General features: G+C 62.6%; 112 protein-coding genes and 1 pseudogene (2 of these 113 cut by a window edge). 51 read left to right on the forward strand and 62 right to left on the reverse strand.

Annotation, left to right across the window (positions count from 1 at the left end; genetic code table 11):
• The 3 genes in view from bufB to LU684_RS03825 are tightly spaced (at most 10 nt apart) and all read left to right on the forward strand, a layout consistent with a single transcriptional unit that may run on beyond the window.
• Window positions 1–209: the 3' portion of an MNIO family bufferin maturase gene (bufB, locus tag LU684_RS03815; RefSeq protein ID WP_016486259.1), read on the forward strand. The gene continues 625 nt to the left of window position 1, outside the view; the window shows 209 of its 834 coding nt (coding positions 626–834); the start codon falls outside the window, past its left edge; it ends in the stop codon at window positions 207–209.
• Window positions 206–961: an HvfC/BufC N-terminal domain-containing protein gene (locus tag LU684_RS03820; protein ID WP_232894155.1), complete on the forward strand. Its 756-nt coding sequence runs from the start codon at window positions 206–208 to the stop codon at window positions 959–961. Before bufB ends, LU684_RS03820 begins: the two co-directional genes overlap by 4 nt.
• A 10-nt stretch (window positions 962–971) precedes the next feature.
• Window positions 972–1,439, forward strand: coding sequence for a DoxX family protein (locus tag LU684_RS03825; RefSeq protein WP_016486257.1), 468 nt, complete (start codon window positions 972–974; stop codon window positions 1,437–1,439).
• Window positions 1,440–1,471: 32 nt separating this feature from the next.
• Here LU684_RS03825 and ku read toward each other — a convergent pair whose 3' ends face one another.
• Entirely contained in the window at window positions 1,472–2,308 is an 837-nt protein-coding gene (ku, locus tag LU684_RS03830) for a non-homologous end joining protein Ku (protein WP_016486256.1), read from the reverse strand.
• A 9-nt stretch (window positions 2,309–2,317) separates the two neighbouring features.
• Entirely contained in the window at window positions 2,318–2,455 is a 138-nt protein-coding gene (locus LU684_RS30580; protein ID WP_305728981.1) for a PSPA7_2676 family Cys-rich small protein, read from the reverse strand.
• Window positions 2,456–2,743: 288 nt separating this feature from the next.
• Here LU684_RS30580 and LU684_RS03835 point away from each other — a divergent pair, with 288 nt between their 5' ends.
• Entirely contained in the window at window positions 2,744–3,751 is a 1,008-nt protein-coding gene (locus tag LU684_RS03835) for a zinc-binding alcohol dehydrogenase family protein (protein WP_023049280.1), read from the forward strand.
• 7 nt (window positions 3,752–3,758) lie between these two features.
• On the opposite strand, the gene LU684_RS03840 is transcribed toward LU684_RS03835, so the two are convergent.
• The 3 genes from LU684_RS03840 to LU684_RS03850 are packed head-to-tail and all read right to left on the reverse strand — an operon-like array spanning window position 3,759 to window position 6,794.
• Complete coding sequence (locus LU684_RS03840) at window positions 3,759–4,703, reverse strand: LysR family transcriptional regulator (RefSeq protein WP_232894156.1); 945 nt, start codon at window positions 4,701–4,703, stop codon at window positions 3,759–3,761.
• 27 nt (window positions 4,704–4,730) lie between these two features.
• A complete protein-coding gene (locus tag LU684_RS03845) occupies window positions 4,731–5,780 on the reverse strand; it encodes a methionine synthase (protein ID WP_031312561.1) in 1,050 nt (349 codons plus the stop codon).
• A 27-nt stretch (window positions 5,781–5,807) separates the two neighbouring features.
• Complete coding sequence (locus LU684_RS03850) at window positions 5,808–6,794, reverse strand: DUF1852 domain-containing protein (RefSeq protein WP_023049282.1); 987 nt, start codon at window positions 6,792–6,794, stop codon at window positions 5,808–5,810.
• Between the two features lie 275 nt (window positions 6,795–7,069).
• On the opposite strand from LU684_RS03850, the gene LU684_RS03855 reads away from it, so the two are divergent.
• The 3 genes from LU684_RS03855 (at window position 7,070) to arsH (ending at window position 8,671) form a co-directional block, all read left to right on the forward strand.
• A complete protein-coding gene (locus tag LU684_RS03855; RefSeq protein ID WP_016486251.1) occupies window positions 7,070–7,417 on the forward strand; it encodes a metalloregulator ArsR/SmtB family transcription factor in 348 nt (115 codons plus the stop codon).
• 68 nt (window positions 7,418–7,485) lie between these two features.
• Complete coding sequence (locus LU684_RS03860; RefSeq protein WP_060516709.1) at window positions 7,486–7,956, forward strand: arsenate reductase ArsC; 471 nt, start codon at window positions 7,486–7,488, stop codon at window positions 7,954–7,956.
• A 13-nt stretch (window positions 7,957–7,969) separates the two neighbouring features.
• Complete coding sequence (arsH, locus tag LU684_RS03865; protein WP_016486249.1) at window positions 7,970–8,671, forward strand: arsenical resistance protein ArsH; 702 nt, start codon at window positions 7,970–7,972, stop codon at window positions 8,669–8,671.
• Between the two features lie 62 nt (window positions 8,672–8,733).
• Here arsH and LU684_RS03870 read toward each other — a convergent pair whose 3' ends face one another.
• A complete protein-coding gene (locus tag LU684_RS03870; protein WP_096425965.1) occupies window positions 8,734–9,042 on the reverse strand; it encodes a hypothetical protein in 309 nt (102 codons plus the stop codon).
• 295 nt (window positions 9,043–9,337) lie between these two features.
• On the opposite strand from LU684_RS03870, the gene LU684_RS03875 reads away from it, so the two are divergent.
• Both LU684_RS03875 and LU684_RS03880 read left to right on the forward strand, forming a co-directional pair.
• Window positions 9,338–9,847, forward strand: a complete 510-nt coding sequence (locus LU684_RS03875; RefSeq protein ID WP_016486247.1) for a ProQ/FinO family protein — start codon at window positions 9,338–9,340, stop codon at window positions 9,845–9,847.
• 200 nt (window positions 9,848–10,047) lie between these two features.
• The gene (locus LU684_RS03880; RefSeq protein ID WP_232894157.1) at window positions 10,048–11,181 is read left to right on the forward strand and encodes an aminotransferase class V-fold PLP-dependent enzyme; all 1,134 of its coding nucleotides are present in this window, start codon (window positions 10,048–10,050) and stop codon (window positions 11,179–11,181) included.
• Window positions 11,182–11,260: 79 nt separating this feature from the next.
• Here the strand turns inward: LU684_RS03880 and LU684_RS03885 are convergent, their stop codons facing one another.
• Window positions 11,261–11,533: a PepSY domain-containing protein gene (locus LU684_RS03885; protein WP_023049284.1), complete on the reverse strand. Its 273-nt coding sequence runs from the start codon at window positions 11,531–11,533 to the stop codon at window positions 11,261–11,263.
• A 271-nt stretch (window positions 11,534–11,804) separates the two neighbouring features.
• Between LU684_RS03885 and LU684_RS03890 the strand changes: the two genes are divergently transcribed.
• The 6 genes and pseudogenes from LU684_RS03890 to LU684_RS03915 all read left to right on the forward strand — a co-directional run bounded on the left by LU684_RS03890 (window position 11,805) and on the right by LU684_RS03915 (window position 18,156).
• On the forward strand, window positions 11,805–12,188 hold the full coding sequence (locus LU684_RS03890; RefSeq protein WP_145914323.1) for a hypothetical protein: 384 nt from the start codon (window positions 11,805–11,807) through the stop codon (window positions 12,186–12,188).
• A 383-nt stretch (window positions 12,189–12,571) separates the two neighbouring features.
• Window positions 12,572–13,099: a (2Fe-2S)-binding protein gene (locus LU684_RS03895; protein WP_060516717.1), complete on the forward strand. Its 528-nt coding sequence runs from the start codon at window positions 12,572–12,574 to the stop codon at window positions 13,097–13,099.
• Window positions 13,096–14,097: an FAD binding domain-containing protein gene (locus LU684_RS03900; RefSeq protein ID WP_060516719.1), complete on the forward strand. Its 1,002-nt coding sequence runs from the start codon at window positions 13,096–13,098 to the stop codon at window positions 14,095–14,097. The genes LU684_RS03895 and LU684_RS03900 overlap by 4 nt, the downstream gene beginning before the upstream one ends.
• Entirely contained in the window at window positions 14,094–16,292 is a 2,199-nt protein-coding gene (locus tag LU684_RS03905; RefSeq protein ID WP_232894158.1) for a xanthine dehydrogenase family protein molybdopterin-binding subunit, read from the forward strand. The genes LU684_RS03900 and LU684_RS03905 overlap by 4 nt, the downstream gene beginning before the upstream one ends.
• A 64-nt stretch (window positions 16,293–16,356) precedes the next feature.
• A pseudogene (locus tag LU684_RS03910) lies at window positions 16,357–16,593 on the forward strand (DUF72 domain-containing protein); the annotation flags it as partial.
• 213 nt (window positions 16,594–16,806) lie between these two features.
• Window positions 16,807–18,156, forward strand: coding sequence for an SDR family oxidoreductase (locus LU684_RS03915; RefSeq protein WP_232894159.1), 1,350 nt, complete (start codon window positions 16,807–16,809; stop codon window positions 18,154–18,156).
• A 29-nt stretch (window positions 18,157–18,185) separates the two neighbouring features.
• On the opposite strand, the gene LU684_RS03920 is transcribed toward LU684_RS03915, so the two are convergent.
• The 7 genes from LU684_RS03920 to LU684_RS03950 all read right to left on the reverse strand — a co-directional run bounded on the left by LU684_RS03920 (window position 18,186) and on the right by LU684_RS03950 (window position 25,260).
• Complete coding sequence (locus LU684_RS03920) at window positions 18,186–19,529, reverse strand: cation:proton antiporter (RefSeq protein ID WP_095114932.1); 1,344 nt, start codon at window positions 19,527–19,529, stop codon at window positions 18,186–18,188.
• Between the two features lie 300 nt (window positions 19,530–19,829).
• A complete protein-coding gene (locus LU684_RS03925; protein ID WP_191087533.1) occupies window positions 19,830–21,776 on the reverse strand; it encodes a response regulator in 1,947 nt (648 codons plus the stop codon).
• Window positions 21,766–22,641, reverse strand: coding sequence for a sensor histidine kinase (locus tag LU684_RS03930; RefSeq protein WP_016486236.1), 876 nt, complete (start codon window positions 22,639–22,641; stop codon window positions 21,766–21,768). The genes LU684_RS03925 and LU684_RS03930 overlap by 11 nt, the downstream gene beginning before the upstream one ends.
• Window positions 22,634–23,650: an ATP-binding protein gene (locus LU684_RS03935; RefSeq protein WP_016486235.1), complete on the reverse strand. Its 1,017-nt coding sequence runs from the start codon at window positions 23,648–23,650 to the stop codon at window positions 22,634–22,636. Before LU684_RS03935 ends, LU684_RS03930 begins: the two co-directional genes overlap by 8 nt.
• Window positions 23,641–24,045: an anti-sigma regulatory factor gene (locus tag LU684_RS03940; RefSeq protein ID WP_016486234.1), complete on the reverse strand. Its 405-nt coding sequence runs from the start codon at window positions 24,043–24,045 to the stop codon at window positions 23,641–23,643. The genes LU684_RS03935 and LU684_RS03940 overlap by 10 nt, the downstream gene beginning before the upstream one ends.
• Complete coding sequence (locus LU684_RS03945; RefSeq protein ID WP_016486233.1) at window positions 24,042–24,404, reverse strand: STAS domain-containing protein; 363 nt, start codon at window positions 24,402–24,404, stop codon at window positions 24,042–24,044. The genes LU684_RS03940 and LU684_RS03945 overlap by 4 nt, the downstream gene beginning before the upstream one ends.
• 4 nt (window positions 24,405–24,408) lie before the next feature.
• The gene (locus tag LU684_RS03950) at window positions 24,409–25,260 is read right to left on the reverse strand and encodes an STAS domain-containing protein (RefSeq protein ID WP_016486232.1); all 852 of its coding nucleotides are present in this window, start codon (window positions 25,258–25,260) and stop codon (window positions 24,409–24,411) included.
• Between the two features lie 272 nt (window positions 25,261–25,532).
• Here LU684_RS03950 and LU684_RS03955 point away from each other — a divergent pair, with 272 nt between their 5' ends.
• Complete coding sequence (locus LU684_RS03955) at window positions 25,533–26,072, forward strand: type 1 glutamine amidotransferase domain-containing protein (RefSeq protein ID WP_024717794.1); 540 nt, start codon at window positions 25,533–25,535, stop codon at window positions 26,070–26,072.
• Window positions 26,073–26,130: 58 nt separating this feature from the next.
• On the opposite strand, the gene LU684_RS03960 is transcribed toward LU684_RS03955, so the two are convergent.
• Window positions 26,131–26,655 carry a hypothetical protein gene (locus tag LU684_RS03960; RefSeq protein WP_016486230.1) on the reverse strand — a complete coding sequence of 175 codons (525 nt, stop codon included), beginning with the start codon at window positions 26,653–26,655 and terminating at the stop codon, window positions 26,131–26,133.
• Between the two features lie 196 nt (window positions 26,656–26,851).
• Here LU684_RS03960 and LU684_RS03965 point away from each other — a divergent pair, with 196 nt between their 5' ends.
• The 3 genes from LU684_RS03965 to LU684_RS03975 all read left to right on the forward strand — a co-directional run bounded on the left by LU684_RS03965 (window position 26,852) and on the right by LU684_RS03975 (window position 30,268).
• The gene (locus LU684_RS03965; RefSeq protein ID WP_060516732.1) at window positions 26,852–27,709 is read left to right on the forward strand and encodes an SDR family oxidoreductase; all 858 of its coding nucleotides are present in this window, start codon (window positions 26,852–26,854) and stop codon (window positions 27,707–27,709) included.
• A 147-nt stretch (window positions 27,710–27,856) separates the two neighbouring features.
• Window positions 27,857–28,321, forward strand: a complete 465-nt coding sequence (locus LU684_RS03970) for a hemerythrin domain-containing protein (protein ID WP_016486228.1) — start codon at window positions 27,857–27,859, stop codon at window positions 28,319–28,321.
• A gap of 159 nt (window positions 28,322–28,480) precedes the next feature.
• The gene (locus LU684_RS03975; protein WP_232894160.1) at window positions 28,481–30,268 is read left to right on the forward strand and encodes a thiamine pyrophosphate-requiring protein; all 1,788 of its coding nucleotides are present in this window, start codon (window positions 28,481–28,483) and stop codon (window positions 30,266–30,268) included.
• A gap of 41 nt (window positions 30,269–30,309) precedes the next feature.
• Here LU684_RS03975 and xth read toward each other — a convergent pair whose 3' ends face one another.
• From xth to LU684_RS03995, 4 genes are all read right to left on the reverse strand, one after another.
• The gene (gene xth, locus LU684_RS03980; RefSeq protein ID WP_016486226.1) at window positions 30,310–31,116 is read right to left on the reverse strand and encodes an exodeoxyribonuclease III; all 807 of its coding nucleotides are present in this window, start codon (window positions 31,114–31,116) and stop codon (window positions 30,310–30,312) included.
• A complete protein-coding gene (locus LU684_RS03985; RefSeq protein ID WP_016486225.1) occupies window positions 31,113–31,355 on the reverse strand; it encodes a hypothetical protein in 243 nt (80 codons plus the stop codon). Before LU684_RS03985 ends, xth begins: the two co-directional genes overlap by 4 nt.
• A 320-nt stretch (window positions 31,356–31,675) precedes the next feature.
• Window positions 31,676–32,875: a M20 aminoacylase family protein gene (locus tag LU684_RS03990; protein WP_442964196.1), complete on the reverse strand. Its 1,200-nt coding sequence runs from the start codon at window positions 32,873–32,875 to the stop codon at window positions 31,676–31,678.
• Window position 32,876: 1 nt separating this feature from the next.
• Entirely contained in the window at window positions 32,877–34,178 is a 1,302-nt protein-coding gene (locus LU684_RS03995; RefSeq protein WP_232894161.1) for an MFS transporter, read from the reverse strand.
• A 373-nt stretch (window positions 34,179–34,551) separates the two neighbouring features.
• Between LU684_RS03995 and LU684_RS04000 the strand changes: the two genes are divergently transcribed.
• Window positions 34,552–35,682 (forward strand): porin, encoded by a 1,131-nt coding sequence (locus tag LU684_RS04000; protein ID WP_016486222.1) that lies wholly within the window; start codon window positions 34,552–34,554, stop codon window positions 35,680–35,682.
• Here the strand turns inward: LU684_RS04000 and LU684_RS04005 are convergent.
• The 14 genes from LU684_RS04005 to speB all read right to left on the reverse strand — a co-directional run bounded on the left by LU684_RS04005 (window position 35,659) and on the right by speB (window position 53,012).
• Window positions 35,659–36,597 carry a LysR family transcriptional regulator gene (locus LU684_RS04005; RefSeq protein ID WP_232894162.1) on the reverse strand — a complete coding sequence of 313 codons (939 nt, stop codon included), beginning with the start codon at window positions 36,595–36,597 and terminating at the stop codon, window positions 35,659–35,661. The two genes, LU684_RS04000 and LU684_RS04005, sit on opposite strands and share 24 nt — an antisense overlap.
• Window positions 36,598–36,679: 82 nt before the next feature.
• The gene (locus tag LU684_RS04010) at window positions 36,680–37,186 is read right to left on the reverse strand and encodes a peroxiredoxin (RefSeq protein ID WP_016486220.1); all 507 of its coding nucleotides are present in this window, start codon (window positions 37,184–37,186) and stop codon (window positions 36,680–36,682) included.
• Window positions 37,187–37,274: 88 nt separating this feature from the next.
• On the reverse strand, window positions 37,275–37,415 hold the full coding sequence (locus tag LU684_RS04015; protein WP_016486219.1) for a hypothetical protein: 141 nt from the start codon (window positions 37,413–37,415) through the stop codon (window positions 37,275–37,277).
• Window positions 37,416–37,667: 252 nt separating this feature from the next.
• Window positions 37,668–38,636 carry a lipoyl synthase gene (gene lipA / locus LU684_RS04020; protein ID WP_016486218.1) on the reverse strand — a complete coding sequence of 323 codons (969 nt, stop codon included), beginning with the start codon at window positions 38,634–38,636 and terminating at the stop codon, window positions 37,668–37,670.
• Window positions 38,637–38,740: 104 nt separating this feature from the next.
• On the reverse strand, window positions 38,741–39,994 hold the full coding sequence (gene glyA, locus LU684_RS04025; RefSeq protein ID WP_016486217.1) for a serine hydroxymethyltransferase: 1,254 nt from the start codon (window positions 39,992–39,994) through the stop codon (window positions 38,741–38,743).
• 63 nt (window positions 39,995–40,057) lie between these two features.
• Window positions 40,058–42,928 (reverse strand): aminomethyl-transferring glycine dehydrogenase, encoded by a 2,871-nt coding sequence (gene gcvP / locus LU684_RS04030; RefSeq protein ID WP_060516791.1) that lies wholly within the window; start codon window positions 42,926–42,928, stop codon window positions 40,058–40,060.
• Between the two features lie 15 nt (window positions 42,929–42,943).
• Window positions 42,944–43,321 (reverse strand): glycine cleavage system protein GcvH, encoded by a 378-nt coding sequence (gene gcvH, locus LU684_RS04035; RefSeq protein WP_023047041.1) that lies wholly within the window; start codon window positions 43,319–43,321, stop codon window positions 42,944–42,946.
• 261 nt (window positions 43,322–43,582) lie between these two features.
• Complete coding sequence (locus LU684_RS04040; protein ID WP_232894163.1) at window positions 43,583–45,115, reverse strand: sigma-54-dependent transcriptional regulator; 1,533 nt, start codon at window positions 45,113–45,115, stop codon at window positions 43,583–43,585.
• A gap of 93 nt (window positions 45,116–45,208) precedes the next feature.
• Window positions 45,209–46,633, reverse strand: a complete 1,425-nt coding sequence (gene cycA / locus LU684_RS04045; RefSeq protein WP_016486213.1) for a D-serine/D-alanine/glycine transporter — start codon at window positions 46,631–46,633, stop codon at window positions 45,209–45,211.
• A gap of 448 nt (window positions 46,634–47,081) precedes the next feature.
• Window positions 47,082–48,770: a choline dehydrogenase gene (gene betA, locus LU684_RS04050; protein WP_016486212.1), complete on the reverse strand. Its 1,689-nt coding sequence runs from the start codon at window positions 48,768–48,770 to the stop codon at window positions 47,082–47,084.
• A gap of 4 nt (window positions 48,771–48,774) precedes the next feature.
• Window positions 48,775–50,244 (reverse strand): cytosine permease, encoded by a 1,470-nt coding sequence (locus LU684_RS04055; RefSeq protein ID WP_232894164.1) that lies wholly within the window; start codon window positions 50,242–50,244, stop codon window positions 48,775–48,777.
• Window positions 50,241–50,420, reverse strand: a complete 180-nt coding sequence (locus LU684_RS04060) for a hypothetical protein (RefSeq protein ID WP_016500197.1) — start codon at window positions 50,418–50,420, stop codon at window positions 50,241–50,243. The genes LU684_RS04055 and LU684_RS04060 overlap by 4 nt, the downstream gene beginning before the upstream one ends.
• A 96-nt stretch (window positions 50,421–50,516) precedes the next feature.
• Window positions 50,517–52,025 (reverse strand): aldehyde dehydrogenase family protein, encoded by a 1,509-nt coding sequence (locus LU684_RS04065; protein ID WP_016486209.1) that lies wholly within the window; start codon window positions 52,023–52,025, stop codon window positions 50,517–50,519.
• 15 nt (window positions 52,026–52,040) lie between these two features.
• Window positions 52,041–53,012, reverse strand: coding sequence for an agmatinase (gene speB, locus LU684_RS04070; RefSeq protein WP_016486208.1), 972 nt, complete (start codon window positions 53,010–53,012; stop codon window positions 52,041–52,043).
• A 267-nt stretch (window positions 53,013–53,279) separates the two neighbouring features.
• Here speB and LU684_RS04075 point away from each other — a divergent pair, with 267 nt between their 5' ends.
• Entirely contained in the window at window positions 53,280–54,194 is a 915-nt protein-coding gene (locus LU684_RS04075; RefSeq protein WP_095114916.1) for a LysR family transcriptional regulator, read from the forward strand.
• A 9-nt stretch (window positions 54,195–54,203) separates the two neighbouring features.
• Here the strand turns inward: LU684_RS04075 and LU684_RS04080 are convergent, their stop codons facing one another.
• Entirely contained in the window at window positions 54,204–55,091 is an 888-nt protein-coding gene (locus LU684_RS04080; protein WP_060516747.1) for a LysR substrate-binding domain-containing protein, read from the reverse strand.
• A 95-nt stretch (window positions 55,092–55,186) separates the two neighbouring features.
• Here LU684_RS04080 and LU684_RS04085 point away from each other — a divergent pair, with 95 nt between their 5' ends.
• The 14 genes from LU684_RS04085 to dsdC all read left to right on the forward strand — a co-directional run bounded on the left by LU684_RS04085 (window position 55,187) and on the right by dsdC (window position 71,605).
• Window positions 55,187–56,629: an aldehyde dehydrogenase family protein gene (locus tag LU684_RS04085; RefSeq protein ID WP_016486204.1), complete on the forward strand. Its 1,443-nt coding sequence runs from the start codon at window positions 55,187–55,189 to the stop codon at window positions 56,627–56,629.
• A gap of 13 nt (window positions 56,630–56,642) precedes the next feature.
• Window positions 56,643–57,629, forward strand: coding sequence for a dipeptidase (locus LU684_RS04090; RefSeq protein WP_016486203.1), 987 nt, complete (start codon window positions 56,643–56,645; stop codon window positions 57,627–57,629).
• Window positions 57,630–57,684: 55 nt separating this feature from the next.
• A complete protein-coding gene (locus tag LU684_RS04095) occupies window positions 57,685–59,235 on the forward strand; it encodes a BCCT family transporter (RefSeq protein ID WP_016486202.1) in 1,551 nt (516 codons plus the stop codon).
• Window positions 59,236–59,261: 26 nt separating this feature from the next.
• Window positions 59,262–60,956, forward strand: a complete 1,695-nt coding sequence (locus LU684_RS04100) for a hypothetical protein (protein WP_232894165.1) — start codon at window positions 59,262–59,264, stop codon at window positions 60,954–60,956.
• Between the two features lie 2 nt (window positions 60,957–60,958).
• Complete coding sequence (locus LU684_RS04105; protein ID WP_016486200.1) at window positions 60,959–61,654, forward strand: DUF3726 domain-containing protein; 696 nt, start codon at window positions 60,959–60,961, stop codon at window positions 61,652–61,654.
• A 28-nt stretch (window positions 61,655–61,682) separates the two neighbouring features.
• Window positions 61,683–62,054, forward strand: a complete 372-nt coding sequence (locus LU684_RS04110) for a RidA family protein (RefSeq protein ID WP_016486199.1) — start codon at window positions 61,683–61,685, stop codon at window positions 62,052–62,054.
• 418 nt (window positions 62,055–62,472) lie between these two features.
• Window positions 62,473–63,882, forward strand: coding sequence for a circularly permuted type 2 ATP-grasp protein (locus LU684_RS04115; RefSeq protein ID WP_016486198.1), 1,410 nt, complete (start codon window positions 62,473–62,475; stop codon window positions 63,880–63,882).
• Window positions 63,883–63,885: 3 nt separating this feature from the next.
• Window positions 63,886–64,836, forward strand: a complete 951-nt coding sequence (locus LU684_RS04120; protein ID WP_016486197.1) for an alpha-E domain-containing protein — start codon at window positions 63,886–63,888, stop codon at window positions 64,834–64,836.
• Window positions 64,833–65,612, forward strand: coding sequence for a transglutaminase family protein (locus tag LU684_RS04125; protein WP_023049127.1), 780 nt, complete (start codon window positions 64,833–64,835; stop codon window positions 65,610–65,612). Before LU684_RS04120 ends, LU684_RS04125 begins: the two co-directional genes overlap by 4 nt.
• Before the next feature lie 73 nt (window positions 65,613–65,685).
• Complete coding sequence (locus LU684_RS04130) at window positions 65,686–66,408, forward strand: peptidase (protein WP_016486195.1); 723 nt, start codon at window positions 65,686–65,688, stop codon at window positions 66,406–66,408.
• 219 nt (window positions 66,409–66,627) lie between these two features.
• Window positions 66,628–67,764 carry an MFS transporter gene (locus tag LU684_RS04135; protein ID WP_070086342.1) on the forward strand — a complete coding sequence of 379 codons (1,137 nt, stop codon included), beginning with the start codon at window positions 66,628–66,630 and terminating at the stop codon, window positions 67,762–67,764.
• Window positions 67,765–67,903: 139 nt separating this feature from the next.
• Window positions 67,904–69,247, forward strand: a complete 1,344-nt coding sequence (locus LU684_RS04140) for a GntT/GntP/DsdX family permease (protein WP_232894166.1) — start codon at window positions 67,904–67,906, stop codon at window positions 69,245–69,247.
• Between the two features lie 34 nt (window positions 69,248–69,281).
• The gene (locus tag LU684_RS04145; protein ID WP_060516754.1) at window positions 69,282–70,631 is read left to right on the forward strand and encodes a D-serine ammonia-lyase; all 1,350 of its coding nucleotides are present in this window, start codon (window positions 69,282–69,284) and stop codon (window positions 70,629–70,631) included.
• Window positions 70,632–70,666: 35 nt separating this feature from the next.
• Window positions 70,667–71,605, forward strand: a complete 939-nt coding sequence (dsdC, locus tag LU684_RS04150; protein ID WP_102688845.1) for a DNA-binding transcriptional regulator DsdC — start codon at window positions 70,667–70,669, stop codon at window positions 71,603–71,605.
• A gap of 70 nt (window positions 71,606–71,675) precedes the next feature.
• Here dsdC and LU684_RS04155 read toward each other — a convergent pair whose 3' ends face one another.
• The 9 genes from LU684_RS04155 to pedF form a co-directional block, all read right to left on the reverse strand.
• A complete protein-coding gene (locus LU684_RS04155; RefSeq protein WP_016486190.1) occupies window positions 71,676–73,340 on the reverse strand; it encodes a PAS domain-containing hybrid sensor histidine kinase/response regulator in 1,665 nt (554 codons plus the stop codon).
• Window positions 73,324–74,487: an alcohol dehydrogenase-like regulatory protein ErcA gene (gene ercA / locus LU684_RS04160; RefSeq protein WP_016486189.1), complete on the reverse strand. Its 1,164-nt coding sequence runs from the start codon at window positions 74,485–74,487 to the stop codon at window positions 73,324–73,326. Before ercA ends, LU684_RS04155 begins: the two co-directional genes overlap by 17 nt.
• A gap of 140 nt (window positions 74,488–74,627) precedes the next feature.
• Entirely contained in the window at window positions 74,628–74,699 is a 72-nt protein-coding gene (pqqA, locus tag LU684_RS04165) for a pyrroloquinoline quinone precursor peptide PqqA (RefSeq protein WP_010455123.1), read from the reverse strand.
• Window positions 74,700–74,867: 168 nt separating this feature from the next.
• Window positions 74,868–76,388, reverse strand: coding sequence for an acetaldehyde dehydrogenase ExaC (exaC, locus tag LU684_RS04170; protein WP_016486188.1), 1,521 nt, complete (start codon window positions 76,386–76,388; stop codon window positions 74,868–74,870).
• Between the two features lie 140 nt (window positions 76,389–76,528).
• Window positions 76,529–78,316 carry a PQQ-dependent alcohol dehydrogenase PedH gene (pedH, locus tag LU684_RS04175; RefSeq protein ID WP_016486187.1) on the reverse strand — a complete coding sequence of 596 codons (1,788 nt, stop codon included), beginning with the start codon at window positions 78,314–78,316 and terminating at the stop codon, window positions 76,529–76,531.
• Between the two features lie 163 nt (window positions 78,317–78,479).
• Complete coding sequence (locus LU684_RS04180; RefSeq protein WP_016486186.1) at window positions 78,480–79,412, reverse strand: quinoprotein relay system zinc metallohydrolase 1; 933 nt, start codon at window positions 79,410–79,412, stop codon at window positions 78,480–78,482.
• Window positions 79,413–79,452: 40 nt separating this feature from the next.
• Entirely contained in the window at window positions 79,453–80,214 is a 762-nt protein-coding gene (locus tag LU684_RS04185) for a quinoprotein dehydrogenase-associated SoxYZ-like carrier (protein WP_023046940.1), read from the reverse strand.
• Between the two features lie 152 nt (window positions 80,215–80,366).
• On the reverse strand, window positions 80,367–81,242 hold the full coding sequence (locus LU684_RS04190; protein WP_145914341.1) for a substrate-binding periplasmic protein: 876 nt from the start codon (window positions 81,240–81,242) through the stop codon (window positions 80,367–80,369).
• Between the two features lie 5 nt (window positions 81,243–81,247).
• Window positions 81,248–81,709: a cytochrome c-550 PedF gene (pedF, locus tag LU684_RS04195; protein WP_016486183.1), complete on the reverse strand. Its 462-nt coding sequence runs from the start codon at window positions 81,707–81,709 to the stop codon at window positions 81,248–81,250.
• 254 nt (window positions 81,710–81,963) lie between these two features.
• On the opposite strand from pedF, the gene exaA reads away from it, so the two are divergent.
• Both exaA and LU684_RS04205 read left to right on the forward strand, forming a co-directional pair.
• Window positions 81,964–83,859, forward strand: coding sequence for a quinoprotein ethanol dehydrogenase (exaA, locus tag LU684_RS04200; protein ID WP_232894167.1), 1,896 nt, complete (start codon window positions 81,964–81,966; stop codon window positions 83,857–83,859).
• 109 nt (window positions 83,860–83,968) lie between these two features.
• Window positions 83,969–84,628, forward strand: a complete 660-nt coding sequence (locus tag LU684_RS04205; protein WP_016486181.1) for a pentapeptide repeat-containing protein — start codon at window positions 83,969–83,971, stop codon at window positions 84,626–84,628.
• 159 nt (window positions 84,629–84,787) lie between these two features.
• On the opposite strand, the gene LU684_RS04210 is transcribed toward LU684_RS04205, so the two are convergent.
• Entirely contained in the window at window positions 84,788–85,426 is a 639-nt protein-coding gene (locus LU684_RS04210; RefSeq protein WP_023046938.1) for a response regulator, read from the reverse strand.
• On the reverse strand, window positions 85,426–86,700 hold the full coding sequence (locus LU684_RS04215) for a sensor histidine kinase (protein ID WP_191087523.1): 1,275 nt from the start codon (window positions 86,698–86,700) through the stop codon (window positions 85,426–85,428). Before LU684_RS04215 ends, LU684_RS04210 begins: the two co-directional genes overlap by 1 nt.
• Before the next feature lie 150 nt (window positions 86,701–86,850).
• Between LU684_RS04215 and LU684_RS04220 the strand changes: the two genes are divergently transcribed.
• The 6 genes from LU684_RS04220 to LU684_RS04245 all read left to right on the forward strand — a co-directional run bounded on the left by LU684_RS04220 (window position 86,851) and on the right by LU684_RS04245 (window position 92,011).
• Window positions 86,851–88,038 (forward strand): ABC transporter substrate-binding protein, encoded by a 1,188-nt coding sequence (locus tag LU684_RS04220; RefSeq protein ID WP_016486178.1) that lies wholly within the window; start codon window positions 86,851–86,853, stop codon window positions 88,036–88,038.
• 30 nt (window positions 88,039–88,068) lie between these two features.
• Entirely contained in the window at window positions 88,069–89,058 is a 990-nt protein-coding gene (locus LU684_RS04225; RefSeq protein WP_016486177.1) for a YVTN family beta-propeller repeat protein, read from the forward strand.
• Window positions 89,055–89,795 carry an ABC transporter ATP-binding protein gene (locus LU684_RS04230; RefSeq protein WP_023046935.1) on the forward strand — a complete coding sequence of 247 codons (741 nt, stop codon included), beginning with the start codon at window positions 89,055–89,057 and terminating at the stop codon, window positions 89,793–89,795. The genes LU684_RS04225 and LU684_RS04230 overlap by 4 nt, the downstream gene beginning before the upstream one ends.
• Entirely contained in the window at window positions 89,792–90,583 is a 792-nt protein-coding gene (locus LU684_RS04235) for an ABC transporter permease (RefSeq protein ID WP_016486175.1), read from the forward strand. Before LU684_RS04230 ends, LU684_RS04235 begins: the two co-directional genes overlap by 4 nt.
• 161 nt (window positions 90,584–90,744) lie before the next feature.
• A complete protein-coding gene (locus tag LU684_RS04240; protein WP_016486174.1) occupies window positions 90,745–91,293 on the forward strand; it encodes a PQQ-dependent catabolism-associated CXXCW motif protein in 549 nt (182 codons plus the stop codon).
• A 52-nt stretch (window positions 91,294–91,345) separates the two neighbouring features.
• Window positions 91,346–92,011 carry a response regulator transcription factor gene (locus LU684_RS04245; RefSeq protein ID WP_060516772.1) on the forward strand — a complete coding sequence of 222 codons (666 nt, stop codon included), beginning with the start codon at window positions 91,346–91,348 and terminating at the stop codon, window positions 92,009–92,011.
• Window positions 92,012–92,072: 61 nt separating this feature from the next.
• Here the strand turns inward: LU684_RS04245 and LU684_RS04250 are convergent, their stop codons facing one another.
• The 9 genes from LU684_RS04250 to pstS all read right to left on the reverse strand — a co-directional run bounded on the left by LU684_RS04250 (window position 92,073) and on the right by pstS (window position 101,870).
• A complete protein-coding gene (locus tag LU684_RS04250) occupies window positions 92,073–93,971 on the reverse strand; it encodes a PAS domain-containing hybrid sensor histidine kinase/response regulator (RefSeq protein ID WP_145914343.1) in 1,899 nt (632 codons plus the stop codon).
• On the reverse strand, window positions 93,940–95,103 hold the full coding sequence (nosP, locus tag LU684_RS04255) for a nitric oxide-sensing protein NosP (RefSeq protein WP_016486171.1): 1,164 nt from the start codon (window positions 95,101–95,103) through the stop codon (window positions 93,940–93,942). The genes LU684_RS04250 and nosP overlap by 32 nt, the downstream gene beginning before the upstream one ends.
• A 140-nt stretch (window positions 95,104–95,243) precedes the next feature.
• On the reverse strand, window positions 95,244–96,431 hold the full coding sequence (locus LU684_RS04260; RefSeq protein ID WP_016486170.1) for a porin: 1,188 nt from the start codon (window positions 96,429–96,431) through the stop codon (window positions 95,244–95,246).
• Window positions 96,432–96,679: 248 nt separating this feature from the next.
• Window positions 96,680–97,279, reverse strand: a complete 600-nt coding sequence (locus LU684_RS04265) for a hypothetical protein (RefSeq protein WP_016486169.1) — start codon at window positions 97,277–97,279, stop codon at window positions 96,680–96,682.
• The gene (locus LU684_RS04270) at window positions 97,279–97,977 is read right to left on the reverse strand and encodes a hypothetical protein (protein WP_016486168.1); all 699 of its coding nucleotides are present in this window, start codon (window positions 97,975–97,977) and stop codon (window positions 97,279–97,281) included. Before LU684_RS04270 ends, LU684_RS04265 begins: the two co-directional genes overlap by 1 nt.
• Before the next feature lie 93 nt (window positions 97,978–98,070).
• Entirely contained in the window at window positions 98,071–98,859 is a 789-nt protein-coding gene (pstB, locus tag LU684_RS04275; protein WP_016486167.1) for a phosphate ABC transporter ATP-binding protein PstB, read from the reverse strand.
• Between the two features lie 50 nt (window positions 98,860–98,909).
• On the reverse strand, window positions 98,910–99,803 hold the full coding sequence (pstA, locus tag LU684_RS04280; protein ID WP_016486166.1) for a phosphate ABC transporter permease PstA: 894 nt from the start codon (window positions 99,801–99,803) through the stop codon (window positions 98,910–98,912).
• Window positions 99,800–100,768 (reverse strand): phosphate ABC transporter permease subunit PstC, encoded by a 969-nt coding sequence (gene pstC / locus LU684_RS04285; RefSeq protein WP_016486165.1) that lies wholly within the window; start codon window positions 100,766–100,768, stop codon window positions 99,800–99,802. Before pstC ends, pstA begins: the two co-directional genes overlap by 4 nt.
• Before the next feature lie 70 nt (window positions 100,769–100,838).
• Window positions 100,839–101,870, reverse strand: a complete 1,032-nt coding sequence (pstS, locus tag LU684_RS04290) for a phosphate ABC transporter substrate-binding protein PstS (RefSeq protein ID WP_016486164.1) — start codon at window positions 101,868–101,870, stop codon at window positions 100,839–100,841.
• A gap of 188 nt (window positions 101,871–102,058) precedes the next feature.
• Between pstS and LU684_RS04295 the strand changes: the two genes are divergently transcribed.
• Window positions 102,059–102,439, forward strand: coding sequence for a hypothetical protein (locus LU684_RS04295; protein WP_016486163.1), 381 nt, complete (start codon window positions 102,059–102,061; stop codon window positions 102,437–102,439).
• 75 nt (window positions 102,440–102,514) lie between these two features.
• On the opposite strand, the gene LU684_RS04300 is transcribed toward LU684_RS04295, so the two are convergent.
• Window positions 102,515–102,742 (reverse strand): hypothetical protein, encoded by a 228-nt coding sequence (locus tag LU684_RS04300; RefSeq protein ID WP_016486162.1) that lies wholly within the window; start codon window positions 102,740–102,742, stop codon window positions 102,515–102,517.
• Between the two features lie 172 nt (window positions 102,743–102,914).
• Window positions 102,915–103,229 carry a DUF2834 domain-containing protein gene (locus LU684_RS04305; RefSeq protein WP_016486161.1) on the reverse strand — a complete coding sequence of 105 codons (315 nt, stop codon included), beginning with the start codon at window positions 103,227–103,229 and terminating at the stop codon, window positions 102,915–102,917.
• 107 nt (window positions 103,230–103,336) lie between these two features.
• On the opposite strand from LU684_RS04305, the gene LU684_RS04310 reads away from it, so the two are divergent.
• On the forward strand, window positions 103,337–104,155 hold the full coding sequence (locus LU684_RS04310) for a helix-turn-helix domain-containing protein (protein WP_232894168.1): 819 nt from the start codon (window positions 103,337–103,339) through the stop codon (window positions 104,153–104,155).
• Here LU684_RS04310 and LU684_RS04315 read toward each other — a convergent pair.
• The 3 genes from LU684_RS04315 to LU684_RS04325 all read right to left on the reverse strand — a co-directional run bounded on the left by LU684_RS04315 (window position 104,145) and on the right by LU684_RS04325 (window position 107,732).
• Entirely contained in the window at window positions 104,145–104,930 is a 786-nt protein-coding gene (locus LU684_RS04315) for a 2-keto-4-pentenoate hydratase (RefSeq protein ID WP_232894169.1), read from the reverse strand. The genes LU684_RS04310 and LU684_RS04315 overlap by 11 nt on opposite strands.
• A gap of 270 nt (window positions 104,931–105,200) precedes the next feature.
• Complete coding sequence (locus LU684_RS04320; protein WP_016486158.1) at window positions 105,201–106,544, reverse strand: MFS transporter; 1,344 nt, start codon at window positions 106,542–106,544, stop codon at window positions 105,201–105,203.
• A 45-nt stretch (window positions 106,545–106,589) separates the two neighbouring features.
• Entirely contained in the window at window positions 106,590–107,732 is a 1,143-nt protein-coding gene (locus LU684_RS04325) for an iron-containing alcohol dehydrogenase (protein WP_232894170.1), read from the reverse strand.
• 142 nt (window positions 107,733–107,874) lie between these two features.
• Between LU684_RS04325 and LU684_RS04330 the strand changes: the two genes are divergently transcribed.
• On the forward strand, window positions 107,875–108,813 hold the full coding sequence (locus tag LU684_RS04330; RefSeq protein ID WP_102689626.1) for a LysR family transcriptional regulator: 939 nt from the start codon (window positions 107,875–107,877) through the stop codon (window positions 108,811–108,813).
• 43 nt (window positions 108,814–108,856) lie between these two features.
• On the opposite strand, the gene LU684_RS04335 is transcribed toward LU684_RS04330, so the two are convergent.
• Window positions 108,857–109,111, reverse strand: a complete 255-nt coding sequence (locus tag LU684_RS04335) for an Lrp/AsnC ligand binding domain-containing protein (RefSeq protein ID WP_024717801.1) — start codon at window positions 109,109–109,111, stop codon at window positions 108,857–108,859.
• Window positions 109,112–109,189: 78 nt separating this feature from the next.
• Between LU684_RS04335 and LU684_RS04340 the strand changes: the two genes are divergently transcribed.
• The 3 genes from LU684_RS04340 to LU684_RS04350 all read left to right on the forward strand — a co-directional run bounded on the left by LU684_RS04340 (window position 109,190) and on the right by LU684_RS04350 (window position 111,237).
• A complete protein-coding gene (locus LU684_RS04340; RefSeq protein WP_232894171.1) occupies window positions 109,190–109,909 on the forward strand; it encodes an AzlC family ABC transporter permease in 720 nt (239 codons plus the stop codon).
• On the forward strand, window positions 109,906–110,208 hold the full coding sequence (locus LU684_RS04345; RefSeq protein ID WP_095115099.1) for an AzlD family protein: 303 nt from the start codon (window positions 109,906–109,908) through the stop codon (window positions 110,206–110,208). The genes LU684_RS04340 and LU684_RS04345 overlap by 4 nt, the downstream gene beginning before the upstream one ends.
• A 153-nt stretch (window positions 110,209–110,361) precedes the next feature.
• Window positions 110,362–111,237: a universal stress protein gene (locus LU684_RS04350; protein WP_232894172.1), complete on the forward strand. Its 876-nt coding sequence runs from the start codon at window positions 110,362–110,364 to the stop codon at window positions 111,235–111,237.
• Window positions 111,238–111,264: 27 nt separating this feature from the next.
• On the opposite strand, the gene LU684_RS04355 is transcribed toward LU684_RS04350, so the two are convergent.
• Both LU684_RS04355 and LU684_RS04360 read right to left on the reverse strand, forming a co-directional pair.
• The gene (locus LU684_RS04355; protein WP_224372477.1) at window positions 111,265–111,447 is read right to left on the reverse strand and encodes a hypothetical protein; all 183 of its coding nucleotides are present in this window, start codon (window positions 111,445–111,447) and stop codon (window positions 111,265–111,267) included.
• Window positions 111,440–111,655 carry a GNAT family N-acetyltransferase gene (locus LU684_RS04360; protein WP_224372475.1) on the reverse strand — a complete coding sequence of 72 codons (216 nt, stop codon included), beginning with the start codon at window positions 111,653–111,655 and terminating at the stop codon, window positions 111,440–111,442. Before LU684_RS04360 ends, LU684_RS04355 begins: the two co-directional genes overlap by 8 nt.
• 246 nt (window positions 111,656–111,901) lie before the next feature.
• Between LU684_RS04360 and LU684_RS04365 the strand changes: the two genes are divergently transcribed.
• Together LU684_RS04365 and LU684_RS04370 are read left to right on the forward strand one after the other, a co-directional pair.
• On the forward strand, window positions 111,902–112,612 hold the full coding sequence (locus LU684_RS04365; protein ID WP_095114896.1) for a TetR/AcrR family transcriptional regulator: 711 nt from the start codon (window positions 111,902–111,904) through the stop codon (window positions 112,610–112,612).
• Window positions 112,613–112,795: 183 nt separating this feature from the next.
• Window positions 112,796–113,134, forward strand: partial view of an MFS transporter gene (locus tag LU684_RS04370; RefSeq protein WP_024717803.1) — the start only. The gene runs 888 nt beyond the window's last position; 339 of the gene's 1,227 nt are visible here — the first part of the coding sequence; the start codon lies at window positions 112,796–112,798; the stop codon falls past the right edge of the window.

Below are 113,134 nucleotides of genomic sequence, written 5' to 3' on the forward strand. Positions count from 1 at the left end.
GCCACGACGCCCGGGCCAGCCTGCTGATCGACTCCCATGACGCCGCCATCGCCGCACCGGTCTGGGCCTTGTACCAGCAGTTGATCACCCGCATCGGCCCGCGCCCGACGTTGATCGAGCGTGACGGCAACCTGCCGGCGTTCACCGAGTTGCTGGCCGAACGCGGTACCGCTCAGGCACTGCTCGATCAGGCAGGAGTACGCCCATGACGCTTTCCCTTGGCCAGTTTCAGGCCGCCTTCGTCGAAGCGCTGTATCACCGCCCGGCCCCGCACTTGGGCGCGCTGACCCAGCATGCTGCATTCGCGGTGTATCGCAATACTGTGCTAGCAGGTTGCACCGATGCCCTGCGTGCAAACTTCCCCAGTGTCGAAGCGCTGACAGGCCCGGCCTGGATGCAGGATGCCGCTGCGGCCTATGCGAAAACAACGCCCCCCGACGACCCAAGGCTGATCCACTATGGCGCGGCGTTCGCCGACTTTCTTGAACAGATCCAGGCCCAGCACGGCCTGCCGTACCTGGCCGACGTGGCACGCCTGGATTTTGCCTGGTGCGAGGTGTTCAGCGCCCCCCGCGAGCCCTGCCTTGCACTTGCAGACTTGGCCGGCATGACAGCTGCCGACCTGGCCAACAGTTACCTGGCGCCGCGCAGCAGCGTGCTCTGGCGCTGGTTCGCGCAGCACCCGGCCTTCAGCCTGTGGCGGTACAGCCGCGAAGGCCAGCCATGGCCGAATGACCACCCGTGGGTGGCCGAGGGTGCGGTATTAAGCGGCACCGACGAAGGTGTTGCCCTGCAGGCACTGGAGGTCGGCGGCTGCGCCTTTCTCGATGCATGCGCCCAAGGTTTGCCTTTGGCGCAGGCCTCACTGATTGCACAAGCGAGTCAACCCGACCTGGACTTCACCGACCTGCTCGGCCGGCTGCTGGCAGCCCAGGCCTTTCGTCCACTTGCATTCGCCTGAAGGAAGCACCATGGACATCATCCACGTCACCCGCCCCGACAAGAGCCTGCGCCAACGCTGGAACCACCTCACCGACCGTGCACAGCAACTGCTCAGCGACAACGTGCTGTGCCTGGTGGCGCGCATGGCCATCGCCTCGACCTTCTTTCTGTCCGGCCGCACCAAGGTCGAAGGGTTTCTCAGCATCACACCCAGTACCTATGACCTGTTCCAGAGCGAATATGCCCTGCCGCTGGTGTCACCGTGGCTGGCGGCCCACTTGGCAACCTATGCGGAACACCTGTTCCCGTTGTTGCTGGTGCTTGGCCTGTTCACCCGGCTGTCGGCCCTGGCCCTGCTGGGCATGACCACGGTGATCGAAGTGTTCGTCTACCCGGACGCCTGGCCGACACATCTCACGTGGGCAGCCTTGTTGCTACTGTTGATCGCACGAGGAGCCGGTGCGTTGTCACTGGATCGGGCAATAGGACTGCGTTGAGCTCCTTTGTCGGATGCCAGGGGGATCCACCTTCATGAAGCCTTGCGGGGCCGTTTGGCGGCAGGCTTGCCGCCCTTTGGCTTGCCGCCGAGGCTGCGTTTGAGCAGTTCGGTGAGGTCGAGGATATCCGCGCCTTTTTCCACGCCCTTGCCCTCCCCTTTATCCACCGTCTCGATCTTGCCTTTGCTGGCCTTTTCTTCCACCAGGTCGAGAATGGTCTGTCGAAACGCATCATGGTACTCATCCGGCGCCCATGACCCACTCATGTCCTCGACCAGGCGTTTGGCCATGCTCAGTTCGCGCTTGTCGACCTTGGCGTCGGTCACACTCTTGTCCAGCTCAAGGGTTTCCACCCCGCGTACTTCCTCGGGCCAGCGCAGGGTAATCAGCACCAAGGCATCTTCCAGTGGCCGCAGCAGCGCCAGGTGCTGGCGCGTATGCAGCACGACGGTGGCCAGTGCAACCTTGCCGGTGCTCTCCAGCGTGTCGCGCAGCAGTGCATAGACTTTGCCGCCGCGGCGGTCGGGGCTCAGGTAATAGGGGGTGTCGAAGTGCTGCAGCGGAATTTCGCCCGCCTGCACGAACGAGAATATATCGATGGTCTGGGTCGCTTCCGGTCGGGCGTCGCGGATCTCTTGCTCACTGATCACCACGTAGCGGCCCTTCTCGTACTCCACGCCCTTTACGATGTTGTCCTTGTCGATTTCCTTGCCGGTGACCTTGTTCACCCGTTTGTAGCCCACAGGCTCCATGCTGCGCTTGTCGAGCCAGTCAAAATCCACCCGCTCGGAGCTCACCGCAACGTTGAGCGAAACGGGGATATGCACCAGCCCGAAACTGATTGCACCTTTCCAGATGGCCCGCGCCATGTCGACCTCCTATGCCTTTGACAGTGTGACGGCCCGCCGATGGCGCACGGCGCCGCAGCGCCGGCAACACTGGCATTGGAGCTCGCCCGGTTCATGGTTCGGCACGCAGTGCCACTGGCAACCCTGCAACAAGCACAGCAGTTTCATCAGCCACCTCCCAAGGTCTCAGTGGACGGACCCCTTACTGGAACTGACTGACGGCACGGGCGAAGGTTTAGTCTGGATGCGCCCTTTGCAGCACAGGGTGAAGAACGCAGGGATCGGCAATTGAAGCAGACGTGCTCGAGGATGCAGAGCAGCGGCCAACCCCCGTCTCGGGTGCTGCGCACCATTTTCATTGCAAGCGAGAAAGTCTTACTCCATTCAGGCGGTTTTTTGTGTGAATCGAAACGGATAGTCTGAACCCACTTTTCGCATCCCCAAGAGGCAGCGCCAATGAAGGCAGTCGTTTATACCCAGCCCGGTTTGCCGATCCAGGACCCCCAATCGCTGTATGACGCGCAACTGCCCACGCCACAGCCAGGTGCCCGTGATCTGCTGGTCGAAGTCAGGGCAATTGCCGTCAACCCGGTTGATACCAAGATCCGAGCAAGCCGTGGTGGCGAGCAACCACAAGTGCTCGGTTGGGACGCAGTTGGCGTGGTCCGCGAGGTAGGGCCGCAGGTCACGTTGTTCCAACCGGGCGATGAGGTTTTCTACGCCGGTGCCATTGACCGTCCTGGCAGCTACAGCGAACTGCATGTGGTGGACGAACGCATTGTCGGGCACAAGCCTCGCAGCCTGGACAACGCAAGCGCCGCCGCTTTGCCGCTGACCTCCATTACCGCCTGGGAACTGCTGTTCGACCGCCTGGGCGTTGAAGAAAACGGTGGCAAGAACCAGAGCCTTCTGGTGATCGGTGCTGCCGGCGGGGTTGGTTCGATTCTGGTTCAACTTGCCCGCAAGCTGACACAGCTCACGGTGATTGGCACCGCCTCCAGGCCCGAGACTCAGGCCTGGGTTCAGGAAGCGGGAGCCCATCACGTGATCGACCACCGCGAATCGCTTGCGCCCCAGCTGGAAGCACTCAAGCTGGGCCCGGTCGATTACGTCATCAGCCTGACCCACACTGACACTTACCTCCCGCAACTGGTGGAGGTGCTTCGCCCACAAGGCAAGCTCGCGTTGATCGACGACCCGGCGCAACTGGATGTCATGCCGCTCAAGCGCAAGTCACTGTCAGTGCACTGGGAGCTCATGTTCACGCGTTCGCTGTACAAGACCGAAGACATGATCAAACAGCATCAACTGCTCGATCGCGTTTCGCAGCTGGTCGATGATGGCGTGCTTAAAACCACCCTCGGCGAGCACTACGGTACGATCAATGCCGAGCACCTCAAGCGCGCCCACGCCATGATCGAGAGTGGAAAAGCACGCGGCAAAATCGTCCTGGAAGGTTTCTGACGCCCTGTCAGGCGCCCGGCGCCCCCGCGGCGCGCCCTGACACCGCATTGACGCCTTCCAGCGTCGCAAACGAAATGTCTTTCGCCGTGAGCAGGAAATCACGCATGTAGGGCACTTCGAGCATGTCGCTGCGTACCGCTGCGAACAGGGTGGCCTGCAACCCTGCTTCGCCGAGGCGCTTGGCCAACACGTAGCCGCGGGAGGAGTACTCATGCACCGCCCAGTTCGGCAGGCAGCAAACACCACGGCCGCTGGCCACCAGCTGCATCATCATCACAGTCATTTCTGCCGTACGTATCCGCGCAGGTTCGATGTCGGCGGGGTCGAAGAAACGGGTGAAGATGTCCAGGCGGTTTCGTTCGATCGGGTACGTGATCAAGGTCTGGCTGGCGATGTCGGCAGGCTCCAGGTAGGGCTTATCACGCAGCGGATGATGCTTGTCGATGGCCAGCATTGCCTCGTACCCGAATAACGGCACGTACGTGATACCCGGCAGGGTCATCGGGTCGGAGGTCACCACAAGGTCGAGGTCACCACGCTGCAGGGCCGGCAGTGGGGCGAACGACAACCCCGACGCCAGGTCCAGTTCAACTTCCGGCCAGGCGCAGCGAAACTCGTCCAGTGAGGGCATCAGCCATTGATAGCAGCTGTGGCACTCGATCGCGATGTGCAGCCGGTCGGCCGTGCCGCCTGCCAGCTTGCTCAGGTTGCGCTCCGTTGTGCGGATCAGCGGCAGCACCTGGTCGGCCAGCTGCAGCAGCTTGAGGCCCGCAGTGGTGAAGCGCACCGGCTTGGACTTGCGCACAAACACAGGCATGCCAACGCGGCTTTCCAGCTCACGGAACTGGTGCGACAGCGCCGACTGGGTCAGGTGCAGGCGTTCGGCCGCCTCGGGCAGGCTGTCCGTTTCACGCAAGGCATGGAGTGTGCGCAAGTGTCTCAAGTCAATCATGAGCAGCACACAACGCGAGTGATCGGGTCACCATGATGCCCGATGGTCATTGCCCGAGAGCTCGCTGCGAACCATTTCTGCACCGGCACTCAAAGCCCTGAGCTTGCCGCTGGCCACCCGACGCGGCAAGGGAGCCATGCCACAGTTGGTGCAAGGGTAGAGCTTGTCAGCCTCTACAAATTGCAGTGCCTTGCGTAAGGTATCGGCAACCTCCTCGGGTGTTTCAATAGTGTGGGTCGCCACATCAATTGCGCCTACCATCACCTTTTTACCGCGAATCAACTCAAGCAGCTCCATGGGCACATGAGCGTTATGGCATTCCAACGAGATGATATCGATACTGGACTTTTGCAGTTTGGGGAAGGCCTCTTCATATTGCCGCCACTCTGACCCCAAGGTTTTTTTCCAGTCGGTGTTGGCTTTGATGCCATAGCCATAGCAGATATGCACGGCAGTTTCACACTTGAGGCCTTCGATGGCCCGCTCCAGGGTGGCAACCCCCCAGTCATTGACCTCGTCAAAAAACACATTGAAGGCGGGCTCATCAAACTGAATGATGTCAACCCCGGCAGCCTCCAGCTCCCGGGCTTCCTGATTGAGGATCCTGGCAAATTCCCAGGCCAGTTTTTCGCGGCTTTTGTAATGGCTGTCATACAGCGTATCGATCATCGTCATGGGGCCTGGCAGCGCCCATTTTATGGGCTGGCGGGTCTGCTGACGCAAGAACCTGGCATCGTCGACAAATACCGGCTTTTGCCGAGCAACAGCGCCTACTACGGTGGGTACGCTTGCATCATAGCGATCACGGATCCTGACGGTCTCGCGTTTCTCGAAGTCAACACCGCTCAGGTGCTCGATAAAAGTCGTCACAAAGTGTTGGCGCGTTTGTTCACCATCACTGACGATATCAATGCCGGCGTCTTGCTGTTCCTGCAATGACAAGCGCAGGGCATCCTGCTTGCCTTCGATCAATGCCTCATCTTGCAGTTTCCAGGGTGACCAGAGCGTTTCGGGTTGTGCGAGCCAGGCGGGTTTGGGCAAACTGCCGGCAGTCGAAGTGGGTAACAATTTGTTCACGAAGGAAGACCTTATCTATTCAGTTGATCAGCAGGCGTAGTGGTTGGACCACTGCTCAAGTAGCGCGTGGTGCGGTTTGATAAAGTGCTCCTCGACAAAGCGCCCCTGCTCAATGGCCAGCCGGCTTCGTTCTTCTCGGTCATACACGATGCGCGTCAGGGAGTAATCCTGATGCTGCAGGCTGGGTTGGTAGCATTTCCCGGCGGCAGAGTTGGCGTTGTAGATTTCAGGTCGATAGATTTTCTGGAACGTGTCCATGGTACTGATGGTACTGATCAGCTCCAGGTGGGTGTAATCACTGAGCAAATCGCCGGAAAAATAGAACGCCAACGGCGCCACACTGTTGGGCGGCATAAAGTAACGCACGTGCAATCCCATCTTCTCGAAATACGTATCCGTCAAGGAATACGCATCCTGCTGGTATTCAAAGCCCAACACAGGGTGGTGATTATCCGTTCGAGAGTAAGTCTTGCTGCTCGAAACACTCAGACAGATGACGGGCGGCTTGTCGAAGTGCGCCTTGTACGTGCTTGAATTGATGAAGCACTTGAACAGCTTGCCATGCAGCTCACCAAAATGGTCTGGCGTACTGAATACAGCCTGGTTTGCATTATGCTCACGCAACAGCACACTAAAATCGTAATCCCGCACGTAGGAAGAAAAGTTATTCCCCACCATGCCCGCAAAGCGCTCGCCGGTGGGTCGGTCAATAATGCTTGTTTTCAACATTTCAATCAGGGGTAGCGCCTGATTGCCGCCTTCAGCCTCAATACCCATCTCGACAGAAATAATATCAAGCTCAACAGTATAACGGTCGCCCTTGGGGTTATCCCAATGCGCCAATGCATTGAAGCGGTTATCGATCATCTGCAAGGTGCTGCGCAAGTTCTCTTGCCGGCTCACACCCCTCGCCAGGTTGGCGAAGTTGGTAGTGAGGCGCGTCTTTTCGGAGGGTTGATAATGCTCGTCAAAGCGGATGCTCTTGATGAAAAAATTGAAGTCATTACTGGTCATGGCGGGGCGCCCACTCAAATATCCATATGTTCTATAATTGGCCCGTAGTTTAAGTTGGGGTACTGGGCGATGGAACTGAATTGATTTCACAGAACCTTTAGCCACGCTCATGACAAGGCACCCACCTTGAACGGGCTGTACACGCTTCGCTATCCGCCCATTGCAGCCCTCGGTGAACGATAGCTGTCGATCCAGGCAGCACGCGCGTGTCATGAGGCTTGCCCTGAACATATGGTAATGCGTATATTCGATTATCCATATGTTCTGGTGCAGCCATGATTACCCCGCCCGATGTCTTCAAGAGCCTCTCTGACGAAACCCGCGCTCGCGCCACCCTGCTCATCGCCAGCTTGGGAGAACTCTGTGTTTGCGAGCTGATGTGCGCGCTGGGCGAAAGCCAGCCGAAGATCAGTCGCCATCTGGCGCAACTGCGCAGCAATGGCATGTTGCTGGACCGGCGCCAGGGTCAGTGGGTGTATTACCGCCTTAACCCGGCGCTACCGGCCTGGGTTCACGAGATGCTGCAGGTCACCTTGCAGGCCAATTCGCACTGGCTGGCCGACAACACACGTCGGCTCACGTGCATGGACGACCGCCCCGTGCGCGATGCCGCCTGCTGCTGAATCACCCTTTCGGCTCTGGCCCAAGCGCCAGCGCCTCTGACGTCCGCCACAAGGCGGAGGAGCCCTCCATGCGAGTCCTGTTCATGTGCACGGCCAACAGTTGCCGAAGCATCCTGTGCGAAGCACTTTTCAACCACTTGGCCCCTGCCGGTTTCGAGGCAGTCAGCTCCGGGAGCGTCCCCAAGGGGCAGGTTTTGCCCCGTAGCCTGAGCACGCTGGAGCAGGCCGGTATTTCGGCTGCTGGCCTGAGCAGCAAGGGCAACGACGCATTCGAAAACAGCCCGCCGGACGTCGTTATTACGGTCTGCGACAAGGCCGCCGGCGAAGCCTGCCCGGTCTATTTCGGCCCCGCGCTGAAATCGCATTGGGGGTTGCAGGACCCGTCCGATGTCGTGGGTGAAGAGGCGCAAGTCGACGCGGCTTTCCACGCCACGCTGGCCCACATCGCATCGCGCTGCCGCGCTTTCTTCGCCCTTCCCTTCGATCGCCTCGACCGTGATCAGCTCAAGCACGAGCTGGATCGCATCGGCACGCAATAAGCAGGAGTCAAAAATGTCCGAGCATCTCCCTAACCTCGACCTCGCATTGTTCGAGCTGCCCCCAACGGCAACCGTGGCAAGCGAGCACAAACCACGCATCCTGCTGTTGTATGGGTCTACCCGCGAACGCTCTTTCAGCCGCTTGCTGGTGGAGGAAGCCGCGCGTCTGCTGGAACACTTCGGCGCCGAAGCACGAACCTTCGACCCTTCGGGCCTGCCGCTGCCTGACGATGCGCCGGTTGAGCACCCCAAGGTGCAGGAATTGCGTGAACTTGTGCAATGGTCGGAAGGCCAGGTCTGGTGCTCGCCAGAGCGCCATGGGGCGATGTCTGCAGTGTTCAAGGCGCAGATCGACTGGGTTCCCCTGGCGCTGGGCGCCGTGCGCCCCACCCAAGGCAAGACCTTGGCGGTGATGCAGGTGTGTGGCGGCTCGCAGTCGTTCAACGTGGTCAACCAGTTGCGTGTGCTTGGCCGCTGGATGAGGATGTTCACGGTGCCGAACCAGTCCTCGGTACCCAAGGCTTACCTTGAGTTCGATGATGCCGGCCGGATGAAGCCTTCGCCGTACTATGACCGCGTTGTTGATGTGATGGAGGAACTGGTGAAATTCACCGCGCTGCTACGTGATCGTCAGGATTACCTGGTGGATCGCTATTCAGAGCGCAAGGAAACCGCCGAACAGCTATCTGCACGCGTCAATCAGCGCTCAATCTGAAGCCGCCATGCGGCCCGCTTGCACCAGGATGGCTTGCCCACCCTGGTGCGCATCAGCAATGATCAGCGGTCCTGTTCGCCCTGCGGGTTATCGCGTTGCGATTGCTGACCCATGCGGTCTTTATCCGCCGGGTTCTCCTTGTCAGTCATGCTGTCTTCCTGCCGACCGCCCTTGCTTCCGGTATCGCGGCCCCAGTCTTTGTTCATTTTGTCCTCGGGCTTCTGCCCCGGCTGGTTCTGACCTTGTTGCGGGTGGTTGGGCATGCCACCGCCCGAGCCTTGACCACCCTGCTGGCCGGTACCCGCCGTGTTGTTCCCGGCGCCTGCACTGGCATTGCCCTGGTTGGCGCCCTTGTCTTGGTTATTAGCCATGATCGCTTACCTCAAGTCAGACACAGAAAGGCCTGTGTGTTCGTACGACTGCGGCTTGCCTGACGTGGATGTATTTATTCACAGCCTTTCGGATGAGCGATACCAAATGCAGGGGCCTGATACTGAGCTGCGCTAAATACCGATATGCCACAGCATCCGGAATGAGCCGGCATCCTGATGAATGGGGATGCCTCGGCCAGGAAAATTGGCACAATTCATCTGTTTAAGCTGATCTGTGGCGCTGCATGGCATATCCTTATGCCTCGCAATCAACTTCGAAGCAGTGAATTGAACAATGGGTTTTGAACAACTAGCTGAGCTACGTGACCGTCTGCGGGCGGAAAAAGTGCAGGAAAAGGCCGATAGCCCGAAACAACCCAAGCGCAAGTCCCCGCCACAGGCAAAGCCTCGTGAGCAGGACCCGGCGGTGGCAGCGATCTGGCCATTGCAAAAGCACTTTCCATTGGCCTTCCCTGTCAATCCGGCCCCCAAGGTTCCGCTCAAAGAGGGCATTTTCAAGGATGCCGAGCAGCACCTTGAGCTGCTCGGCATCACCCGTGAACAGCTCAAGCTGGGCATTTCTACCTGGTGCCGGGGTACCCGGTACTGGGCAAGCATGGTGGAGAATGCGCCGCGCCTGGACTTGAATGGTCAAGTCGCTGGCACAGTGACAGCGACTCAGGCGATCCATGCCAAGCAACAAGCTGCGCGGCATCGCAGCCAGGAACGTCGCAATCGTGCTAAGGCAAAAGCGCCTGTTGCGGCCCCCGCCGCCGAGATCACGGCGGCGCAGACTCCGGACTGAATTCAATCGCGCTCCCACAGGAAGGTCATCAGCCACCGAGGCCTGCGCTATACCTGTGGGAGCCGGGCTCGCCGGCTCCGGGTGCCTGCTTCGGACACACGGCGGAAGGGCTTCAGCGCAATCAGCCCCGATCTGTCTTGTCATTTGCCAAGGGTTCGGGCAGGGTCGATACCACTGACATCTCTGCCTAGGAGTCGCCCATGTCTACGCTTTATCCCAGTAATGATCCTGAGGGGCTGATCGAGTACTCGGTGGTCTACACCGACCGCTCGCTCAATCACATGTCACAAACCTTTCAAGGCGTGATGCGGAACATTTCCAGCACGCTGAAACAGGTCTATGGCGCCCAGGCTGTTGCGGTAGTGCCGGGCAGCGGTACATTCGGCATGGAATCGGTAGCGCGACAGTTTGCCACCGCTCAGCAATGCCTGGTGATACGCAACGGCTGGTTCAGTTATCGCTGGAGCCAGATCCTTGATATGGGCAACATCCCGGCGGCCACCACGGTGCTCAAAGCCCGCCCGGTCGACACAAGGCACCAGGCTGCCTACGCGCCCCCGCCGCTGGAGGAAGTGCTGGCAAGCATCCAGGCGCACAAGCCTCAGATCGTCTTCGCCCCCCACGTTGAAACCTCATCCGGGATCATCCTGCCCGACGATTACCTGCGGGCCGTCGGTGACGCCGTGCATGCGGTGGGTGGCCTGTTCGTGCTAGACTGCATCGCCTCTGGCACGCTGTGGGTTGATATGGAAAAGTGCGCAGTCGACCTGCTGATCAGTGCACCGCAAAAAGGCTGGAGCGCTTCCCCTTGCTGCGCCTTGGTGATGCTCAGCGCCTTGGCCCTGGAGCGCATCGAGCACACGCAGAGCAGCAGCTTTGCCTGCGACCTGAAGAAGTGGCTGCAGATCATGCAGGCCTACGAACAGGGCGGACATGCCTACCATGCAACCATGCCCAGCGATTCGCTTGCCCGGTTCAACGACGTGTTGAACGAGATGCAAGCCTACGGTTTCGACAAGGTGCGCAGCGAACAACAGGCGCTGGGTGATCGGGTGCGCGCCATGTTGACCGCCAAAGGTATCAAGAGCGTGGCCGCAGCCGGCTTTCAGGCCCCAGGCGTCGTGGTGAGCTATACCGATGATGCCGACATCAAGACCGGCAAGAAATTTGCCGATCACGGCCTGCAGATTGCGGCCGGCGTACCGTTGCAATGCGACGAGCCAGCCGACTTCCAGACCTTCCGCATCGGTCTGTTCGGGCTCGAAAAACTGCACAATATCGAGCGTACGGTCAGCACCCTGGAGCAGGCAATCGATGAAGTGATGACGGACTGAGCCGTCATCCCATTACAGTAAGGTCGGGCGCGTTACCCGTGAAACGGGCAGCGCGCTGATGCCACGGGTGGACAACTCATCAGTTATCCAGTTGATCCTTGATGATCTTGCCGTCATGGGGATCGACCTGGAATTCGTACTGTTTGCCGTCTGCTTTCATCCCCTCACCTTCCCAATGCCCATCATCGGCCTCGATCTTGGTGATCTGCGTGTAGCCGGCACCTTTGAGGGTGGCTTCGGCCTGATCCTTGTTCACCTTCCAGTCAGCGCCCGGTTGATCTGCCCAAGCTGTAGTGCTTGCCAATGCGCCAGCCATGGCCAGGCCGGTGAGCAGTCGAGTCATCGCTTTCATCGCTAACATCCTTTTTCATGAGGTTAAACGCTCTGACTGGCGCGCCAATGCCACCGTTCAGTTTTTTTCGATTGCAGCCGCGCTCAGCGGTCACACGGTGTGGCCACCTGCATCGGTCAACGCCCGTAACCGCTAGCGGGCTCCTCCCCAAAAGCTTTGGTCGTGGTGGTAATCAGCGCCAGTAAGGGCATTCCGTTCGTCAGTACCGACGCACAATTGGCTGCACGCGCAGGACGAAGAAGAAGTGACCAACGCAAAGAGGTGATTGCGCATGAACATCATCAAGCCCCATTCATTGCTGCTCGCCCTGTGCCTCGGTGCCAGCACACCGTTGGTGTTGGCAGCCACCGACATGAACGACCAACGCGCCCCTGGGGCGCAGACACAGGACAACGGCCCGTTGGATGGCACTGGCTCCGGCACGCCTGGGGATGGCATGGGAACCGGGTCTGGCGGTACGGGTACCAATGGCACCGACAATACCGGGGGTGACGGCACCGACAACGGCTCGGGCACGGGCACAGGCGCCGGTAACGGTACGGGTGGCGCCGCAGGGAGCGGCACTGGCCCGGGCGCCGGCAGCGGAGGCTCGGGCGGTTCCGGTTCCGGCGCTGGCGCTGGCGCTGGCGGTAGTGGCGGTGGTTCAGGCGGTTGACCCAACCCATCCAAGTCTGCGTGCGAGCAGCTCAAACTCCGAAAGCTAGCGAGCGCCCTGTGGGTGCGGGCATGCCCGCCCTCATAGAACAACGTATTGAGTTGGCTTCAACTTGTGGGAGCGGGCTTGCCCCGCGAACACCGGCAAAGCCGGTGCCATACACAGCGTTGCCTGCTTCGCGGGACAAGCCCGCTCCCACACCAGCCATTGTTCTCTGCGTGACAGCGCAGCCCACAGGGGATGAGTAGCCTCCCACAGGGACTGTACAAGCTTCGAGACAAGGCACGGGCGGTTTTTGGCCAGTTCCGCTGAACGTTTGCACAGCCGGCCCGGTCGCACCACAGAGATGCAGTCAAGTGCAAGACCGACCGTGAGGACCTCCCATGAGCGCAACAGCCCCCGAGGGTGTCGTAGAACACCCCATCCACCTGACCCTGAATGGTCAGCCTCGATCACTGCAGGTGCAGCCCTGGACCACATTGCTCGACCTGCTGCGTGAGCAGCTAGACCTGATAGGCACCAAAAAGGGCTGCGACCATGGCCAGTGCGGGGCCTGCACCGTGTTGCGCGACGGCAAACGTATCAACGCCTGCCTCACGCTGGCCATCATGTGCGACGGGGCCGAACTGGTGACCATCGAAGGGCTGGCCAGCGACGGTGAACTTCACCCACTGCAGCGCGCCTTCATTCGCCATGATGCGTTCCAATGCGGCTATTGCACGCCAGGGCAGATCTGCTCCGCAGTCGGTCTTGTACACGAAGGGCATGCCGACTCCCGTGAGGCCATTCGCGAGCAGATGAGCGGTAACCTCTGCCGCTGTGGTGCCTACGGCAACATTGTCGCCGCAGTAGAGGAAGCCATGCCGTTGATGAAGGACGTGCCCCGGCAGCAAGGCAGGACGACCCCATGACGCCATTCAGTTACCACAAGCCCGCATCAGTCAGCGAAGCCATCAACCTGGCAGATGCCAGCTCGCGCTTCATTGCCGGCGGTACCAACCTCGTCGACCTGATGAAGGAAAACGTGGTCCGCCCCAACCGCCTGATCGACATCTCCGGCCTTGGGCTGAACGGCATTCGGGCCACCTCCGACGGCGGCGTGCTGATCGGTGCGTTGGTGAGCAATGCCGACCTCGCCTGGGACCCGATCATCCAACAGCATTATCCGCTGCTGTCCGAAGCCATTCTGGCCGGGGCATCGCCTCAGTTGCGGAACATGGCCAGCACCGGCGGCAACCTGCTGCAACGCACCCGTTGCTACTACTTCTACGACACCGGCACACCCTGCAACAAGCGCGAACCGGGCAGCGGCTGCCCCGCGCGTACGGGCTTGAACCGTATCCATGCGATTCTCGGCGCCAGCGATGCCTGCGTCGCCACCCACCCCTCGGACATGTGCGTGGCGTTGGCGGCGCTCGAAGCGGTAGTACATGTACAGGGGCCTGCCGCTGAACGCCAGATACCCTTCGCGGCCTTCCACCGCCTGCCCGGCGATGCCCCGGAGCGCGACAATCAACTGGCAACTGATGAACTGGTGGTCGCCATCGAGTTGCCGCCCCCTGCATTCGAACAGCATTACCGTTATCTGAAGATCCGCGACCGCGCCTCCTATGCGTTCGCGCTGGTGTCCGTCGCCGCGGCCTTGAACCTTGATGGCGGCATGATCCAGCAGGCTCGACTGGCGCTGGGTGGCGTTGCCCACAAGCCTTGGCGGGACACGGCTGTAGAAGGGATGCTGACCGGCCAGGCGCCTTCGCAAGCGCTTTTCACCCAGGCCGCGCACACCGTGCTGCAAGGGGCCCAACCCCTGAGCCACAACGGTTTCAAGGTAGCACTCGCGCAGCGTGCAATCGTTCGGGCATTGAGCGAGGCAGTGCTCGGTGCCTCAGCCAGAGGGGCAAGACCATGATCGACACCACACCCATTGTCGGCACGCCCCTGGACCGCGTGGACGGCGTCGCCAAGGTCACCGGGCAGGCGCGCTACGCAGGTGAAAACCCTCAAGCCGGGCTGCTACACGGCAGCGTCGTGTGCAGTACTATCGCCCGTGGTCGAGTGCTCGCCATCGACAGTACACAGGCAATGCGCGTGCCCGGGGTCATCGCTGTGCTGGACCATGGCCATCGGCCGCACATTTCCAGTTATGACGACGATTACAGTGACGCCGACTCGGCCGAGGGGTCGCCGTTTCGCCCCTTGTTCAACGACCGCGTGCTTTATAGCGGCCAACCGTTGGCCCTGGTGGTCGCCCAAACCCTCGAACTGGCGCGGTACGCAGGTTCGCTGATCAGAATCGACTATGCTGAGCAGGCCCACCAGACAGACCTGGGTGCTACCCGGCAGTCGCATGAGGCCCCCGCCGAAACACCGGCACCACGTGGCGATTTTGCCGGGCAGTTTGCCGCCGCGCCGGTGCAGGTAGATGCCACCTACCTGACGGCCAACGAGCATCACAACCCGATGGAGCCGCATGCTTCCACCGTGCACTACAAAGCCGACGGCAGCCTCGAAATCCACGACAAGACCCAAGGCACGCAAAATTGCCAGGACTACCTGCACAAAGTGTTTGGCCTGCCCAAGGCCAACATACGCGTGCACGCGGCGTTCGTGGGTGGCGCCTTCGGCTCGGGCTTGCGCCCGCAGTACCAGTTACCGCTGGCCGTGATGGCGGCGCTGCATTTACAACGTTCGGTGCGCGTCACACTGACCCGCCAGCAGATGTTCACCTTCGGCTACCGGCCCCGTACCGAGCAGCGCCTGCGCCTGGGTGCGGACGCAAGCGGGCGGTTGCTGGCGATCGCCCACGATGCGCTGGGCCAGACATCACGCTTCGAGGACTTTACCGAACACTTGGTCGAATGGAGCGGCATGCTCTACCAGTGTGACAACGTTGCGCTCAGCTATCACTTGGCGCCGCTCGATGTCTTTACCCCACTGGACATGCGCGCCCCCGGGGCCGCGTCAGGCATGATCGCCCTCGAATGCGCCATGGATGAGCTCGCCTGTGCAGCGCAGATCGACCCGCTCGACCTGCGCCGGCGCAACTTCGCCGCTAACAATGGCAACGAGGGCAAGCCCTACTCCAGCAAGGAGCTGCTGGCGTGCTACCAGCAAGGTGCCGAGCGTTTCGGCTGGCGTAACCGCGACCCGCAACCGCGCAGCATGCGCAATGGCCACCAGCTGATCGGCTGGGGAATGGCTGGCGGCGTCTGGGAGGCCCTGCAAATGAAGGCCAGCGCCAAGGCGCACATCGATGCCCAAGGGCGCCTGACCGTCAGCAGCGCCACCACCGATATCGGTACCGGCACCTACACCGTCATGACCCAGATAGCAGCGGATGCGGTGGGCGCCAGGGTTCAGGATGTCACCTTCCTGCTGGGGGACTCCTCCCTGCCGACAGCACCGCTACAGGGTGGCTCTTTCACCGTGTCGTCGGTGGGCTCGGCCGTGCGCCAGGCCTGCCTGGTGCTGCGCAGCAAGCTGCTGGAACATGCGCGCAAGTCGTACCCTGAAGTGGCCAGCACCCCGACAGAGCAGATTGTCTTCGCCGATGGCTACCTGCATGCGGGCAACCATCGCCTGGCCCTGGCCGAGATCGTCGCCAGCACCCCGGGGCGAAATGTTGAAGCGCAGATAGAAGCCGAGCCAGGTGCCAAACGCCAACCCTTCTCCACCGCCACACATTCGGCGGTTTTTGTGGAGGTGCATGTTGACGAAGACCTTGGCGCGATCAAGGTCACCCGTGTGGTCAGCGCCGTGGCAGCAGGGCGGGTAGTCAACCCGAAAACCGCGCGTAGCCAGATTCTGGGGGGCGTGGTGTGGGGCGTGGGCATGGCCCTGCACGAAGAAGCATTGACCGATCACCAGTTGGGCCGCATCGTCAACCACAACCTGGCGGAGTATCACATTCCGGTGAACGCCGACAGCGGCGATATCGAGGTGATTTTCGTTGAAGAGAACGATGACATCGTCAACGAGCTGGGCTCCAAGGGGGTGGGCGAGATCGGCGTGGTCGGGGTGGCAGCAGCAGTGGCGAACGCTGTCTACCATGCCACTGGCAAGCGTGTGAGAGCGTTTCCGATCACCCTCGACAAGGTGCTGTAAACGGGCAGCTCAGCGCCTTTGCAAGCAGGCCTCGGTAACCAGCGCGTCGCCCGGGGCCGCTGCGATTGCGGTGTTTCATTTTCCCCGGCAGGGGGCTCATTTGCAGCGTTACGCGGCGCGCTTGAACGCGGTAGAAATCAACTCCTCGTTTTACCGTGCTCATCGATCGCAAACTTATGCCCGGTGGGCCGCGTCGGTGCCTGAGCACTTTCGTTTTTCCGTCAAGTTGCCCAAGGCCATCACCCATGAGCACCGCTTGCAAGGCTGTGCGGGCCTGCTCGAGCCGTTTCTCGATGAGTGCGGGCATCGCTTGGTCCTCACTCTCTTGGTCGAGGCTCGGGTAGCGCGACAGGTTCACGCGCAGCACACCGGCGGTCACCTTGTCATTCAGCACGCCACTGAAGCCCTCGACCTGAACTTTACAGCGCCCCACGCATTCCCCTGCTTACTCGATGCCTTTGTCCACAACGAAGGTTGAACGCTAGCTGACAGACTTCGAAAGGGGTTCTGCACCATGATTGATCAAGCGACAGGCATGAAACCAGGCGAACGCTACTGCGTGGAGAACATCGAACGCGCCCATCAATTTCCCGGTTTCTTTCAGGACGGCAAATATTTCCTGGGCCCGGAACTGCTGACTGCAGTCGGCTGGCTCGAAGGGACCAGATTCATCTATGACAGCCTGGATGCAGAGGGCGAGCCCGTGTACGCGGACAGGGTAGCGGGCACTGTCGAGGGCCTGAAACTGGTGCTGGTCGACGGCACCGCCCTTGAGCTCTCGATGATAGAAGCCAGCGCCACCCTTGCGCCTGCGCCTGAGGACCTCACGCCAGCCCAGGCTGCCGAGCCTGCCCCACCGGCCGCCGCTGTATCAACACAAGGCCCGTTGCGCGGCAAGGTCGTGGTCATCACTGGCGCTTCAAGTGGCATAGGCAGGGCCGCTGCGCATGCCTTTGCCTGCAAAGGCGCTCGGCTGGTGCTTGCTGCGCGAGATGAGGAAGCGTTGTTCGATGTGCTGGACGAGTGCACTGATTGCGGTACGGACGCCGTAGCAATCGCTACCGATGTCAGCCGCAGCGATCAGGTGCAGGCGCTGGCAGCGCAGGCTGCCGAATTTGGCCATGGGCGAATCGATATCTGGGTCAATAACGCTGGCGTCGGCGCGGTCGGCAATTTTGAGGACACGCCACTGGAGGCGCACGAGCAAGTCATCCAAACCGACCTGATCGGTTACCTTCGTGGCGCCTACGTCGCCCTTCCCTATTTCAAGGCGCAGCGCAGCGGCATCCTGATCAACACGTTGTCACTCGGAAGCTGGATCGCGCAACCCTATGCAGCGGCCTATTCGGCGAGCAAATTCGGCCTGCGTGGCCTGACCGACGCCCTGCGCGGAGAACTGACGGCGTTCCCCGACATTCATGTCTGCGATATCTATCCTGCGGTCATGGACACCCCTGGTTTCAGGGATGGTGGCAACTACACTGGCCACACGCTGACGCCCCCCGGGCCAGTCTATGACCCGGAGTGGGTGGCCAAGGCCATGGTGGCTTGCGCCATCTCCCCGCGCGCGCGCACCACGGTCGGGGCAACCGCTCGCCTTGCACACTTGGCCAGCTACCTCGTCCCGGGGCTACCGCTGCTTTCAGGATGGCTGACCCGTTGGGGCTTGAGCCGTAGCCCAAGCGCCGCAACATCACCGGGGAACCTGTTTGAACCCCCGAGTGACCGGCGCAGTGTGGACGGTGGCTGGAGAGCCCGAAAAGACAAGACACTGGTGTTGGTGAGCGCCGCCGTGCTCGGCGCCATTGCCGGGTTTGCGATCACTCACTTGCAGCGCCAGCGCCGCCGAAGCGTTGACCGCTGAGCATCGAAGACAAAGGGCTTGAAGCGCCCTCATGACGTCCGCTGCTTCCACGCTTCGTATCGGGCAAGCAGCGGCTGAACGCTCAACCCATGCAGCAGTATGCTCAACGCCACCACTGACAACACCAGGTTGGTGCTCTGGGCCGCATAACCAGGAGGCAGCCCGTGGTTAAGGGCGTAGAAGAGGTAGTAAAAACTCCCGATACCCCGGATGCCAAACCATCCAAGCAGCCCACGTTCTCGAATACCCAGCATCCCCCGAATCGGAAACAGCAAAATGCTCAAGGGACGAATCACCAGAAACAGTGCTCCGCCGACCAGCAATGCCCGCCAGTCCCAATGCTCTATCAACACCACCCCGAGCAAGGTCACGAGAAAAACCTCCATTGCCCGCTCGATCAAGCTGCCGAAGGCCAGCATGTCCCCGAGCATGATCCCTGCTGCAACCTGGGAATCGTCCAGCCCGCGAACATCACCTTTGACGGCCTGTTCCGGCGCCACATGCTGGTGGCCCACTACCGGCTGCACCAGATGTTCGGCAGCCGGCTGCCCAGGGCTGCTGGAGGTACTGGCCTCCGCCTGGCGCAAGCCCAGCCCAGCGGCGAATACCGCGAGAAACCCATAGGCCTGGATCGTTTCGGCAAACACATAGGCCAGCGCGATCAGTGCCAAGGCCAGGTAATCGTTGGGCGATACAGTGCTGTCGTCGTTGCGCAGGCGCAGGAACAGAGTGAGTTTGCCCAGCCCGCGCCCCATCCAGTAGCCAAGCAGCAGACCCGCACTCACTGCCCAGAGCATGTCCTTGATCAACCAGTCGCCGAGCCAGGCATGCCCGCTGTTCTGTTGCAACAACAGCCCAAGGATGACGAAGGGAAAGGCCACTCCGTCGTTCAGGCCAGCCTCACCGGACAAGCTGAAGCGCACAGGATCATCGTCCTGGGCATCAGCCACCTGCACCAGTGTTGCAAGCACGGGATCTGTGGGTGCAAGAATTGCCCCGATCAGTACTGCAATACCCCATTCAAGGTCCAGGCCGTAGTGCAATAGCAGCGTGACGCCACCGATGCAGAGCATCATCACAGGCCCCGCCAGGTAAAACGCGCTCCCCCATCGGCGGTCGTGCAAGGGCAAGCGCAGTTTCAAGCCGCTGAAGAACAGCGAAAACAACACCGCCACCTCGGTCAGGTGCTCCATCCATCCCTTGGAACCGCTGACATCCAGGTGGAGAAGACCCAACCCGGACGCTCCCAGGCCGATGCCCAAGACCAGACAAACCACCGAGGAAGTCACCGGAATCCAGCGTAAATAGGAGGAAGAGAGCGCCAGCAGCAGCAAGACTGCGCCCAGCATGGCGAACCAGACGATGAAGGTCATCTGCGCAGCAGCCTTGGTAAAGTGCTCGATGATGGTTTGACGTTCAATGGCGACGGGTCGTTCAGCTGCGATAACCGATTCCCTGTAAACAACCTGTGGAAGCGGGCTTGCACCCGAAGCAGGCTGTGTGGTGGTTGGCACGGGCTATGCCCGTGTTCGCGGGGCAAGCCCGCTCCCACATGGACCGCATTGCGTGCAACTCATGCGCCGTACCTGTGGGAGCGGGCTTGCCCCGCGAACCCCGGCGCAGCCGGGGCCATATTGACCGGCCTTATGCAGGCAGTTGCTGCAAAGTGCACCTCATGTCGCATGACCCAGTGCCCGGCGTATCTTGACGAGCAGCTCGCTGATCTGGAACGGCTTGATCAGCAGGTCCATCCCGCTGCCCAGGAACGCCTGGCGGTCCAGAGCGGTTTCCGCGTAGCCCGTCATGAACAGTACCGGCAGCCCTGGCCGGTAGATCCGCGCCATATCGGCCAGCTCGCGGCCGCTTATGCCTGGCAGGCCAACGTCGGTCAGCAACAACTGAATGCCGCTATCTCCACGCAGATGATCGAGTGCCTGCTCGATGGTTTGGGCCAGGATGCAACGATATCCTGCATCGGTCAGTACTTCTGCCACTGACAGGCGCACCGACGCCATGTCCTCGACCACCAGCACATATTCACCGGCACCTTGCTGGTCGACTTGCGGCCTGTGCGCCTCGCAAGCCTCCTGCTCGTCGCTGGCAGGCAACATCAGGGTGACTTCGGTGCCCACCCCCGGCGCGCTGTGGATCGACACGTGCCCGCCCGACTGGCGGGCAAAACCGTAGATGGTCGATAGCCCAAGACCGGTACCTTGTCCTACCGGCTTGGTAGTAAAAAATGGATCGAAGACCTTTTCCAGCAGCTCCGGCGCGATACCACAGCCATCATCGCGCACCGTCACCGCCACATAAGGGCCATCGCGCAGGTTGGGGTCGCCGAGTGAGAAGGTCGCCGCCGTATTCACCCAGATATGCCCGCCCTTGGCCAAGGCGTCGCGGGCGTTGATCACCAGGTTGAGTACCGCGCTCTCCAGCTGGATCGGGTCGACCAGCGCGGTGGTGGGCTCGCGTGACAGCTGCAGTTGCAGCACGATTCGCTCACCAATGGTGCGATTGATCAGTTCCTCCAGTGAACGAACCCGCTCGTTGATGTCCACTGGCCGCGTGTCCAGAGGTTGCTGCCGTGCGAAGGCGAGCAGACGGTGAGTCAGCGAGGCGGCGCTCATGGCAGAGGTCAAGGCCGCGTCGGCGTAGGCAGGGACCTTTTCGGTCCGGTTCTCTGCTACCCGTTTGCGGATCAGCTCCAGGCTGGTGATGATGCCGGTCAACAGGTTGTTGAAGTCATGGGCAATACCGCCTGTCAGGCTGCCCAGCGCATCCATCTTCTGCAGCTGCAACAGTTGCGCCTCGGTCTGCTCACGCTGGGCCGTCTCTCGCGCCAACTGGGTGTTGGCATCCTCCAGCCGCGCCAGATGCGAGCGCTCGCGGTGGCGATGCTCGGTGACGTCCTCGACAAACACCAGGCACAATCCCGGCTTCCGGTAGGGCGATAGCTGCCATTCGGTATCCCGGGGCATGCCGCCCACGTGCATGGCTAACGTGCCACGCCAGCGCTGCCCCGCAAGCAGGTGCTGACGCAAATCGGCGATGGCGGTCTGCTGGTCATCGGCGAAGCATTCCTGCAACGCATCGGGGTTGCGATTATCCTGGATCAACTGCTCGAAGGCATGGTTGCATTCATGCACCTTCAGCCCTGCATCAACCACGGCGATCGGGGCTGACACATTGGTGAAGATTTCCCGAAAACTGGCCTCGCTTTCCCGCAAGGCCCGTTCGGTGTCCCTCACCCGTAGCAGGGTGCCGAGGGTGGCCACCAGCACATCAGCGTCCACAGGGTGGACCAGATAAGCGTCCGCGCCTGCATCGAGCCCGGTAATGATGTCACCCCTCTGGATCGACGCTGCCGATACATGGATCACCGGCAGCAAGGCCGTTTCCGGCCTGGCACGCAGCAGCCGGACGATGTCGAAGCCGCTCATGTCCGGCAGGTTGACATCCAGGATCAGCGCATCGAACTGCCCGCTGCCGATCAACGCCAGCCCCTCGCCACCGGTGCCTGCCTCCGTCACCGTGTACCCATGCAGTGCCAGGCGGCGGCGCAGCGCATAGCGTGTGGTAACGTTGTCGTCGACGATCAGCAGGCGGATGTCAGCGTTCATCAGCGCTCTCCGGGGCCAGCGCCATCGGCAGGATGACAAAAAAACACGACCCGCTGCCAGGCGTGCTTTCCACCCCTACCTTGCCGCCCAGCAGCGCGGCAAAACGCTTGCACAGCGACAGCCCCAGCCCAGTGCCGCGCAAGCGCTTCTGCAGCGGCGAATCGACCTGGGCAAAGTCTTCGAACAAGCTGCCGAGCAGCTCAGGGGCGATACCGATACCTGTATCGCTCACGGCAAAACGGACCTGGTCAGTACCCAGAAGTTGCGCCGACACGCGTACTTCGCCGCGGGTGGTGAACTTCAAGGCGTTGGAGATGAAGTTGCGAAGGATCTGCGCCAGCTTCTTGTCATCCGTGTACATCTTCGGCAGGCCCTGGGGCTCTTCGAAGATCAAATCCACCGCGCCGGTGTCGACGATCGGGCGGAACATGCCGCGCAAGGCCGCGAACAGGTCGAGCATATCGAACCAGGCCGGCGATATGGTGATGCGGCCGGCCTCGATCTTGGCAAGGTCCAGCAGGTCGTCGACCATGTCGCCCAGCTCACGCGTTGCGGTATTGATAAACGCCACCTGCAACTGCTGCTCCTTGCTCAACGGCCCGTCCACCTCGTCGGCGAGCAGGCTGGTGATGCTCAGGATCGAACCCAGCGGCGTGCGGAACTCGTGGCTCATGTAGGACAGAAAGCGGCTTTTCAGGTCCGACGCCTGGCGCAGCTGCTCAGCCTGGCTGTCCAGCTCGGCATACAGTGCCAGCACCCCTTGGTTGGTGTCCTCCAGTTCAGCGCACAACGCCTGGTTTTCGGCCTGCAAGCGGGCGATCAGGTCGGCCTGCTCGACGCTGTTGTTCGATGAGGGTTCAGCCATGCACAGTCTCCAGGTCGATGACCAACACCGTCACATCATCCCGCCCACGGCAGAAATCGCGATGCAATATGGCAGCGATGACCGCCGGGTGGCGGTGAACAAGCCCGGGGTAGGTTTGCAGATTCCAACGGGACTGCAGGCCGTCACTGAACATGATCAACAGATTTCCTTTCACGTGAGCGTAGTCGAACACCTGGCCCTTGCGGTATTGCCCGCCGACGATGCCCGGGTGTGAGGCAAGGCCGCGAGGCCGGTCTGTACCGACCAGGGTTGCGCCGATATTGCCAATGCCGATAAACGACAGACGGTCACCCGCGCCGTCGTACTGGGCAATGGCAGCCGCACCGCCACGGGTTCCGGCCATGGCATGGTGCATTTCGCCAAGCACGTGCTCCGGCGCGCTGAATGGCGCCAAAGCAAAAGCCTGGATACCCGCCTTGGCCGCACGCTCGGCCTCTTCGCCATGGCCGAGGCCATCGATCATCACGGCGCTGAAACGCTGCTCGGCAAGCGTCACGTGCCAACTGTCTCCGCAGGCGGGGTCATCGTGCAGCGAATGCTGGGATACGCCGATGCGTATATCCCCGGCCGTATGCTCTTGCCGGTAAATACGCGCGAGTACCACAGCGCCTTTCGCGTCGGCGTGCACGTCAAACACTTGTGCCAGCCGGCTGACCGCCCCTAGCCCGATGCCCTGGGTACCGCCGGTGGAATAACCATCAGCCAGGCAACTGGCCAGGTCGAACCCCTGGGCACGGTCCACCGCCACCAGCTCCATACCCGGGTGGGCGCCATGCGCAAGCACGCGAAGGTGCAATTCGCCACGCTCGGCGTGCTTGAGCACATTGCTGGCAAGCTCGGTGGCAACAATAGCTGCCCGGCCAGCGTCGGCGGCAGAGAAACCCAGCTGCTCGGCCAGCTTCTGGACCACACGCCGGGCATGGCCGACCTGGCTGGCCTCATCAATGTGCAGCACCTGCGTCAAACTCGCTGCCAGGTTCAGGCCCATCGGGTGATCGTTACCCGGGTGCCTTGCCCGGGAGTGGTGTCCAGATCAAATTCGTCTACCAGCCGGCGAGCGCCGGTCAAGCCCAGGCCAAGCCCGCCACCCGACGTCCAGCCATCGGTGAGGGCCAGTTTGACATCGGCGATGCCCGGCCCCTCGTCACGAAACAACAGGCGCAGGCCTACGCGCCCGGCTTCTTCGATGACCGCCCAGTCCATATCCCCGCCCCCCCCGTATACCACGGTGTTGCGTGCCAGCTCACTGACAGCCGTGACCAGTTTGGTCAGGTCGACCAGCCGCATGCCGCAGTCGGTGGCGAGCTTGCGGGTCAGTTGCCGGGCCAGTACCACGTCCTGCTCCACGCGCACCGGCTGGCTGCCACTCTGGCGGATGCTCATGAGTGGCCTACCCGCTGCCGCAACAGATGCATGCCGCGGTCGACATTCAATGCCGTGCTTACCCCGGGCAAGGTCAGGCCAAGCTCCACGAGGGTGATGGCCACCGCAGGTTGCATGCCGACCAGCACGGTCTCGGCATCCATTATCCGCGAAAGGCCAGAAATACTGGCGATCATGCGGCCAATGAACGAATCGACCATATCCAGCGCGGAAATATCGATCAGCACGCCGCGGGCCGAAGTATGGTCTAAACGCTCAGTAAGATCGTCCTGCAGGCGCAGCGCCAGTTGGTCGTGCATGTCGACCTGGATGGTTACCAGCAGGAATTCACCCATTTGCAGAATGGGAATACGCTCCATCGCCTCACACCTTCTCGCCAGTACTGGTACCCAGACGCGAAAGCGCCAGCTTCAAGGCGTCAGCAAGGTTGGACTTGGTAGTCAGCGTGCCCAGATCGAGGCCCAGGTGCACGATAGTCTGGGCGATCTGGGGACGAATACCGCTGATGATGCAATCGGCGCCCATCAGGCGGATAGCCGTTACCGTCTTGAGCAGGTGTTGCGCGACCAAGGTGTCGACTGTAGGCACCCCGGTAATGTCGATGATGGCAATCTCGGAGCCGGTATCAACAATGCGTTGCAGCAGCGACTCCATCACTGTCTGGCTGCGTTGCGAATCCAGTGTGCCGATCAACGGCAGTGCCAGTACACCCTCCCAGAGTTTGACCACCGGGGTGGAAAGCTCGAGCAACTCTTCCTGCTGGCGCTTGATGACGCCTTCGCGGTTTTTCTGATAGGTGCGGATGGTGTGCAGGCCAAATGCATCGAACAGCTGGGAGATTTCCCACAGTTGTTCGGCCAACAGCGCAGGGTGCTCTGCGTAATGGGCTTGCAACAGTCTGAATAGCGGCCCCTTGAGGGCGAAAATGAAATAGGCCGTTTGGTGCGACTCCTGCCCCACCTGGGCACGGCTGGCAGAGAGTTTTTCGAGGAAACGTCGGGCCTCCTCCCAACCTTCTGCGCCAATGTGCGTACCCGCCTCTTTGCGCAGCCCGTCGATCACCAACTGCAGGAAGTCACGGGTTTCCTGGCGCAAGTCATGTTCACGAATGTTGCGCGTCGCGCCGTTGGCCTCCAGGGCGCTGAGCCACTCCGCCAACAACTGCCCCTGACCACCGACAATTGCTTCCAACGTGCTGTTCTGCAGTGCTGCCATATGCGCTTCGCTCCTGAAAAATGCCTGGCCGGCTGAACGACGTTCGTACCGGCGTTGAAAATGACATCTACCGGTGAAAATAGTTGTGCGGCCGGTCAATAATTTCATTGCGCCATCTTTTGTGACGCTAACTGTAGCCAATTTAGCAGGGGGCGTTGCTACCTCATGCAGCTTGCTCGTCATGGCTGGATGACCCGCCGAGCATCTAGCAGGAACTTTGCTCGCTGTTTGTGGGCCCTTATGGAAGGCCTATCAGTACGAGGAAACATATGATGAGTGCACAACTTAACGGCAAGCGCGTGGCCTTTCTGGTCACCGATGGCTTCGAGCAGGTAGAACTGACCGGCCCGCGTGAGGCGCTGCAAAACAGTGGCGCGGTGGTGGATATCCTGGGCGAAAAGGAAGGCACCGTACGGGGCTGGAACCATGACAAACCCGCCGACGAATTCAACGTGGATGCTACCTTCGACAGCGCGCAGCTTGACCTCTACGACGCCCTGGTGCTGCCCGGCGGCGTGCAGAACTCCGACACGATTCGCCTGATCCCCGGCGCGCAAAAGCTGGTAAAAAGCCATGATGCGGCGGGCAAGCCGCTGGCCGTCATCTGTCACGGCGCGTGGCTGTTGGTGTCGAGCGGGTTGGCCAAAGGCAAGCGAATGACCAGCTACAAGACCTTGCAGGACGATATTCGCAATGCCGGCGGCACGTGGGTGGACGAACAGGTGGTCGTGGATGGCAACCTGATCACCAGCCGCCAGCCGGATGATATTCCTGCCTTCAATGAACAATTGATCAAGGCGCTGGCAGGCTGAGTCTGATCATCGTCAGCCCGTCTCCTGGTCGCACCGGTTGCCGACCAGGAGGCGCTGGTCACGCCAGCTGGATGAAAACCGAATAGCTGCCCAGCAAGATCCAGAACCCGAGAAAAATCCAGGGCGTACGCAAGGAAAACAGCAACGACTTGCGGTGGCCCGCCTGAGAAGTTTCAGCCTCGCAGAACAGCGGCGATTCATCATAAGCCAACCCCATCATTGGCTCGCTGCGCAGCAAGTGGCTTTGCTTCAACTGCCAGTGCTCGATGATGCGGAACGCCGCGCGAATGCCTGGCCAGGCGTTCAGTGTACTGAGCACACCGAGCAGTGCCAGAAAAGCCGGCACCATCAAGGTGAACATCTCGCCCCAGCCCTGGTTCAGGTTATTCATCGCCGAGACGTACGCGATGACCAGAAACGACTGCGCCGTGAGATAGGCATCAGTGCGGTTGGCCAGGATGCTGGTCTCGTACTGAATTTCGCGTCGATAGAAGTCCAGCCGCTCTTTCGGCGTACCGAACATCCTTGCATTTTGCTGATCGATCTCATGTTCAGGTGTGCTGGGCGTGATGATTCGAGGCACTGGGGTACTCCTTGAATGCGTGAGCCTTGCCCGTGACAGCGCAAGACCGGTCAGCGGTAGAGCTGTCCAGGCAACGAAAATTCATTGGCAATGCATGGGACAACCGCCCGTCGCACAAAGCCAGTATCCACTTCAACACCGGCAGCGCTGCCCCCTCGAACGGTAACGAACGTTTCCGACTGCTGGAGTGACCACCATGAGCGACTACCCTACCCCTCCCTTCCCATCCCAACCGCAAAGCGTTCCCGGTTCACAACGCAAGATGGAGCCGTATCCGGACTGTGGCGAGCAGACCTACACCGGCAACAACCGGCTCGAAGGCAAGATCGCCCTGATTACCGGAGCCGACAGCGGCATCGGGCGCGCGGTGGCAATCGCCTATGCGCGTGAGGGTGCTGACGTGGCCATTGCCTATCTGAATGAACACGAAGATGCGCAGGAAACGGCGCGCTGGGTCGAGGCCGCTGGCCGCCAATGCTTGCTGCTACCCGGCGACCTGGCACAGAAACAGCAGTGCTACGACATTGTCGACAAGACCGTGGCACAGTTCGGGCGCATCGATATCCTGGTCAACAACGCCGCGTTCCAGATGGCCCACGAGAGCCTGGCCGACATTGACGACGATGAATGGGTGATGACGTTCGACACCAACATCACTGCCATTTTCCGCATTTGCCAGCGCGCTCTGCCCTCCATGCCCAAGGGCGGTTCGATCATCAACACCAGCTCGGTCAACTCCGACGACCCGTCACCCAGCCTGTTGGCCTATGCCGCCACCAAAGGGGCTATCGCCAATTTCACCGCTGGCCTCGCCCAGTTGCTGGGCAAGCAAGGGATTCGAGTGAACAGCGTGGCCCCCGGCCCTATCTGGACACCATTGATCCCGGCCACCATGCCTGATGAAGCGGTGAAGAACTTCGGTTCAGGTTACCCCATGGGGCGGCCGGGGCAACCGGTCGAGGTGGCGCCGATCTATGTATTGCTGGGCTCGGATGAGGCCAGCTACATCTCGGGTTCGCGCTACGGCGTTACAGGGGGCAAACCTATCCTTTGAACCGCACGACGGCCCCAGTCGCTCAAGAGCACAGGCGATAACGCATCGCGCCTGTGCTACCAGACATCAACATCGTTGAACCCTGCCCGCCACTGCCACTCAACACCAAGGAAGCCATTATCCATTCGCCCGCAACGAGGTGACACCATGAATGCTATCGATCTGCTGATTCAAGACCACAAACTGGTCAAGAAGCTGTTGGAAGAGCTCTCCTCGACCACTGAGCGTGCCGTAAAGAAGCGCGCCGATCTGCTCCACCGCATCGAGCAGGAATTGCAGGTTCACACGGCCCTTGAGGAAGACATCCTCTACCCCGCCATCAAGCAGGCCGGTGGCAAGGAGGAAGCCAAGATGTATTACGAAGCCAAGGAAGAACACCGGACTGTCGATGCCCTGGTGCTCCCTGATCTGCTCAATACGGACACCGGCACCCTTGAATTCGCCGGTCGGGTGAAGGTGATGAAGGAGCTGCTCGAACATCACATCGAGGAAGAGGAAGAGGCGCTTTTCCCCACGGCGAAAAAGCTTCTTGGTAAAGACCAACTGGACGAACTGGGGGCTGCCATGGAAGCCCAGAAAAAACTGCTCAAGGGTGAGCAGCGGGCTGCATGAGGAGAAGGCGCCTCGCCAGATCGGGCGCGACCGGAGAAAGGCACAGGGTGGCGCTGATGCCACGTCTTGCAGACCGCTCACTGCAGTGTGCACACCGTTGAAACTTTATCGACGCGTGCCAAGTCCAGACACCTATCAATCACGGAACGGGAGCAGGCAATGACCGGCACGGTAGGCGACTTTCTGGTGGAGCGTTTGTATCAATGGGGCGTGCGGCGCATCTTCGGTTACCCCGGCGACGGCATCAACGGCGTGTTCGGCGCGCTGAGCCGGGCCAACGGCAAGATTGAATTCATCCAGGCCCGCCACGAGGAAATGGCCGCCTTCATGGCCAGCGCCCATGCCAAGTTCACCGGCGAGCTCGGTGTTTGCATGGCCACCTCCGGCCCGGGCGCTTCGCACCTGCTTACTGGCCTGTACGATGCGCGTATGGACCATCAGCCGGTGCTGGCCATCGTCGGCCAACAGGCCCGTGCGGCCTTGGGCGGGCATTACCAGCAGGAGCTCGACTTGGTGTCCATGTTCAAGGACGTCGCTGGCGCGTTCGTACAACAAGCCTCGACCCCGGAGCAGGTGCGCCACCTGCTCGACCGCGCGGTGCGTACGGCCGTCGGCGAACGCCGCGTCACCGCCGTGATCCTGCCCAACGACCTGCAGGACCTGCCCTACCACGAACCACCGAGGGCTCACGGTACCGTGCATTCCGGCATCGGCTACAGCAAGCCCCGGATGTTGCCGTTCGATGAAGACCTGCAGCGCGCCGCCGATGTGCTCAATGCCGGGCGCAAGGTGGCAATCCTGGTGGGCGCTGGCGCCCTGCAGGCGACTGATGAGGTTATTGCGGTGGCCGAAACACTCGGCGCTGGCGTGGCCAAGGCACTGCTGGGCAAGGCTGTTCTACCAGACGACCTGCCGTGGGTTACCGGATCGATCGGCCTGCTGGGCACCGAACCCAGTTATCAGCTGATGACCGAATGCGACACGTTGCTGATGATCGGCTCCGGCTTCCCCTATTCCGAGTTTTTACCCAAGGAAGGCCAGGCGCGCGGTGTGCAGATCGACCTGCAGCCCGACATGCTCAGCCTGCGCTACCCGATGGAGGTCAACCTGGTCGGCGATGCCAGTGAAACTTTGCGCGCACTGCTGCCACTGCTCGAACACAAAACCGAACGGCGCTGGCGGGACAAGGTCGAGACCTGGCGTGCGCAGTGGGACAAGACCGTGGCCAAACGTGCCCTGGTCAAGGCTGACCCGATCAACCCACAACGCGTGGTCCATGAACTGTCCCCGCGCCTGCCCGAGCACGCCATCATCACCAGCGATTCTGGCTCCTGCGCCAACTGGTTTGCCCGCGACCTGCAGATCCGCCAGGGCATGCAGTGCTCGCTGTCCGGTGGCCTGGCCTGCATGGGCGCGGCCGTGCCCTATGCGATCGCGGCAAAGTTCGCCCACCCGCAGCGCGCGGTGGTTGCCCTGGTAGGTGATGGGGCCATGCAGATGAACAACCTGGCTGAATTGATCACGGTGGCCAAGTACTGGCAGCAGTGGGACAACCCGCAGTGGATCTGCGCAGTGTTCAACAACGAAGACCTCAACCAGGTCACTTGGGAGCAACGGGTGATGGAGGGCGACCCCAAGTTCGAGGCTTCGCAATCCATTCCTGACGTTCCCTACCATTTATTCGCCATTTCCATTGGCCTGCAAGGGATCTACGTAGACCGCGAAGAGGACGTCGCCGAAGCGTGGGAGCGCGCACTGGCCGCTGATCGGCCGGTACTGATCGAGTTCAAGACCGACCCGAACGTGCCACCTCTGCCACCTCATATCAAGCTGGAGCAGGCAAAGAAGTTCGCCAGCACCTTGCTCAAGGGTGACCCGAACCAGGCCGGGGTCATTGTGCAGACGGCCAAGCAAGTGCTCAGCTCAGTGCTGCCCGGCAAAAAATGACGCCCGAACAGAGCCCGCGCAGCTGCGCGGGCCAGGCGTTTTCACACGTTCTTTGATCGGGCGCGACGTGCACCCAGCGCTATCCAGGCGGGTGCATGATCGCTGGCCTTGACCTCGTTGCGCACCCAGGCATCCACCCCCGCCTGCTTCAGGTAGGGGGCCAGTTCGGCGTTCAGCAACAGGTGGTCGATGCGTAACCCGGCATTGCGCGGCCAGTGGTTTCGGAAATAGTCCCAAAAGGTGTAGACACGCTCGTCCGGGTACAGATGGCGTATGGCATCGACCCAGCCCTGGTCCAGCAGTTGCTGGTAACACGCGCGCGACTCAGGCTGGAGCAAGGCGTCCTTCAGCCAGGAGCGGGGGTTGTAGATATCCATGTCGGTGGGCACGACATTGAAATCACCGGCCAGCAGCGTGGGGTGGCCGCTTTGATACAGGCTATGCGCATGCTTGATCAGGCATTCGAACCAGCGCAGCTTGTAATCGAACTTGGGCCCTGGCTGCGGGTTGCCGTTCGGCAAGTAGAGGCACGCTACCAGCACCCCGTGTACCGCCGCTTCCAGATAGCGGCTCTGGCTGTCATCCTCCATGCCTGGCACGCCGCGCCGAACCTCCAGCGGATCGCTGCCCCGCGCCAGGATGGCCACCCCGTTCCAGGAGGGTTGCCCTTGGTAAAGGCAGCCATAACCTGCCGCCTCCAACTGCGCGCGAGGGAACTGCTGGTCGCTCGCCTTCAGCTCCTGCAGGCAGGCGATATCGGGCTGCTCGCGCTCCAGCCAGGCCAGCAGCGCGGGCAAGCGGCTGCGGATGCCATTGATATTGAAGGTGGCAATTTTCATCGCTTTCATGCGTCAGGGTCGCTGACATGGGCCTGCACGGCATCTTCCAGGGCGCGGATATGCGCCTCATCGGCCAGCGCCTTGAGCGCCAGCCAGTCATCCCAGTCGATGGTGCCATCGTCGCGCAGGGCTTCTGCGGTACGAACCAGTTCATGGTGGTAGGCATCCGGTGACTCGCGCCGGTAACTGATGTCATCGTACTGGGCGTACCAGGCTTTCAGTTCGGGAATGCTGCGCTCGATGCTCATGAAGGTGGCCTCGCTGTACCCTTTGCTTGTGAGAGCCCTGGCGTGGCGGGACGTTCAATTGCTGTAGCACGTGGCAGGGTTGGCTGCTGTGGGAGCAGCGTGCCCGCGAAGCAGGCTGCGCGCTGGATGGCACGGGCTTCGCCCGTGTTCGCGGGGCAAGCCCGCTCCCACAGTGATCGCGCCAGCTTTTAGAAGTTGAGCAAGACAGTTGCTCCCACCGTGATCGCGCAGGCTTTCAGGCGCTGTGCAAAACAGCTGCTACCACAGGGTGAAGCAGCGCTCGCAGGGGCTGTGGGGGCCGTGGCCCCCCGACAACGGCATCAACGCAGGTAGTCCTGCACCCACTTTACCCAACAATCGGCGCCGATCTTCACCAACGCATCATTGAAATCGTAGTGCGGGTTATGCACCGAGCACCCATGGAACTCGCCTGTACCATTCCCCAGCATGAAGTAACAGCCAGGTCGCGCCTGCAACATGTAGGCAAAGTCTTCGGTGCCCATGACCTTCTTCGGCATCTTGTCCAGTAACGAGCCGTCGGCGAACAATGGCCTCAGGCTTTCACGCAGCAACGCACTTTCGTGATCACTGTTGCACAACGCGGGCGCCAGTTGAGTGAATTGCACATCGATCTCCACGCCAAAGCTTTCGGCGTGCCCCCTGGCCAGGGCGTCAATGCGGCTGTTGATCTTTTGCTGGGTCTCGGCCGTGTCGGTGCGCACGCTCAGCAGCATGCTGGCCTCGTCAGGAATGATGTTGTAGACGGTACCGGCCTGGATCATGCCGATGCTGATGACGGCATAGTCCTCGACGCTCAGGTTGCGCGACTTGATGGTCTGGATGCCACTGATCAGGCTGTTCAACGCCATTACCGGGTCCACCGACAGTTCCGGCATCGCCCCGTGGCCACCTTTGCCCGTGATACGAATGCTGACGCGCTCGGAGGACGCCATGGTTGGGCCGGTTTGCACCACGCAGGTGCCCACTGGCATGCCGGGCATGTTGTGCAGCGCGTACACCGAGTCACACGGGAAGCGCTCGAACAGGCCGTCGTCGATCATCGCCCTGGCCCCGGCCAGGCCCTCTTCGTCCGGCTGAAAGATCACGTTCAACGTGCCGTTGAAATTGCGTGTTGCCGCCAACTGTGCTGCAGCTGCCAACAGGATCGCGGTGTGCCCGTCATGCCCACAGGCATGCATGCGGCCGGGGATTTTGCTGGCATGCGCAAAGGGGTTCTTCTCACTCATGGGCAGTGCGTCCATGTCAGCTCGCAGGCCAATGCTGCGAGGGCTTTCCCCTACCTGCAACACCCCGACAACCCCATGCCCGCCCACGTTGCGATGCACCTCATAACCCCAGGCCTGCAACTTGTCGGCTACCAGCGCCGCCGTGTCAGGCGTGTCGCCACCAAGCTCCGGCGCGGCGTGAATCTGCCGGCGGATCACGACGAACTCATCCGGCTCTGCTGCCGGGGCCTGAGGTTGATCATTCTGGAAGACCGTCATGTTCAAAGTGCCCATGTCATTCGCATCCTGTGTTTTCGGGGAAGTATTTGAGGCAGGCCAGGCTGAGAACGCCGCCAGCCAGCAGGAAGTAGGCCGGCGCCAACGGGGTGCCGAGCGCCGCAATCAGCCAGGTCGCCACCAGCGGCGAAAACCCGCCGAAGATGGTCACCCCCAGGCTGTAGCTGACCGAGGTACCGAAGGAGCGCTGCGCTTTGGGGAAGCCCTCCATCATCAGCGCAAAGAACGCACCAGCACCGATGCAGGTAGGCAGGATCAGCACCGCTACGCACATCATGGCCAGGCCCATGTGTTGCACCTGCCCCAGCAGGTAGAACACCGGCAGGGTCAGCACCACTGGCGTGGCTACCGTCCACCCCAGCAGGCGTTTGCGCAGCTGGTACCTGTCGGCGAACTTGCCCGCCAGCGGGCAGATGATCGCCATGCAGCCGCTGCTGATACAGGCAATGGCCATTGCGCTGCCTGGCGGGTAGTGCAAGGCCGTGGTCAGGTAGGTGGGCATGTAGAACACGAACAGGTACATGCCGATGGTCGAGCTGGCCATCAGGCCGATGCCTTGGGCGATACGTTTGAGCACCTCGGCGTCCAGCGCCGCCTCGGCCTTGTGCGCTGCGGCGGCCTCGTGGGTTTCCGGCAAGCGCGTGCGTATGTACCAACCGACCGGGCCTATCAGCAGGCCAAAGATGAACGGTATGCGCCAGCCCCAGCTTTCCAGGGCAGCGGGGTCGAGCAACTGGCTGAGCGCAAAGCCGAAGCCGGCGCCCAGCAGGGCGGCGTAGCCCTGGCTGGCGGCCTGCCAGCTGACGTTCTGGCAACGCTTGCCAACCGCGCTGGACTCCATCAGGAACACTGACGCAGTACCCACCTCCCCGCCTGCCGACATACCCTGGATGAGCCGGCCGACCACCAGCAGCACCGTGGCAAAAATGCCGATCTGCGAGTAGGTGGGCGCAAACGCGATCAGCGCTGTGCCCAAGGTCATCAGCCCGATGGTAAGGCTAAGCGCCGCCTTGCGCCCGCGCCGGTCGGCATAGCGACCGATGACCATCGCCCCCACCGGGCGCATCAGGAAACCGACGCCGAAGGTGGCCAGCGACATCAACAACGATGCCATTGCCGACTCGGAGGGGAAGAAATGCCTGCCGATCAGCACAGCGAAGAAGCTGTAGATCGTGAAGTCGTACATTTCCAGTGCATTGCCCAGCGAGCAGGCAATCAAGGTTTTACGTGAGGAAGATGCCTGCGCGGCTGAATGCGCGCCCGTCTGCATAAGGGGCGGTGCGGGTAGCGGTGTGGTCATTGTTATCTCCGATGGCAATTCGCGGCGTGCAGCGAATATCGGCCAATCGGGCACCCAACACACTTGCAGTTTCGGCATGTGGCTAACCGATGGTTAATTGACCGACCCGGTCATTGACCAAATTGCCCTAACGTGGCGCACAGATTGCCTTGCCCCTGCGCGCTGCCCCGATAATGCTCACTCATCCGGGCATGGAGCGCGGCCCCGCAGCGTGATCAGCGCCTGTCTACTCCAGTCGTTCTCGCCAACCGTAACGCCCCGCGGGGCCTTGATTAACCAAACGGCATGACATGGCCGAATAAGCAATCACGCTGCAACGTGCTGTTCACCGACGCTACAGCCACCACATCACTGTGCTGGCCTGGAGTCGTGAATGAACACTCGCACTACGTCGTTGTTGTTGATGATCCAAGGGGCATGCCTTGCCGTGCAGGCACAGGCCGAGGGCTTTCCGACGCTCGGCCGGATTGCACCGGGTTTTGGCTATTACGGGGTGGATTACGGTTTCGATGACAAGCTCAAGGTCTACGGCACCGTGGATGCATTCGCCAGCTATCACGACTCGCAGCACCACTCGGGCTTTCGCCTGGCCGGCGGCGGCGCCTGGACCAACAAGGTCGGGCTGTATGCCCGCAAGGGGCTTACCCCTGACACCGTACTGGAACTGGACGTCGAGGAAGGCTTCAACGTCAATGGCAAAGCCCTGGAGGGCACCTGGGACACCATTGGCACCCTGCGCCTGGCAACGCTAGCGCTGCGCTCGCGCACCCTGGGCAAGCTTGAGTTCGGCAAGACCTACAGCATGGGCACGCCCACCTACGCCGACCCGTTCCTGGCCACATATGGCTCGCCCTACACCTACCTGGCCCTGCCTGCCGCCGGCAAGGGCGCCTATTACCTGGACCTGCGCCCCAAGCACACCCTGGCCTACACCAGCCCGAACCTGAACGGTTTCAGCATCGGCACCGCGCTAAGCTTCGGCTTCGACGATGCCGCCAGCCAGGGGCGCACCGTGCGCGGTGGTGGCGCCCGGCTGCAGTATCGTAACAGCCGGGTGATGCTGCTGGCCTCCTACAACCTGTACTACAGCGACCCCTGGGACGACGCTGGCACCTCGCGTCAGACCGCCAACTACTACAAGAGCCTATCGGCGTTCTACGATTTCGGCCCACTGGCCACCAGCCTGACCTGGCAACGCCAGGACGTAGACCAGGCCGGCACGCCCAGTACCACGCTGTACACCTTCGGGGTGATGGCGCCGGTCGGCGAGCGGGACGTGCTGCGCCTGGCCGTGATGCAGCGCCAGGTTACCGCCCGCGACAAGGACGCAGCAGGCGTGATGATTGGCTATGACCATTTCATCAACCCACGCTGGGCCATCTATGGCCGGCTGGGCCTGATTGCCAACCAGCGTGCGTCGTCGGTCACCTACGCTGGCACCCCGGTGGATCAGGTTGGCGACAACCCCAGCAATGTCTCGCTAGGCATGTACTACCACTTCTGAGGCCACGGGACGGGTTTGCCTGAGCACCTGCCCGCGCAAGCTGTGAAACAGCTCCTGGGCAGGCGCTGTAAGGCTGTGGCGGTCGATACAGACCAGGTTGATGGGGTAGTCCGGAATCAACTCCTGCACGGCCATGACCACGTACTCGCCATCCACACTAAAGGTAAACCCTTGGTCCACCGCCAGCTCGCTGATGGTCATCAACGATTCGGTATTCTTCAGCAGCTTGAGCGCCATCATCACCGAGGTGCATTCAACGGTGTTGTGCGGCACCTGGAGGCCGTTGACCTCGAACAGCTGGTGAAACTGCGAAGCCTGGTCCGACAGCTCATCCAGGCTGATCCAGTGGCCGTACTGCAAGGTGCGCAAAGACTTGGAAAACTTTTGTGCATTGGACGCGTGGCAAATCACCCTGCCCTTGATGCTGCCGAGCGCCTCCCAGTCCAGGCTCAGCCGGCTCAGGGGTTGCTGCGAGGTAATGGCAAAGTCCAGGCTGCCGTCGCGCAGGCGTTGCAGGATCTGGCTGGGACGCAAGTCGGTGATGGTGATCTTCACCCGCGGGTACTTGCGCCGGAAGGCCAGGATGCTTTCATCGACACCATCGAGCATCGCCGTCAGCGAGGTCACCCCGATCGACACCGCGCCCAGCGCGGCATCCTGAATGCTCGCCGCTTCGATCTGCAGTCGACGGATGCTCTCCACCACGAGGTTGGCGTGGCGGATGACGCGCTTGCCTTCCTCGGTAAGGGCCATGCCTTTGTGCGACCGCTGCAACAGGCTGAAGCCGACTTCCCGTTCCAGCTCCTTGATCGAACGGCTCAGCGCAGGCTGGGTAATGTGCATGAGCTTGGAAGCCTCAAGGATGCTGCCTGCGTTGTGGATGGCGACCAACGCCTTGAGTTGGTGAAGTTTCAACCGGGTATACCTTGTTGTTATCGGGTCGGATTGAACATATTCTTCGGCGCCCCTGACAGTCCTTGACTGAAAGGCCTGGCGCTTACAACTGACGCAACGCCGCCAGCACGCTCGCTGCATCACTGACCTCGAACTGGCCAGGCGCTTCGACAGCAACATGCTTGACCACCAGGTTGTCGACAACCATGGCATAACGCAGGGAACGGCGCCCCAATCCACGCGCGGACAGGTCCTGGATCAAGCCCAGTGCGTCGCTGAATTCGCCGTTGCCATCGCCAATCATCCTGACCTTTTCGCCCACCTGCAGGCTGTTGCCCCAGGCATTCATGACAAACGCATCGTTCACGGACACGCAGAGGATTTCGTCAACGCCCGCGGCGAACAACGCTTGTGCCTCAGCCACATAACCTGGGACGTGGCGTTCGGAACAGGTAGGCGTGAACGCGCCGGGCAAACCGAAAACAACCACTTTTTTATGCTTGCAGCGCTCGTGAACGGAAAAGGCATTCGGCCCGATCGCGCAGGCGCCTTCGTCATTGTTGTACGCGTACAGCGTAACGTCGGGCAATAGATCGCCAGTGTTGATCATCGTGGTCTCCTGGGTGCGTTGATGGCCGGGCACGCTATGATGCCGCAGTCCACCAAGCCAGGTACACCATGCCCGCGGCTACATGCGTTCAACGCGCCAATATTGCCTGGGTATGATCGATGGAAGGAACAGGCACCAGCACGCGCCGAGCCGCCAGCCATTCCCGCATGCGCGCCGTATCGAAAATCTGCCCCTCTTCCATCATCACCAGGATGAGCGCTTGTGACATTCGGTAACATCCACACTGGGAGCAATGCCGCTCTTCCCATCCATGGGTGCATTCAACGGATTGCGCCTGCCCTGCGCAAATCAGACAACTCATGTAAGCCCCCTGTTGTTTTTGTCCATGGAGGGTGAACGCAAGGTTACGAAAATCGCATGCCAAGCGCTGTACATGAGATTTTCATGCCAACTTTGAATTCCCTCCCTTTTCTTTACCCCGATCAGCGCACAACGCTCAACCGGCAACGACCCGTTCCGCTCACTGCACCTGCTGGTCAGCATGGTAGGACGAACGCACCAGTGGCCCGGACGCCACGTTTCTGAACCCCATTGCCAAGCCCTGCTCGGCAAACCAGGCAAAGGTGTCCGGGTGCACAAAGCGCTGCACCGGCAGGTGGCTGCGTGACGGCTGCAAGTACTGCCCCAACGTCAGCATGTCGACCTGATGCTCACGCATGCGCTGCATCACTTCGATCACTTCTTCATCAGTTTCGCCCAGGCCGAGCATCAGCCCGGACTTGGTCGGCACCCTCGGTACCTGTTGCTTGAAGCGCTCCAGCAGGTCCAGCGACCACTCGAAATCCGAGCCCGGCCGGGCCGCCTTGTACAGGCGCGGCACGGTTTCGAGGTTGTGGTTGAACACGTCTGGCGGTTCCTGCCCGGTGATGGCCAGGGCCACCTCCATGCGCCCGCGGTAATCGGGCACCAGGGTTTCCAGCTGAATGCCCGGCGACAGCCTGCGGATCTCGCGCAGGCAATCGGCAAAATGCCCGGCGCCGCCATCGCGCAGGTCGTCACGGTCCACCGAAGTGATCACCACGTACTTCAGGCCCAGGTCGGCGATGGCGATGGCCAGGTTCTTCGGCTCGTCGACGTCCAGCGGCCTGGGCCGACCATGGCCGACGTCGCAGAACGGGCACCGCCGGGTGCAGATGTCGCCCATGATCATGAATGTCGCCGTGCCGCCAGAGAAGCACTCGCCCAGGTTCGGGCAGGCGGCTTCCTCGCACACGCTGTGCAGCTTGTGCTTGCGCAGCAGGGCCTTGACCCGCGCTACCTCAGGCGTGGTAGGGATGGCCACGCGGATCCAGTCGGGCTTGCGTGGCACATCCTCGGTGGGGAGGATTTTCACCGGGATACGCGCCACCTTTTCGGCGCCGCGCAGTTTTACCCCGGCCTGCAACGGCTGCGGGCGCGGTGGTGTGTGTTGCAGTTGTTCGGTTGGCATGGCTGGCTCCTGGCTCTGGGCTGATATTGACCGACAGCATCACAGGGGCTGCTTTGCAGCCTTCGCGGGCAAGCCCGCGAAGGGCCGCAGAGCGGCCCCATTTGCTAGGCCGGATATACCGGGAACAGCTTGCACAATTCAGAGACCTGGCCCGCCACATGGGCCTCGACGTCAGCATCACCGAGGTGGTCGAGGATGTCGCAGATCCAGCTCGCCAGGGCACGGCACTCCGCTTCCTTAAAGCCACGGGTCGTCACCGCCGGGGTGCCGATGCGCAGGCCCGAGGTCACGAACGGCGACTGCGGGTCGTTGGGCACGGCGTTCTTGTTCACCGTGATGTGCGCACGCCCCAGCGCAGCATCGGCGTCCTTGCCGGTAATGCCCTGGCGGATCAGGCTGACCAGGAACAGGTGGTTGTCGGTGCCGCCTGAAACCACGTCGAAGCCCCGCTGCATGAACACCTGTGCCATGGCCTGGGCGTTGCTGATGACCTGGCGCTGGTAGTCCCTGAAGCCAGGCTCCAAAGCTTCCTTGAAGCACACCGCCTTGGCCGCGATCACGTGCATCAGCGGCCCGCCCTGCCCGCCCGGGAACACCGCCGAATTGAGCTTTTTCTCAAGCTCCGGGTCCGCCTTGGCCAGAATCAGGCCACCACGTGGCCCGCGCAGGGTCTTGTGGGTGGTGGTGGTGACCACGTCGGCATACGGCAGCGGGTTGGGGTACAACCCCGCCGCTACCAGCCCGGCGACGTGGGCCATGTCGACGAACAGGTAGGCCCCGACCTTGTCGGCGATCTGCCGAAAACGCGGGAAGTCGAGGGTTTTCGAATAGGCCGAGAAGCCCGCCACAATCATCTTCGGCTGGTGCTCGACGGCCAGGCGCTCGACGTCGTCGTAGTCGATCATGCCGTTGGCATCGATGCCATATTGCACAGCGTTGTACAGCTTGCCCGAGGACGACACCTTGGCACCGTGGGTCAGGTGGCCGCCATGCGCCAGGCTCATGCCCAACAGGGTGTCGCCGGCTTGCAGCAAGGCCAGGTAGACCGCAGCGTTGGCCTGGGAGCCAGAATGCGGCTGGACGTTGGCATAACCCGCACCGAACAGTTGTTTTGCGCGGTCGATGGCCAACTGCTCGACCACGTCGACATGCTCGCAGCCACCGTAATAACGCTTGCCGGGGTAGCCTTCGGCGTACTTGTTGGTCAGTTCGGTCCCTTGGGCCTGCATCACCTGCGGGCTGGTGTAGTTTTCCGAAGCGATCAGCTCGATGTGGTCTTCCTGGCGTTGCACTTCGCGGCGGATGGCCCCGGACAGCGCAGGGTCGAAATCGGACAGGGTCAGGCTTTTATGGAACATGGGTGTGATTCCTTGATTGTCTGGTCGGCAAATATGGCCCGGAGCGGCTCCGGGTCAGCAGGGTCAGGCGTCTTGATAGCTCGACAGCGGCGGGCAGGCGCAGGCCAGGTTGCGGTCGCCGTAAACGTTGTCCACGCGCCCCACCGGCGGCCAATACTTGCTCTCGCGCAGGTCGGCAAGCGGGTACACCGCCAGTTCCCGGCTATAGCTGTGGGCCCATTCACCGACCAGTTCGCTGGCAGTGTGCGGGGCGTTCTTCAACGGGTTGTCGAGCGCGTCCAGGGTCCCGTTTTCCACCGCGCGAATTTCTTCTCGGATGCAGATCATCGCGGCGCAGAAGCGGTCGAGTTCCTCCTTGGACTCGCTCTCGGTCGGCTCGACCATCAGCGTGCCGGCCACCGGGAAGGACATGGTCGGGGCATGGAAGCCAAAGTCGATCAGCCGTTTGGCCACATCCTCGACGCCAATGCCGCTGCTGTCCTTGAGCGGGCGCAGGTCAAGAATGCACTCGTGGGCCACCAGGCCGTTCTCGCCGGTGTACAGCACCGGGTAGTGCTCTTCCAGGCGCCGGGCAATGTAGTTGGCACTGAGGATCGCCAGCTGCGAGGCACGCTTGAGCCCTGCCCCGCCCATCATGCGGATGTACATCCAGGTGATCGGCAAGATACTGGCACTGCCATACGGCGCCGCGCTGACCGCACCCTGCTGCTTGGGCAGGTGGCCGTGCCCCGGCAGAAACGGCGCCAGGTGTGCCTTGACGCCGATCGGACCGACGCCGGGGCCGCCGCCACCGTGGGGAATGCAGAAGGTCTTGTGCAGGTTCAGGTGCGACACATCGCCACCGAACTTGCCGGGCGCACACAGCCCGACCATGGCGTTCATGTTCGCGCCGTCCAGGTACACCTGGCCGCCACACGCATGAATGATGTCGCAGATTCGCGTGATGCCGTCTTCAAACACACCATGGGTCGAGGGGTAGGTAATCATCAGGGCCGCCAGCTTGGCCTTGTGTTGCTCGGCCTTGTGCTGCAGGTCGGTCACATCGACATTGCCGCGCTCATCGCAGTTGACCACCACCACCTGCATGCCGGCCATCTGCGCCGTGGCCGGGTTGGTGCCATGGGCCGACGACGGGATCAGGCACACATCACGCCCGGCCTCGCCACGGCTGGCGTGGTAGGCGCGTATGGCCAGCAGGCCGGCGTACTCGCCCTGGGACCCGGCATTGGGCTGCAACGACATGGCGTCATACCCGGTGGCCGCACACAGCATGGCCTCCAGCTCATCGGTCAGTTGACGGTAGCCCAGCGATTGGCTGGCCGGGGCGAACGGGTGCAGGGCGCCGAACTCGGGCCAGGTAATCGGGATCATCTCGCTGGCAGCGTTGAGCTTCATGGTGCATGAGCCCAGGGCGATCATGCTGCGGTCCAGGGCCAGGTCCTTGTCGCCCAGGCGACGCAGGTAGCGCATCAGCCCGGTTTCAGAGTGATAACGGTTGAACACCGGGTGCTGCAGGTAATGCGTGTCACGCAGCAGCACCGACGGCAGGCAATCGGCACCGTCGGCAGCCAAAGCGGCGAACTCCGGAAGCGCCTGCCCGGCGCCCGCGAACACCTGCCACAGGGCCTCGACGCTCTCCTGCTCGCAGGTTTCATCCAGCGCGACGCCAACCCGAACGTCGTCGATCAGGCGCAGGTTCAGCCGGGCAGCGTTGGCCGCCGCCAGCACATCGGCCAACGGCCTGGCGGTTACCACGCTGACGGTGTCGAAGAAGTGCGCCTGTTCGACATGATGCCCAAGCTGGCGCAAACCCTGCACCAGGATCGCCGTCAGGCGATGCACCCGCCGGGCGATCTGTGCCAGGCCTCGGGGGCCGTGGTAAACCGCATACATGCTGGCGATGTTGGCCAGCAGCACTTGTGCGGTGCAGATGTTGCTGGTGGCTTTCTCGCGGCGGATATGTTGCTCGCGCGTCTGCATGGCCAGGCGCAGTGCCGGTTTGCCGAAGCGGTCGATGGACACGCCGACCAGGCGGCCGGGCATGTCGCGCTTGAACGCATCGCGGGTGGCAAAGTACGCCGCATGCGGGCCGCCGAAACCCAGTGGCACACCAAAGCGCTGGGCACTGCCGATGACCACGTCTGCGCCCCACTCCCCCGGGGGCGCCAGCAACGTCAGGGCCAGCAGGTCTGCGGATACCGAAACCAGCGCGCCCGCTGCATGGGCGCGTTGCACCAGGGCGCGGTGATCGACAATTGCACCGGTACTGGCCGGGTACTGCAACAGCAGGCCGAAATAGCCGTCCAGGGGTTGGCCCTCCAGCGCCGCCTCATCACCGATGACCACCTCGATACCCAGTGGCCGCGCACGGGTAAGCAACACATCGAGGGTTTGCGGGTGGCAATGGCGGGAGGCGAAGAACGCCGGGGCTTTGTTCTTCGCAAGGCGCTTGCAGAAGGTCATGGCCTCGGCGGCAGCGGTGGCTTCATCGAGCAACGAGGCGTTGGCGATTTCCATACCGGTCAGGTCGCTGATCAGGGTCTGGAAGTTCAGCAGTGCTTCCAGGCGGCCTTGGGAAATTTCCGGCTGGTACGGGGTATACGCGGTGTACCAGGCCGGGTTCTCCAGCAGGTTGCGCAGAATCGGAGCCGGGGTATGGCAAGGGTAATAGCCCTGGCCGATGTGGTTGCGATACAGCTGGTTGTTCGCGGCAATCGCCTTGAGTGCGGCCAGCGCCTCTGCCTCGCCCTGCCCCGGGGTCAGCGTGAGCACACTGCTGCCTTTTATGCTGGCGGGGATGACGCTGTCGACCAGCGCGTCGAGCGAATCATGGCCGGTCAGCGCCAGCATGGCCGCGATATCGCCTTCGCGCGGGCCAATGTGACGGGCAACAAATTCATCAAGCGTGCCCAGCGGGATACACGGGTTGTTCATGGCGGCCACCCCGGTTCAGGCGTTGTCGGCCAGGAAGCGGTCGTAGCCGTCCTGGTCCATCAGGCTATCGAGGTCAGCAGGGTTGCTGGCCTGGATACGGAAGAACCAGCCGTCCTGCATGGGCGAGGCGTTGATCAGCTCAGGGTCGTCGGCCAGTGCCTGGTTAACCGCCACCACCGTGCCTTTCACCGGCATGGTGATGTTGCTGGCGGCCTTTACCGACTCGAGCACCGCGACTTCATTGCCTTCCCCGTACTCGCCAGGCTCCGGCAGTTGCACGAACACCACGTCACCCAGCGCCTGCTGGGCATAGCTGGTGATGCCGACGGTCAGCTCGCCGGTCGCCTCCAGACGCAGCCATTCGTGTTCGGGCGTAAAACGCAGAGTGCTCATGGACGTTCCTCTCTTGTTATCGGGTGGGTCCCAGTGCGGGACTGCCAGATACAAGAGCAAGGGCGATGCCAACTCAGTATTTTCTATATTTATCAGTAGCTTGGAGCATGCGATCGAACGTTTCGAAGTACCTGCAGCGGAGCGTATTCGCTCCACCGCCAGCGCCCGGCAATCATCGATTGTGGGGCCCGCCACTGGATGCGGGCTCCACAGCAAAACGGAGCGCAATCACTCCAGTGGAGCGCATTCGAACCGGGTCAGCTACGAGACGCGGCTGGCGATGCCGTACTTGCGCAGGCGCTGACCGATGGCCGTGTGGGAAGTCTGCAGCCGCACGGCCAGTTGCCGGGTCGAGGGGTAGCTCTGGTACAAGTTCTCCAGCAAGGCCTTTTCAAAGGCCTGCACGGCGGCCTCCAGGCTGACGATTTCCGCCCCCTCGGCCTGCTGACTACTCAATGCGGTGCCGGCCAGTTCCAGGTCGTCGCAGTCGATCACCTCGCCTTCGCTGATGGCTGCTGCGCGGAAAATCACGTTCTGCAACTGGCGCACATTGCCTGACCAGCGATTGCCCAGCAGCAGCGGATGGGTGGCCAACGCCAGCCGGCAGGGTGAGCGCTGTATCTGCGCACAGGCCTGGCGCAGGAAATGTTCGGCCAGCAGCAGAATGTCCTTGCCGCGCTCGCGCAGGGGCGGCACCTTCAGGTTGAGCACGTTCAGCCGGTAGTACAGGTCTTCGCGAAAACTGCCCTCCATCACCATGTTTTCCAGGTTACGGTGGGTGGCACAGACCACCCGCACATTCACCCGCACCTCGTTGCCACCCCCCACCCGGCGAAAACTGCCGTCGTTGAGAAAGCGCAGCAGCTTGGCCTGCAGGTAGGGCGACATCTCGCCCACTTCATCGAGAAACACCGTACCGCCATCGGCCAGCTCCAACAGGCCCGGCTTGCCACCGCGCTGGGCGCCGGTGAAGGCGCCGGCGGCGTAGCCGAACAGCTCGCTTTCGGCCAGGCTTTCGGGCAGCGCTGCGCAGTTCAGCGCCAGGAATGACGTATCGTGCCGGGCACTGAGCGCATGGCAGGCACGGGCCACCAGCTCCTTGCCCGTACCGGTCTCGCCCTGGATCAGCAACGGCGCCTCCAGGCTCGCCACTTTGTGCAAGCGCGCCTTGAGCGCCTGCAGCGCGGCCGATTCCCCCAGCAACGCCCCAAGCCCTTCACCGTTGTCATGCAGCAGCGAGGCCAGGCGCTCGCCGATGCGGCTGGGTGGGTACAGGGTCAGCAAGCCCCCCACCAGGCCTTCGCCGCCGCCGCTGATGGGCGTGGCCTCCAGCAGCAGGGACTGGTCCTGAAAGCTCACCTCGCACATGGGCAGGCGAAAACCCTTGTCGATCAGGTTCTGCGCCAGGTTCGGCTCGGCAAACAGCTTGCTCAACGGCTCACCCGCCGGCTCGTGGCCCACCAGGCTGACCAGCGTCGGGTTGGCCAGCAGCACATGGCCAGTGGGGTCCACTGCCAGCACCGGGTCGCTCATGGCGGCCAGCAAGGCCTCCAGCTGCAAGCGCCGGCGGTGGCCGGGCAGGAAGTCGACCAGCGACACCTCCTGCACACCGTCCACCCCCAACAAGGCGGCATACAGTTCATCCAGCACGACCGGGGACAGCGTCGGGGCATCGATGTAGACATTCGGCGGAATCATTTCCACCGCGTCCAGGTTGAGGTTGCGCGCCCCGAGCAGCGACAGGATTTCCTGGGTGATGCCGACACGGTCGACAAAATTGACGTGGATTCTCATCTAAGCTCCTCAGCCAAAATCCCTGTTTGGCAACAAGACAACAAGGGGACAGCGCAGCGCGCCGTCCCCTTGGGCAACACATGAATGGGCCGGTCAATCAGCGTCAAACGACAACTGCGCCGTCGCCTGTTTTTTCTGGCGGATGGACCGGTACGCCAGGCCCAGCACGGCAAACCACACCGGCACCAGGTACAACGCCATGCGGGTGTCGGCCTCCAATGCCAGCAATGCCAGGATGCAGGCGAAGAACGCCAGGCATACCCGGCACATCACGGTGCCGCCCGGCATCTTGTACTTCGACGCCTGGTGCAACGGGTCGCGCTGCTTGCGGTACGCCAGGTACGACAGCAGGATGATCGACCAGACAAACATGAACAGCAGTGCCGATACCGTGGTAATCAGGGTGAAGGCATCGAGCATGTTCGGCACCAGGTAGATCACCAGCGCCCCGCCGGTCAGGCACATACACGAGAAGATCAGGCCATTGGAGGGCACGGCACGGCGGGACAGTGCGCCGAACTTGCCAGGCGCATCACCGTCCATCGCCAGGCCGTAAAGCATGCGGCTGGTCGAGAACACGCCGCTGTTGGCCGACGACATGGCCGAGGTCAGTACCACGAAGTTGATGATGCCTGCGGCTGCCGGCAGGCCGGCCAGCACGAACAACTCGACGAAGGGGCTCTTGTTGGCCACCACTTCACGCCACGGGGTAACGGCCATGATGGCGATCAGCGCCAGCACATAGAACACGATGATGCGCACCGGAATCGAGTTGATCGCCCGCGGCAGGTTGCGCTCCGGGTTCTTGGTTTCGGCCGCGGTCGTACCCACCAGCTCGATGCCGACGAAGGCAAACACCGCTATCTGAAAGCCCGCGAAAAAGCCCATGGCGCCGTGGGGGAACATCCCGCCGTCGTTCCACAGGTTGGCCAGCGCTGCGGCATGCCCGGCCGGCGACTGATAGGCCGCCGCCACCATGTAGAAGCCGGTGCAGACCAGCGCGCAAATGGCCACGATCTTGATCATGGCGAACCAGAACTCCATTTCCCCGAACATCTTGACGGTCATCAGGTTCAACGTCAGCAACAGCCCCACGCAGGTCAGCGCCGGTATCCACAATGGCATGTCGGGGAACCAGAATTGTGTATAGGCAGAAATGGCAATCACATCGGCAATGCCGGTGACAATCCAGCAGAACCAGTAGGTCCAGCCGGTAAAGAACCCCGCCCACGGCCCTAGCAGGTCAGCAGCAAAGTCGATGAACGATTTGTATTGCAAGTTGGACAGCAACAGCTCGCCCATTGCGCGCATGACGAAGAACAGCATGAAGCCGATGATCATGTAGACAAAGATGATGGAAGGCCCAGCCAGGCTGATGGTCTTGCCAGAGCCCATGAACAGGCCGGTGCCGATGGCACCGCCGATGGCGATCAGCTGGATATGGCGGTTGGACAGGTTGCGTTTGAGTGCGTGTGCGTCACCTTCAGGCGGGCAGTGACCGTGCGGCAAGTTAGTCATTGTTATGTACCTTGCTGGTTTAATTGTTTTTATAACGTCACAAGTTCAACCCTCGGGACCGGATGAACAACGTTCAGTGCCGAGCGAGTGCAAGGTGGGGGAGCAAGGTCTGTGCCAAGCGCAAATACTGCGAGTTAGAGGGGTTCTGGCGAAAAGGGCTGGACCGGCTGTAAAGAAGTCACTCCATCTATTTGCGTCAATCAGGCCGTTGTGCTGCCCCAGGCATCGCCAGCGCTGTACTTGCACCCCCTGTATCGAAATCATTCCAATGGAGCGCATTCAGTCCAATCTCATGGCCTGGACTGGCCTCTGTGAGAGCGGCCTTGTGTCGCGAAAGGGCTGCAAAGCAGCCCTAGCAATTTGTGCTTCTGCGCTGAAATCCTGGGGCTGCTTTGCAGCCCTTTCGCGACACAAGGCCGCTCCCACATTGACCGCGTCAACCGGTAGTTTACCGGACAGGCATCTCGCGCACCGGCTTGCGGCTACGTTGTTGCTCCTCCCAGCCCTCCACCATGCCAACCGGCACATCAGCCGGTGCCAGCGGCTGGCGCCCGCGCACCAGGTCGGCGGCGCGCTCGGCCAGCATGATGGTCGGGGCGTTGAGGTTGCCATTGGGCTCGCTCGGGAACACCGAGGAGTCGATCACCCGTAGCCCCTGCAAGCCGTGTACACGCAACGCAGAGTCCACCACTGCCATGTCATCCTCGCCCATGCGGCACGAGCCGCACGGGTGCATGGTGCTTTCCATGTTGGCGCGCACGAAGGCGTCGATTTCTTCGTCGGTCTGCACCTGCGGCCCCGGCGCCAGCTCTTCGCCGCGGTAGCGGTCCATGGCCGGCTGGGCGATGATCTCGCGGGTCAGCCGCACACAGCGGCGGAAGCCCTCGCGGTCCTCTTCGCTCGCCAGGTAGTTGAAGCGGATTTGCGGGTGCTGGTAAGGGTCGGCCGACAACGCCCGCACATGGCCCCGGCTCTTGGGCTTGTTGGGCCCGGTCAGCACCATGAAACCATGCCCCTTGAAGGGCTTGTCGCCGTCGTAGCGCATGGCCGCTGGCAGGAAGTGAAACTGGATGTCCGGCCAGCGCAGGCCCTTGGACGAACGGATGAAGCCGCCCGCCTCGAAGTGGTTGCTGGCCCCCAGGCCGTCCTTGAACAGCAACCAGCGCAAGCCGATCAGGGCCTTGCCCAACAGGTTCATCTTGCCGTTGAGGGTTACCGGCTCCTTGCACGCATACTGGATGTAGATTTCCGAGTGGTCCTGCAGGTTCTCGCCCACCCCAGGCAAGTCGTGGCGCACCTCGATACCGGCGTTTTTCAGCACCGCAGCCGGGCCGATGCCGGAGCGCTGCAGCAAGTGCGGCGAACCGATCGGGCCAGACGCCACCAGCACCTCGCGGTTGCACATGACTTTGTGCGTCTGCCCGCCCTGGTCGTACTCCACGCCCACCGCCCGCTTGCCCTCCAGCAAGATGCGCCGGGTCATGGCATGGGTGATCACGGTCAGGTTCGGCCGGCTCATGGCCGGGCGCAGGTAGGCATTGGCGGTGGACCAGCGCACGCCATCCTTCACCGTCATGTGCATGGCACCAAAGCCTTCCTGCATGTAGCCGTTGCAGTCGTCGGTCTTGATGTAGCCGGCCTCGGCACCGGCTTCGATCCAGGCACCGTACAGCGGGTTTTTCATGTTGTTGCCGTTGTTGGTCGACAGCGGCCCCGCCCCGCCCCGGTAGTCGTCACCACCGAATTTGTATTGCTCGGCACGTTTGAAATACGGCAGGCAATTGCGGTAGCTCCAGTTTTTCGCGCCCAGGCTTTCCCACTCATCGAAGTCACAGGCATGGCCACGGATGTACACCAGGCCATTGATCGACGACGAACCGCCCAGCACCTTGCCCCGTGGGCAGTGCAGGCGCCGGTTGTCGAGGTGCGGCTCGGCCACGGTCTCGTAGTGCCAGTTGTATTTTTTGGTGTTCATCGGCAAGGAGAACGCACTGGGCATCTGGATCAGCACGCTGCGGTCGCTGCCGCCGAACTCCAGTACCAGTACCGAAGTACCGGCGTCTTCGCTGAGGCGGTTGGCCAACACGCAGCCGGCCGAGCCCGCACCGATGATGATGTAGTCGTATCGCTTGGTCATTGTTCTAGTCCTGTGCGCGAAGGCCTACGGCCTCGATATTGCGTGCGTTACGCTTTGGGTAGCCGCCCCAACCCAGGCGTGCTGCCAGCAGTCGGGTCAGGCCGTAGTGCACCAGCCCGGCCAGCAGGCAGGACGGTAGCGAGGCCGTGGCGAAGGTGAAGAAGTCGGTATGGGCCAGGGTTTGCGGGTTGAACACCACCACGTAGACCGCAAAGCCCGCCACCAGCGCCACCAGCGCGACGGGGTTGAAGCCTTTGCAGTAGCGCAAGGGCGACACGCTCTGTTCGGCGTAGATATGCCGCAGGTTCAGGCGTTGCTTGCGCAGGACGAAGTAATCGGCGATGCCGATACCGGCCAGGGCGCTGTTAAGGGCGGAGGTCCACACCAGGAAGATGAAGAAGCCATCGTAGATCCCCGGCAGCAACACCACGATAACCACCGGGATGATGCAGAACAGCGCGATCAACACCCCCCAACCCACACTGCGCAGGCGTTCGCCTGCCAGCTGGCGCAAGCCGATCACTGCGGTGTAGAGGATGTTGACCATGCCGGTCAGGTTCGCCAGCGCCAGGAAACTCAAGGCGATGATACCGAAGCCCATGCCACCGGCCAGGCGCATCCACGCCGTGGGGTCGCTGCTGCCCAGGGTGGTGGCCGCGAACAGGCTGACCGACTCACCCAGCGAAGCGGCGCCGAAGATGCCCACCAGGTTGGGCCAGAAGGCCGTACGCTGGTTGCTGCACAGGCGCGACAGGTTGCCGATGTAGGGCCACCACGAAAAGCCCGCAGCAATGTTGATTTCCACCGCGACCATGAAGTTGACGTGCGGGTTCTCGAAGGGTGGCTGCAAGGGCGGCATGGCCAGCAGTTCGTCGAGGCTGTAGCGCCGGGAAATGAAGTACATCAGTGCCAGCATGATCAGGATCAGGCTGGGTGCGATCACCGCACTCAGGCGGCGGATCATGTCCGGCCCGCGCATGGCAACCAGGGCCGCCAGCACAATGGCCAGCAAAGCCCCGGCGGTTACCAGCCAACCGTCTGCGCCGGGCTGGCGCTGTTGCACCAGGGTCTCGAGGTTGTCCAGCGCCCGCCCGCACATCAGCCCAAGCACCGCCAGCCACCCCATGGTCAGCACCACCACCGAGAGGAAGTAGACCAGGCGGCTGCCATTGAGGCCGAACATGCTGCGCAGGAAGGTGAACTGCTCGACGCCGTACTTGCCACAGGGCAGACAGGTGGACGAGGCAGCCAGCACCACGCCGATAATGTTGCCGATGATGATCGCCGCAATCCCTTGCAAGGGCCCGACGAACAGCGCCGTGGCGCCGCCGATCAGGAACACCCAGGTGGCCACCGCCAGCGCCGAGTTGGCGTAGGCAAAGCCCCAGAAGCCCCAGACCCGCTCACCGGGTAGCAAGGGGGTGTCGCCACGTTCCGCACCCAGGCGAAACTCCTGCTCGCGGGAGGCGCTCATGGCTGGCCTCCCAGGTAGTACGCGCCAGCAATCATCACCAGCACCAGCAGGGTAAGTGCAACCACGTCAGCCGCCGTCAAGGCGCCCGGCCACTGCACACGCTTCTCCAATTCCTCGTAGGCGCACAGGCGCCTTTCCAGGTCCTGCGCACGCTCCACATCCACTTGGCTGTTCATCGGCATCACCTCGACAGGTTCTTGTTCTTGAAATTCGATGCTTGATTGAACCTGCGTCGCTCGCCAAACCTCAGCGACGCAGACAGGCCCTGAACCTCAGGGCAAGGTGATCCAGACCGCCTTGGTCTCCAGCAGAAACTCCAGTTGTTCCGCGCCCAGGTCCTTGCCATAGCCCGACTGCTTGTAGCCACCGAACGGCATGGCCGGGTCGAGGGTGCTGTGGGCGTTGACGTACACGGTACCGGCCCGCAACTGCGGGATCAGCCCGTGCACCCTGCCCAGGTCGTTGGAGTAGATCGCCGCGGCCAGGCCGAACAGCGAGTCGTTGGCCAGGGCCAGGGCCTGCTCCTGGGTATCGAACGGCTGGGTGACCAGCACCGGGCCAAAGATTTCCTCGCTGACGATGCGCATGTCGTTGCGGCAGTGGGCGAAGATTGTCGGCTGCACGTAAAAGCCCGGGCCGTCCAGCGGCTCGCCGCCATAGTGCACCTGCGCGCCTTCAGCCTTGCCCAGAGCAATGTAATCCAGCACCCGCTGCTGCTGTTGCTGCGACACCATGGGGCTGATGAAACACTCAGGGTCGAGCCCCGGGGCGATCTTCAACGTCGCGGTGTAGCGCGCCAGCGCTTCGAGAAATGCCGGGTAGACACTGCGCTCGATGTAAGCACGGGTACCGGCGTCGCACACTTGCCCGGAATTGAAGAATACGCCGTTGGCCACGGCTTGCGCCGCCGCCTCGATGTCCGCGTCGGCAAACACGATCACTGGCGACTTGCCGCCCAGTTCGAGGGTGAGGCGCTTCATCTGGTCCATCGCCGTCTTGCCCACTGTACAACCCACCGGGGTAGAGCCGGTAAAGCTCAGCTTGTCGATGCCCGGGTGGCTGGACATCGCCTGGCCGACCACGCTGCCGCGCCCGGTCACGATGTTCACCACCCCGTCGGGAAGGCCTGCCGCCTGTACCAGTTCGGCAAAGCGCAATGCCGACAGCGAGGTCAGCTCCGCCGGCTTGACCACCACGGTGCAGCCGGTGGCCAGCGCTGCGCCCAGTTTCCAGGCCATGGTTTGCAGCGGGAAATTCCACGGCACGATGGCGCCGACCACCCCTACCGCTTCCTTGCGGGTGTATGCCAGGTAATTGCCTGGTAGCGAAGGCTCGACGGTGCGGCCATGAATCTTGCTGGCCCAACCGGCGAAATAGCGCAGGGTGTCGACCGTGCCCTGAATGTCGACAGCACGCGCCTGCACCACCGACTTGCCCATGTCGATGGCTTCGATCTGCGCCAGTTCGTCGCCGTGGGTTTCGATCAGGTCGGCCAGGCGATGGATCAGGCGTTCGCGCTCCAGCGGTTTCAGCTGGCTCCAGGCGCCACCGTCGAACTGCGCACGCGCGGCGCGCACCGCACGGTCAAGGTCATCTGCGGTACCCATGGGGATGCGCGTCAGTACCCCTTCGGTAGAGGGCTCGACCACCTCGGCGCTGCCACCGTCGCTGGCTTCCAGCCAGGCACCCCCAATGAACATGCGCTGCGGCTTGCTGAGAAAGCGCTGGGTCGCCTCGCTAACACCAAAGGCCTGCAAATAGGCTTTTACCTTGTTGTCCACAGTACAGTCTCCGGGTCAGCGGGCTTTGGCGCGCGCGTGGAAAATGAAGCCGATGCTGTTCATCAGCAGTTGCGCGGCAAGGATCGAGGTCATGCCGGTGGGGTCGTAGGCCGGGGCCACTTCGACCAGGTCCATACCGACAATGCGGCCGTGGCTGCGCTTGGCCAGCGCCTGGATGATTTCCAGTACTTCGTAGTAAAGGAACCCGCCATGGCTCGGCGTGCCGGTGCCAGGGGCAATGGAGGGGTCGAAGCCGTCGATGTCGATGGTGATGTAGTAGTTGCGCCCTTCCGGGATTTTCGCCAGCACCCCCTCGCAGCCCAGGCGGCGTACGTCACGTACCGAAAGAATCTGCGAGCCGGCCTCGCGAGCGGCGTCGTAGTCGTCGCGGTTGGATGACGACACGTTGCGGATACCCATCTGGGTCATGCCGACGATGTGATCCAGCTCCGAGGCGCGGCGCAGTGGGCTGCCGTGGCCATAGCGCACGCCATGGCGCTCGTCGACGAAGTCCAGGTGGGCATCGAAATGCACGATGTGGATCGGCCCGTGGCCTTCGAACGCCTTGATCACCGGGGCATGCACCGAATGGTCACCGCCCAGTACCACCGGCATGGCGCCGGCTGCGAGGATCTGCCTGACGGCCGCCTCGATGTTGGCGTTGCTGCTGACCATGTCGGTGTGCACGATGTCGGCATCGCCCACATCGACCATGCGCACCTGGTCTTCGGTCAGGTAGGTGGCGTCATCCTCGAAGTCGTAGGCACCGGCATGGCCGAAGGAAAACAGGGTGGATGCCTCGCGAATGCCACGCGGCCCGAAACGCGCCCCTGAACGCCACTGGGTGCCCATGTCGTTGGGCGCGCCCAAAATCGCCACGTCGGCGTCGATAGCCTCCCAGTCGGTGCATACCGGCGCCTTGGCGAACGTGCAATGGCCCACGAAGGGCAGGTTCAGGCGGCCGGACTCATAACCGTGTTTTGCCATGTTCTGGTTTCTCCACTTCTTGTTGTATGTCAGGAGACGGGGCGACTGCTCGACCACCGTTGCAGCCACTATGGCAACCACCGGGGCAGGGAAAAATGCGCAAGTGCAGATACATACATCGCCCCTTCCGATGTATCCGAAGGCGATACGGGCGGGCAACGCCAGGCATTGCAGCGGCCTGGCACTCATGGTTAGCTTGCGCAACAAGAACAATGCACGGGCGCTCATATCAGCACGGGCGATGTGAGGCCCGGCCGGGAGGCTAAGGTGATCCAGCTCCACGATGTCGACCTGAAGCTGCTCAGGGTATTCACCACTATCGTCCGGTGCGGCGGCTTTTCTGCCGCGCAGGCGGCACTCAATGCCGGCCAGTCGACCATCAGCGAACAGATGACGCACCTGGAAACCCGCCTGGGGGTCAAGCTGTGCCAACGCGGGCGCAGCGGCTTTCGCCTGACCGAGCAAGGGGTGGCGATCCATGAGGCAACCTTGCGCTTGCTCAGTGCCGTGGAGAGCTTTTGCCTGGACGCCGACGTGCTCAAGCAGCACATCAGCGGCAAGCTCAACCTGGGCATCATCGACTCCACCCTGACCGACCCCGTCTCGCCGCTACCGCGCACCACCCAGCGCTTTGTTTCACGCGGGCACGATGCCCACCTGCACATCTACATCGGTGCCCCGGCAGAACTCGAAGAGCGCGTGCTGGATGGCAGGCTGCACCTGGCCATCGGCCATTTCCCGCTACGGGTGGCTGGCTTGTCCTACCTGCCGCTGTATGACGAGGCCCTGGGGCTTTACTGTGGCCGGCGCCACCCGTTGTTCGCCAGCAATGCAGCCAACGGCCGGCTGATGGAAGACGTGCGCCAGAGCCGTATCGTGGTGCGTGGCTACATGCAGCAGTACGACCTGGAGCAACTGGGCATCGCCAAGGCCGACGCAACGGTGGAGAACATCGAGGCAGCGGCGATCCTGATCATTTCCGGGGCCTACATCGGTTTTTTGCCCGAGCACTTTGCCGAGCAGTGGGTCAAGACGGGCGAAATGCGTCGCCTGGGGGCCAGCACGCTGAACCTCAGCTCACCCTTCGAAGTGGTGACCCGGCGCGGAGTGTCGCGCCCGCCCATCCTGCAGGCCTTTCTGGAGGACCTGGCGGCCTGCACCAGCCAGCCTGGGGTGCCATGAGCCGCAGGCTCAGCCGGATTGGGCCAGCTGCACCTGCAGAAACGCCATCAATGCCCCTGCCGCAGGTGACAAGCTGCGCCCCTTGCGGGTGAGCATGCCGATATGCCGCTCGACCTTGGGCTCCACAAGCGGTACGAACGCCAGCTTTTCGTTCTCCTGCGGAAAGGCGAGGTACGGCAGCGTGCTGATCCCCACCCCCTCCTCCAGCATGGCGATCAACGAAATCATGTTGGAAATGAACAGCCGGCTGTGCGTCAGCAACCCCTCGGCCTCGGTGCCGGCCAGCAGTTGCGAGGTGCCATTGCGAATCATCGGCTCGCCCTGCAACTGCGCCCAGTGCAGGGCATCACCCGCCTGCGCCAACGGGTGGTCACTGCGGCACACGACGCCCACCTGATCATTCACGATCGGGGCGAATTCGAGCTGCTCATCGTCCACCCACAGGCTGCTGATGCCGAAATCCACCTGCCCTTGGGCCAGCAACTGCTGCACACGTTCGGCCGTGCCATCCTGGATGCTGACCTGTACGTTCGGGTGCGCGGCCACGAAGCGGGCCAGCGGCCCTGGCAGCATGCGGCTGGCCACTGAAGGCACGGTGGCGATGCTGACCTGGCCGATTTCATGCCGGGCAAGCAGCGTGGCTTCACGGGCAATGCGGTCATGGTGCTCGATCAAGCCGCGAAACAACGGCAGGCAATGCTCGCCGAATGGCGTCAGCTCTACCCGCCCCCCACCCTTCTCGACCAGTGCCTGCCCCAGCTTTTGCTCCAGCTCACGCACGGCCAGGGATATCGCCGGCTGGGTGCGAAAGGCCTGTCGGGCGGCCGCATGGAAGCTCTTGAGTTCAGCGACCAGTACGAAGTAGCGCAACTGGGCGATCTTCAGCTCGGGCAACATGGTTAGCATTCCTTATCAAAGCATTTTTTTTATTAATTTTTATTTGCTGCATATTGCTCGCATCATGAATGCCATGCAAACAGAGGCGTTCATCCATGTCACACAAGCCCTACAACAACTACATTGATGGCCAGTGGTGCGAAGGCCACACCACCCTGGGCAACTACAGCCCCTCGGACACCGGCGACCTGATCGGGCAGTATCAGCAGGCCAGCGCCGAACAGGTCCGCCAGGCCATCCAGGCCGCCCGTGCCGCACAGCCCCTGTGGGCCGCCAGCGGCCTGGAAGCCCGCCAGCAAGTGCTGATGGCCATCGGCGATGAACTGATTGCGCGCAAGCAGGAGCTCGGCGAGCTGCTCTCGCGAGAAGAAGGCAAGCCCCTGGCCGAAGGCATCGGCGAGGTCAACCGCAGCGGCCAGTTCTTCCATTACTACGCCGCCGAAGTACTGCGCCAGATGGGCGAGACCGCCGCCTCGGTGCGCGCCGGGATCGACATCGAAGTGCATCGCGAACCGGTGGGTGTGGTGGGCATCATTACCCCGTGGAACTTCCCCATGGCCACCGCCGCCTGGAAAATCGCCCCGGCCCTGGCCTTCGGCAACGCCGTGGTGTTCAAGCCGGCCAACCTGGTGCCGGCCAGCGCCTGGGCACTCACCGAGATCATCAGCCGCCAGAGCCTGCCCAGCGGCACCTTCAACCTGGTGATGGGCAGCGGCGCCGACGTCGGCGAGGCGCTGGTGCAGTCCGCTGACATCGATGCCCTGACGTTCACCGGTTCGCTGCAGACTGGCCGGCGCGTGGCGGTCGCCACCGCAGGTAACCTGGTGCGCTGCCAGCTGGAAATGGGCAGCAAGAATGCCTTGGTGGTCATGGATGACGCCGACCTCGAACTGGCCGTGGAATGCGCCCTCAACGGCGCCTTCTTCGGCACCGGGCAGAAGTGCACCGCGTCTTCACGGCTGATCGTGTGCGACGCCATCCACGACCGTTTCGTCGAGGCCCTGCGCCAGCGCATGCGCCAGCTCAAGGTCGGCCATGCCCTGGAGGCCGGCGTGCAGATCGGCCCGGTTGCCGACGCGCGCCAGCTGGAACAGAACCTGGCCTATCTGCAGCTGGCGCAGGCCGAAGGCGCCACCCTGATCGAAGGTGGCGAACGCCTGCAACTGGAGAGCGACGGCTACTACATGCGCCCGGCGCTGTTCATCGACAGCCGCAACGACATGCGCATCAACCGCGAGGAGGTGTTCGGCCCCATCGCCTGCGTGATCCGCGTACGTGACTTCGAAGAGGCGCTGGCCACGCTCAACGACACCGAATACGGCCTTACCGCCGGCATCATCACCCAGTCGCTGCGCCACGCCAGCCACTTCAAGCGCCGTGCCCAGACCGGCTGCGTGATGGTCAATCTCCCGACCGCCGGTACCGACTACCACGTGCCGTTCGGCGGCCGCAAAGCTTCGAGTTTCGGCCCACGGGAGCAGGGCCAGTACGCCCGTGACTTCTACACCGTGGTCAAGACCACCTACCTGCGGCCCTGAAGGAGTACACGCCATGCATGACCTTTTGATGATCGACGGCCTGCAGTACTCCAACTGGAGCCCGGAAATTTTCCAGCAGATGCAGGCCGGTGGCCTGAGTGCGGTACACGCCACCATCGCCTACCACGAAAACGCCCGCGAAACCCTGTCACGCCTGGGTGAATGGAACCGCCGCTTCGAGACCTGGCCCGAGCTGATCCGCCCGGTGCGCACGGCCAGCGACATCCGCCTGGCGCACGAGGAAGGCCGGGTGGGGATTTTCTTCGGTTTCCAGAACTGCTCGCCGATCGAGGACGACATCGCCCTGGTGGAGGTCTTCCGCCAGCTCGGGGTGTTTGTCATGCAACTGACCTACAACAACCAGAGCCTGCTGGCCAGCGGCTGCTATGAGCGCGAAGACAACGGCATCAGCCGCTTTGGCCGCCAGGTGATCGCCGAAATGAACCGGGTCGGCATGCTCATCGACATGTCCCACAGCGCCGAGCGCAGCACCCTGGAGGCGATCGAGCTGTCCAGCCGACCGGTGATCATCTCCCACGCCAACCCGGCCAGCTTCCACGCCGCCAAACGCAACAAGTCCGATGCGGTGCTGCGCGGGATCGCAGCATCAGGTGGGCTGCTGGGCTTCAGCACCTACCCGTTCCACCTCAAGGGTGCTTCGCAGTGCAGCCTGGAAAGCTTCTGCGACATGGTCGCGCGCACCGCCGACCTGATGGGCGTGGCGCATATCGGCATCGGCACCGACTTGTGCCAGGCGCAACCGCTGGCCGTGCTGGAATGGATGCGCAACGGCCGCTGGAGCAAGGACAAGGACTACGGCGAAGGCTCCAAGGACAACGCCAACTGGCCGGCGCCCTTGCAGTGGTTCCGCGACAGCCGCGATTTCGGCAACATCGCCCAGGGCCTGCGCGCCCGTGGCTTTGCCGAACAGGACGTGGCCAACATCATGGGGCTGAACTGGTTGCGCCTGCTGGAAACCGCCACCACGGCACAGGCCTGAGCCCCTTGCACGGACACCATCAACAATAACAACAATCGCAGGTTCCGGAGGCTTCATGAAAAACCCAACCACCCTGCAGGCTGAAGGCCAGGCCATGGGCCTGCCAATGGCACGCGACATCGACTGGCCATTGTTCCTGATCAGCGGCGGCTTCCTCGGCGCCTTCCTGCTGGCGGCGCTGATTGATATCGACAGCGTGTCGGCGCTGGTCAACACGCTGTTCGCCTGGTCGACCAGGTTCTTTGGCCTCTACTGGCAAGTGCTGATGCTGGCAACCTTCGCCGTCAGCCTGTTCATCGGCTTTTCCAGAAGCGGACGCGTACGCCTGGGCGGCGTTACCCAACGCCCCGACATCAGCACCTTCAACTGGATCGCCGTCATCATGTGCGCCCTGCTGGCAGGTGGCGGTGCCTTCTGGGCCGCTGCCGAACCCTTGATGCACTTTGCCAGCCCGCCGCCCTTCTTCGCCGGCCTGCAACCGCACAGCGAAGCTGCAGCGACCGCGGCACTGGCGCAATCGTTCGTGCACTGGGGCTTTCTGGCCTGGGCCGTGCTGGGCAGCCTGCTGGCGATCGTGCTGATGCACCTGCACTACGACAAAGGCCTGCCGCTGGCGCCGCGCACCCTGCTTTACCCGCTGTTCGGCGAGCGGGCGCTCAAAGGCCCGATCGGCACCCTGGCCGACGCCAGCTCGATCATCGCCGTGGTGGCCGGCACCATCGGCCCGATCGGCTTTCTCGGCCTGCAGATCAGCAGCGCCATGCATGCGGTGTGGGGCTTGCCTAACGATATCGTCACCCAGTCGCTGACCATTGTGCTGGTCACGGCCATGTACACCGTCTCGTGCCTGGTGGGCCTCAAAGGCATCCGCTTTGTCAGCGAGATCAACGTCTGGCTGATGATCGGCCTGGCGCTGTTCATGGTGGTGTTCGGGCCGACGCTGTTCATCCTCGGCGGTTTCCCGGCGGCCTTTGCCCTGCATGTGGAACACTTCCTGCCGATGGCAATGTTCCGCGCCGACCCCAAGTGGCTGGACTGGTGGACGGTGTTCTACTGGGGCTGGTTCATCGGCTACGCGCCTATGGTGGCACTGTACGTCGCGCGGATCTCGCGCGGCCGCACCATTCGCGAGATCATCATGACACTGTCGATCATCGCGCCGCTGGTGACCATGTTCTGGTTCACCGTGGTCGGCGGCACCGGTATCGGCCTGGAGCTGCAAACGCCAGGCATCGTCACCGCCCATGGCGCCCAGCCCGAAGACCTGCTGCTGGGGGTGACGCAGAACCTGCCACTGGGAGGCCTGATCAGCGCGTTGTTCCTGTTCCTGAGCTTCATCTCGGTGGCCACCAATGGCGACGCCATGGCCTTCACCGTGGCGCTGGCGATGTCCAGCAACGATAAACCCAAGAAATGGCTGTGCGGTTTCTGGGCCATCGGCATGGGCCTGGCGGCGGTGGTACTGATCACCATCGGCGCAGGCGGTGTGACGGCCCTGCAGTCCTTCATTGTCATTACCGCAGTGCCGGTGTCGCTGGTGATCCTGCCAGCGTTGTGGGATGCAGTGCGCATCGCCCGGCACATGGCCCGCGAACAAGGCGTCTGAACATGATCCATCCAGGTACAACAACAATGTCCGCCAACGTGCCTGCAATACCGGTGTTGCGCCCTGCCAGCCAGGTCATGGACCTGGCCCGGCTGGGCAGCCACTTCCAGAGCCCGCTGAGCTTCGTGCGCAGCAGCATGCGCCGGATGATGCAGCAACACTGGCGCATCCAGCGCTGTTGCTTCGACCTTGACGGCCAAGGCTTCGGCACCGCGATCTACCGCATCGACACGCCGAATGGCCATTACCACTGCGTGATCTTCTCGGCCTACCTGCCGCCAGAAAAGCGCAGCGACCGGGTGATCGCCGACCAGTGGGACGTCACCTTCGTGCTGGTCAATGGCGATGTCGATGCGGCGCAACTGGCCGACCTGCAGCGCAACGTGCCGCTGCAGGAGGCTGGCCGCTTCGATGCCCGCGTGCTGGTGCTGTCACGGGCCAACCGTAGCTTGCGCAATTTCGACCGGTTTCTGACGGCGCTGGCGCAAGGCCGCCAGCCCGACCCACAGCAACTGGCTGAAGTCGGCTACCTGTATCGCACCACTGCGGTTTACGGCAACGGCAAGTTCGGCATCGCCGACTTTGGCTGCCTGCAAGACAACCCGGACTTCAACCAGCCGTTCAGCGCGCAGATGTTCACGGTCTACCTGCTGCGCCACTTCAGCATCGAGCAGATCAACCACATGGCCCAGGCACTCGATCCACAGCGGGCAGTGCAACTGGCGCCGGCCCTGCAACGCTACCTGGGGGTCGGCAACGCGACCGGGCTGGGCATGGCACCGTTCCTGATCAACCACCCGCAACTGGTGGAACGCTGGATCCACACGCGGGAAACGGCACTGGCCGTGGTGTTGGCGCAGGCGGCCGAACCTGACCAGCTAGCGCGCCTGCAGGGCTTGCTGGCGCGGGCCCGCGTGCACGTGATCCAGACTCAGACCGAAGACCAGCGCCAGCATGAGCAGAACCGGCAAACCGTGACCGAGCTTGCGTTGGTGGCCACCTGGCTAGACGCGCAAGCCGCCGGCGAGGGCCTTTGGCCGCGTTTGCAGGCCTGGGCGCAGGCGCACACCGGGGTGGGCTGCCAGGAGCTGCTGGCAAGCTTGCTGCTGGAGCTGTACCCGGCGCAGGTCACGCCCCTGGCCGAGCACATGGGTGTCAACGAAAGCTGGCAGCTGGATGCCCAAATGCCCCTTGAGCAACTGCGCCAGCTGATAGAGCAGCAGTACGGCTGGGCGCTGGGCTACGACTTCGGTGCGGTGGATGCCGAGCACTTCTTCTGGTACCGCTCGGCCGAAAAAGAGGAGCCGCGCCTGGGCATGCGCGCCGAGGAACCGGGGGCCGACAAAGAAATGCAGCTGGGCATTGCCCGCAATCTCCAGCAGTGCCATGCCGCGCTGCTGCAACACCTGCAGCTAGAGCCTCAGGCGTTGACCGCGCACTTCCTGATCGCGCAACCGGCGTTCAAAGGCACAGTGCGCCGCCTGCAAGGCATGGCACAGACTGCCTACGGTGAAATCCGCGCCAACCTGTTGGCCCGGGACATGCTGCCGATTCACCTGTTGCGCTGCAAACTGGCGTTTTTCGGCGCGGGCAAGTTCGACCCCAAGTCCAGCCGCTGGGTACGTATTACCCTGTTCCAAGGCGCACCGTTGGTGAGTGACATCGGCCAGCCGTTCGCAGACGACTGGAATTTTGCGGTCATGCCGCAAGGGGAGCTTTGACCATGCGCGTATCGCTAAACGAAATACAGGTGATGTGCCGCAAGGCATTCGAAGGCATGGGCTTTGCCGCTGGCGACTGCGAGGATGCCGCCGAGCTGGTGGGCTGGCTGCAACTGCAGGGTCTGGATGGCGTCGGTGCGCTGGAAAAAGCCCTGCTCTACCTGCAAGCCGAAGCTGCCCAGCCGTACACCCTGTGCCATGAGGATAGCGCCCTGCTGGTAATCGACGCCAAAGGCCAGAGCGTGCTGCGCTGCGCTGCGACAGTGGTGGAGCTGGCGGCAGCCAAGGCCATGCGCCGTGGTCAGGCCGAACTGCGCATCCGGCACTGCCACAACCGCTTGCTGCTGCTGGGGTACCTAAGCCGGGCAGCGGTGCTGGGGCTGCACGTGCAAGCCCGCTGGGAGGACGCCCGTCAGTGCCACATGGCCGACTTTACCGCCGGCGTCCAGCGCCCGGACCTGCGCAGCGAAGGCCGGCCCGGCGCCATGGATGCGGCCGAGCAAAGCGTCACGGTGCTGTTCAGCCGGCCTGGCCAGACCGCACCGGCGTGCGCCCCTGCGCAGAGCACCTTGCAGCAAGGCTTTACAGTCAACGAACGCACCTGGCAACGGCTCAAGCAGCTGGCCGAAAACATCCTCGTCGAAAGCACCGATACCTCGCGCCGCCATGGCGCAGGCGGCGGCAGCGATGCTGACTGAAGCGGTTAAACACTCAGGAAACCACCCCATGAAAACTGCAATCAAGACCGAGCTGTTCGCCTCCAGAGCCCCTCTGGAATGGGCAGTGGTGGGCAATGGCACGCTCTACACCGCCCAGATACCCATCGATGCACAGGGGCAAGTCGTGGAAGGCGGCATCGAGGCGCAGGCCCGCCAGACACTGGACAACCTGCGCCATACCCTGGAAGCCGCCGGTAGCTCGCTGGATGCCGTGACCCAGGTGCTGATCTACGTGACCGACCGTAAATACCTGGCTACCGTCAACAGCCTGTATACCGACTATTTCCAGGCCCCCTACCCTAACCGCGCGGCGATCGTGGTGGCAGGGTTGGCCCGCGAAGAAATGCTGGTGGAACTGGTGGTTTACGCCTGCCTTTGAGGGCGTTGAGGTTTTCAGCGTCTGTACGATCGAGCGCCGCGCGCGCGGCGCTCGATATACGCATCACATACACCCCAAGACATGCACCCGGAACACTTCCTTTTTTCCCCGCCAGGCACCGGCCCGTGCCCCATCTCGGTTCAATACCCTCTCCCTGATCAAAACCGCCCTTTTTTGATGCATCGGCCAGAGCCCCCCGACAGCGCCGGTCCGCAATGCCCCTCGCATTTCCCGCATTCCCGGCACTGCCAAGCGTTTTCGGCACTGTCATTGCAAAGGCTGTTTGTGCGCAAGGCACAGGCAATCAAACGCAACAGAGGCTCACACGAGACACAGCGCCCATCAACCAGCAAGGCCACACCCAGAAGACCGCTAGAGAAACGCAATGAGCTGCCGGCGACGGCGGCAAGGAGTGGGTATGTCCCGGGCTTTTTTCAATGAAATGTACGAAGCGAACGGCAGTTGCCGCCCGCATTACCAGGAGTTCGCCCGCTGGCTGGCCAACACCCCGCTGGAGCTGCTGGAACAGCGCCGGCGCGAGGCCGACCTGCTGTTTCACCGTGCAGGTATCACCTTCACTTTGTACGGCGATAGCCAGGACACCGAGCGCCTGATCCCCTTCGATATCATCCCGCGCAGCATCCGCGCCAGCGAGTGGCGCACGGTCGAGCGTGGCTGTATCCAGCGAGTGCAGGCCCTTAACCTGTTCCTGCAGGACATCTACCACGACCAGCGCATCCTCAAGGCCGGCATCATCCCGCCTGAGCAGGTACTGGCCAACGAGGGCTACCAGATCGCCATGCAGGGCCTGGACCTGCACCGTGGGCTGTATGCCCATATCGCCGGTGTCGACCTGGTGCGTGACGGCGATGGCAGCTACTTCGTGCTGGAAGACAACCTGCGGACCCCCAGCGGCGTCAGCTACATGCTCGAAGACCGCAAGATGATGATGCGCCTGTTCCCCGAACTGTTTGCCGCCCAGCGTATCGCGCCCATCGACCACTACCCCAACCTGCTGCTGGACACGCTCAAGAGCGCCAGCCCGCTGGACAACCCCACTGCCGTGCTGCTCACCCCCGGCCGTTTCAACAGCGCCTACTTCGAGCATGCGTTCCTGGCCCGGGAAATGGGCATCGAGCTGGTCGAAGGTGCAGACCTGTTCGTGCGTGACGAGCATGTCTACATGCGCACCACGGCCGGCCCCCAGCAGGTGGACGTGATCTACCGCCGGCTGGACGACGACTACCTCGACCCGCTGTCCTTCAACCCTGACTCGACGCTGGGCGTACCGGGCCTTATCTCGGTTTACCGCGCCGGCAATGTGGTGCTGGCCAACGCCGTCGGCACGGGCGTGGCCGACGACAAGTCGATCTACCCGTATGTGGACGACATGATCCGTTTCTACCTGAGCGAAGAGCCGATCCTCAACAACGTGCCGACCTGGCAGTGCCGCAAACCCGCAGACCTGTCCCATGTGCTGGCCCACCTGCCCGAGCTGGTGGTCAAGGAAACCCAGGGCTCCGGCGGCTATGGCATGTTGGTGGGGCCAGCATCGACCAGCGCCCAGATCGAGGATTTCCGCGCGCGTATCAAAGCCCGCCCGCATGCCTATATCGCGCAACCCACCTTGTGCCTGTCGACCTGCCCCACCTTCGTCGACAGCGGCATCGCGCCGCGCCACATCGACCTGCGCCCGTTCGTGCTGTCGGGCAGCGAAACCCGCCTGGTGCCCGGCGGGCTGACCCGCGTGGCCTTGCAGGAAGGCTCGCTGGTGGTCAACTCGTCGCAGGGCGGCGGCACCAAGGACACCTGGGTGGTGGAGGACTGAACCATGCTTTCGCGAACCGCTTCCGACCTGTACTGGATGTCCCGCTACCTGGAACGTGCAGAAAACCTCGCGCGCATGCTTGAGGTCAGTTATTCGCTGTCACTGATGCCCCAGGCCGGGCGTAGCGACGGCCATGCCGAGCTGGCGATGTCGCTGCTGGCTTCTGGCACGCTGGACGACTACATCCGCCGCCACACCGAGCTCGACACCGAGCGCATGCTGCACTTCTTCGCCCTGGATGCGACCAACCCCAGCAGCATCTATTGCTGCCTGCAGGCCGCCAGGACCAACGCCCATGCGGTGCGTGGCCGGATCACCGCCGACATGTGGGAGAACATCAACGCCACCTGGATCGAAATGCGCAACATCGCCAGCAATGGGCTTGGCCGCTACGGCATCAGCCAGTTCTGCGACTGGGTCAAGGAACGCTCGCACCTGTTCCGCGGCGCGACATCCGGCACCATCATGCGCAACGACGCCTACAGCTTCATTCGCCTGGGCACCTTCCTGGAGCGCGCGGACAACACCCTGCGCCTGCTCGATGCGCGCTACGAAATGTTCGGCGAGGCCTCCGAAGAGGTCAGCGACAGCTCCGCCCGCGGCTACTACCAGTGGAGCGCCTTGCTGCGCGCGCTGACCTCGTACGAAGCCTTCAACGAGCTTTACCGCGCCGCGCCCAGTGCCCGGCCGGTGTCCGAGCTGCTGTTGCTGAGGGTGGACGTGCCGCGTTCACTGCATGCCTGCATCGAGGAGCTGGACCTGATCCTGGCCGGCCTGCCGGGCAGCAGCGGCCGCGCCGCCCAACGCATGGCCGCCGAGCTGAACGCGCGCCTGCGCTACACCGCCATCGACGAAATACTCGACGCAGGCCTCCACCCTTGGCTGAGCGACTTCATCGGCCGCATCAACCAGTTGGGCCAGGCCGTCCATCACTCCTACCTGGAGGTCGTATGAAACTGTCCATCCGCCACGACACCACCTACAGCTACGCCAGCGATGTGAGCAACAGCATTCAGTTTCTGCGCCTGACCCCGCGTAGCAGCGAACGCCAGCGCATCAATGATTGGCAACTGGACCTGCCTTGCAAGGTCAGGAGCCAGATCGACCCCTATGGCAACATCCTGCATGTACTGACCCTGGACAAACCCCATGGCCACCTGGCGCTGACTGCCCGCGGCCAGGTCGAGATCGACCCGGACTGCGAACACGAAGCCGAACAGCAGTCCCCCCTGCCCTTCCTGCGCGGCAGCCACCTGACCCAGGCCGATGGCGCGCTCATCGCATTTGCCGCCAGGCAATGCGGCAGCCACCGCGACCGGGCAGCGCTGATCGGGCTGATGCAAGGCCTGGCCGAGCACATGCCCTACAGCCCTGGGGCGACTTCGGTGGGCACCACGGCCATCGAAGCATTCAGCGGTGGCGCCGGTGTGTGCCAGGATCACACCCACGCCTTCCTGGCCTGCGCCCGCAGCCTTGGGGTACCGGCACGCTATGTGTCTGGTTACCTGTGCACCGAGGACGAACAGCACCTGGCCAGCCATGCCTGGGCCGAAGCCTGGGTTGACCAGGCCTGGTACAGCTTCGACATCACCAACCGCCTGACACGCCCAGAACGTCACCTGAAACTGGCAGTGGGCCTGGACTACCTGGACGCCTGCCCGGTCAGGGGCGTACGCCGCGGCGGTGGCGCCGAAGCGATGCAGGCCAGCGTCCACGTGCACCGCCAGTGACGGGTTTGCTGCAGGCCGATCTTGCCGCGCGTTTGCGGCAAGATCACCCCACACGCAACACAAGGGAAACCCCATGACTTACTGTGTCGCCATGCACCTGGAGGACGGGCTTGTCTTCATCAGCGACTCACGCACCAATGCCGGCATCGACCAGATCTCCACCTTTGCCAAATTGTTCATCTTCAGCGTACCGGGCGAGCGGCTGATCGTGCTGCAGACCGCCGGCAACCTGGCAACCTCGCAATCGGTGGTGAACCTGCTGCGCCAGCGCACCCAAGGCAGCGGCCCCCACCTGCAGAACGTTGCCACGCTGTACGATGCAACGGTGCTGGTTGCCGACACCCTGCGTGAAGTGGTCAGCCGAGACCGCAGCAAGCTGACGGCCGACATCGACCTGAGCAGCTCATTCATTGTCGGCGGCCAGATAGCCGGTGGGCCCATGGCCATCTACAACGTCTACGCGCAAGGCAACTTCTTCCAGGCCACGCCGGATACGCCGTTCCTGCAGCTGGGTGAAAGCAAGTACGGCAGGCCAATACTGGACCGTAACCTGGATTACCGCACGCCGCTTGATGAAGCGCTGCGCTGCGGCCTGATTTCGTTCGACTCCACCATCCGCAGCAACCTGTCGGTGGGCATGCCGCTGGACTTGCTGGTGTACCGCACTAACAGCCTGGAAAGCATGACGCCCAAGCGCATTACCAGCGACGATGCCTATTACCAGCAGATTCGCAGGCAGTGGAGTGACGGTCTGAAAAACCTGCTGGCCGAACTGCCAGCGCCGCCTTATGGCTGAATGAGCAAACTGTTCAGATCCTCTGGTGCCTGTACCGGCCTCTTCGCGGGCTCGCCCGCCCCCACAGGATCATCACAATCTTGAATATTTGCACAGTACCTGTGGGAGCGGGCAAGCCCGCGAAGAGGCCATTACAGGCAACACGTCAGTGAAGCCAATGTGCAATATTCGAGACGCTGTGGGTTATCCTGCCCCCCTCACCCCTGTCACGAGGCTGTCATGTCGTCCGCTGCCACACCGGTGCAAACCCACCGCGCCGACCAAGACTCCCGCAATGCCGCCCAGGTGCTCAGCCTGTGCCTGCCCAGTGACGTTCTGCTCTACCTGCTGCTGCCGATGTACGCAGCCGATTTCGGCGTGACCTTGGCCGAGGCTGGCATTCTGCTGGCGGCCAACCGCCTGGTGCGCATCATCGGCTACGGCTGGGTTGTGCGCTTCTACGCTCGCCATGGTGACCGCGCGGCGTGCAGCCTTGCCGCCTTCGCCGCCGCCGTGTGTGCATTGGGCAATGCGGTGCTGACCGGTTTCGCCGCGCTGCTGGTGCTGCGCCTGGTCTGGGGCCTGTGCTTTGCCACCTTCAACCTCAGCACCCAGACCCTCGCCACCGCTGAAGCACAAGGCGCGGCGCGGCGCGCCGGGCGTTCACGGGCGAGCATTTCCATCGGGCCAATGCTGGCCTTGCCGCTAGGCGCGCTGATGGCTCAGGCCTATGGCCCGCGCAGTGTGTTCTTTGTGCTCTGCATCAGTGCCCTGTTCGGGCTGTGGCGTGCGCGTGCCCTGCCCAGCACCGGCCACCCGGTTGCCAGCCGGGGTGGCCGACGCCTGCGCCTGCCAGACAGCATTGCCACCTGGTCCTTCATCGAAGGGGTGACCCTGGACGGCCTGTTCATTTTTGGCCTTTCGCTGTACGCACAAACCCACCTGGGTGAGTCCGGCGTGCTGGCAGCGGGTGTGCTGATGGCGGTGCGCTACCTGAGCGAAATGCTCTTCAGCCCCTTCGGTGGGCGCCTGGCCGACCGCTTCGGGCCGCTGCGCATGCTGGTAGTGCTGTCACTGGCCACGTCGATGGCGCTGCTGCTGTTTGGCAGCCACTGGCTGTTCATCGGCGCCTTCTTCGTACTGGTGCTGCGTGCCCTGCAACTGCCGCTGGTGATGACACTGGTCGCCCTGCGCAACCCGCAACAACGCATCCAGGCCTTGGCCGGCAATGCCATATGGCGCGACATCGGCGCCGGGCTCGGGCCGATGCTTGCGGGGGTATTGCTGCCCCAGGTACCGGCGATCTGGGCCTATGCCGGGGCGGCACTGGCGGTTGCGGTGGCAGCGTTGAATTGTGGCTTGTCGGCACGGCATTGAGTGCCGGCGCCATGCATGACATGGGCTCACCTATGGGGTGAGGAGTGATCGTTTGAGTCGATCAAATCGCTGAAATCTAATGGGTGCAAACCAACAAGAAGCTCGCACGGAAGCGATCAGCGATAGAGATAACCACACGATGACTCCAACGTTCTCATTACTCGTCCTGGGCACTGCGATACTCCTGATCGTGGTCATGATCAGCAAGCTTAAAGTACACCCCTTTCTGGCCTTGATGGCCGCCAGCCTGGTAGTGGGTGTCGGCACCGGCATGGCACCCACGGCAATCGTGGCCGCCTTCGAGAAAGGCATGGGCAGCACGCTGGGTTTTCTTGCCGGCATCATCGGCCTGGGCAGTATCCTCGGCAAATTGCTGGAGGAATCCGGAGGCGCCAGGCGCATCGCCACCACGCTATTGAACAGGCTGGGTGAACGCAATGCTTCATGGGCAATGATGCTCGTCGGCTTCATCGCCGGCATCCCGGTGTTCTTCGAGGTCGGCTTTGTCCTGCTGATTCCGTTGATCTACGTGGTCGCACGGCAAACCCGCATCAGCATGCTGTACCTCGGCGTGCCGCTGGCCACCTCGCTGATGTTGGTGCACTGCATTCTCCCGCCACACCCGGCCGCCACGGCCATCACCGGCATGCTCAATGCGGATATCGGTACTGTCATCCTGTACGGCCTGATCGTTGGCCTTCCAACCGCTATCATCGCGGGCCCGGTGTGGGTTCGCTTTACCTGTAGACGCGAAGCCAGCGACTCCCAGCAGGCCTTCCTTTCTGCACGCACGGTGACCCCAGCAGAAGAACAGGCAATGCCCGCGTTCGGCATCACACTCACCACCGTACTGCTGCCGCTGGTGTTGATGGTGGGCAAAACATTGGCCGTCACGGTCCTGGACAAGGGCGCTGCACTGTACGAGTGGGTGGCCTTTTTGGGCAGCCCACTGATTGCCCTGACGTTGTCAGTGGTGTTTGCCTACTGGGCCCTGGGCTTGCGTCGCGGCCTTGATATGGCAGACCTGCTGAGCCTGACCCAGCGCTGTTTCCCTCCCCTGGCCGGCATTCTGCTGATCATCGGTGCAGGCGGTGCCTTCAATGACATGCTCGTGGGCAGCGGCATCGGCAAGGCACTGGCCGATGTGCTCAACCAGACGCAGCTCAACCCGATCATCCTCGCCTGGTTGATCGCCGGGATCATGCACTTTGCCGTTGGCTCGGCCACCGTCGCGATGATCAGCGCGGCCGGCATGGTCATGCCGATCCTTGGCCAGCACCCGGAATACAACCGGGAAATCCTGGTGATCGCCATCGGTGCCGGCGCCATAGGCTGGACCCACATCACCGACTCGGCGTTCTGGGTGGTGAAGGAATACCTGGGCCTTTCCCTGAGTGATGCATTGAAAAAATTCACTGCCGCGACAGTGCTGGCCTCGGTAGTCGCCTTGTGCCTGACCCTGCTCCTTTCAAAGATTGTCTGATCTACTCTGCACATACCGCACTACAGGTGAAATCATGATTCACGGAAAAACCCTGGAAGCCTGGCAACAAAGCCACCCGATTATCGCCGAGCTGGTTGCCCTGAAACAAACCAGCTGGTTCAACCCTGGCATCGCCAAGGCAGCAGAAGCCCTGCACGATGTGGGCCTTACAGCGGCCGACGTGCAAGCCACCAGCGCGCGGCTGCAACGGTTCGCGCCTTACCTGGCCACCGTGTTCCCCGAGACGGCAGCGGCCGGCGGGGTCATCGAGTCGCACATTACCCCGCTGCCACAGCTGCGCCAGCTGCTTGTCGAGGAAGGATCGCTGCAGAACGCAGGCAGCCTGTGGCTCAAGGCGGACAGCGACTTGCCGATCTCCGGTTCGATCAAAGCCCGGGGCGGCATCCATGAAGTGCTCAAGCACGCAGAGGACCTGGCCCTGGCTGCCGGCCTGATCACGCCAGCGGATGACTACACGAAACTGGCAAGCGACCAGGCCCGCGCATTCTTCAGCCAGTACAAGATCGCCGTAGGGTCGACCGGCAACCTGGGGCTATCGATTGGCATCATGAGCGCCAAACTGGGCTTCCAGGTGAGCGTGCACATGTCGTCTGACGCCAGGCAATGGAAAAAGGACAAGCTGCGTGCCAACGGCGTCACGGTGGTCGAACACGCCTGCGACTACAGCGTGGCGGTCGAGCAAGGCCGCCAGCAGGCGGCATCAGACCCCAGCTGTTACTTTGTCGACGACGAAAACTCCCCGCAGCTGTTTCTCGGCTATGCCGTGGCCGCCGAACGGTTGGCGCGGCAATTCGAGCAGGCGGGTATCCAGGTGAACGCAGATCACCCGTTGTTCGTGTACCTGCCGTGCGGCGTAGGGGGCGGCCCAGGCGGTGTCGCATTCGGCCTGAAGCTGGTGTTCGGCGATGCGGTGCACTGCGTCTTTGCCGAACCCACCCACTCCCCTTGCATGCTGCTGGGGGTGTACACCGGCCTGCATGATGAAACCAGCGTGCAGGACTTCGGCATCGACAACATCACCGCCGCCGACGGCCTGGCGGTCGGACGCCCATCAGGGTTTGTCGGCAAAGCCATGCAGCGGCTTATCGATGGTTACTACACCGTGACTGACGAAGCCCTGTACCGCTTGATGGTAATTGCCCATGAGCAGGACAAGGTCAAACTCGAACCCTCTGCCCTGGCAGGCGTACCCGGTATGCTACGGGTGCTGCAAGCAGGCGAGTACCTGGCTCGCCAGGGCTTCACGCCAGCCCAGCTGCAGCAGGCTACCCACCTCGTCTGGGGGACGGGTGGCAGCATGGTGCCGGAGGAGGAATTCAACGCTTATCTGGCGAAAGGGCGCAGCACGCAGGCTAGCCTGTAACCGCAATCAGTGAACTGCGCAGGAAGGATTGAACAATGAAAAAGCCCGGCGGCGGCGCCGTGAAACTCAATGGCTCGCACCTGGGCAGCCTGCATGTCTTTCTGGTGGCCGCACGGCACTTGAGCTTCTCACGCGCCGCCGATGAGCTATGCCTGACGGCCAGTGCCGTCAGCCATCGCATCAATCGCCTGGAAGATGAGCTGGCGCTCAAGCTGTTCCACCGCATGCCGCGCAAGGTCCGCCTTAGCGAAGACGGCGAGCGCCTGTTCGCGGTCATGCAGCGGACCATGGATGAGCTCAGCGAGGCCGTGCAGGAACGCGCTCACGCCGAGATCGCCGGCCAGCTGACGTTTTACGTTCGCCCCTCAGTAGCACAGTGCTGGCTGGTGCCGCGGCTGGCGCAGTTCACCGCCCGCTACCCTGATATTCAGCTGGATATCAGGGTGGGCAACGAGAGCATCGATTACCGCACACGCAAGATCGACCTGGTCCTGTGTTATTCGGATGGCCATCATCCCGGCCTGCAGAGCATTCACTTGATGAACGAGCGGATCGCCCCGGTGTGCTCCCCCCGTTACGCAGAAACCCATGCATTGAACGGCGACCTGCAACCGCTGGATCACTGCACCACCCTGCATGACGTAGCAGCCTGGGACAACGCTGCATTCGATGCAGAATGGCAACTCTGGGCGGACACCACAGGCGCTGGCGTCAGCCTTGCGCGCCGGTTCCTCACATTCGATCGCTCCGACCTCTGCACGCTCGCCGCCCTGAATCACGTAGGCATCGCCATCGGCCGGGAACAACTGGTCAAGGATCGCATTGCACAAGGTGAGCTGGTCTTGCCGTTCGGGGGGTTCGTCGACACCCCCCACTATGGCTATTACCTGGTCTACCCGCATCATGACCCGATGCCCAGACGCCTGCAGGTATTGATCGACTGGCTGGTGAAAGAGGCATGCACTGAACTTTAGGCGTGGCCCTGTCGCAATAAAAGGCCGCTCCCGCAAAGCACCAAGCAGGCCTGTGCCATGCCGCATGGGTTTACCCCAGCAACTGGCTCAATACCGCGCGCAATTTCCCAGGCTTGACCGGTTTGTTCAAAAGCGGCGCGCCCAGTTTCTGCAAGCCCCGCCGGCATTGATCGCTGCGGTCGGCGGTGATGATCACCGCAGGTATGGCGGTGGCAAAATGCTCACGCAAATACCTGACCACCTCGCAACCCACCACGCCATGGTCCAGGTGGTAGTCGGCCAGGATCAGTTCCGGGGCCTGCCCCTGCAAGGCCAGCAAGGCACCGGCCTGGTCGGTCGCGGTCACCACTTCGCAGCCCCACTGCCCAAGCAGCGCGCCCATGCTCTCGAGGATGCTCACTTCGTTGTCCAGTACCAACAGGCGGCGGCCCGGTAACGGGTTGCCGACGCTTGGCAGCGGCACAGCCTGGTGAGCGGCCAGCGGCACCTCTTTACCCAGCGGGACCTCGATGCTGAACACCGAGCCACGCCCCGGCCACGAACGTACCTCAATCCGGTAGCCGAGAATCTTGGCAATCCGCTCGACGATGGCCAACCCCAGCCCCACGCCCTTGCGATCCGCTGCGCGGCCGACGTCCAGTTGGTTGAACTCAAGGAAGATCGCCTGTAACCGGTCTTCGGCAATACCCCGCCCGGTATCCCACACTTCCAGCCGCAAATGGCCACCCCGGCGCCTTGCCCCCAGCAAGATCCGGCCTTCGTCGGTGTAGCGGCAGGCGTTACTGAGGAAGTTGCGCAGGATACGTGTCATCAGCCGCAGGTCAGTGCTGATGGCGCAGTCCGGGATGCGCGCATGCAGCTTGAGGCCTTGCGCATCGGCCACCGAGCGGAACTCCGAGACCAGGGGTGCGAACAACTCGTCGAGGCGGTACACGGCCACGTCCGGCTTCACCGCTGCCTGGTCGAGCCGGGAAATGTCCAGCAGGTCGGTCAGCAAGTCTTCGGCGCCCTCAAGAGCCTGGTGGGTACGCTCCACCAGCACATGCTCGGCCTCTGGCAATGGCCGCTCGCGCAACGTGGAGATCAGCAGGCGGGCGGCGTTCAGCGGTTGCAGCAGGTCATGGCTGGCGGCAGCGAGGTATTTGTCCTTGCTGCGGTTGGCAGCTTCTGCAGCATCGCGGGCCTCCAGCAATTCATCGGTACGCGCAGCAACCCGTTGCTCCAGCTCGTCATTGAGCTGTTGCAGGCGTTGCTGCGCCAGCTTGCGTTCGGTGATGTCGGCGACAAAACCCTCCACCAGGCCCTCCTGCCCAGGCTTGAGCAGCAGGTTCATCAGCACATCAAGGTGGCTGCCGTCCTTGCGCCGCAAGCGTGTTTCGTAACCGTGCAGGCTGCGCTCACGGGCGAGAACCGCAGTAATCGCCTGCAACTCTTCGGCACCGCCGTCAAACAGGTTGGCGGCCAGGTCGGTCAGGGAAAACAGCACCGCTTGCGGGTCGTCGTAACCGAGCATACGCGCCAGCGCCGGGTTGGCGGCACGCATACCGTCCTGCAGGCTGGCCTGGAAAATCCCGTGCACGGCGTTTTCGAACAGCCATTTGTAACGGTTGCGTTCGGCTTCCAGTTCGTCAAGGCGGGCCGCCAGCTCCGGGTAATGGCTTTTGCGTGCCGAATGGTCACCCAGCCCCAACAGCCCGGCCAGCGCGCGCTGCTGTTCTTCAGAGGGCCTCGCCATAAACCACCTCGACATCACGCTGGCTCGACGCACGGGGGTTGGTCAGGATGCACGGGTCGCCCATCGCATGTTGCGACAGGAACGGAATGTCCGCAGTGCGCACGCCGTGCAGCCCCAGGGTTTCATGGAAACCGATGGCGTGTTTCAGCGCAATCAGGTGCTCCACCAGGCGCCCGCAGATCTGCCGGTGGTTAAGGCCGCGGCAATCAATGCCGAATACCTCGGCAATCACTTTGAAGCGCTCCGGCGCCGAGCTGTAGTTGAACGCCACCACGTGCTCCACCAGCACCGCGTTGCACAAGCCATGAGGCAAGTCGAGGAAGCCGCCCAGGCTGTGGGACATGGCGTGAACCGCACCCAGAATCGCGTTGGAAAACGCCAGCCCCGCCTGCATGCTGCCCAGCATGATCTTCTCGCGCAGGCCTATATCGGCCGGGTTGGCGATCATCTCTACCAGGTTGCCATTGATCAGGCGCATGGCTTCCAGCGCGTGGGGGTCGGTCAGCGGGCCGTGGCCGGTGGAAACAAAGGCTTCGATGGCATGCACCAGCGCATCGATACCGGTGCAGGCCGACAGGAACGGGTCCATGCTCAGGGTGGTTTGCGGGTCAATCAGTGAGACGTCCGGCACCACCGCCTTGCTGACGATGGAGAACTTCATGCGCTCCTGCTGGTTGGAGATGATCACGAACTGCGACACATCCGCCGAGGTGCCGGCCGTGGTCGGGATCAGGATCAGCGGCGGGCTGGGCACGCGAATCATATCCACGCCTTCGAATTCGAGGATGCTGCGCCCGTGGGCAACCACGATGCCGATGGCCTTGCCGCAATCCATCGGGCTGCCGCCGCCGACGGCGACGATCACGTCACAGTGGTTCTGCCGGTAGATCTCGGCGCCGAGCATCACCTCTTCGACCCGCGGGTTGGGCGACACGGCGGTATACAGGCAGTAATCAATGCCCTGGGCCTGCAAGCTGGCCTCCACGTCCGCCACCCAGCCGGCGGCGATAACGCCCGGGTCACTGACCACCAGCACCTTGCGGGCACCGAAGGTTTTCGCGTAATTGGCGACGTTATGCCGGCAGCCGGCACCAAAGATGATTTCAGGCGATACGAACTTGCGAAGCGGGCTGAAACTCTGGCTCATTGGCAAGCCTGTTCTTATTGTTCTGGAAGGTAACCGCCAGCGTAAAGCATCCCGCAGCGAAAGCAACCAGACCAATGAGCAGCACTGGCTCAGCCACGGGCAGTCAGAGGAACCGGCCACCGTAGTGGCCGGGTGGCACATCAGCGATTGGCGAAGTACATCGTCACTTCAAAGCCGATGCGCAGGTCGGTAAAGGCGGGTTTATTCCACATGGGCAGTCCTCTTGTTGTGCCGGGGGAGTCCGGTAGATGCATTAATGCACGGGGGGCGCCAGGGCCGAATGCTACTTTGGAAGGAGCTTGCGGGGTGCGTTGGTAGGGGAGTTTGTTTCCTGTGCCGGCCTCTTCGCGGGCATGCCCGCGAAGAGGCCGCGACGCGGTCTAGAAAAAGCCCAGCGGGTTGATGTCGTAGCTTACCAACAGGTTCTTGGTCTGCTGGTAGTGGTCGAGCATCATCTTGTGGGTTTCACGGCCCACGCCAGACTTCTTGTAGCCGCCAAACGCTGCATGCGCCGGGTACAGGTGGTAGCAGTTGGTCCACACGCGGCCGGCCTTGATGCCGCGCCCCATGCGGTAGGCGCGGTTGATGTCGCGGGTCCACAGGCCGGCGCCCAGGCCAAACTCGGTGTCGTTGGCAATTGCCAGCGCTTCGGCTTCGTCCTTGAAGGTGGTCACGCCCACCACCGGGCCGAAGATTTCTTCCTGGAACACACGCATCTTGTTGTTGCCTTTGAGCAGGGTCGGCTGGATGTAGTAACCGCTGCCCAGGTCGCCCTGCAGCTGCTCGGCACCACCGCCGGTGAGCAGCTGCGCGCCCTCCTCCTTGGCAATCTGCAGATAGGACAGAATCTTGTCGTATTGCTGCTCCGAGGCCTGGGCACCCACCATGGTTTCGGTGTCCAGCGGGTTGCCCCGCGTTATCTTGGCGATCTTCTTCATCACCTCGGCCATGAATGGCTGGTAGATCGATTCCTGGATCAGCGCCCGGGACGGGCAGGTGCACACTTCGCCCTGGTTGAAGAACGCCAGCACCAGGCCCTCGGCGGCCTTCTCGATGAACGCGGGCTCGGCCTGCATGATGTCTTCGAAGAAGATGTTCGGCGACTTGCCGCCCAGTTCGACGGTGGACGGGATGATGTTCTCGGCCGCGCACTTCATGATGTGCGACCCCACAGGCGTAGAGCCGGTAAAGGCGATCTTGGCGATGCGCTTGCTGGTGGCCAGCGCTTCGCCGGCCTCACGGCCGAAGCCCTGGACGATGTTCAACACGCCCGCCGGCAGCAGGTCGGCGACCAGCTCGGCAAAAATGGTGATCGACAGAGGCGTCTGCTCGGCCGGCTTGAGCACCACACAGTTGCCGGCGGCCAGGGCCGGGGCAAGCTTCCAGGCAGCCATCAGCAGCGGGAAGTTCCAGGGGATGATCTGCCCGACCACGCCCAGCGGCTCATGGATGTGATAAGCCACGGTGCCCTCGTTGATTTCGGCCGCGCCGCCCTCCTGGGCTCGGATGCAACCGGCAAAATAGCGGAAGTGGTCCGCTGCCAGCGGCACGTCGGCATTGAGCGTTTCGCGCACCGCCTTGCCGTTGTCCCAGCTTTCGGTGACGGCCAGCACTTCCAGGTTCTGTTCGATACGGTCGGCAATCTTCAGCAGCACCAGGGCGCGGTCTTGCACCGAGGTCTTGCCCCAGGCTTCGGCGGCTGCGTGCGCGGCGTCCAGGGCGCGGTCGACGTCCTGGGCAGTGGAACGCGGGAACTCGGCAATCGGCTGGCCATTGACCGGCGAGCTGTTGGTGAAGTACTGGCCAGCCAACGGCTGCACGAACTCGCCATTGATGAAGTTGCCATAACGTGGCTTGAAGGACACGACGGCGCCTGGGGTTCCGGGTTGTGCGTAGATCATGCTGAGCCTCTGCGGGTCGATGCCTGTCCCACGACAGGCGATGGACCGATGGTAAAAAGCCCCGCGTGCCAGGCGAATGCATCGTTGGCAGCGGGGCTCTCGTCATTTGGTAGTAGGGCCGCTTGCCTCAGGCCACTGCTTTACGGCTTGGCGCTTGCCGTTTGCTGCAGCTGCCTGGGCAGCTTGAAGGTCCAGAGCATGCCGCCTTGGTTGAAGTCCTTGACCCGCTTGGCCACTTCGCCCCCCCACAGCGGTACCGCGCCCCCCCAGCCAGAGACCACCGACACGTATTGCTCGCCGTCCATTTCCCAGGTCACGGGCGAACCGAGCACGCCAGAGCCGGTCTGGAATTCCCAGACCTTGTCGCCGGTCTTGGCGTTGAAGGCCTGCAGGAAGCCTTCCGGCGTGCCGGTGAACACCAGGTTGCCCTTGGTGGTCAGCACCCCACCCCACAGCGGCGCGTAGTTCTTGTGCCGCCACACTTCCTTGCCACTGATCGGGTCGATGGCACGCAGTACGCCGATATAGTCTTCGTTGAGCGGCTTGATGGTGAAGCCGGCGCCGAGGAACGCTGCGCCTTTCTTATAGGCAATGCCTTCGTTCCAGATGTCCATGCCCCACTCGTTGGAAGGCACGTAGAACAGCCCGGTGTCCTTGTTGTAGGCCATCGGCATCCAGTTCTTGGCGCCGAGGAAGGCCGGGGCGACGAACACCGAACTGCCCTTGGCTTCGCTGCCGGGTGCGCCTGGGCGGCTGGCGTCGTTGTAGATCGGCCGGCCATCCTTGTCCAGGCCGGTGGCCCAGGTGATCTTGTCGACGAAGGGGAAGCCGCGAATGAACTTGCCGTTGGTGCGGTCCAGCACGTAGAAGAAACCGTTGCGGTCGGCCGTGGCGGCAGCCTTGACCTCCTTGCCGCCGTCCTTGTAGTTGAACGAAATCAGTTCGTTGACGCCGTCGAAGTCCCAGCCGTCATGCGGCGTGCTCTGGAAGTGCCACTTGATGGTGCCGTCGTCAGGGTTCAGCGCCAGGCGCGACGAGGAATACAGGTTGTCACCGGGGCGCAGGTGCGAGTTCCACGGTGCCGGGTTGCCGGTGCCGAACAGGATCAGGTTGGTTTCCGGGTCGTAGTAACCGCCCAGCCAGGGCGCAGCGCCGCCGGTTTTCCACAAATCGCCGGGCCAGGTCTTGCCCGCCTCGCCGCCGGAAATACCGTTTTCGATTGCCTTGCCGTCCTTGTACACATAGCCCATGTGCCCTTCGACGGTGGGGCGCATCCACAGCAGCTCGCCGTTCTCGGGGTTGTAGGCCTGGATCTTGCCCACCACGCCGAACTCGCCACCGGCAACGCCGGTGATCAGCTTGCCGTTGACGATCATGGGCGCGGCGCTGATGGAATAGCCTTCCTTGTGGTCGGCCACCTTCTTGCTCCACACCACCTTGCCGGTGTCCTTGTTCAGGGCGACCAGTTTGGCGTCCAGGGTGCCGAAGAACACCAGGTCACCGTACAGCGCCACGCCGCGGTTGATCACGTCGCAGCAAGGGCGGATGTCATCCGGCAGGCGTGCATCGTATTGCCACAGTTTTTTGCCAGTGCGGGCATCCACGGCGAACACCCGCGAGTAGGAACCGGTCAGGTACATCACCCCGTCCTTGATCAGCGGCTGTGCCTGCTGGCCGCGCTGCTTCTCACCACCGAAGGAGAATGCCCAGACCGGCCGCAGCTCCTTGACGTTGTTGGCATTGAGCATGTCCAGCGGGCTGTAGCGCTGGCCCTGGACGCCCAGGCCATTGGTCACGATCTGCTGCGGGTTCTTCGGGTCCTGGAGGATTTCTTCATTGCTGACAGCGGCGTGAGCCGCGCCGGCAAGCAGCATGGCGCTGAGCACCAGGCTCACGGCAAACAAGGGGCGACGCGGGGATCGGGTCATGACGGCTACCTTTGGTTTTTTTGTTGTGCCCGGGAAAATTTCCCGGTGTGCCGGGAATTCTTGGTCCCGACCCGGTTGCCAACAATTACCCGCAGTGCGGAGTTTTCTAGTTCCTTGGTACGGGGCCGCATCCCCTCGACTTGCGCTCCTGCAGGGGAATGCGTCAGGGGTTGGCGTCGACGCGCTGCAGTTGTTGGCGTTCGTAGCGGGGATACAGATGGCTGACACTGCGAATCAGCTCATAACGGGTCAGGTTGATCCCGGCAAAGCGTTCGGGGATGGGGCTGCGGATCATCTCGGCCATGTCGTCGCCACGCGCCGCGCCGTCGCGCATCAACCCATCCAGCCAGCCCAGGTAATCACGCATCTGTGCAAACGGCCGGGCATCGCTGGCCAGCGGCCCGTGGCCGGGCACAAGCTGCTTCCAGGGCAAGGCTTGCAGGGTGTCCAAGTCCTTTTGCCACACCTGAAGCCCCGGGCTGTTGGGGGTGGTCAGGGCACGCTCGTAGAACACCAGATCGCCCGCGAACAGCACGCCGGTCTTCTCATCCAGAATCGCCAGGTCGGCGCCGGTATGCCCGCTCAACTCCAGCAACCGCAGGCGGTGCCCGCCCACCTCGTGGATACCAGGCTGCAGCACCCGGGTCGGCAGCACCACTTCGGTGCCGCGCATCCAGTCGCCGACCAGCCGGTACATGTTCTCGGCCATGGCCTCGCCCTGCTGACGCAGCAAGTCGCCGGTACCGGCCAAAGCGCCGACAGGTACATCGGCAAACGCCTGGTTACCCAGTACATGGTCAGGGTGATGATGAGTCAGCAGCACTTCAAGCACCGGCTTGTCGGTGGTGGCTGCAATGGCCTGGCGCAATGCTTCGCCGTAGCGTTTGGACGGCCCGCTGTCGATCACCACCACGCCGCTGTCGGTGACGATGAACGCGGTATTGACGATATTGCCGCCATTGGCCTTGGCGAAGTTGTCGGTGCTGCCCTCCAGCAGCCAGGTGCCCTCGGCGATCTGCCGAGGCGTGAGACGGTAGTCCAGGTCTGCCCAGGCCGGTAGCCCCAGGCATAGCAGCAACAGCATCATCCAACGCATGAAGGGTGCCTCTGGTCAGGGGTAAAATGCGGCAGCGCGGTCAGGGCACCGCCGCTTCGAACTGGTTGCCGCTGTTGTCCTGCAACAGCAGCCGGGTCGGCCCGGCACCCTGGATATCGAAGCCCAGGTTGGGGTTTTCGCTGACCGCCGGGTACAGCTCGAGGCTGGCCAGGCGCTGGCCGTTCGCGTCCAGCAACTCGGCATGGTTGAGGAAGAACTCGGGAATACCGCTGACCAGGCCATTGTCCATCGGGTGGGCCACCTGCAGGCGCAAGCGGCTGCTGTCGCCACGCGGGTAGCGCCCGCCCAGCACCTCTCCGAGGTGGTCTTCCCAACCGGGTTGGGTGCGCACCACGCTGGGCGCGGTACATCCGCCACCGGCGGCATCGATCAGGGTTGAGCCGACGTGCCACAGGCCATCGCGTGTCAGCACGGCGGCGCGCAGCGGGGTGGCCTGTTCGATACGGATACGGATCGACAACCAGGGCAACACGCGCTCGCCGGGCTGAAAGTCGACAATGCGCGGCAGCGGGTTGAGTTCGGCCCAGGCAATTATCCGCACCACCTCGCCAGCGAATGCCCGGGCGTCGATCTCCAGCGGGACCTGCCGTGCGTCCTCGGCAAAGGGCGGCGCCAGCAGCTTTACGCGGTCATCGAAGACGAACCCGGCCTGGCCCAGCAGCTGCTTGTGGTAGAAGTCCCACATCACCGAGGGCACCGGGTCCGTCTGGGGGGCTGGGGTGGCAGCTTGGGCTGCACAAGGCATCCAGCAGGCCAGCAGGAAAGTCGCTCGCCAGTTCATGGCCTGCTCCTGATTGAACAACACATAAGCCACTGATTCAGCGAGACCCTGTGGGAGCGGGCAAGCCCGCGAACACCGGCGAAGCCGGTGCCAGACACCGCGTTGCATTCTTCGCGGGCATGCCCGCTCCCACAGGGAAGGTGTGTGCCCCGCTATTGATACATCTCAGGGACCTCGTAGCGCAGGCCGTAAGCGGCATACATGGCCTTGAGCCGGCCATCGCGGATCATCGCCTCCAGGGCTTCCTCCACGGCATAGGCCAACTGCCGGTTGCTTTCGTGCACGGCCATGCCGATTTCCCAGGCCTGCTTGCCCAGGTTGGGGTAGGCGTTTTCCGCGAGGGCCAGTTGCGGGTCTGCGGCCTGGTGCAACTGCCAGTCAACTTCGCCGCGCATCGCCATCACCGCGTCCACCTGGCCGGCCTGCATGGCGCTGAACGCCTGCTGCACGCCGGGGTAGTGGTGGGTGTTGGCACTGAGCATGCCGTTGAACACCGAAGTGAGGTAGAACGACGGCACGCTGTCCACCTCGACCCCGATCGGGTGCTGCTGAAACACCGCAACACTGGCCACCGACGCCAGGCGACGACGGTCGTAGGCCACCTGCCAGCGCTCTTGCTGATAAGGGCCGAACATCGCCACTTGGGCGTTTTCCAGCTCGCCCAGTTCGTTGCGCTTTTGTGCGTAGGCTTGGTCGTAGGGCACCCGCATCATCAGGTCGGCCAGCTGTTGGTGGCGCAGCGGGCTGCCGCGCCAGATGTAGTCACGCAGGTCGTCATCGAGCTTTTCCCCGGGCGGTGCCCAGATCAGTTGCAAACGTACCCCCAAGGCCGAGGCCAACGCCTGCGCCAGTTCAACATCGACGCCGCGGGGCTTGCCGTGGTCTTCGAAACTGTAAGGTGGGAAATCCTTGTACACCGCCACTTTCAGCTCACCGGCGGCGATGATCGCGTCGTAGTTGCGCACCTGCGCCTGGGCCGTCGCGCACCACAGCAGCAGGCTACAAAACAGCACGGCAAACAGACGCATGGCCGTCACTCCTCGACGTGCACGCTGTCCAGGTAGGTGCGCACCGCCCACAGGGCTTCCTGGCTGAGGTAGTCGGCCATCTTCGGCATGTACACACGGCCATCGCGGACCGCGCCATGGCGTACCCGTTCGACAAACCATTCATCCCCGGCGTCACCGGCATCGAGCATGCGCAGGTCTGGGGCAATACCGCCGGACTTGGCCTCCAGGCCATGGCAGGCAGCGCAGTTCTGGTTGTAGGCCGAGGCGCCGATTTCCACGGCCTTGTCGTGCTCGGGCGAGCTGCGGTAAGGGTTTACTGCAGCCCACCCGTCGCCGTCCAGGCTTACGCCGGCGTCCTTGATCGGGGTCAGGCCCTTGGTCTCCACCGCCTGGGGCACCACGTTGCCATGAGCCCAGGCCGTACCGGTCAGCACCGCTGCGGCCAGCAGCCCTGCAGCAAGCAACACATTGCGTTTTGTTGTCATTGTTATGCCCTCACCATTGCACGCAAAGCCTCAACCACAGAGGCCGTGCCGCCATCTTAGAAACAGCCTGCGGACGCTCGAATGCTGCTTTGGTGGCCGGGCCTTACTCCCTTGGTAGTAGGGCTTGTGGCGAAGGGCCAATTGAGGTGCCGTTCGGGAAGTCTTCCCGGCAAGGGCGGGACTTTTTCCGTATCCCGCGACAGCGCCCCCGCCCCACCCTGTGCAGGCCAAAACCTCCACTGGGAACTGCAACCATGACAATAAGATCGCTACCCGCCCCTTCCCCCCTGGCCCTGAGCGTGCGCGTCCTGCTACTGGCCGGTAGCCTGGCCCTGGGCAATGTGGCAACAGCGGCCACCGCACCTGCTGCACCTGCCGGCAAAAGCGTCACCTGGGAAGACATCGCCAACGACCACCTGACCACCCAGGACGTGCTGCAGTACGGCATGGGCACCAATGCCCAGCGCTGGAGCCCGCTGGCCCAGGTCAATGACCAGAACGTGTTCAAGCTGACCCCGGCCTGGTCTTATTCCTTCGGCGACGAAAAGCAGCGCGGCCAGGAATCCCAGGCCATCGTCAGCGACGGCGTGGTCTACGTCACGGGCTCGTACTCGCGGGTATTTGCCCTCGATGCCAAGACCGGCAAACGCCTGTGGACCTACAACCACCGCCTGCCCGACAACATTCGCCCGTGCTGCGACGTGGTCAACCGCGGGGCGGCAATCTACGGCGACAAGATCTACTTCGGCACCCTGGACGCGCGGCTCATCGCCCTCGACAAAAACACCGGCAAGGTGGTGTGGAACAAGAAGTTCGGCGACCACAGCGCCGGCTACACCATGACCGGCGCCCCGGTGCTGATCAAAGACAAGACCAGCGGCAAGGTGCTGTTGATTCACGGCAGCTCCGGCGACGAGTTCGGCGTGGTCGGCCAGCTGTTCGCCCGCGACCCGGACACTGGCGAAGAGGTATGGATGCGGCCCTTCGTCGAAGGCCACATGGGCCGCCTGAACGGCAAGGACAGCACCCCGACCGGCGACGTCAAGGCGCCGTCCTGGCCAGACGACCCGACCACCGAAACCGGCAAGGTCGAAGCCTGGAGCCACGGCGGCGGCGCCCCTTGGCAAAGCGCCAGTTTTGATGCCGAGACCAACACCATCATCGTTGGCGCTGGCAACCCCGGCCCCTGGAACACTTGGGCGCGCACCTCCAAGGATGGCAACCCCCACGACTACGACAGCCTCTACACCTCAGGCCAGGTCGGTGTCGACCCCAGCACCGGCGAGGTGAAGTGGTTCTACCAGCACACGCCAAACGATGCCTGGGACTTCTCCGGCAACAACGAGCTGGTGCTGTTCGACTACAAGGACAAGGACGGCAAGGTGGTCAAGGCCACCGGGCACGCCGACCGCAACGGCTTCTTCTACGTGGTGGACCGCAACAACGGCAAGCTGCAGAACGCCTTCCCCTTCGTCGACAACATCACCTGGGCCAGCCATATCGACCTGAAGTCCGGGCGCCCGGTGGAAAACCCCGGCCAACGCCCGGCCAAACCGCTGCCCGGTGAAACCAAGGGCAAGCCGGTGGAAGTCTCGCCGCCGTTCCTGGGTGGCAAAAACTGGAACCCCATGGCCTACAGCCAGGACACCGGCCTGTTCTACATCCCGGGCAACCAGTGGAAAGAGGAATACTGGACCGAGGAAGTGAACTACAAGAAGGGCTCGGCTTACCTGGGCATGGGCTTCCGTATCAAGCGCATGTACGACGACCATGTCGGCACCCTGCGGGCAATGGACCCCACCACCGGCAAGCTGGTGTGGGAGCACAAGGAGCACCTGCCGCTGTGGGCGGGCGTGCTGGCAACCAAGGGCAACCTGGTGTTCACCGGCACTGGCGACGGCTTCTTCAAGGCCTTCGACGCCAAGACGGGCAAGGAGCTGTGGAAGTTCCAGACCGGCAGCGGCATCGTCTCGCCGCCCATCACCTGGGAGCAGGACGGCGAGCAGTACATCGGCGTGACCGTGGGCTACGGCGGCGCGGTGCCGCTGTGGGGCGGCGACATGGCCGAGCTGACCAAGCCGGTGGCTCAGGGCGGCTCGTTCTGGGTGTTCAAGATCCCGAGCTGGGACAACAAGACTGCGCAGCGTTGACTGCCTGAGGTAAAGCGTTATGGGGCCGCATTGCGGCCCCATAACGCTTATCCCGAATGCATTCAGGTCCGCCCCACAACTGCCCTGTTCCAACTGAGAGCCTTTCACCATGAACTACCTGCCATTTGCCTTGCTGTTGGTACTGTCCCCTGCCTTGGCCGTGAGCGCCGACGACGATGGCAACGATGCCCCGTTGACCATCAACGGCTGCGTCATTGCCGAAGCCAGCCAATGCCCGGGGGCCAACCTGCGCGGTGCCAACCTGGCCAACCAGGACCTGCGCAAGATGAACCTGGCCGGCGCCGACCTGCGTGATGCCGACCTGCGCCATGCCCGGCTCGACCTGGCCAACCTGGAAAAAGCCCGCCTGCAGGGCGCCAACCTGACCCGTGCCAGCCTGCAACAGAGCAACCTGCGTGTGGCGGACCTGAGCAACAGCAAGCTGGTGGCTATTCAGGGCTGGGGCTTGTTCGCCCAAGGGGCACAGTTTGAAAAGGCCGACCTCAGTGCTGCCTTCTTGCAGTTCGCCAGGTTGTCCGGGGCGAAGCTGCAGCAGGCCAACTTGCAGGCGGCGGACCTGGAGATGGCCTGGCTGAGCAAGGCTGATCTGCAAGGGGCCAACCTCAGCGATGCCAACCTGCAGGAGGCCAAGTTTGGCCAGAGCAACCTGGCGCGTGCGGATTTGCGCGGGGCGCGGCAGCATTACGGGAACTTCCAGGAGGCCAACATGGAGGGGTGCAAGGGATGCCCGGATACATGGGACAAATGAGTTCAGTTAGCAGGGGCCGCTTTGCGGCCCATCGCGACACAAGGCCGCTCCCACAATGACCGCGTACATACCAACTGCTGTGTGTACGCGGTCATTGTGGGAGCGGCCTTGTGTCGCGATGGGCTGCGAAGCAGCCCCAGCAAGCGCAGCTGACACACCTCACCCCGCCACCCGCACCACCCCCAGGTTGATGCCCAGGTGCACCAGCTCGGCATGCGAACTGACCTGCAACTTGCTCTTGAGCAAGGTCAAATGATTGGACACAGTCTTGGCGCTGATGCACAGCTGCTCGGCAATCACCCGCATCGGCGTACCTTTGGCCAGCATCGTGAAAATCTCCAGTTCACGCTGGGTCATGCGCTGCAAGCGGGGGTCACTGCTGCCTTGCTGTGACGTGCACGCCAACTGCGTAGCCAAGGGCTGTTCGATGTAGGCATGCCCGGCCAACACCCGCTGCACCGCCTCGATCAACACCTGGGGCGCCGAGTTCTTGGTCAGGTAGCCCGAAGCCCCCGCCTCCAGCGCCTGGCGCACCAGCGGCAGCTCGTCGTGCATGCTGAAAAACAGCACCCGCAGCTGAGGCAGGCGCTGGCGCAGGCGGCGGGTGGTTTCCAGGCCGCTGATACCGGGCAGGCCGAAGTCCATGACCACCAGGTTCGGCACTTGCTCCTGCACACGGGTCAAGGCCTCTTCTCCACTGGCCGCCTCTCGTACCTGCATCGCCGGCAACACCGTCCGCAGCAGGCTGGCATAGCCCTGGCGGACCACGGCATGGTCATCGACCAACAGGATATTCATCACACCTCCTTGGGAATGTTCAGGGCCAGTGCCCAGCCGCTACCCGGCCGGCTCAAGATGCGCAGCTCCCCGCCAAGGCTACGGGCGCGTTCGGCCATCGAGTGCAGGCCTACCCCTGGGCGCTGGGGCGGGTGCGCCCCGCGGCCATTGTCGCGAATGAACAGGCGCAAACCCTTGGCACTGCGCTGCAGGCGCACCCGCACCTGGCTTGCGCCGGCATGCCGAGCGACGTTGGTCAGTGCCTCTTGCAGCAAGCGGTACAAGTGCGTTCTGCTCGCCCCGGGGAGCGCCGGCAAGTGCTCGCCAACCCGCAGCCGGCATTCGATACCCTGGCTGGCCTGCCACTGGCTCACCAGCAGGCCGAAAGCCTCGGCCAGCGGCATGTAGTGCAGCGCCACCGGGTACAGGTTGTGCACCAGCGCGCGAAAGCCTTGCTGGAGGCGCTCGCAATTGAGTTCGAGGTCGTGCGCCGTCTGTGTCACCACCGCAGGCTGCTCAGCCACCATACGCAACAGACAGAGCTGGGCACGAATACCGGCCAGGTATTGCCCAAGGTCGTCGTGCAGGGTCTGCGCCAGCTGGGTGCGCTCTTGCTCCTGCGCCGCCAGCAGGGCCTGGGTCAGTCGGGCGTTGTCGGCCCGAGCCTGCTCCAGCGTTGCGGTCATGTGGTTGAAGTAGGTAGCCAGCTGGCGTGCCTCCGGCAGGCCAGCCTCGCGCAAGCGCGCAGTCAACTGCCCGCCCGAAACCTGACGCAAGGCGCACAGCAGTTCATCCAGCAGGCCCATGGCCCGCCGTACCGCCCAGCGGATGGTCAGCAGGCTCAACAGCCAGGCCACGCCACACAAACCCAGCAGTTGCTGCAGGGAGTCCCAGACTTCATCGATCTCATCCCGTGGATCGACAGCAATCAACACCCGGCGCCCGTCATTCAGGTCCAGCAGCCGGCGGCTGCTGTGGCGCTCGTCAAACAGCTGGCGGCCCAACCAGGCATCCAGGCCACTCCGCGCCGGTAGCCGCAGCGCTTCACCCGCCGCTAGCCAGTGCACCCGCACATGGCGCAGGCTCTGGGTCAGCCGGGGTTGCAGGCTTGCCGGGTCGCGTTCGGCAGTGTCACCGAGGTACGCCACCACCGCTTCGGCAGACTGCAATTCACGCTCGACATCCGCCACCGCCTGGTGCAACAGCGCGCCGGCACAGGCCAGCGTCACCAGGGCGAAACAGCACGTGACCCACAGGTTGATCCGCCACAGGGCCGACAGGTTGACAAGGCGCACAGGCGATTCTCCTCGGGGCGTTGTGGCCCATCGTAAAACCGCAACAGCCGCGCCGAATTACTACCTTGGTACCGGCCTGGCGCTACTTTCTGCATATTTCCCCCTCACGGCGGGCTTCCTATGCTGGCGCCATCTGCCGTGGAGTGTGTTATGCGCCAGCCTGCCCACCTTGCCCTGACCTGCCTGCTGGCCCTGGCCGCGACCTTGGCTGCGCCCCTGGCGCCCGCCGCTCAGCCCACAGACGCGCTAAACGTACGCATCGGCTACCTGGGCTATCGCCCCGATCCCGGCCCGCTGCTGTCCAACATCATTCCTGAGCCTGCCGATGCCGGGCGCCAGGGCGCCGAGCTGGCGGTTGTCGACAGCAACAGCACCGGGCGCTTCCTGAAGCAGCAATTCCAGCTGACCCCCGCCACAGTCGACAGCCCCGAGGCCTTGTTGCAGGCAGCCAGGGCGCAGCACGACCAAGGCCTGCGGCTGTTCGTGGTGAATGCCCCGGCCGCCAGCCTGCGCGCGTTGTCTGCCGCCCTCCCCGACAGCCTGTTGTTCAACGCCGGCAGCCCCGACGACGGCCTGCGCAGCAGCCAGTGCCTGGGCAATGTGCTGCACAGCTTGCCGGGGCGCGCCATGCTGGCCGATGCGCTGGTGCAATTCCTGGTGCTGCGCAAGTGGCAGCGGGCGCTGCTGGTGGCCGGCCAGACCGAAGACGACCAGGCCTACGCCGCAGCCCTGCGCCGCTCAATGAAACGCTTTGGCCTGCAACTGGTCGCGGAAAAGACCTGGACTTTCGACAACGACCAGCGCCGCAGCGCCCAGGCCGACATGCCGCTGTTCACCCAAACCGCCGAATACGACGTTGTACTGGTGGCCGACGAGCGCGGCGACTTTGGCGAGTACCTGCCCTACCAGACCTGGTACCCCCGTCCCGTGGCCGGCACCCAGGGCCTCACCCCCACCGGCTGGCACAAGACCGTGGAAACCTTTGGCGCCGCGCAGCTGCAAAAACGCTTCGAAGCCCAGGCCGGGCGCTGGATGAATGACCGTGACTTTGCTGCCTGGATGGCCGTGCGCAGCATTGCCAGCGCGGCCAGCAAGCTGCGCCAGGCCGAACCCCGCGCGCTACAACAACTGCTGCTCAGCGAACAGTTGCCACTGGATGGTTTCAAGGGCCGCAAGCTCAGCTACCGCCCGTGGAACGGCGAACTGCGCCAGCCAATCGCGCTGGTGCAGCCGCGCGCCCTGGTCAGCACGTCGCCGCAGGAGGGCTTCCTGCACCCTTTCAACGAAATGGACAGCCTGGGCTACGACAAACCCGAAGTGACCTGCAGCTACCCCTGACCCGATAACCACAACAATAAGGAATTCGCCATGCGCCGCCCCCTCTTCCACCGGGCCCTGCTTTACCCCAGCCTGCTGTCGGGCGCCCTGGCGCTGGCCAGCGGGCACGCCATGGCCGCCACTGCCTGGGTGTCCAACGAGAAGGACAACAGCCTCAGCCTGATCGACATGCAAACCCTTGAAGTCACCGAGACCCTGCCGGTGGGCCAGCGCCCGCGCGGCCTGCTGCTGTCACACGACAACAAGCTGCTGTACATCTGCGCCAGCGACTCGGACCGGGTACAGGTGATGGACGTGGCCACCCGCAAGATCATCAAGGAGCTGCCCTCCGGCAAGGACCCCGAGCAGTTTGCCCTGCACCCCAACGACCGCTGGCTGTATGTGTCCAACGAGGACGACGCACTGGTGACGGTGATCGACACCGTCACCGACAAGGTGCTGGGGCAGATCGACGTCGGTATCGAACCCGAAGGCATGGCGGTGAGCCCCGACGGCAAGTGGGCAGTCAATACCAGTGAGACCACCAACATGCTGCACTGGATCGACACCAGCACCCAGACCTTGGCCGACAGCACCCTGGTCGATCAGCGGCCGCGTTTCGTCGAGTTCAACAAGGACGGTTCGCGGTTGTGGGCCTCGGCGGAAATTGGTGGCACGGTGACCATCCTCGACGTGGCCACGCGCCAGGTGCTGAAAACCCTGAATTTCCAGATCAAGGGTGTTCACCCGGACAAGGTGCAACCGGTGGGCATCAAGCTCAGCGCCGACGGCAAGTACGCGTTCGTCGCGCTGGGGCCGGCCAACCATGTGGCGGTGGTCGATGCCACGACCTTTGATGTGCTCGACTACCTGCTGGTCGGGCGGCGGGTCTGGCAGCTGGCGTTCACCCCGGACCAGAGCCAGTTGCTGGCCACCAACGGCGTCAGTGGCGACGTTTCGGTGATCGACGCGAAGAACCTCAAGGTACTCAAGTCGGTGAAGGTCGGGCGCTACCCCTGGGGCGTGGTGGTAACACCATGAATGCCCTCGACGTCATTGATGTGAGCTTCGCCTACGGCCAGCGCGAAGCGCTCAAACAGGTGGCTTTCAGCCTGGCGCCCGGGCGCTTCGCCGCGCTGCTGGGCCCCAATGGCGCCGGCAAGTCCACCTTGATCGCCCTGCTTACCCGGCTGTACGACCTGCAACACGGCGACATCCGCGTGTGCGGCTGCTCGCTGCGCAACGCTGCACGCCCGGCTTTGCGTCAGCTGGGCGTGGTGTTTCAGCAAAGCACCCTGGACCTGGACCTGAGCGTTGAACAGAACCTGCGCTACCACGCCGCGCTGCATGGCCTGTCGCGGCGCCAGAGCAACCTGCGGGTCGAAGCCGAACTGGCCCGCCAGGGGCTTGGCGAACGCCGTCGCGATCGTGTGCGCGAGCTGAACATCGGCCATCGCCGCCGGGTGGAAATTGCCCGCGCACTGCTGCATGAACCCCGCGTGCTGCTGCTCGACGAAGCCAGCGTCGGCCTCGATCCGGCCAGCCGCCTGGCGCTCAACCAGCACCTGCGCCGGTTATGCCGCGAGCAACAGCTCAGTGTGCTGTGGACCACCCACCTGCTGGACGAAGTGCAGCCCACCGATGACCTGCTGATTCTGCATCACGGGCGCCTGGTAGCCCGTGGTACCGCCGATGCGCTGAGCCTGGAGCACGGCGGCGACCTCGACAACGCCTTTGCCCGCCTGACCAGCGCCCACTCAGGAGCCGACGCCCGATGAACGCTTACTGGCAATGTTTCAACGGCATCATGTTGCGCGAATGGCTGCGCTTCGTGTTGCAGCGCACGCGCTTGCTCAGTGCCCTGGTGCGCCCGCTGCTGTGGTTACTGGTGTTCGCCGCCGGGTTTCGCGCGGCGCTGGGCATTGCCATCATCGAGCCTTACGACACCTATATTCCTTACGAGGTGTACATCATTCCGGGACTGGCCTGCATGATTCTGCTGTTCAACGGCATGCAGGGCTCGCTGTCGATGGTCTATGACCGGGAGATGGGCAGCATGCGCGTGTTACTGACCAGCCCATTGCCGCGGCCGTTCCTGCTGGGCAGCAAGCTGTTGGCGACCTCGTTGATTTCCCTGCTGCAAGTGTATGCCTTTCTCGCCATCGCCTGGCTCTACGGCGTGCAGCCACCTGCCGCGGGCTTGCTGCTGGCGCTGCCGGCATTGCTGCTGGTGGCGTTCATGCTCAGCGCCCTGGGCCTGTTGCTGTCGAACGCGATCCGCCAGCTGGAGAACTTTGCCGGGGTGATGAATTTCGTGATCTTTCCGCTGTTTTTCCTGTCGTCGGCGTTGTACCCGCTGTGGAAGATGCGCGAGGCCAGCCAGTGGTTGTACTGGCTGTGTGCTGTTAACCCGTTTACCCATGCCGTGGAACTGGTGAGGTTTGCGCTTTATGAGCGGTTGAACCTGCTGGCGCTGGCGGTGTGCCTGGGGTTGACCGCCTTGTTTACCCTGCTGGCGGTACTCACCTTCAACCCCCAGCATGCGGCGCTGCGCAAGCCCCGCTGAGCTTCTGTTGCTTGCTCTGTGCAGGAGCGTCAGGGCTGAAGTGGCACCTCTCTTTTTAACCGCAAGCTACTACTTTAGTACTGCCTTTGCTGTCTAATCGTCGCATTCACAAAGCACCGCCACTGGCATGTAATGGGCCTATAACAAAAAGGAAAATCCCCATGCCACGTGCCCTGCGCCCCTTGCTGGCTGCCCTTTCACTGTGTCTGTCATTGGGTATTGCCCAGGCCGACACCACCCCACTGTTCTCCGCCGAAGGCTATCGCACCACGCTCTACCGCAGCCCCACCCCGCAACAGGTCGAAGGTGGCCAGGTCATCGACACCGCCACGCTGCAACGCCTGCTAGGCCAGGCCCCCAGGCCGGTGCTGGTGGACGTCTATCGCCGCCAATGGCTGCAAGGCCGCTTCATCGAAGACGAGCCGCACAGCAACCTCCCCGGCAGCCTGTGGTTGGCCAACACCGGCGACGGTGAACTGAGCCCGGCCTGGCAGGACTACTTCATGCGTAACCTGCAAAAAGCCACCGCCGGGCAGCCAGAGCAACCGCTGGTCTTCTACTGCCGCTCCGATTGCTGGTTAAGCTGGAACGCGGTAAAACGCGCCAAGGCCCTGGGCTATAACAACCTGTACTGGTACCGCGACGGCCTGGACGCCTGGCAACAGGCCAACTTGCCGCTGCAGCCGGCGCAACCCGTGCCCTTTCCCTGAATCACTTGCCTGCGAACGCGTGCCCATCCAATAAAAACAAGGTGAAAAGGCCATGTACAAAATTCTGATTGCCGACGATCACCCGCTGTTTCGCGAAGCCATCCACAACGTCATCAGCGATGGTTTTGAAGGCAGCGAGGTCATGGAGACGGCCGACCTGGACAGCGCCCTGGCATTGACCCAGGCGCACGACGACCTCGACCTGATCCTGCTCGACCTGAACATGCCCGGCATGCACGGCCTCAACGGCCTGATCACCCTGCGCAACGAGGCGCCGACCACGCCGGTCGTGATCGTTTCAGCCGAGCAGGAAAAGCAGATCGTGCTGCAGGCCATCACCTACGGTGCCGTGGGTTTCATCACCAAGTCTTCGCCGCGCTCGCAGATGATCGAAGCGATCGAGCAGATCCTCAATGGCAATGTCTACCTGCCACCCGACATCATCCGCGCGCAAAAAAGCAGTACCAGCCGGCGCCACAACGATACCCCGAGCTTCCCGCCGGAAATGCTCCAGGCCCTGACCCGCAAGCAGCTGCTGGTGCTCGAGCGCATGACCAAGGGCGAATCGAACAAGCAGATCGCCTACACGCTGGATATCGCCGAAACCACGGTCAAGGCGCACGTCTCGGCGATCTTGCGCAAGTTGAACGTGCATAATCGGGTGCAGGCGATCCTGAGTGCCGGCGATATCGATTTTGCCGATTACTTGAGGCGTTGACCTGTAACGGCCTCTTCGCGGGTGAACCCGCTCCCACAGAAGCCTGCGAAAAGGCCAGCGGCTATGTCAGGCTGCTGGCCAATAAGTGGCTCATCGCCGTCTTGAGCTTCATCGGCCGCACCGGTTTATGCATCAGGGTGTGCCCCAGCTCGCGGATCTGCTGCTTGAGGTCGTTGCTGTAGTTGGCGGTGATCATCAGCGCCGGTAGCGGCTGGGCGCGGCGGGCGTTGATCCGCGCCACGGCGTCGACACCGTTGCAGTCGTTGTCCAGGTGATAGTCGGCGATCAGCAGGTCGGCCTCGGCGTGGTAATTGTCCACCTGCCGCGCCAGGTCTTCCTCCGACAGCGCAGTGACCACCTGGCAGCCCCAGCCCTCCAGCAAGGTGCGCATGCCTGCGCAGATCGCCGCATCGTTATCCAGCACCCACACCCGCGCCCCACCCAGGCGGTCAAGCATCGGCTCGCAGATCACCTGGCTTGGCTGGGGCTTGGGCGCGGTGGCGCTCAGCGGCACTTCGACGGCGAACACCGAGCCCTTGCCGAGCCATGAGCGCACCCGGATCCGGTGGCCGAGGATGCCGGCGATCTTATCCACGATCGCCAGGCCTAGGCCTAAGCCACGGTCCTGGTCCGGCCGCTGGACGTCGCCGCGCTTGAACTCCTGGAACATGTCTTCCAGGTGTTCTTCGGCAATGCCGATACCGCTGTCCCACACTTCGATCCGCAGGCCGCCACGTTGGCGCCGACAGCCCAGCACCACGCGCCCGCTGCGGGTGTAGCGGATGGCATTGCTGAGCAGGTTGCGCAGGATCCGCGCCAGCAGCTGGGTGTCACTGCGCACCACCGCCGAACAACCTACAAAATGCAGTTCAAGCCCTTCGCTGCGCGCCACTTGGGCGTATTCGGCGGCAAGGTTGTCCATCAGCTCGCTGAGGGCGAACGGGGCCACATCGGCCTTGATCACCCCGGCATCGAGCTTGGAAATGTCCACCAGGGTGCCTAGCAGGTTTTCTACATCTTCCAGCGAGTTGCTGACATTTCGAACCAGGTGGGCACTGTCTTGCAGCTCGCGGCGCTCGAGCAACGCGCTGGTGAACAGCCGCGCCGCGTTCAGCGGTTGCAGCAGGTCGTGGCTGACCGCAGCGAGGAATTTGGTTTTCGACAGGTTGGCCTGCTCGGCCTCGCGCTTGGCCTCCCGCAGGCGCGACTCGGCCCGGCTGCGCTCCTCGATCTCACGCAGTAGCTGGTCGTTGAGGCTGGTCAGTTCCGCGGTGCGTTCGCGCACACGTTGCTCCAGGTGCTGATAGGCCTGGTGCAGCGCCTGAGCGGTATTGCGGCGCTCGGTAATGTCGCGGATCAACACGAAAATGCCCACCACCTCGCCATTGGCCAGGCGGTTCGGTACGTAGGAGCGCAGCATGTAGCGCTCCTGGCCATTGATGTTGGTTTCGGCAAATTCGAAGGTGACGCTTTCACCCGCCAGCGCCCGCGCCACGTAGGCTTCCAGCCGCTGGTAATGCTGCTCGCTGTGGGCTTCTCGCAGGCTCTGGCCGAGCATCACGCCGTGCGGCCAGCAATACCATTCTTCATAAACCTTGTTGGTGAATTCGTAGACCAGATCGGCATTCAGGTAAGCGATCAGCGCCGGGACATTGTCGGTGATCAGGCGAATCTGGTGCTGGTGGGCGGTCTCGGCCCGCTGTCGGGCCTCGCTGAGCAGGCGGTTGACGGCCTTGAGCTCAGCCATGGCCTGGTTCAGGGCGTCAGTGCGTTCACGTACCTGCTCGGCCAGCACCACCGAATGCTGGAACGCCGCATAGGGGTCGTTACCCCGCGTTACCCCCGACTCGATGCGTTCAATCAACGCGCCGTTGATTCGCTGCAACTTGTGGTTTTCGTGCTGCAGCCGGATGACCTCGGCCTGCAGATCAGCGCCCGACAGGAGGCCGGTTGCGGGCAATGGCGACCCCGGTGAAGGTCTGGTTGATATGCATGCCATTGAACTGTTCTCCGTAGGTGTTGAAGCCGATCACCCGCTGCTCGCGCAAGAACGCACCGACCGGCTCCAGGCCGTGCCGGTCTTCCAGCTCCAGGCGCCGCAGAAAGCAATCGCAACCGATGGTCAGCAGCGGCGGGCCAAGGCGCTGCTGCAAGCCGTCGAACAGCTGGTGCAGGTTCGGCAACAGCGGGCCTGGAGTCATGGCGGTAAGCACGATGCCGTTTTCCACCGCGCAGTAGAAACTCAGGCTCAGGTCCGGGTGCACCTGCTGGATCGCCCGCACGTAATACTGATCATGAATGCGCACGGCCAGCGGATGGGCAGCGAATACCCGGTAGTCGAGCGCTGCCACCGGCACGCCGATGTGGCGGGCGTACTCCTCCGCAGCAGGCTCGGCATTCAGCTCGAAGACGCGACGCTGGCCGCTGTCGGCGCCGGTTACCACCAGTTTTTCCTCACGTGGGAGGATGTGGTGCGTGGTGAACACTTCGAAATCCAGCCACGTGTTGACCAGCACCACCACAGCGGCACCGTTGTGGAACACGCCACCGAAGTACACATGGGTGCGGGTCAGGTAGTTGTCGTCGCCTGCCGAACCACCAAAATGCGGGATGTCCCCCAAGGCTGCGCTGAGGGCGGCCAGCACCATCTCCTCCCGGCTGGACAGGCCGTCGAGCAGGGTCAGGGCAAAGCTGTGGCCCTTGATCGGTGCCAGGGTGTTGCTGCGACAGGTGCCGACCAGGCGCTCGACCATCTGCTGCGCGTCGATCAGGCTGAAGTGCTCCATTTCATCGATCAATTCGGTGGCAATCGAAAAGTGCCGGTGATCGAAGCCCACCGCCGTCACGCAATTGCGGCCGTAGCCCAGCGGGGTGATTTCGCCAGCGCTGGTGCAGCCGACCAGGCGGATGCCGCCGAAATCCTGCTCCAATGCTTCGCCCAGGGCCTGCAAGTCGTATTCGGCGGAACAGAAGAACAGCACGAAACCCAGGTGCGGGTGCAGCAACTGGCGCGCCAGGTCCTGGGCGGCCTGCCGTGCGTCGTTAGCCTGGGACATGGCGCGGACCACACCGTCGTTTTGAGCCTGCTGCATCGTGGTCTCCGGCGCGGGGTGGCTGAGGGGTCAGTGTACGAAGGTGAGCAAGGGGGACGAATGCTACTTGGGTAGCGGGTGGGCGGTTCCATGGGCGTAATAGCCCGCATCATTTGGGGCCGCCTTGCGGCCCCAGGGATTCACCAGGTCAACACCGCACCCACCGCAAAGGTATCGGTGTCTTCGTTCTGCGCACGGGTGTCATGCCCGTCGATGGAAAACTGGTTGTACTCAGCCACCAGCTTCAGGTTGTCGTTCACATCATGGAACAGCGCCACGCCGCGGGTTTCATAGTCTGCCCCGCTGCCCACCGCGCCATTGCCATCGTCCTTGGTCTTGCCATAGGACAGCGCCACGCGGTTCTTGCCGAACGTGTACGAGCCCTGCAGCAGGTAGCCGTCACTGTCGACATTGCGCAACACCGGTTCGCCAGCGTTGTTGGTGAAGAACGGGTTGATACCCTTTGCCTGGAACCCCGAGCCGGTCAGCGACCAGCCCCCCATCTTGGCCTGCACGCCATAGCCGACACCTTTGGAGGTGACGGACTTCACCGTCGAATCGGTATTGTCCGAGGTCTGGTAGCTGCCGTTGACCCAGCTGTAGATCTGCGCCCCGCCCAGGTCGAACTGGTAGGTGATCTCGCTTTCGGTGCGCGGGTTTTCCTGGTAGGCCTTGCCGGTCGGGCTGCTGTCGTTGGTGTCTACCGGGTCCATGATGCCCACTGCTACTCGCAGGCCGTCCATCACCGGGGTGCGGTAGGTGATCTGCGAGGTGGGGAACGGGTACGGGTAACCACTGCCGATGTTGCCGAACGACACCCCGCCGCCGTCCACCAGCCCCAGCGTGTCGCTGACCTGGCCATACCCTGCCAGCAGCTCGTCCAGCAGGATGTTGGAGCGGGCAAACAGCCCGAAGTCCTTGCCGATCAACACCTCGCCCCACGCGGGGTTGGCCACGGTGCCGTAGAACTGCCGCACGTCGATGGCGGTGTCGGTGCCGTTGGTTTCACTGTCGTTGATGGTTACCCAGAACGAGGCACGCGCGCCGAGCTTCAGGTCATCCACCTGCTTGCCCATGTTGAAGCCCAGGTAGTTAGGCAAGAAGCCCATTTTCACCCGCGACTGGCGGCGGTCGAACTGTTCGCCCTCACGGTCGACCTTGCTGTTGACGTAGAAGGCATTGATGTAACCGTCGGTGGAAAACGTTGTCTGGTCCTTGTCGTACAGCATGATCTCGGCCTCGGCGACGCCGCTCAGGCCCAGGGCAGAAAAGCTGGCGATGGCGGCTGCTAGGAAACGAGGCGGCAGGTGCTTATTGTTGTTGTGCATGGCGCGCTCCAAACGGGGACAGGATGTCGGAGGCGATTATCGGAAGTGGCCAAATGGCCAGATACGCTGCTTTCGGGCGAGCGGGTAGCGGCCTTGGGCTGGCGAATGCGGCGTGATGATTTGGTCGCGGTACCAGGTCTGGCCAGGAGGCAAGACTTAGGGTGTACGCATGAATAGCAGGCGGGTATCAGTACATCTGTACGAACTGGGGCCGCCCTGCGGCCCCGTTGTTGCGCTGACCACTGCCCTCAGGAAGCAAGCGCCTGCGAGCGCTGGCGCTCGGGCATCTCATAGCGGTGCGGTTGCTGCCAGGCCAGCCGTGCTTGCACGTCGACCGCCGCGTCCATCACCTTCTGGGCCCAGTTTTCGTCTTTCGGGCACACCACCACTACGCGAAAACCATGGTCGACGCCCTCAAGCCGCACGCCTTCGGAATCATCGACATGCAGATCGATATCGAACGCCGATGGCAACTTCGAAGGCGAATGCTCAAGGCCGTTCTGGGCCAGGATATGCTGGTGCCGGTCACTGTTGACCACACCATCGACATGGATGCCATAAAGCATCAGCCAGCGCCGGATGTAGGCCGGGGTGCGCCCCGACGAGGTATAGATCCAGATGCTGCAGCCCTGGCGGCGCAGGTCGCGGATCAGCGAGCGGGTGCCACTGCGCAGGGGCTCGCCCAACCAGCGATGGACGAAATTCGGCAGCTTGCTGTCTTCGGCGGCAGCGTGTTCGGGCAGGCAGGCGAGCGTGTCGTCGATATCGAACGAAATGCGTACCTGGCCACGCTTGAGCTTGCGTTCAAGGGCTTGGCGCCCGCGTGCGAACATGGAGTAACGTTGCATCAGCGGCGCCCCTCACAGACAGGCACAGGCGTGCCGCTCAGGAAGAACTTGCCGGGCTCAGGCGCCTTCTCTTCGAGGAAAGCGGCGTACTTTTTCTTGATCTTGGGGAGTTCGTACAAAGCCTTGACACCGTGTTTAGCGGAGTTGCGTATGACCGAGGACGGGTTGAAGTAACCCTCGGCGTTGTCCAGCGACAGCACGAAAGGCGGCAAGCCGGCACGCATCAGCAGGTAGCTGACAATGAGCGAACCTGTGCGGTTGTTGCCTTCGATGAACAACTGCGGCTTGCTGAGGATTCGTACATAAACACCGGCTGCCCGCTTCCAGATCGAATCGCTGCGGTACGAGCAGTACCAGTTGTACAAGTCCTTGATGCCACCTTCGACGTTGTTGAAAAAGTGCGCCTCGGTTGCGGCGAGGTGCGGGGCATATTCCAGGCGACGGGCCGGGTCGCTGCCGCACAGCACAGTGGCGTTGATTTCCAGCATCAGGTTCAGCTGCTGCAGGTCGAACAGGTCGATACCGCGAGCGACATAGTCGTCAATCAGTGCATAGCCTTCAAGTACGTTCAGCAGCACCTCGTCGGTAAACGGATCCCGCGGTTCGGTGAAATGCCGGCTGAGTTCGGCAAAGCGGCCTTGCACCTCGCGCAGTGCGCGCTCTACCGCTGAAAGATCAAGACGACGCGTTGCTCGCATTGGAAATCCCGGGTAACACTTTAACGGAAGGTAACGCGGCCGGTTGCTGCAACTTCCCTGGCTGCAACACCCGGCCACCTTGGCGTGCCTGACTCAGCTGAACTTGCCGCTGATGTAGTCGCTGGTCAGTTGCTCGCGTGGGTTCTGGAAAATCTGCGCCGTAGGGCCCATCTCGACCAGGTAACCGGTGCGGCTGCCCTGGGAAATATCGACCGAGAAGAACGCCGTGGTGTCCGCCACACGAATCGCCTGCTGCATGTTGTGGGTGACCAGGGCGATGGTGTAGTCCTTCTTCAGCTCGACCATCAGCTCTTCCACGCGACGGGTGGCAATCGGGTCGAGTGCCGAGCAGGGTTCGTCCAGCAGCAGCACTTCCGGTTCGGTGGCAATGGCCCGGGCAATGCATAGACGCTGCTGCTGGCCGCCGGACAGCGACAGGCCGCTGACCTTGAGCTTGTCCTTCACTTCGTCCCACAGCGCGGCGCCTTGCAAGGCGTGCTTCACGCGGTCACCCAGGTCGCCCTTGTAGCGGTTCAGGCGCAGGCCGAAGGCGACGTTGTCGAAGATGCTCATCGAGAACGGGTTGGGCTGCTGGAATACCATGCCGATGTAGCGGCGCACGACCACCGGGTCAACACCCTTGCCGTAGACATCCTGGCCCAGGAAGTGCACATGGCCTTCAAACCGGAAGCCCTTCACCAGGTCGTTCATGCGGTTGAGGCTACGCAGCACGGTACTCTTGCCGCAGCCCGACGGCCCGATGAAGCCGGTGATCTCGTTCTTCCTGATCGGCACATGGCTGTCACGCACGGCCATGAAGTTGCCGTAGAAAATCTTGTCCAGCTTGCAGTCCATGACGATCGGGGTGGCTTCATTGACCATGGGAGCGGCTCTTTGCGCAGTGGATACGTTCAAGTTGGATGCTCCCTTTCTCAATACTTGGGCTTGCCGAAGACTCGGCTCAGAATGTTGATGACCAGCACGATCATGACCAGCACCAGCGAGGCCGCCCAGGCGAGCTCGAGCTGGTTGTCGAATGGCATGCCGGAGAAGTTGTAAATCAGTACGGCGAGCGAAGCCGTAGGGTTCATGACCGCCAGGCTGCCGTCATGGTAGATCCAGTAGTTGCTGAACAATGCGGTGAACAGCAATGGCGCGGTTTCGCCAGCGGCGCGGGCCACGGCCAGCATGACGCCGGTGAGGATGGCCGGCAGGCCGGTGGGCAGGACGATTTTCCAGATCACCTGGGCACGGGTGCAGCCCATGCCGTAAGCGGCGTCTTTCATGATCTTGGGCACCATCTTCATCGACTCTTCAGCAGTCAGCACCACGATCGGCAGCATCAGTACTGCCAAGGCCACACCGCCAGCCGGCGCCGAGTAGGTTCCGGTGGTCATCACCACCAGGGCGTAGGCAAACACCCCGGCCAGGATCGACGGCAGGCCGGTGAGCATCTTGGCGGCAAAGCGCGCGGCGTTGGCCAGCTTGCTGTCGGGGCCGAGTTCGGCCAGGAACACTGCTGCCAGGATACCGACCGGTACCGCGATGGCGGCGGCAATGCCGACCATGACGAAGGTACCGGCCATGGCGTTACCAAAACCGCCACCCATCTCGAAGCCGGTCGGCGGCAGCTCGGTGAACACTTCCAGACTCAGGCGTGCACCGCCGCGGGTGATCAGCATGTACAGCACGGAAATCAGCGGCACGCTGGCCACCAGCGCCGCGAGCCATGCCAGGGTGGTCAAAAGCACGCTGCGCAGGGCACGGCCTTCCAGCTTGCGTTGCAGGCTGGGCAATGCGGCTACAGGGGTCGTCAAGTCAGTCATTGTTTGTTACCACGCTGGGCGTAGAGCATGATCATCGAGCCGAGCACGTTCACCAGCAGAGTGATGAACATCAGGACCAGTGCCGCGTACATCAGCACTTCGACCTCGTTCGGGCCGGCTTCCGGGAAGTTCAGCGCCAGCAGCGCCGCCAGGGTGTTGGCCGGGGCGAACAAGGAAAGGGAAATGGTGTTGGCGTTGCCGACCAGCATGGCCAGTGCCATGGTTTCACCGAGCGCGCGGCCCAGGCCCAGTACCAGCGAACCAAAGATGCCAGTAGCAGCCGATGGCACCATCACCTTGAGGATGGCTTCCCAGTGGGTAGTGCCCATGCCGTAGGCAGCCTGCTTGGTTTTCATCGGTACGCTGGTCAGCGCATCCTGGGAAACGGCAGCGATGGTCGGCAGGATCATGATCGCCAGTACCAGCGCAGCAGGCAGCAGGCCGGGCCCGCTCAGGGAGGTGCCGAAAAACGGGATCCAGCCCAGCTCGCTGTTCAACCAGGCGGTCAGCGGGCGAATCGCCGGGATGACGACGTAGATGCCCCACAGGCCGTAGACCACGCTGGGGATGGCGGCGAGCAGTTCGACGATGGTGCGGAACACTGCGGCGAGCTTGGCCGGAAGGAAATCCTGGGTGAGGAAAATGGCCATGCTGACGCCGAAGAAACCGGCGATCAACAGGGCAATGAAGGCACTGTAAAGCGTGCCCCAGATCGCTGGCAGAATACCGTACTTGCCTTGGTTGACGTCCCAGACGCTGCCGAACAGCACGTCAAAGCCATGCTTTTCGATGCCGGGCAGTGCCTTGCGGCCCACTTCGTAGACCAGCGCGAAGACCAGCGCCAGTACCAGCACCACACCAATGCGTGCAAGCGCACGGAAGGTGCGATCGACCAGGAAGTCTTTCGCAGACGGTGGCTGGCACGCGGAATCGGGGTTATCCGGTATGGCAAAGGGTGTGTTCATGGGCAAGTTCCGGGACTAGGGACAAACACCCCCGGCATGGCTTCATGCCGATACCGGGAGCGCCTGGGTATTACTGGATGTTGGCAGACGCTTTACGCACCTGGTCGACAACCGACGCAGGCAGCGGGATGTAACCCATCGAGTCGGCGATGGTCTGGCCTTTGGTCAGGCTGTACTCGACCATTTCACGCATGGCCTTGGCTTTTGCCGGGTTGCCGTTGTCTTTGCGGAAGATCATCCAGGTGTAGGAAGTGATCGGGTAGGACTTGGCACCGTCCGGGTCAGGCAGCCAGGCCACCAGGTTTTCCGGCATGTTTACCGCAGCCAGTGCTTCGGCACCGCTCTCTGCGTTTGGCACGACGTATTGGCCAGCTTTGTTCTGCAACACGGCGAAGTCGACCTTGGCCAGCTTGGCGAAGCCGTATTCGATGTAGCCGATGGCGCCCGGGGTCTGGCGGACGGTGGCGGTTACGCCATCGTTCTTCGGCGATTTGATGAACTTGTCGGTGGCCGGCCAGTTGACGGTGTTGCCCTCACCCAGCCCTTGCTTGAAGTCAGCGTTGATGGCCGACAGGTGCTTGGTGAAGACCGCAGTGGTACCGCTGGAGTCGGCACGCACGACCACAGTGATCGGGGTAGCTGGCAGTTTCAGCTCAGGGTTGGCCGCGGCGATTTGCGGGTCGTTCCACTGGGTGATCTTGCCCAGGAAGATGTTGGAGTACACCTCGCGCGGCAGCTTCAGCCCTTTAGGGTTGCCCGGCAGGTTGTAGGCCAGGACGATTTCACCGGCGGTCATTGGCAGCAACTGCACGCCTTCGCCAACCTTGGCAATGTCTGCTTCGCTCATGGCCGAGTCGCTGGCGGCGAAGTCGACGGTCTTGTTCAGGAAGTCCTGAACGCCCGCCCCGCTGCCCTTGGACTGGTAGTCAACGGTGACGCCAGCAGTGTTCTTGCTGAAGTCCTTGAACCAGGTCAGGTAGATCGGTGCAGGGAAGCTGGCGCCGGAACCTGTCAGGCGAACGTTTTCTGCAGCAAAGGCTGCCGAAGTGGCGCAAAGGGAGACCGCAACGGCGAGTGCAGCAGACTTCATCAGGCGTTTCATCAAAAAGTGCTCCTTGTGATGGCCGGCACACTTTGCATCAGCTGTGTTACAGCTTTGTGACTGTTGAGTGGCAAGCCGCACGGTAGAGCTTTTTGCCTGTGCCATGACGCACCGCTCGTCCATGGTCCGGCACTCTCGATGGACGCCTGGCCTCAACCGTGCAGGCAAATCCAGCAGGAGTGAACACCATGCCACGCGGTGACAAGGACAAATACACAGACCAACAGAAGCGCAAGGCCGAGCATATAGAGGAGAGTTACGAAGACAGGGGATTGTCGAAAGCAGAGGCCGAAGCCCGTGCCTGGGCCACCGTCAACAAACAGTCCGGAGGTGGCGACAAGAAGGGTGGCTCGGGGAGCCACACGGCTGCCAGCGAGAAGAAGACAGCCCGCTCCGACTCAGCCAAACGCGCGGCCAAGTCACGTCAGGGTCATTCGCGCAGTTCGGGTGTTTCTCTGGAAAGCCAGAGCAAGCAAAGCCTGATGAAGGAAGCGCGCAGCAAAGACATAAAGGGCCGCTCCACCATGACCAAGGCAGAGTTGGTAGAAGCGCTGCGCAAACAAGGTTGAGGGCTCGATGGCTGGCACCGGCTGCGCCGGTGCCATCATTAAAGCTATCCCGTCCCTTATCTGGGCTTCACCGAATCAGCCAATACCGACAATACCCGCTTCATCGCCTTCCTGGCTGCGGTTGCGGCACGCACACTCGAACTCGGCTTGGGCCCGTGTGACAAAGTTGAGGCTCAAGCGCATCTTTTCCTGGGTGTCGTAAAGGTCATAACCCTCTCCCAGGGCGGCGGGAAAGCCAAGACGCCGAGGGTAAACCTCTCGCTTTACTGGCACTGCGGGCACCACAACGAAGCGCGTCTGCATGATCGTCCCTCTTCGGCAGTGCTTAAGTATTAGTAGCCTTATGTCAAAGCATCAAGATGACTCATGCAATATTTTGGTTCATTTACCTATGCTCGCGGTAATGAGTGCGCAGAAACCCAACAGGCAGACAGCCCCGATGGCATCCACAGCGCATAAACACTCAAGGCATTGCTCATGGCTGACGCACCCCGGCAACGCCTCTGTTGACGAGATACAACAGCGGCCCCGCCGAAACGAACACAGCCGTCAGCAACAGGTAGGGCAGCAACGATATCCCCTTCCCGCCCCGCATACGGTTGTCCCTCACCATCCAGACGCAGGCCAGCCCCGCCATCAGATACAGGTCAATGACCACCTGAGCAGTGTCTGGCCGCGACAGCAGCGTTAGCCCGAACGCCAGCAGCGACTGCTCGGCAATCTGCATCGTCCAGCCGGTATACAGCGAAAACAGCACCAGCAACGCCAGCGCGCAGATACGCAAGCCCATCGTCCTTTCCTCTGTAGGGTTTGCCGGCAGAGTAGTGATAGGGTTGCCTGCGCTCAATGACCTGTGAGGTCATGGACGCTGCAATCAAGGACGATAAGGATCAAGGCATGAGTCATCATCTGTTCCATCGCAAAAGCCCTGCGCCGGATACTTCGGCAGGCCAGCATCTGCGTCACTTGCGCCAGCAGGCCGGGCTCAGCCAGCTGGCGCTTTCGCTATTGGCTGGCGTATCGCAGCGCCACCTGAGCTGCCTGGAAACCGGGCGCGCCAAGGCCAGCCCTGGCACCTTGCATGCCCTGCTTTCGGCCCTTGGCGCGCCACTGGAGCACTGCAACGAAGTGTTCATTGCCGCCGGGTACGCGCCCCGCTACGCGGCCTCGCCGCTCGACGCGCCTGAACTGGCATTGGTGCATGCCGCCATCGAACACATCCTGCAGGCGAACAACCCTGCACCTGCAATCGTCATCGACAGCAACTGGCAGGTCATCGCTGCCAATGCCAGTACCGGCCTGCTGTTGGCGATGGTGGGTGTTGCGGCGCAGGCGGCGCCTGGCCTTAACCTTCTGGATACACTGCTGCGCCCTGGCGGCCTGGGCGATCATCTGGCCAATGCGCAGGAAATTCGTGCCGTTGCCTGGCAACGTGCATCCAGGGAGACAGTGGGCAACCCGACGCTGGCAGAACACTTGCGCAATCTTCCAACCCCGGCCAACCCAGAGCAGGCGGCAGGTATCGCGCCCGTGTTGCTGACCCGCGTGAGCACCCCCTATGGCGAGCTCAGGTTCCTGTCGACCTTCACCACCTTCGGCATGCCGCTGGATATCACCGTGGAATCACTGCGGATCGAGCACCTGATCCCCGCCGACCCACAAACCCGGCAGAGGATGCAGGCGGCGTTTGATCAATGGTCGGCGGTTACAGCGTGAACGACAGCGCCTGGCCAAGGAACCTGGCGCTAACCTGATGGCCTGTTTGATTCAGGTCGAACGGCTGGCACATGGCCCCCGTGGTCACCACATCACCTGCCTTCAATGTCTGGCCGCGTTCGGCAGCATGGGCATACAGGTGGGCCAGCGACACCAGCGGGTCGGTCGCAGCATCGCCAGACAAGCCGCGGGCGCGTAACTCGCCATCTACGTACACCTCGGTGGTCTCGGCCAGGTCTGCAAGCAAGGGTACGTTGATGCCTGCCCCAAGGCTGTTGCCCACGACCAACGCTTCAAAGCCCACGTTGTCCGCCACGAAGCTTGGCCAGCCGACGCGCTTGCGGTCGACGAAGCGTGAGCGCACCACCTCGAAAGTGACGCAGGTTGCGCGAATATCCTCGCTGGCCGGCAGGCGTCCCGCTTGCGGGGGGATATCGCGGTCAAGCACGAAGGCGATCTCGCATTCGATGGTCACAGGGGTCACGGCCGGCAGTTCGATGTGCACGCCATCCGCGTGGCAGCGCTTTGCTTCCAGTTGGCCAATCAGCGGCCGGGACAGGTTGGCCGCACGCATGCCTGCGGGGCTGCCGACACCCAGCTTACACCCGGCACGCTGACCAGCGGCGGCGGCGAAGAACTGATCCTGGCTGTCATAGCCTTGTTTCAAGGTTTCGGGCCTGAGGCTGGCAGGCAGTTCCGTCAGCAATTCACCGCTGCGCCAGTGCTGCAGCAACAGGGCCGCGGTACGTTGGGGTACGAAAAGCGAACTGTTCATCAAGACCTCATGGAAATGGGCGATGCCGGGCAACCGATGCTAGGGCCTGGAATTGATAAGGATAAATATATTGTCATGATGCCTGGCATCACAAACCGTTATGAAACGACTTCTGGAAGCTGATGCGATCCTTGTGGGAGCGGCCTTGTGTCGCGATTGGGCCGCAACGCGGCCCCACCGGTCTCGACGGTCCTGCAAGGATCCTGGGGCCGCTCTTCGGCCCAATCGCGACACAAGGCCGCTCCCACAGGGATCGCACAGGCCTGACGATCACTGGTCAGCAGAAACCGGCTGCTTCAGCAGCAATACATAAGCCATCGCTGCCACCGCCGCCACCGCAGCACTGATCAGGAACGCCGAGGCAAACGACCCGGTCTGCTGGATGCTGAACCCGGTCACGATCGGTGCCACCGAGCCTGCCAGGTAGCCACCAAAGTTCTGGATCGAGCCAAACGAGGCCACGCGCTGGCTATCGACCACAGTGTTGGCAATCATCCAGGCAGTCGAGCTGGCCATATTCACGCTGAACAGCGCGCAGCACAGCAGCGCCACGCTGAGCATGAAGCCGCTGCCGAACGACAGGGGAACGGTGAATGCCGCCGCCGCGAACAACGCCGTCACCACTACCCGCTTGCGGCTACCCAACACGCTGGCGCCGTTCTTCACCAGGCGGTCGCAGATACGGCCCGCGACAATGGTGCCCAACGCGCCGAATACATAGGCCAGCGATACCACCCAGGCCGTCTGGTACAAGCTCAAGCCATGCTCACGTTCGAAGTAGCCCGGCAGCCAGGTAAGGTGCAGCCACAGCATGTAGATCACCCCCATGAAGCCCAGTACGGCGCCCCAGGTGCTCTTGTGGCGAAACAGCTCGGTCCAGGCCGCCAGTTGTGCCCGCAGGCTCGGCCTGGCGCTTGCCACCGGCTGTTTATGGGCCTGTGTCGCCAGCAGCCGCTCACGTTCCTCTGCAGGCAGCTCGGCCAGGTAACGCGCCTTGCTCTTGTAGAAGGCAAACCAGCAGGCGGCGACCAGGATGCCGAACACCCCGGTGACAATAAACATGCCGCGCCAGCCCCAGGTGATCATCAGCAGGGTCAGCAACGGTGGCGCCAGGCATGGCCCGATGCAGGTCGATGACAGCACGATGCCCGTCGGTGTGCCGCGCTTTTCGGCCTCGAACCACTCCGCCAGGGCTTTCGCGGCCGACGGGAACATCGGTGCTTCGCCAATCCCCAGCACCACCCTCAGGCCGATGAATGCGGAAAAACTGTTGATCAGGCCGGAGGCCGTCTGCGCCACTGACCAGCCCAGCAGTGCCGCCCCCAGCGAGATCTTGCTGCCCAGGCGGTCGATGATCATGCCCAGCGGCAGCTGCGAGAAGGCATACGCCAGGGAAAACGCTGACAGCAAAATGCCCATCTGCGACGGCGTGATGCCCATGTCGCGCTGGATAGACGTATTGGCGATCGACAGCGCACTGCGGTCGACGTAGTTGATGATGCCGATCACCAGCAACAGGCTGACGGTGATGACCTGGTACTTTTTGAACGGGTTCGGGCTGGCGACCGCTTCCCCCGAGGGGGCAAGCTCGGCTTGCGCATACTTGGTATTCATGGGCGTTCACTTTTGTTGTTATTGATTGAACAGCGGATTGGCGCCTTACATCGACGCTTCAAGCAACCCCTGGTAGTCCTCGGCAGACGCCTCACGCGGGTTGGTCCGATGGCTGTGATCGGCCAACGCGCCCTGGATTATGCGTGGGTACTGCTCTTCGCTGACACCCAGTTCGCGCAGGCCGGTCGGCAGGCCCAACGCGCGGGTCATGTCGCGGATGGCCTGTTCGATCTGGTTTTCGTCTGCCAGCCCCATCGCCTGGGCGATACGCGCCGTCTTGTGCTCGTTCAGCACAGTTGCGGCCTTGCGGTTGAAGGTGATGACAGCAGGCAGGAAAATCGCGTTGAGGGTGCCATGGTGCAGGCGCGGGTTGATCCCGCCCAATGCATGGCTAAGGCTGTGCACGCAGCCCAGGCCCTTCTGGAAGGCCAGTGCACCTTGCAGCGAAGCGCTCATCATGTTGATACGGCCTTCTGGGTTCTGCGGGTCTCGGGTAGCGCTTTCGATAAAGCGCCAAGCGCGCCACAGGCCGTCCAGGGCGATGCCGTCTGCAGGTGGGTTGAATGCAGGCGCCATGAACGTTTCCAGGCAGTGAGCAATCGCATCCATCCCGGTGGCAGCGGTGAGTTGTGCAGGCAGGCCAAGGGTCAGCGCCGGGTCGCAGATGGCGGCCTTGGGCACCACATGGGGCGAAATCACGCCCACCTTGCGCCCGTCGTCGAGAATAAGGATGGCGCCCCGCCCTACCTCGCTGCCCGTCCCTGCCGTGGTTGGCACGGCAATCACCGGCGCGGTTGCCGGCGTGATTCGCGCCAGGCCACACTCGATCACCGCAAAGTTTTTCAATGGCCCATCGTGCCTGGCACACACGGCCACACCTTTGGCCAGGTCGATCGCCGAGCCGCCGCCGATGGCGATGATGCCGTCACAGCCACACTCCTTGAACATGGCCACGGCTTCGCGCACCGCGGTCTCGTTGGGGTTGGGTGGGGTACCGTCATAGATCGGCAGTTGGGCAGCGCTGTCGGCAAAGGTGTTCAACGCCGTATCGACGATACCGGCAGCGCGCACGCCACGGTCGGTCACGATCAAAGGCTTGGTTATACCAATGCGCTCACATTCCGCAGGCAAAAGGGCAATGGCGCCGATATCGAACTGGATCTGGGTGATGTAGTTGATCAGGGACATAAGGCTCAGCAGGCTCCTGGCTTTGTTTTTCTGGGCGGTTTAGCCGCACTGGATGCGACACTGTGCAGCGCCAGTATAGGAATGCGCGCCTGGCCATGGTATTGAGAACAATCCATATCGGTATAACCAGGACGCATACCAGATGACCCCGTCACTCAATTCGATCATGTCCAGGCTGCACGCCCGTCACCTGCGCCTGCTCATCGAGCTGGACGAGCACCGCTCGCTGCTGGGTGCGGCTGGCAGCGTCGGGCTTACCCAGCCCGGTGCCAGCAAGGCGCTGCAGGAAATCGAAACCACCTTCGGCACGGTGCTGTTCAACCGCACCAACCGCGGGCTGGAGCCCACTGCCGCCGGGCACTGCGCCATCCGCTACGCGCGCGTGGTGCAAACCGATATTTCCAACCTGCGCCATGACCTGGATGCCATCCTGCGCGGTGTGGGCGGCCGGCTGGCGGTGGGCGCCATCATGGGCGCCGTGCCCTTGCTGATGCGGGCCGTATCACAGCTGGCCAGTATCCAGCCGCAGATGTCGTTCGAGATCATCGAAGACACCAGCCAGTCGCTGCTGGCACAGATCGAAAGCGGCCGGCTGGACATGGCCCTGTGCCGCACCAGTGTCAGCAACGCGCCGCAGCTGTTTGCCAGCACCTTTGTCCAGGATGAGACGCTGGCGGTCATCGCCAATGTCGACCACCCGCTCAAACACGCCCAAACCGTCAGCCTTGCCGAGTTGGCCGAAAGCCGCTGGATCGTATACCGGGCCAACATGCCGATGCGCGTGCAACTGGAGCGTGAATTCCACGACGCCGGGCTGCGCTTCCCGCTGCACCTGGTTGAAACCACCTCGATCCTGGCGACCTTGTCGCTGCTGCAGGACCGCCCCGACTTTGTGGCGTTGGTGTCGATTGACGTGGCCCGGCAATGCGCGATGAACCAGCAAGTACGCATGCTGCCCCTGGCCATGGGCTCGGTCAGCGACCCTTACGAGTTGGTCACTCGCAAAGGCAGCCAAGCGACACCGGCCATGGACAAACTTAGCGAGCTGCTTTTGCAGGGCGGACAGCCCAGTAGCAGTTAGGCGTGTTGCAGAACGCGCCAGGCGAGCCTGAGCCAAAGCACGACTACACCGGCAGCTCGGTGGTCAGCTTGATCTTTTCCATCGGCACTTCGGTCTTGACGTTCTGCACCACGCTCAGGCTGGTCAGGTGCTTGATCTGGAAGCGTCGATAGGCTTCCAGGTCTGCCGCCACCACCCGCAACAGCAAGTCGCAATCGCCCGCCATCACATGGCACTCCACCACTTCGGGTAACTGGCGCACGGCTTCGACGAACGCGTCGGTGGTGTCCTGGTCCTGGCGCTTGAGCCACACCCGCACGAACAGGGTGAGGCCCAGCGCGACCTTGGCCGGGTCCTAGCGCTCCATTGGAATAATTTACCTCCACTGGAGGTGACCATGAATACCCTTGAACCTGTACTGAACGATCCCCCTGCCACCACGCCGCAAAGCGAACTGCGCCGTGGTGCCGTTGCCGCCCTGCCGGTGCTGCTGGGGTTCATCCCTTGTGCCCTGGTACTCGGCGCGCAGGCTTCCCAGCACCACCTGGCAGCAGGCGAAGTGGCTCTGATGACAGGCCTTAACTTCGGTGGCGGCTCGGAGTTTGCCGCTGTCGAGCTGTGGACCTCACCGCCGGCAATATGGGTGATTATCGCCATGACCCTGCTGGTCAACAGCCGCCACCTGCTGATGGGCGCAACCCTGGCGCCGTACATGCGCCACCTGCCGCTGCCAAAGGCATTGGGGGCGCTGTTCTTCATGTGTGACGAAAGCTGGGCCATGGGCCTGGCCGATGCGCGCCAGCGCGGCGGGTTCAGCCTGCGCTATTTCATGGGTGTGTCGCTGTGCCTGTGGGCCACCTGGGTCACGTTCACCAGCCTCGGCGCGCAGGTTGGGCCGCTGCTCGGCGACCTGCGCAGCTATGGCTTCGACATGGCCTTTGCCGCGGTCTTCCTGGTGCTGCTCAAGGGCATGTGGAAAGGCGTACACGCCGCCGTGCCCTGGCTGTTCAGCCTGCTCAGCGCCGCACTGTTCTACCTGCTGATTCCCGGTGGCTGGTACGTGCTCGCGGGCACCGTGGCCGGCCTGGTCACTGCTTACCTATGGGCCAAACCATGATTGACCTTCCTACACTGGTCACCCTCGTGGGCATGGCCGTGGTCACCTACCTGACCCGTGCGCTGGGCTTTTTACTGCTGCGCAACCGCACCCTTGGGCCGCAACTGACGCAGGTGCTGAACGCCGCGCCCGGCTGCGTGCTGATTGCCGTAATCGCACCCAAGTTCGTTTCCGGGCAACCGGCCGACCTGATTGCGCTGGGGCTTACGGTGTACGCAGCAACGCGGTTTTCCCTCTTGCCGGTGGTGGTATTTACCATCGTGATGACGGGGGGGCTGCGCCTGTTGCTGCCGGCATGATCCGCTGCGGCATCTACGCTCCATTGACTCAAATCAAGCCCTCGCGCCGGGTTCGCGCGACGATGGCTGCAAGCAAGGAATGACTCAAGCACCGCCAGGCGCACAGTGCACAACCGTCGAACACTGCGCGCGGCCATGGACAAGGAGCTCCACATGAACCCGCTGAAACACATACTAGTAGCCACCGACCTCTCCCCCCATGCCCGCAACGCCGCAGAGCGCGCTGCCTACCTGAGCAACGCGCAACAGGCCTCACTGGACCTGCTCTACGTTGCCAACCCGGCCCCCTTCGAGCGCCTCAAGCAGTTGGTGGCGCCTGATGACGACCTGTTGAAGCGGGTACTGGACAGCGCCGGCGAAAAAACCCGCGCACTGGCAGCCCTGCTGTTCCAGCGCTATGACATTTGCGCGGGCGTGCAGGTTGCCAGCGGCTCGGTGATCACGGAAATCAACAGGGTGGTGCAGGACAAACACAGCGACCTGCTGGTATGCGGCGCCAAGGGCCAGAGCGTGGCGCGGCGCCTGCTGCTGGGTTCGACCGTGCAGAAAATGCTCAACCACATGCCCTGCCCTTTACTGGTGGTCAAGCCGGCCCCTCGTGATACCTATCGCACGGTGCTGGTGCCGGTCGATTTCTCTCCCGCTTCGCTGCGCGCCATCAAACTGGCCAGGGCCATTGCCCCACAGGCCGAAATCATTCTGCTGCACGTGTACGAAGCCCCATTCGAAGGCAGCGTGCGTTTCGCCCATATCGACCACGACACCCTCACCCACTACCGCAATGTCATCCGCAAGGACGCACAGGCACAACTCGCTGCATTGAGTGAGGCCGCGGGCATTGCCGATGCACGGCAGATTCTGGAGCACGGTGACCCTGGCTGGCGCATTGCCGAGCAGGAACAGGCGCTGGAGTGCGACCTGATCGTTGTCGGCAAGCAGGGTGCGAGCGCGCTGGAGGAGCTGTTGGTTGGCAGCGTTACCAAGCATGTACTGAACGAATCGCAGTGTGATGTGCTGGTCACGCCCTAGCACGCAAGACCAGGCGGGCCGCCCCCCTCAGGGGGCTGCCCGGCCTGCGTGCAGCATCACCAGGTCCCGATGTACATCCGCCCCGCACTGGAACGTGGTTTCACCCACCACTGCAAAGCCGTTGCGCAAGTAGAAAGCAATAGCCCGGCTATTGCTGTCATTGACCGTCAACCGCAGAGCCCCCACAACGCCCTGCAGCACATCAGCCATCAGCCATCAGCCGCTGGGCCACACCCGCCCCGTGGTATTCGGGCAGCACGTAGCATTTGCTGAGCTCGGCGATGCCATCGGCAGCCGGAATGCCCAGGGGCTCTGGGGCAAGGTTGACCAGGCTGTAGCCGACGACCGTACGGCGCATCAGGCCTACCGACAGGCGCATTTCCGGTTCCCGGTTCAAGCGTTCAAAGTCGGCTGGCATCAACGCGCCTTGGATGTAGGCGCTAATTTCCGTCGCAGGCGTATTCGCCGGGCAAGCCAGCGCAAAAGTGCGTGCCGCGACCTGGCTGATCGCATCACAATCCGCGGCCGTCGCCTGCCTGATCAAAAAATGCATGAGTTTGGCCCTGGTGTGTAAATGGCAGCCTTGCAACGGCTGAAGAAAAGCATAACACTCGCTATATACTTTTCTATACACCGATTCTCAAAAAGCCCAGATGAAACCGTGATGTACGCCCAACCCGACCTGCCACACACGACCAGCGAGGGTGCTGACGCCACTTTCGGCTCGGTCGACCACGCGCTGGGCAACCCCGGTATCCGGCGCAAGAATCACAAGCTTATTCTGCAGGCGGCCAGCGAAGCGTTTGCCGTCACCGGCTTCACCGCCACCCATTCGCACGAAATTGCCGAGCGCGCCGGGTTGCCCAAGGCCAATCTCTATTACTACTTCCAGACAAAAGAGAATTTGTACGTCCAGGTGCTGATGAGCTTCATCGAGCCGCTGGTCAGGGCCTCGGCAGCGTTGCGAAAAAGCGACGACCCGATAGTGGGCCTGCGGGCCTATGTCAAAGCCCGGATACGCATCATTCGAGAGCACCCGTTCAGCGCCGCCGTGTTCAGCCAGGAGTTGCTCTCAGGCGGCAAACGCCTACCTGAGGTGTGCAAGAACATGCTGCAGGAGGAAGCCAGGCGCAACGTCGCCTGCCTGCGCAACTGGATCGAGGATGGCCGGTTGGCGCCCTGTGACCCCGAACACCTGATGATTTTCATCTGGTCGGCAACGCGTACCTATACCAATCTTGCCTGGCAAATGTCGCAGCTCAGAGGCGTGGCTATACCTGACAAGTTGGACTTTGATCGCGCCACCCGCACGGTCACCCAGATGGTGCTGGGCGGTGTCTTACCGGTGAAGCAAACGGCTGTGACACCGCCCTGAAACTGGCTTCGTGGCCCCACAACACAATAGTTTCCGCTCTAAACCAGGGGTTTCATCGATTACGCTGATGATGACTATCAAGCGGGCTGCCTGTCGGCCTGGCAAGGCCATCCCTATAATCGCCTGCAAATCCCTCCGCTCCTGCGCCTGCTACAGGCGCCATCCCTCATGGAACCGACCCCCATGCCAAGCAACCGCCAGGCCCCTCGCGGCCTTCCCGAACATAATCAGCAGAGCGTCACACAGCAATGGCTGGCAATCCTCTCGGTCGCCGTGGGTGCCTTCGCCCTGGTCACCAGCGAGTTCCTCCCGGTGGGGGTGCTCAACGATGTGGCCAGTGACCTCGGCATCAGTGCAGGCCTTGCCGGCCTGATGGTGACCTTGCCCGGTATCATGGCCGCGCTGGCCGCGCCGTTGATTTCCGTGGGGGTCGGCGCGCTGGACCGGCGCTACCTGCTGATCGGCCTGACGCTGATCATGATCATCGCCAACACCATCGTGGCCTACGCCGTCGACTTCAAC

Source organism: Pseudomonas sp. NMI542_15 (genome assembly GCF_021283425.1).
Lineage (GTDB): Bacteria > Pseudomonadota > Gammaproteobacteria > Pseudomonadales > Pseudomonadaceae > Aquipseudomonas > Aquipseudomonas fortuita.

Coding starts and splice junctions, on each gene's coding strand:
- LU684_RS03870 (WP_096425965.1), bottom strand. CDS start 9,042: ATGGCTAATAACCAAGACAAGGGCGCCAACCAGGGCAATGCCAGTGCA.
- LU684_RS04080 (WP_060516747.1), bottom strand. CDS start 55,091: ATGTTGCCCGAGCTGAAGATCGCCCAGTTGCGCTACTTCGTACTGGTC.
- LU684_RS04210 (WP_023046938.1), bottom strand. CDS start 85,426: ATGAATATCCTGTTGGTCGATGACCATGCCGTGGTCCGCCAGGGCTAT.
- LU684_RS04145 (WP_060516754.1), top strand. CDS start 69,282: ATGATTCACGGAAAAACCCTGGAAGCCTGGCAACAAAGCCACCCGATT.
- LU684_RS04325 (WP_232894170.1), bottom strand. CDS start 107,732: ATGTCCCTGATCAACTACATCACCCAGATCCAGTTCGATATCGGCGCC.
- LU684_RS03840 (WP_232894156.1), bottom strand. CDS start 4,703: ATGATTGACTTGAGACACTTGCGCACACTCCATGCCTTGCGTGAAACG.
- LU684_RS03890 (WP_145914323.1), top strand. CDS start 11,805: ATGAACATCATCAAGCCCCATTCATTGCTGCTCGCCCTGTGCCTCGGT.
- LU684_RS03855 (WP_016486251.1), top strand. CDS start 7,070: ATGATTACCCCGCCCGATGTCTTCAAGAGCCTCTCTGACGAAACCCGC.
- gcvP (WP_060516791.1), bottom strand. CDS start 42,928: ATGAACAACCCGTGTATCCCGCTGGGCACGCTTGATGAATTTGTTGCC.
- lipA (WP_016486218.1), bottom strand. CDS start 38,636: ATGCCAACCGAACAACTGCAACACACACCACCGCGCCCGCAGCCGTTG.
- dsdC (WP_102688845.1), top strand. CDS start 70,667: ATGAAAAAGCCCGGCGGCGGCGCCGTGAAACTCAATGGCTCGCACCTG.
- LU684_RS03965 (WP_060516732.1), top strand. CDS start 26,852: ATGAGCGACTACCCTACCCCTCCCTTCCCATCCCAACCGCAAAGCGTT.
- LU684_RS03885 (WP_023049284.1), bottom strand. CDS start 11,533: ATGAAAGCGATGACTCGACTGCTCACCGGCCTGGCCATGGCTGGCGCA.
- pedF (WP_016486183.1), bottom strand. CDS start 81,709: ATGACAACAAAACGCAATGTGTTGCTTGCTGCAGGGCTGCTGGCCGCA.
- LU684_RS03935 (WP_016486235.1), bottom strand. CDS start 23,650: ATGGGCCTGAACCTGGCAGCGAGTTTGACGCAGGTGCTGCACATTGAT.
- LU684_RS04345 (WP_095115099.1), top strand. CDS start 109,906: ATGATTGACCTTCCTACACTGGTCACCCTCGTGGGCATGGCCGTGGTC.
- betA (WP_016486212.1), bottom strand. CDS start 48,770: ATGACCAAGCGATACGACTACATCATCATCGGTGCGGGCTCGGCCGGC.
- LU684_RS03920 (WP_095114932.1), bottom strand. CDS start 19,529: ATGACCTTCATCGTCTGGTTCGCCATGCTGGGCGCAGTCTTGCTGCTG.
- LU684_RS04360 (WP_224372475.1), bottom strand. CDS start 111,655: ATGCCAGCCGACTTTGAACGCTTGAACCGGGAACCGGAAATGCGCCTG.
- LU684_RS03930 (WP_016486236.1), bottom strand. CDS start 22,641: ATGGCTGAACCCTCATCGAACAACAGCGTCGAGCAGGCCGACCTGATC.
- LU684_RS03880 (WP_232894157.1), top strand. CDS start 10,048: ATGTCTACGCTTTATCCCAGTAATGATCCTGAGGGGCTGATCGAGTAC.
- pstA (WP_016486166.1), bottom strand. CDS start 99,803: ATGACTGACTTGACGACCCCTGTAGCCGCATTGCCCAGCCTGCAACGC.
- xth (WP_016486226.1), bottom strand. CDS start 31,116: ATGAAAGCGATGAAAATTGCCACCTTCAATATCAATGGCATCCGCAGC.
- LU684_RS04095 (WP_016486202.1), top strand. CDS start 57,685: ATGAAAAACCCAACCACCCTGCAGGCTGAAGGCCAGGCCATGGGCCTG.
- LU684_RS03995 (WP_232894161.1), bottom strand. CDS start 34,178: ATGACCACACCGCTACCCGCACCGCCCCTTATGCAGACGGGCGCGCAT.
- LU684_RS04010 (WP_016486220.1), bottom strand. CDS start 37,186: ATGATCAACACTGGCGATCTATTGCCCGACGTTACGCTGTACGCGTAC.
- pstC (WP_016486165.1), bottom strand. CDS start 100,768: ATGAACACACCCTTTGCCATACCGGATAACCCCGATTCCGCGTGCCAG.
- LU684_RS04180 (WP_016486186.1), bottom strand. CDS start 79,412: ATGCGTTGGATGATGCTGTTGCTGCTATGCCTGGGGCTACCGGCCTGG.
- exaC (WP_016486188.1), bottom strand. CDS start 76,388: ATGATCTACGCACAACCCGGAACCCCAGGCGCCGTCGTGTCCTTCAAG.
- exaA (WP_232894167.1), top strand. CDS start 81,964: ATGACAATAAGATCGCTACCCGCCCCTTCCCCCCTGGCCCTGAGCGTG.
- ercA (WP_016486189.1), bottom strand. CDS start 74,487: ATGAGCCAGAGTTTCAGCCCGCTTCGCAAGTTCGTATCGCCTGAAATC.
- LU684_RS03900 (WP_060516719.1), top strand. CDS start 13,096: ATGACGCCATTCAGTTACCACAAGCCCGCATCAGTCAGCGAAGCCATC.
- speB (WP_016486208.1), bottom strand. CDS start 53,012: ATGGCAAAACACGGTTATGAGTCCGGCCGCCTGAACCTGCCCTTCGTG.
- LU684_RS03895 (WP_060516717.1), top strand. CDS start 12,572: ATGAGCGCAACAGCCCCCGAGGGTGTCGTAGAACACCCCATCCACCTG.
- LU684_RS04040 (WP_232894163.1), bottom strand. CDS start 45,115: ATGAGAATCCACGTCAATTTTGTCGACCGTGTCGGCATCACCCAGGAA.
- LU684_RS03945 (WP_016486233.1), bottom strand. CDS start 24,404: ATGGAGCGTATTCCCATTCTGCAAATGGGTGAATTCCTGCTGGTAACC.
- LU684_RS04300 (WP_016486162.1), bottom strand. CDS start 102,742: ATGCAGACGCGCTTCGTTGTGGTGCCCGCAGTGCCAGTAAAGCGAGAG.
- LU684_RS30580 (WP_305728981.1), bottom strand. CDS start 2,455: ATGAAACTGCTGTGCTTGTTGCAGGGTTGCCAGTGGCACTGCGTGCCG.
- pedH (WP_016486187.1), bottom strand. CDS start 78,316: ATGACCCGATCCCCGCGTCGCCCCTTGTTTGCCGTGAGCCTGGTGCTC.
- LU684_RS03940 (WP_016486234.1), bottom strand. CDS start 24,045: ATGAGCATCCGCCAGAGTGGCAGCCAGCCGGTGCGCGTGGAGCAGGAC.
- LU684_RS04330 (WP_102689626.1), top strand. CDS start 107,875: ATGACCCCGTCACTCAATTCGATCATGTCCAGGCTGCACGCCCGTCAC.
- arsH (WP_016486249.1), top strand. CDS start 7,970: ATGTCCGAGCATCTCCCTAACCTCGACCTCGCATTGTTCGAGCTGCCC.
- LU684_RS04105 (WP_016486200.1), top strand. CDS start 60,959: ATGCGCGTATCGCTAAACGAAATACAGGTGATGTGCCGCAAGGCATTC.
- LU684_RS04245 (WP_060516772.1), top strand. CDS start 91,346: ATGTACAAAATTCTGATTGCCGACGATCACCCGCTGTTTCGCGAAGCC.
- LU684_RS04090 (WP_016486203.1), top strand. CDS start 56,643: ATGCATGACCTTTTGATGATCGACGGCCTGCAGTACTCCAACTGGAGC.
- LU684_RS04140 (WP_232894166.1), top strand. CDS start 67,904: ATGACTCCAACGTTCTCATTACTCGTCCTGGGCACTGCGATACTCCTG.
- LU684_RS03915 (WP_232894159.1), top strand. CDS start 16,807: ATGATTGATCAAGCGACAGGCATGAAACCAGGCGAACGCTACTGCGTG.
- LU684_RS03990 (WP_442964196.1), bottom strand. CDS start 32,875: ATGGGCACTTTGAACATGACGGTCTTCCAGAATGATCAACCTCAGGCC.
- LU684_RS04125 (WP_023049127.1), top strand. CDS start 64,833: ATGAAACTGTCCATCCGCCACGACACCACCTACAGCTACGCCAGCGAT.
- LU684_RS03970 (WP_016486228.1), top strand. CDS start 27,857: ATGAATGCTATCGATCTGCTGATTCAAGACCACAAACTGGTCAAGAAG.
- pstS (WP_016486164.1), bottom strand. CDS start 101,870: ATGAAACGCCTGATGAAGTCTGCTGCACTCGCCGTTGCGGTCTCCCTT.
- LU684_RS03820 (WP_232894155.1), top strand. CDS start 206: ATGACGCTTTCCCTTGGCCAGTTTCAGGCCGCCTTCGTCGAAGCGCTG.
- LU684_RS03985 (WP_016486225.1), bottom strand. CDS start 31,355: ATGAGCATCGAGCGCAGCATTCCCGAACTGAAAGCCTGGTACGCCCAG.
- LU684_RS03850 (WP_023049282.1), bottom strand. CDS start 6,794: ATGACCAGTAATGACTTCAATTTTTTCATCAAGAGCATCCGCTTTGAC.
- LU684_RS04295 (WP_016486163.1), top strand. CDS start 102,059: ATGCCACGCGGTGACAAGGACAAATACACAGACCAACAGAAGCGCAAG.
- LU684_RS04230 (WP_023046935.1), top strand. CDS start 89,055: ATGAATGCCCTCGACGTCATTGATGTGAGCTTCGCCTACGGCCAGCGC.
- LU684_RS04350 (WP_232894172.1), top strand. CDS start 110,362: ATGAACCCGCTGAAACACATACTAGTAGCCACCGACCTCTCCCCCCAT.
- LU684_RS03950 (WP_016486232.1), bottom strand. CDS start 25,260: ATGGCAGCACTGCAGAACAGCACGTTGGAAGCAATTGTCGGTGGTCAG.
- LU684_RS04100 (WP_232894165.1), top strand. CDS start 59,262: ATGTCCGCCAACGTGCCTGCAATACCGGTGTTGCGCCCTGCCAGCCAG.
- LU684_RS04085 (WP_016486204.1), top strand. CDS start 55,187: ATGTCACACAAGCCCTACAACAACTACATTGATGGCCAGTGGTGCGAA.
- LU684_RS04120 (WP_016486197.1), top strand. CDS start 63,886: ATGCTTTCGCGAACCGCTTCCGACCTGTACTGGATGTCCCGCTACCTG.
- LU684_RS04015 (WP_016486219.1), bottom strand. CDS start 37,415: ATGTCACAAGCGCTCATCCTGGTGATGATGGAAGAGGGGCAGATTTTC.
- LU684_RS04110 (WP_016486199.1), top strand. CDS start 61,683: ATGAAAACTGCAATCAAGACCGAGCTGTTCGCCTCCAGAGCCCCTCTG.
- LU684_RS04315 (WP_232894169.1), bottom strand. CDS start 104,930: ATGAACAGTTCGCTTTTCGTACCCCAACGTACCGCGGCCCTGTTGCTG.
- glyA (WP_016486217.1), bottom strand. CDS start 39,994: ATGTTCCATAAAAGCCTGACCCTGTCCGATTTCGACCCTGCGCTGTCC.
- LU684_RS04115 (WP_016486198.1), top strand. CDS start 62,473: ATGTCCCGGGCTTTTTTCAATGAAATGTACGAAGCGAACGGCAGTTGC.
- LU684_RS04355 (WP_224372477.1), bottom strand. CDS start 111,447: ATGGCTGATGTGCTGCAGGGCGTTGTGGGGGCTCTGCGGTTGACGGTC.
- LU684_RS03835 (WP_023049280.1), top strand. CDS start 2,744: ATGAAGGCAGTCGTTTATACCCAGCCCGGTTTGCCGATCCAGGACCCC.
- LU684_RS04235 (WP_016486175.1), top strand. CDS start 89,792: ATGAACGCTTACTGGCAATGTTTCAACGGCATCATGTTGCGCGAATGG.
- LU684_RS04340 (WP_232894171.1), top strand. CDS start 109,190: ATGAATACCCTTGAACCTGTACTGAACGATCCCCCTGCCACCACGCCG.
- LU684_RS03925 (WP_191087533.1), bottom strand. CDS start 21,776: ATGAACGCTGACATCCGCCTGCTGATCGTCGACGACAACGTTACCACA.
- cycA (WP_016486213.1), bottom strand. CDS start 46,633: ATGACTAACTTGCCGCACGGTCACTGCCCGCCTGAAGGTGACGCACAC.
- LU684_RS04055 (WP_232894164.1), bottom strand. CDS start 50,244: ATGAGCGCCTCCCGCGAGCAGGAGTTTCGCCTGGGTGCGGAACGTGGC.
- LU684_RS04155 (WP_016486190.1), bottom strand. CDS start 73,340: ATGGCGAGGCCCTCTGAAGAACAGCAGCGCGCGCTGGCCGGGCTGTTG.
- LU684_RS04000 (WP_016486222.1), top strand. CDS start 34,552: ATGAACACTCGCACTACGTCGTTGTTGTTGATGATCCAAGGGGCATGC.
- LU684_RS04240 (WP_016486174.1), top strand. CDS start 90,745: ATGCCACGTGCCCTGCGCCCCTTGCTGGCTGCCCTTTCACTGTGTCTG.
- ku (WP_016486256.1), bottom strand. CDS start 2,308: ATGGCGCGGGCCATCTGGAAAGGTGCAATCAGTTTCGGGCTGGTGCAT.
- LU684_RS03860 (WP_060516709.1), top strand. CDS start 7,486: ATGCGAGTCCTGTTCATGTGCACGGCCAACAGTTGCCGAAGCATCCTG.
- LU684_RS04190 (WP_145914341.1), bottom strand. CDS start 81,242: ATGCGTCTGTTTGCCGTGCTGTTTTGTAGCCTGCTGCTGTGGTGCGCG.
- pstB (WP_016486167.1), bottom strand. CDS start 98,859: ATGGTCAATGAAGCCACCCCGATCGTCATGGACTGCAAGCTGGACAAG.
- LU684_RS04225 (WP_016486177.1), top strand. CDS start 88,069: ATGCGCCGCCCCCTCTTCCACCGGGCCCTGCTTTACCCCAGCCTGCTG.
- LU684_RS04310 (WP_232894168.1), top strand. CDS start 103,337: ATGAGTCATCATCTGTTCCATCGCAAAAGCCCTGCGCCGGATACTTCG.
- LU684_RS03825 (WP_016486257.1), top strand. CDS start 972: ATGGACATCATCCACGTCACCCGCCCCGACAAGAGCCTGCGCCAACGC.
- LU684_RS03955 (WP_024717794.1), top strand. CDS start 25,533: ATGAGTGCACAACTTAACGGCAAGCGCGTGGCCTTTCTGGTCACCGAT.
- LU684_RS03975 (WP_232894160.1), top strand. CDS start 28,481: ATGACCGGCACGGTAGGCGACTTTCTGGTGGAGCGTTTGTATCAATGG.
- LU684_RS04305 (WP_016486161.1), bottom strand. CDS start 103,229: ATGGGCTTGCGTATCTGCGCGCTGGCGTTGCTGGTGCTGTTTTCGCTG.
- LU684_RS04130 (WP_016486195.1), top strand. CDS start 65,686: ATGACTTACTGTGTCGCCATGCACCTGGAGGACGGGCTTGTCTTCATC.
- gcvH (WP_023047041.1), bottom strand. CDS start 43,321: ATGAGCACTCTGCGTTTTACGCCCGAACACGAATGGCTGCGTCTGGAG.
- LU684_RS04260 (WP_016486170.1), bottom strand. CDS start 96,431: ATGCACAACAACAATAAGCACCTGCCGCCTCGTTTCCTAGCAGCCGCC.
- LU684_RS04365 (WP_095114896.1), top strand. CDS start 111,902: ATGTACGCCCAACCCGACCTGCCACACACGACCAGCGAGGGTGCTGAC.
- LU684_RS03875 (WP_016486247.1), top strand. CDS start 9,338: ATGGGTTTTGAACAACTAGCTGAGCTACGTGACCGTCTGCGGGCGGAA.
- LU684_RS04060 (WP_016500197.1), bottom strand. CDS start 50,420: ATGAACAGCCAAGTGGATGTGGAGCGTGCGCAGGACCTGGAAAGGCGC.
- LU684_RS03905 (WP_232894158.1), top strand. CDS start 14,094: ATGATCGACACCACACCCATTGTCGGCACGCCCCTGGACCGCGTGGAC.
- LU684_RS04320 (WP_016486158.1), bottom strand. CDS start 106,544: ATGAATACCAAGTATGCGCAAGCCGAGCTTGCCCCCTCGGGGGAAGCG.
- LU684_RS04265 (WP_016486169.1), bottom strand. CDS start 97,279: ATGCAACGTTACTCCATGTTCGCACGCGGGCGCCAAGCCCTTGAACGC.
- LU684_RS04220 (WP_016486178.1), top strand. CDS start 86,851: ATGCGCCAGCCTGCCCACCTTGCCCTGACCTGCCTGCTGGCCCTGGCC.
- LU684_RS04185 (WP_023046940.1), bottom strand. CDS start 80,214: ATGAACTGGCGAGCGACTTTCCTGCTGGCCTGCTGGATGCCTTGTGCA.
- nosP (WP_016486171.1), bottom strand. CDS start 95,103: ATGCAGCAGGCTCAAAACGACGGTGTGGTCCGCGCCATGTCCCAGGCT.
- LU684_RS04205 (WP_016486181.1), top strand. CDS start 83,969: ATGAACTACCTGCCATTTGCCTTGCTGTTGGTACTGTCCCCTGCCTTG.
- LU684_RS04270 (WP_016486168.1), bottom strand. CDS start 97,977: ATGCGAGCAACGCGTCGTCTTGATCTTTCAGCGGTAGAGCGCGCACTG.
- LU684_RS04135 (WP_070086342.1), top strand. CDS start 66,628: ATGTCGTCCGCTGCCACACCGGTGCAAACCCACCGCGCCGACCAAGAC.